Annotated in this window: 101 protein-coding genes, 1 tRNA gene and 4 pseudogenes (1 of these 106 only partly in view); 46 read left to right on the forward strand and 60 right to left on the reverse strand. The window is 74.1% G+C overall.

Annotated elements, in window-relative coordinates; all coding sequences use genetic code 11:
* Positions 1-122, forward strand: a pseudogene (locus ABZ858_RS05635) (IS30 family transposase); the annotation flags it as partial.
* 62 nt (positions 123-184) lie between these two features.
* Here the strand turns inward: ABZ858_RS05635 and ABZ858_RS05640 are convergent.
* Both ABZ858_RS05640 and ABZ858_RS05645 read right to left on the reverse strand, forming a co-directional pair.
* Positions 185-988 carry a VOC family protein gene (locus ABZ858_RS05640; protein WP_361373000.1) on the reverse strand — a complete coding sequence of 268 codons (804 nt, stop codon included), beginning with the start codon at positions 986-988 and terminating at the stop codon, positions 185-187.
* Between the two features lie 127 nt (positions 989-1,115).
* Complete coding sequence (locus ABZ858_RS05645) at positions 1,116-1,907, reverse strand: RNA polymerase sigma factor SigF (RefSeq protein ID WP_361373002.1); 792 nt, start codon at positions 1,905-1,907, stop codon at positions 1,116-1,118.
* A gap of 389 nt (positions 1,908-2,296) precedes the next feature.
* Here ABZ858_RS05645 and ABZ858_RS05650 point away from each other — a divergent pair, with 389 nt between their 5' ends.
* From ABZ858_RS05650 to ABZ858_RS05665, 4 genes are all read left to right on the forward strand, one after another.
* Positions 2,297-2,752 carry a MarR family transcriptional regulator gene (locus ABZ858_RS05650; protein ID WP_361373004.1) on the forward strand — a complete coding sequence of 152 codons (456 nt, stop codon included), beginning with the start codon at positions 2,297-2,299 and terminating at the stop codon, positions 2,750-2,752.
* A complete protein-coding gene (locus ABZ858_RS05655) occupies positions 2,749-3,609 on the forward strand; it encodes an ATP-binding cassette domain-containing protein (RefSeq protein WP_361373006.1) in 861 nt (286 codons plus the stop codon). Before ABZ858_RS05650 ends, ABZ858_RS05655 begins: the two co-directional genes overlap by 4 nt.
* Entirely contained in the window at positions 3,569-4,429 is an 861-nt protein-coding gene (locus ABZ858_RS05660; RefSeq protein ID WP_361373008.1) for an ABC transporter permease, read from the forward strand. Before ABZ858_RS05655 ends, ABZ858_RS05660 begins: the two co-directional genes overlap by 41 nt.
* Positions 4,430-4,633: 204 nt before the next feature.
* Entirely contained in the window at positions 4,634-5,164 is a 531-nt protein-coding gene (locus tag ABZ858_RS05665; protein ID WP_361373717.1) for a hypothetical protein, read from the forward strand.
* Between the two features lie 68 nt (positions 5,165-5,232).
* Here ABZ858_RS05665 and hemC read toward each other — a convergent pair whose 3' ends face one another.
* Both hemC and ABZ858_RS05675 read right to left on the reverse strand, forming a co-directional pair.
* Entirely contained in the window at positions 5,233-6,168 is a 936-nt protein-coding gene (gene hemC / locus ABZ858_RS05670; protein ID WP_361373010.1) for a hydroxymethylbilane synthase, read from the reverse strand.
* Between the two features lie 81 nt (positions 6,169-6,249).
* The gene (locus ABZ858_RS05675; protein ID WP_361373012.1) at positions 6,250-7,233 is read right to left on the reverse strand and encodes an ATP-dependent DNA ligase; all 984 of its coding nucleotides are present in this window, start codon (positions 7,231-7,233) and stop codon (positions 6,250-6,252) included.
* A 186-nt stretch (positions 7,234-7,419) separates the two neighbouring features.
* On the opposite strand from ABZ858_RS05675, the gene ABZ858_RS05680 reads away from it, so the two are divergent.
* On the forward strand, positions 7,420-7,800 hold the full coding sequence (locus ABZ858_RS05680) for a MauE/DoxX family redox-associated membrane protein (protein WP_361373014.1): 381 nt from the start codon (positions 7,420-7,422) through the stop codon (positions 7,798-7,800).
* Positions 7,797-8,270 carry a peroxiredoxin gene (locus ABZ858_RS05685; protein ID WP_361373016.1) on the forward strand — a complete coding sequence of 158 codons (474 nt, stop codon included), beginning with the start codon at positions 7,797-7,799 and terminating at the stop codon, positions 8,268-8,270. The genes ABZ858_RS05680 and ABZ858_RS05685 overlap by 4 nt, the downstream gene beginning before the upstream one ends.
* Positions 8,271-8,302: 32 nt before the next feature.
* On the opposite strand, the gene ABZ858_RS05690 is transcribed toward ABZ858_RS05685, so the two are convergent.
* Positions 8,303-8,917: a DNA polymerase ligase N-terminal domain-containing protein gene (locus ABZ858_RS05690; protein ID WP_361373018.1), complete on the reverse strand. Its 615-nt coding sequence runs from the start codon at positions 8,915-8,917 to the stop codon at positions 8,303-8,305.
* 283 nt (positions 8,918-9,200) lie between these two features.
* On the opposite strand from ABZ858_RS05690, the gene ABZ858_RS05695 reads away from it, so the two are divergent.
* Complete coding sequence (locus tag ABZ858_RS05695) at positions 9,201-10,172, forward strand: TauD/TfdA family dioxygenase (protein ID WP_361373020.1); 972 nt, start codon at positions 9,201-9,203, stop codon at positions 10,170-10,172.
* 7 nt (positions 10,173-10,179) lie between these two features.
* Here ABZ858_RS05695 and ABZ858_RS05700 read toward each other — a convergent pair whose 3' ends face one another.
* The 3 genes from ABZ858_RS05700 to ABZ858_RS05710 all read right to left on the reverse strand — a co-directional run bounded on the left by ABZ858_RS05700 (position 10,180) and on the right by ABZ858_RS05710 (position 13,315).
* Positions 10,180-11,691, reverse strand: coding sequence for a metallophosphoesterase (locus tag ABZ858_RS05700; protein ID WP_361373022.1), 1,512 nt, complete (start codon positions 11,689-11,691; stop codon positions 10,180-10,182).
* 113 nt (positions 11,692-11,804) lie between these two features.
* Positions 11,805-12,560 (reverse strand): dienelactone hydrolase family protein, encoded by a 756-nt coding sequence (locus tag ABZ858_RS05705; RefSeq protein ID WP_361373024.1) that lies wholly within the window; start codon positions 12,558-12,560, stop codon positions 11,805-11,807.
* Between the two features lie 134 nt (positions 12,561-12,694).
* On the reverse strand, positions 12,695-13,315 hold the full coding sequence (locus ABZ858_RS05710) for an L-threonylcarbamoyladenylate synthase (RefSeq protein ID WP_361373026.1): 621 nt from the start codon (positions 13,313-13,315) through the stop codon (positions 12,695-12,697).
* 329 nt (positions 13,316-13,644) lie between these two features.
* Between ABZ858_RS05710 and ABZ858_RS05715 the strand changes: the two genes are divergently transcribed.
* Both ABZ858_RS05715 and ABZ858_RS05720 read left to right on the forward strand, forming a co-directional pair.
* Positions 13,645-15,135: a helix-turn-helix domain-containing protein gene (locus tag ABZ858_RS05715; RefSeq protein WP_361373028.1), complete on the forward strand. Its 1,491-nt coding sequence runs from the start codon at positions 13,645-13,647 to the stop codon at positions 15,133-15,135.
* 552 nt (positions 15,136-15,687) lie between these two features.
* Positions 15,688-17,178 carry an MFS transporter gene (locus ABZ858_RS05720; protein WP_361373718.1) on the forward strand — a complete coding sequence of 497 codons (1,491 nt, stop codon included), beginning with the start codon at positions 15,688-15,690 and terminating at the stop codon, positions 17,176-17,178.
* Positions 17,179-17,200: 22 nt separating this feature from the next.
* On the opposite strand, the gene ABZ858_RS05725 is transcribed toward ABZ858_RS05720, so the two are convergent.
* The 3 genes from ABZ858_RS05725 to ABZ858_RS05735 form a co-directional block, all read right to left on the reverse strand.
* Positions 17,201-18,313: a PP2C family protein-serine/threonine phosphatase gene (locus ABZ858_RS05725; RefSeq protein WP_361373030.1), complete on the reverse strand. Its 1,113-nt coding sequence runs from the start codon at positions 18,311-18,313 to the stop codon at positions 17,201-17,203.
* A gap of 85 nt (positions 18,314-18,398) precedes the next feature.
* The gene (locus ABZ858_RS05730) at positions 18,399-19,298 is read right to left on the reverse strand and encodes a Gfo/Idh/MocA family oxidoreductase (RefSeq protein WP_361373032.1); all 900 of its coding nucleotides are present in this window, start codon (positions 19,296-19,298) and stop codon (positions 18,399-18,401) included.
* Between the two features lie 150 nt (positions 19,299-19,448).
* Positions 19,449-19,724, reverse strand: coding sequence for a hypothetical protein (locus ABZ858_RS05735; RefSeq protein WP_361373034.1), 276 nt, complete (start codon positions 19,722-19,724; stop codon positions 19,449-19,451).
* A gap of 227 nt (positions 19,725-19,951) precedes the next feature.
* On the opposite strand from ABZ858_RS05735, the gene ABZ858_RS05740 reads away from it, so the two are divergent.
* A complete protein-coding gene (locus ABZ858_RS05740; RefSeq protein WP_361373036.1) occupies positions 19,952-20,770 on the forward strand; it encodes an SAM-dependent methyltransferase in 819 nt (272 codons plus the stop codon).
* A 110-nt stretch (positions 20,771-20,880) separates the two neighbouring features.
* Here the strand turns inward: ABZ858_RS05740 and ABZ858_RS05745 are convergent, their stop codons facing one another.
* Positions 20,881-21,801 carry a helix-turn-helix transcriptional regulator gene (locus ABZ858_RS05745; RefSeq protein WP_361373038.1) on the reverse strand — a complete coding sequence of 307 codons (921 nt, stop codon included), beginning with the start codon at positions 21,799-21,801 and terminating at the stop codon, positions 20,881-20,883.
* 148 nt (positions 21,802-21,949) lie between these two features.
* Positions 21,950-22,180, reverse strand: coding sequence for a DUF397 domain-containing protein (locus ABZ858_RS05750; protein WP_361373040.1), 231 nt, complete (start codon positions 22,178-22,180; stop codon positions 21,950-21,952).
* Positions 22,181-22,514: 334 nt separating this feature from the next.
* Here ABZ858_RS05750 and ABZ858_RS05755 point away from each other — a divergent pair, with 334 nt between their 5' ends.
* On the forward strand, positions 22,515-23,063 hold the full coding sequence (locus ABZ858_RS05755; protein ID WP_361373042.1) for a hypothetical protein: 549 nt from the start codon (positions 22,515-22,517) through the stop codon (positions 23,061-23,063).
* A 506-nt stretch (positions 23,064-23,569) separates the two neighbouring features.
* Positions 23,570-23,827: a DUF5133 domain-containing protein gene (locus ABZ858_RS05760; RefSeq protein ID WP_361373044.1), complete on the forward strand. Its 258-nt coding sequence runs from the start codon at positions 23,570-23,572 to the stop codon at positions 23,825-23,827.
* An 84-nt stretch (positions 23,828-23,911) separates the two neighbouring features.
* Here the strand turns inward: ABZ858_RS05760 and tgmB are convergent, their stop codons facing one another.
* The 3 genes from tgmB to ABZ858_RS05775 all read right to left on the reverse strand — a co-directional run bounded on the left by tgmB (position 23,912) and on the right by ABZ858_RS05775 (position 25,528).
* A complete protein-coding gene (gene tgmB / locus ABZ858_RS05765; RefSeq protein ID WP_361373046.1) occupies positions 23,912-24,865 on the reverse strand; it encodes an ATP-grasp ribosomal peptide maturase in 954 nt (317 codons plus the stop codon).
* A 14-nt stretch (positions 24,866-24,879) separates the two neighbouring features.
* Positions 24,880-25,071 (reverse strand): putative ATP-grasp-modified RiPP, encoded by a 192-nt coding sequence (gene tgmA / locus ABZ858_RS05770; RefSeq protein ID WP_361373048.1) that lies wholly within the window; start codon positions 25,069-25,071, stop codon positions 24,880-24,882.
* Positions 25,072-25,192: 121 nt separating this feature from the next.
* Positions 25,193-25,528: a YkvA family protein gene (locus tag ABZ858_RS05775; protein ID WP_361373050.1), complete on the reverse strand. Its 336-nt coding sequence runs from the start codon at positions 25,526-25,528 to the stop codon at positions 25,193-25,195.
* Between the two features lie 221 nt (positions 25,529-25,749).
* Here ABZ858_RS05775 and ABZ858_RS05780 point away from each other — a divergent pair, with 221 nt between their 5' ends.
* On the forward strand, positions 25,750-26,727 hold the full coding sequence (locus tag ABZ858_RS05780; protein WP_361373052.1) for a hypothetical protein: 978 nt from the start codon (positions 25,750-25,752) through the stop codon (positions 26,725-26,727).
* 63 nt (positions 26,728-26,790) lie between these two features.
* Here the strand turns inward: ABZ858_RS05780 and ABZ858_RS05785 are convergent, their stop codons facing one another.
* The 4 genes from ABZ858_RS05785 to ABZ858_RS05800 all read right to left on the reverse strand — a co-directional run bounded on the left by ABZ858_RS05785 (position 26,791) and on the right by ABZ858_RS05800 (position 31,962).
* Positions 26,791-28,893, reverse strand: coding sequence for a xanthine dehydrogenase family protein molybdopterin-binding subunit (locus ABZ858_RS05785; protein ID WP_361373054.1), 2,103 nt, complete (start codon positions 28,891-28,893; stop codon positions 26,791-26,793).
* Positions 28,894-29,047: 154 nt separating this feature from the next.
* Positions 29,048-30,040 carry a xanthine dehydrogenase family protein subunit M gene (locus ABZ858_RS05790; protein ID WP_361373056.1) on the reverse strand — a complete coding sequence of 331 codons (993 nt, stop codon included), beginning with the start codon at positions 30,038-30,040 and terminating at the stop codon, positions 29,048-29,050.
* Entirely contained in the window at positions 30,037-30,612 is a 576-nt protein-coding gene (locus tag ABZ858_RS05795; protein ID WP_361373058.1) for a 2Fe-2S iron-sulfur cluster-binding protein, read from the reverse strand. The genes ABZ858_RS05790 and ABZ858_RS05795 overlap by 4 nt, the downstream gene beginning before the upstream one ends.
* A 132-nt stretch (positions 30,613-30,744) precedes the next feature.
* The gene (locus ABZ858_RS05800; RefSeq protein ID WP_361373060.1) at positions 30,745-31,962 is read right to left on the reverse strand and encodes a hypothetical protein; all 1,218 of its coding nucleotides are present in this window, start codon (positions 31,960-31,962) and stop codon (positions 30,745-30,747) included.
* Between the two features lie 444 nt (positions 31,963-32,406).
* On the opposite strand from ABZ858_RS05800, the gene ABZ858_RS05805 reads away from it, so the two are divergent.
* Positions 32,407-32,640: a chaplin gene (locus ABZ858_RS05805; RefSeq protein WP_361373062.1), complete on the forward strand. Its 234-nt coding sequence runs from the start codon at positions 32,407-32,409 to the stop codon at positions 32,638-32,640.
* A 97-nt stretch (positions 32,641-32,737) separates the two neighbouring features.
* Here ABZ858_RS05805 and ABZ858_RS05810 read toward each other — a convergent pair whose 3' ends face one another.
* Complete coding sequence (locus tag ABZ858_RS05810; RefSeq protein WP_361373064.1) at positions 32,738-33,760, reverse strand: YihY/virulence factor BrkB family protein; 1,023 nt, start codon at positions 33,758-33,760, stop codon at positions 32,738-32,740.
* Positions 33,761-33,832: 72 nt separating this feature from the next.
* The gene (locus tag ABZ858_RS05815) at positions 33,833-35,197 is read right to left on the reverse strand and encodes an FAD-dependent oxidoreductase (protein ID WP_361373066.1); all 1,365 of its coding nucleotides are present in this window, start codon (positions 35,195-35,197) and stop codon (positions 33,833-33,835) included.
* A 202-nt stretch (positions 35,198-35,399) separates the two neighbouring features.
* Here ABZ858_RS05815 and ABZ858_RS05820 point away from each other — a divergent pair, with 202 nt between their 5' ends.
* Positions 35,400-36,371, forward strand: coding sequence for a DMT family transporter (locus tag ABZ858_RS05820; RefSeq protein WP_361373068.1), 972 nt, complete (start codon positions 35,400-35,402; stop codon positions 36,369-36,371).
* Positions 36,372-36,596: 225 nt separating this feature from the next.
* Entirely contained in the window at positions 36,597-38,255 is a 1,659-nt protein-coding gene (locus ABZ858_RS05825) for a catalase (RefSeq protein WP_361373070.1), read from the forward strand.
* A gap of 99 nt (positions 38,256-38,354) precedes the next feature.
* Here the strand turns inward: ABZ858_RS05825 and ABZ858_RS05830 are convergent, their stop codons facing one another.
* From ABZ858_RS05830 to ABZ858_RS05845, 4 genes are all read right to left on the reverse strand, one after another.
* On the reverse strand, positions 38,355-39,200 hold the full coding sequence (locus ABZ858_RS05830; RefSeq protein WP_361373072.1) for an RNA polymerase sigma factor SigF: 846 nt from the start codon (positions 39,198-39,200) through the stop codon (positions 38,355-38,357).
* A gap of 110 nt (positions 39,201-39,310) precedes the next feature.
* Positions 39,311-40,786 (reverse strand): FAD-dependent oxidoreductase, encoded by a 1,476-nt coding sequence (locus ABZ858_RS05835; RefSeq protein WP_361373074.1) that lies wholly within the window; start codon positions 40,784-40,786, stop codon positions 39,311-39,313.
* Positions 40,786-42,120 carry a polysaccharide pyruvyl transferase family protein gene (locus tag ABZ858_RS05840; RefSeq protein ID WP_361373076.1) on the reverse strand — a complete coding sequence of 445 codons (1,335 nt, stop codon included), beginning with the start codon at positions 42,118-42,120 and terminating at the stop codon, positions 40,786-40,788. The genes ABZ858_RS05835 and ABZ858_RS05840 overlap by 1 nt, the downstream gene beginning before the upstream one ends.
* A 147-nt stretch (positions 42,121-42,267) precedes the next feature.
* On the reverse strand, positions 42,268-42,756 hold the full coding sequence (locus ABZ858_RS05845; RefSeq protein WP_361373078.1) for an ATP-binding protein: 489 nt from the start codon (positions 42,754-42,756) through the stop codon (positions 42,268-42,270).
* A 293-nt stretch (positions 42,757-43,049) separates the two neighbouring features.
* On the opposite strand from ABZ858_RS05845, the gene ABZ858_RS05850 reads away from it, so the two are divergent.
* Positions 43,050-44,582 (forward strand): MFS transporter, encoded by a 1,533-nt coding sequence (locus ABZ858_RS05850; protein ID WP_361373080.1) that lies wholly within the window; start codon positions 43,050-43,052, stop codon positions 44,580-44,582.
* Between the two features lie 64 nt (positions 44,583-44,646).
* Here the strand turns inward: ABZ858_RS05850 and ABZ858_RS05855 are convergent, their stop codons facing one another.
* Positions 44,647-46,278: a right-handed parallel beta-helix repeat-containing protein gene (locus ABZ858_RS05855; protein ID WP_361373082.1), complete on the reverse strand. Its 1,632-nt coding sequence runs from the start codon at positions 46,276-46,278 to the stop codon at positions 44,647-44,649.
* Between the two features lie 173 nt (positions 46,279-46,451).
* On the opposite strand from ABZ858_RS05855, the gene ABZ858_RS05860 reads away from it, so the two are divergent.
* The gene (locus ABZ858_RS05860; RefSeq protein ID WP_361373084.1) at positions 46,452-46,625 is read left to right on the forward strand and encodes a CsbD family protein; all 174 of its coding nucleotides are present in this window, start codon (positions 46,452-46,454) and stop codon (positions 46,623-46,625) included.
* Positions 46,626-46,660: 35 nt separating this feature from the next.
* Here ABZ858_RS05860 and ABZ858_RS05865 read toward each other — a convergent pair whose 3' ends face one another.
* On the reverse strand, positions 46,661-48,472 hold the full coding sequence (locus ABZ858_RS05865) for an MFS transporter (RefSeq protein WP_361373086.1): 1,812 nt from the start codon (positions 48,470-48,472) through the stop codon (positions 46,661-46,663).
* A 77-nt stretch (positions 48,473-48,549) separates the two neighbouring features.
* On the reverse strand, positions 48,550-49,083 hold the full coding sequence (locus ABZ858_RS05870) for a DoxX family membrane protein (RefSeq protein ID WP_361373088.1): 534 nt from the start codon (positions 49,081-49,083) through the stop codon (positions 48,550-48,552).
* A gap of 151 nt (positions 49,084-49,234) precedes the next feature.
* Between ABZ858_RS05870 and ABZ858_RS05875 the strand changes: the two genes are divergently transcribed.
* The 3 genes from ABZ858_RS05875 (at position 49,235) to ABZ858_RS05885 (ending at position 51,964) form a co-directional block, all read left to right on the forward strand.
* Positions 49,235-49,849, forward strand: coding sequence for a hypothetical protein (locus ABZ858_RS05875; RefSeq protein ID WP_361373091.1), 615 nt, complete (start codon positions 49,235-49,237; stop codon positions 49,847-49,849).
* A 208-nt stretch (positions 49,850-50,057) separates the two neighbouring features.
* Positions 50,058-50,621: a hemerythrin domain-containing protein gene (locus tag ABZ858_RS05880; protein ID WP_361373093.1), complete on the forward strand. Its 564-nt coding sequence runs from the start codon at positions 50,058-50,060 to the stop codon at positions 50,619-50,621.
* Positions 50,622-50,968: 347 nt separating this feature from the next.
* Positions 50,969-51,964, forward strand: coding sequence for a hypothetical protein (locus ABZ858_RS05885; RefSeq protein ID WP_361373095.1), 996 nt, complete (start codon positions 50,969-50,971; stop codon positions 51,962-51,964).
* Between the two features lie 89 nt (positions 51,965-52,053).
* On the opposite strand, the gene ABZ858_RS05890 is transcribed toward ABZ858_RS05885, so the two are convergent.
* Positions 52,054-52,266 (reverse strand): hypothetical protein, encoded by a 213-nt coding sequence (locus ABZ858_RS05890; protein ID WP_361373097.1) that lies wholly within the window; start codon positions 52,264-52,266, stop codon positions 52,054-52,056.
* 320 nt (positions 52,267-52,586) lie between these two features.
* Positions 52,587-53,924 (reverse strand): SpoIIE family protein phosphatase, encoded by a 1,338-nt coding sequence (locus ABZ858_RS05895; protein ID WP_361373719.1) that lies wholly within the window; start codon positions 53,922-53,924, stop codon positions 52,587-52,589.
* 220 nt (positions 53,925-54,144) lie between these two features.
* On the opposite strand from ABZ858_RS05895, the gene ABZ858_RS05900 reads away from it, so the two are divergent.
* From ABZ858_RS05900 to ABZ858_RS05915, 4 genes are all read left to right on the forward strand, one after another.
* Positions 54,145-54,957 (forward strand): SAM-dependent methyltransferase, encoded by an 813-nt coding sequence (locus ABZ858_RS05900; protein ID WP_361373099.1) that lies wholly within the window; start codon positions 54,145-54,147, stop codon positions 54,955-54,957.
* Positions 54,958-55,039: 82 nt separating this feature from the next.
* The gene (locus tag ABZ858_RS05905; protein WP_361373101.1) at positions 55,040-55,783 is read left to right on the forward strand and encodes an SOS response-associated peptidase; all 744 of its coding nucleotides are present in this window, start codon (positions 55,040-55,042) and stop codon (positions 55,781-55,783) included.
* A gap of 244 nt (positions 55,784-56,027) precedes the next feature.
* Positions 56,028-57,212 carry an AI-2E family transporter gene (locus tag ABZ858_RS05910; protein WP_361373103.1) on the forward strand — a complete coding sequence of 395 codons (1,185 nt, stop codon included), beginning with the start codon at positions 56,028-56,030 and terminating at the stop codon, positions 57,210-57,212.
* An 88-nt stretch (positions 57,213-57,300) separates the two neighbouring features.
* On the forward strand, positions 57,301-57,714 hold the full coding sequence (locus ABZ858_RS05915; protein ID WP_361373105.1) for an SRPBCC family protein: 414 nt from the start codon (positions 57,301-57,303) through the stop codon (positions 57,712-57,714).
* Positions 57,715-57,841: 127 nt separating this feature from the next.
* On the opposite strand, the gene ABZ858_RS05920 is transcribed toward ABZ858_RS05915, so the two are convergent.
* A complete protein-coding gene (locus ABZ858_RS05920) occupies positions 57,842-58,243 on the reverse strand; it encodes a hypothetical protein (RefSeq protein ID WP_361373107.1) in 402 nt (133 codons plus the stop codon).
* Between the two features lie 457 nt (positions 58,244-58,700).
* Here ABZ858_RS05920 and ABZ858_RS05925 point away from each other — a divergent pair, with 457 nt between their 5' ends.
* The 4 genes and pseudogenes from ABZ858_RS05925 to ABZ858_RS05940 form a co-directional block, all read left to right on the forward strand.
* On the forward strand, positions 58,701-59,258 hold the full coding sequence (locus ABZ858_RS05925; RefSeq protein WP_361373109.1) for a hypothetical protein: 558 nt from the start codon (positions 58,701-58,703) through the stop codon (positions 59,256-59,258).
* Between the two features lie 34 nt (positions 59,259-59,292).
* A complete protein-coding gene (locus tag ABZ858_RS05930; protein WP_361373111.1) occupies positions 59,293-59,988 on the forward strand; it encodes a hypothetical protein in 696 nt (231 codons plus the stop codon).
* Between the two features lie 193 nt (positions 59,989-60,181).
* The gene (gene selA / locus ABZ858_RS05935) at positions 60,182-61,729 is read left to right on the forward strand and encodes an L-seryl-tRNA(Sec) selenium transferase (protein ID WP_361373113.1); all 1,548 of its coding nucleotides are present in this window, start codon (positions 60,182-60,184) and stop codon (positions 61,727-61,729) included.
* Positions 61,730-61,737: 8 nt separating this feature from the next.
* A pseudogene (locus ABZ858_RS05940) lies at positions 61,738-63,486 on the forward strand (SelB C-terminal domain-containing protein); the annotation flags it as partial.
* A 35-nt stretch (positions 63,487-63,521) separates the two neighbouring features.
* Here the strand turns inward: ABZ858_RS05940 and ABZ858_RS05945 are convergent.
* Positions 63,522-63,614, reverse strand: a tRNA-Sec gene (locus tag ABZ858_RS05945).
* Positions 63,615-63,645: 31 nt separating this feature from the next.
* On the opposite strand from ABZ858_RS05945, the gene selD reads away from it, so the two are divergent.
* The gene (selD, locus tag ABZ858_RS05950; protein WP_361373115.1) at positions 63,646-64,674 is read left to right on the forward strand and encodes a selenide, water dikinase SelD; all 1,029 of its coding nucleotides are present in this window, start codon (positions 63,646-63,648) and stop codon (positions 64,672-64,674) included.
* Between the two features lie 11 nt (positions 64,675-64,685).
* Here the strand turns inward: selD and fdh are convergent, their stop codons facing one another.
* The 3 genes from fdh to ABZ858_RS05965 form a co-directional block, all read right to left on the reverse strand.
* The gene (fdh, locus tag ABZ858_RS05955; protein ID WP_361373117.1) at positions 64,686-67,949 is read right to left on the reverse strand and encodes a formate dehydrogenase; all 3,264 of its coding nucleotides are present in this window, start codon (positions 67,947-67,949) and stop codon (positions 64,686-64,688) included.
* Between the two features lie 147 nt (positions 67,950-68,096).
* A complete protein-coding gene (nrfD, locus tag ABZ858_RS05960) occupies positions 68,097-69,164 on the reverse strand; it encodes an NrfD/PsrC family molybdoenzyme membrane anchor subunit (RefSeq protein WP_361373119.1) in 1,068 nt (355 codons plus the stop codon).
* Positions 69,161-70,099 carry a 4Fe-4S dicluster domain-containing protein gene (locus tag ABZ858_RS05965; protein ID WP_361373720.1) on the reverse strand — a complete coding sequence of 313 codons (939 nt, stop codon included), beginning with the start codon at positions 70,097-70,099 and terminating at the stop codon, positions 69,161-69,163. The genes nrfD and ABZ858_RS05965 overlap by 4 nt, the downstream gene beginning before the upstream one ends.
* Positions 70,100-70,485: 386 nt before the next feature.
* On the opposite strand from ABZ858_RS05965, the gene ABZ858_RS05970 reads away from it, so the two are divergent.
* Complete coding sequence (locus ABZ858_RS05970) at positions 70,486-70,893, forward strand: four-helix bundle copper-binding protein (protein ID WP_361373121.1); 408 nt, start codon at positions 70,486-70,488, stop codon at positions 70,891-70,893.
* 64 nt (positions 70,894-70,957) lie between these two features.
* Here ABZ858_RS05970 and ABZ858_RS05975 read toward each other — a convergent pair whose 3' ends face one another.
* Entirely contained in the window at positions 70,958-71,347 is a 390-nt protein-coding gene (locus ABZ858_RS05975; RefSeq protein WP_361373123.1) for a hypothetical protein, read from the reverse strand.
* A gap of 88 nt (positions 71,348-71,435) precedes the next feature.
* Here ABZ858_RS05975 and ABZ858_RS05980 point away from each other — a divergent pair.
* Positions 71,436-71,678, forward strand: a pseudogene (locus ABZ858_RS05980) (aminoglycoside phosphotransferase family protein); the annotation flags it as partial.
* A 79-nt stretch (positions 71,679-71,757) separates the two neighbouring features.
* Here the strand turns inward: ABZ858_RS05980 and ABZ858_RS05985 are convergent.
* The 9 genes from ABZ858_RS05985 to ABZ858_RS06025 form a co-directional block, all read right to left on the reverse strand.
* The gene (locus ABZ858_RS05985; protein ID WP_361373125.1) at positions 71,758-72,087 is read right to left on the reverse strand and encodes a hypothetical protein; all 330 of its coding nucleotides are present in this window, start codon (positions 72,085-72,087) and stop codon (positions 71,758-71,760) included.
* Between the two features lie 252 nt (positions 72,088-72,339).
* Positions 72,340-72,537 carry a hypothetical protein gene (locus tag ABZ858_RS05990; RefSeq protein ID WP_361373127.1) on the reverse strand — a complete coding sequence of 66 codons (198 nt, stop codon included), beginning with the start codon at positions 72,535-72,537 and terminating at the stop codon, positions 72,340-72,342.
* Between the two features lie 194 nt (positions 72,538-72,731).
* Complete coding sequence (locus ABZ858_RS05995) at positions 72,732-73,967, reverse strand: cytochrome P450 (RefSeq protein ID WP_361373129.1); 1,236 nt, start codon at positions 73,965-73,967, stop codon at positions 72,732-72,734.
* A gap of 73 nt (positions 73,968-74,040) precedes the next feature.
* On the reverse strand, positions 74,041-75,435 hold the full coding sequence (locus ABZ858_RS06000) for an FAD-dependent oxidoreductase (RefSeq protein WP_361373131.1): 1,395 nt from the start codon (positions 75,433-75,435) through the stop codon (positions 74,041-74,043).
* A complete protein-coding gene (locus ABZ858_RS06005) occupies positions 75,425-75,670 on the reverse strand; it encodes a ferredoxin (RefSeq protein WP_361373133.1) in 246 nt (81 codons plus the stop codon). The genes ABZ858_RS06000 and ABZ858_RS06005 overlap by 11 nt, the downstream gene beginning before the upstream one ends.
* Positions 75,671-75,833: 163 nt before the next feature.
* A complete protein-coding gene (locus ABZ858_RS06010) occupies positions 75,834-76,550 on the reverse strand; it encodes a hypothetical protein (RefSeq protein WP_361373135.1) in 717 nt (238 codons plus the stop codon).
* Positions 76,547-78,232, reverse strand: a complete 1,686-nt coding sequence (locus ABZ858_RS06015; RefSeq protein ID WP_361373137.1) for a multicopper oxidase family protein — start codon at positions 78,230-78,232, stop codon at positions 76,547-76,549. Before ABZ858_RS06015 ends, ABZ858_RS06010 begins: the two co-directional genes overlap by 4 nt.
* 532 nt (positions 78,233-78,764) lie before the next feature.
* Positions 78,765-79,598 carry an ATP-binding cassette domain-containing protein gene (locus tag ABZ858_RS06020; protein WP_361373139.1) on the reverse strand — a complete coding sequence of 278 codons (834 nt, stop codon included), beginning with the start codon at positions 79,596-79,598 and terminating at the stop codon, positions 78,765-78,767.
* A 105-nt stretch (positions 79,599-79,703) separates the two neighbouring features.
* Positions 79,704-80,108: an ATP-binding protein gene (locus ABZ858_RS06025; protein ID WP_361373141.1), complete on the reverse strand. Its 405-nt coding sequence runs from the start codon at positions 80,106-80,108 to the stop codon at positions 79,704-79,706.
* Between the two features lie 184 nt (positions 80,109-80,292).
* Here ABZ858_RS06025 and ABZ858_RS06030 point away from each other — a divergent pair, with 184 nt between their 5' ends.
* The gene (locus ABZ858_RS06030; RefSeq protein WP_361373143.1) at positions 80,293-80,772 is read left to right on the forward strand and encodes an ATP-binding protein; all 480 of its coding nucleotides are present in this window, start codon (positions 80,293-80,295) and stop codon (positions 80,770-80,772) included.
* Between the two features lie 42 nt (positions 80,773-80,814).
* Here ABZ858_RS06030 and ABZ858_RS06035 read toward each other — a convergent pair whose 3' ends face one another.
* Positions 80,815-81,549 (reverse strand): L,D-transpeptidase family protein, encoded by a 735-nt coding sequence (locus tag ABZ858_RS06035; RefSeq protein WP_361373145.1) that lies wholly within the window; start codon positions 81,547-81,549, stop codon positions 80,815-80,817.
* A gap of 143 nt (positions 81,550-81,692) precedes the next feature.
* Between ABZ858_RS06035 and ABZ858_RS06040 the strand changes: the two genes are divergently transcribed.
* From ABZ858_RS06040 to ABZ858_RS06055, 4 genes are all read left to right on the forward strand, one after another.
* Positions 81,693-81,914: a hypothetical protein gene (locus ABZ858_RS06040; protein ID WP_361373147.1), complete on the forward strand. Its 222-nt coding sequence runs from the start codon at positions 81,693-81,695 to the stop codon at positions 81,912-81,914.
* 264 nt (positions 81,915-82,178) lie between these two features.
* Positions 82,179-83,474, forward strand: coding sequence for an FAD-dependent oxidoreductase (locus ABZ858_RS06045; RefSeq protein WP_361373149.1), 1,296 nt, complete (start codon positions 82,179-82,181; stop codon positions 83,472-83,474).
* A 48-nt stretch (positions 83,475-83,522) separates the two neighbouring features.
* Entirely contained in the window at positions 83,523-84,092 is a 570-nt protein-coding gene (locus ABZ858_RS06050; protein WP_361373151.1) for a TetR/AcrR family transcriptional regulator, read from the forward strand.
* Positions 84,093-84,197: 105 nt separating this feature from the next.
* Entirely contained in the window at positions 84,198-86,888 is a 2,691-nt protein-coding gene (locus ABZ858_RS06055; RefSeq protein ID WP_361373153.1) for a SpoIIE family protein phosphatase, read from the forward strand.
* Here ABZ858_RS06055 and ABZ858_RS06060 read toward each other — a convergent pair.
* From ABZ858_RS06060 to mdlC, 5 genes are all read right to left on the reverse strand, one after another.
* Positions 86,876-88,270 carry a condensation domain-containing protein gene (locus tag ABZ858_RS06060; RefSeq protein ID WP_361373155.1) on the reverse strand — a complete coding sequence of 465 codons (1,395 nt, stop codon included), beginning with the start codon at positions 88,268-88,270 and terminating at the stop codon, positions 86,876-86,878. The two genes, ABZ858_RS06055 and ABZ858_RS06060, sit on opposite strands and share 13 nt — an antisense overlap.
* A gap of 92 nt (positions 88,271-88,362) precedes the next feature.
* The gene (locus ABZ858_RS06065) at positions 88,363-89,187 is read right to left on the reverse strand and encodes a hypothetical protein (protein WP_361373157.1); all 825 of its coding nucleotides are present in this window, start codon (positions 89,185-89,187) and stop codon (positions 88,363-88,365) included.
* 82 nt (positions 89,188-89,269) lie between these two features.
* Positions 89,270-90,517, reverse strand: coding sequence for an aromatic acid/H+ symport family MFS transporter (locus ABZ858_RS06070; protein WP_361373159.1), 1,248 nt, complete (start codon positions 90,515-90,517; stop codon positions 89,270-89,272).
* 183 nt (positions 90,518-90,700) lie between these two features.
* Complete coding sequence (locus ABZ858_RS06075; protein ID WP_361373161.1) at positions 90,701-92,155, reverse strand: benzaldehyde dehydrogenase; 1,455 nt, start codon at positions 92,153-92,155, stop codon at positions 90,701-90,703.
* 63 nt (positions 92,156-92,218) lie between these two features.
* On the reverse strand, positions 92,219-93,799 hold the full coding sequence (gene mdlC, locus ABZ858_RS06080; RefSeq protein ID WP_361373163.1) for a benzoylformate decarboxylase: 1,581 nt from the start codon (positions 93,797-93,799) through the stop codon (positions 92,219-92,221).
* A 77-nt stretch (positions 93,800-93,876) separates the two neighbouring features.
* On the opposite strand from mdlC, the pseudogene ABZ858_RS06085 reads away from it, so the two are divergent.
* The 3 genes and pseudogenes from ABZ858_RS06085 to ABZ858_RS06095 form a co-directional block, all read left to right on the forward strand.
* A pseudogene (locus ABZ858_RS06085) lies at positions 93,877-94,354 on the forward strand (LysR family transcriptional regulator); the annotation flags it as partial.
* A 276-nt stretch (positions 94,355-94,630) separates the two neighbouring features.
* Positions 94,631-96,310: a cytochrome c oxidase subunit I gene (gene ctaD / locus ABZ858_RS06090; protein ID WP_361373721.1), complete on the forward strand. Its 1,680-nt coding sequence runs from the start codon at positions 94,631-94,633 to the stop codon at positions 96,308-96,310.
* Entirely contained in the window at positions 96,307-96,678 is a 372-nt protein-coding gene (locus tag ABZ858_RS06095; protein ID WP_361373165.1) for a cytochrome C oxidase subunit I, read from the forward strand. Before ctaD ends, ABZ858_RS06095 begins: the two co-directional genes overlap by 4 nt.
* A gap of 53 nt (positions 96,679-96,731) precedes the next feature.
* Here ABZ858_RS06095 and ABZ858_RS06100 read toward each other — a convergent pair whose 3' ends face one another.
* On the reverse strand, positions 96,732-97,421 hold the full coding sequence (locus ABZ858_RS06100) for a GPR1/FUN34/YaaH family transporter (protein WP_361373167.1): 690 nt from the start codon (positions 97,419-97,421) through the stop codon (positions 96,732-96,734).
* Between the two features lie 84 nt (positions 97,422-97,505).
* Between ABZ858_RS06100 and ABZ858_RS06105 the strand changes: the two genes are divergently transcribed.
* The 5 genes from ABZ858_RS06105 (at position 97,506) to ABZ858_RS06125 (ending at position 103,510) form a co-directional block, all read left to right on the forward strand.
* Positions 97,506-98,594, forward strand: a complete 1,089-nt coding sequence (locus ABZ858_RS06105; protein ID WP_361373169.1) for a sulfite oxidase — start codon at positions 97,506-97,508, stop codon at positions 98,592-98,594.
* A 342-nt stretch (positions 98,595-98,936) separates the two neighbouring features.
* Positions 98,937-99,026 (forward strand): K(+)-transporting ATPase subunit F, encoded by a 90-nt coding sequence (gene kdpF / locus ABZ858_RS06110; RefSeq protein WP_018566520.1) that lies wholly within the window; start codon positions 98,937-98,939, stop codon positions 99,024-99,026.
* A 7-nt stretch (positions 99,027-99,033) separates the two neighbouring features.
* A complete protein-coding gene (kdpA, locus tag ABZ858_RS06115) occupies positions 99,034-100,695 on the forward strand; it encodes a potassium-transporting ATPase subunit KdpA (protein ID WP_361373171.1) in 1,662 nt (553 codons plus the stop codon).
* Positions 100,696-100,736: 41 nt separating this feature from the next.
* Positions 100,737-102,836 carry a potassium-transporting ATPase subunit KdpB gene (gene kdpB / locus ABZ858_RS06120; protein ID WP_361373173.1) on the forward strand — a complete coding sequence of 700 codons (2,100 nt, stop codon included), beginning with the start codon at positions 100,737-100,739 and terminating at the stop codon, positions 102,834-102,836.
* A gap of 5 nt (positions 102,837-102,841) precedes the next feature.
* The gene (locus tag ABZ858_RS06125; RefSeq protein WP_361373175.1) at positions 102,842-103,510 is read left to right on the forward strand and encodes a potassium-transporting ATPase subunit C; all 669 of its coding nucleotides are present in this window, start codon (positions 102,842-102,844) and stop codon (positions 103,508-103,510) included.
* 43 nt (positions 103,511-103,553) lie between these two features.
* On the opposite strand, the gene ABZ858_RS06130 is transcribed toward ABZ858_RS06125, so the two are convergent.
* The 7 genes from ABZ858_RS06130 to ABZ858_RS06160 all read right to left on the reverse strand — a co-directional run.
* On the reverse strand, positions 103,554-104,162 hold the full coding sequence (locus ABZ858_RS06130) for an ATP/GTP-binding protein (RefSeq protein ID WP_361373177.1): 609 nt from the start codon (positions 104,160-104,162) through the stop codon (positions 103,554-103,556).
* Positions 104,143-104,517 (reverse strand): DUF742 domain-containing protein, encoded by a 375-nt coding sequence (locus ABZ858_RS06135; RefSeq protein WP_361373179.1) that lies wholly within the window; start codon positions 104,515-104,517, stop codon positions 104,143-104,145. Before ABZ858_RS06135 ends, ABZ858_RS06130 begins: the two co-directional genes overlap by 20 nt.
* Complete coding sequence (locus tag ABZ858_RS06140) at positions 104,510-104,941, reverse strand: roadblock/LC7 domain-containing protein (protein WP_361373181.1); 432 nt, start codon at positions 104,939-104,941, stop codon at positions 104,510-104,512. The genes ABZ858_RS06135 and ABZ858_RS06140 overlap by 8 nt, the downstream gene beginning before the upstream one ends.
* 12 nt (positions 104,942-104,953) lie before the next feature.
* Complete coding sequence (locus ABZ858_RS06145) at positions 104,954-107,683, reverse strand: nitrate- and nitrite sensing domain-containing protein (RefSeq protein ID WP_361373183.1); 2,730 nt, start codon at positions 107,681-107,683, stop codon at positions 104,954-104,956.
* A gap of 320 nt (positions 107,684-108,003) precedes the next feature.
* Positions 108,004-109,209 (reverse strand): NAD(P)/FAD-dependent oxidoreductase, encoded by a 1,206-nt coding sequence (locus tag ABZ858_RS06150; protein ID WP_361373185.1) that lies wholly within the window; start codon positions 109,207-109,209, stop codon positions 108,004-108,006.
* A gap of 135 nt (positions 109,210-109,344) precedes the next feature.
* Positions 109,345-110,871 carry an amino acid adenylation domain-containing protein gene (locus ABZ858_RS06155; RefSeq protein WP_361373187.1) on the reverse strand — a complete coding sequence of 509 codons (1,527 nt, stop codon included), beginning with the start codon at positions 110,869-110,871 and terminating at the stop codon, positions 109,345-109,347.
* Positions 110,868-112,833, reverse strand: the 3' portion of a protein-coding gene (locus tag ABZ858_RS06160) for a beta-ketoacyl synthase N-terminal-like domain-containing protein (RefSeq protein ID WP_361373189.1). The gene runs 2 nt beyond the window's last position; 1,966 of the gene's 1,968 nt are visible here — the last part of the coding sequence; only part of the start codon is in view: it crosses the right edge, with 1 base visible at position 112,833; the stop codon is at positions 110,868-110,870. The genes ABZ858_RS06155 and ABZ858_RS06160 overlap by 4 nt, the downstream gene beginning before the upstream one ends.

Below are 112,833 nucleotides of genomic sequence, written 5' to 3' on the forward strand. Positions count from 1 at the left end.
CCCGCTACACCCGCGCAGAGCTCGACGCCGTCGCGGCCGAGCTGAACAGCCGACCACGCAAAACGCTCGGCTGGGAAACCCCAGCCGAGCGTCTCGCTAAGCTCCTGGCAACAGCCAGTTGATCAACTTGTGTTGCAACGACCTCTGGAATTCGCCTGACGGGGGTGGGGCCGCAGCCGTACGCTCAGGCCTCCCTGCGGGACGTCACCGTGAACTGGGCGCCGTCGAGGTCGCGCAGCACGGCCTCCTCCTCGCTCTCGCGCAGCACGCTGCCGCCGTGGCACTCCGCGGCGCGCGCGCAGGCGGCGACGTCGGCCACCCGGAAGTGGATCTGCCAGTGCGGCCGGATGGTGGGGTCGGGCGCCGCCCCCAGGGCCCCCGACTCGATACGGGCGACGACCTCGCCGTAGCTGCGCAGCACGACCTCGTCGCCCTCGTAGCGGACCTCGCAGCAGCCCGGCCGCTCGGAGGCCCAGTCCAGGACCTCGCCGTAGAAGATCGCGGCGTCGAAGGCGTCGCGCGTGTGCAGCCGGATGAAGGCGGGCGCCGCCTTGCGCCACGTCTCCCAGTCGGTGAACAGCTCGCCCTCCCAGATCCCGAAGGTCGCGCCGTCCCGGTCGGCCAGCAGGGCCGCCCGCCCCGGCGGCAGCGAGATCGGGCCGACCGCCGAGGTGCCGCCGCGCTCCTGCACCCGGGAGACCGCCCGGTCGGCGCTGGGCACGGCGAAGTACGGGGTCCAGGCCACCGCCATCTGCCACATGGAGGCCACCGCCGCGATCCCCGCGACCGGCGCGCCGTCGGCCAGCGCGATCCGGAAACGGTCGCCGAGCCGGGCCGTGCGCCACTCCCAGCCGAGCAGGGCCTGGTAGAAGGACTCGGTGGCCTCCAGGTCGCGGCTGGTCAGACTGACCCAGCAGGGCGCTCCGCACACCGAGTGCGTGGAGACGACGCCGGTCGTAGGGGTGGAGGGTGTCGTGTCGTGGTCCATGGCACGTCCTGGTCTCGTCCGCCGGTGGCAACCGGTCTCACACCAGTGTCCGACCGGAACCCGCGAGGGCGCCTGCCGAGTACCCGCCGCATGCCGCCGAAACGGCACCCGGCCCCCACCGACGGCCCTACCCGGTCTCGGCGAGCAGTTCCTCACGCAACTGGGCGAAACACCCGCTGAGCAGCCGCGACACATGCATCTGCGAGATGCCGAGCTGCTGGGCTATCCGGCTCTGCGTCATCCCCCGGAAGAAGCGCAGGTACAGGATCATGCGCTCCCGCTCGGGCAGCGCCTCCAGGCAGGGCCGCACGGCCACCCGGTCCACCACGAGGTCGTAGCGCGGATCGGCCTCGCCGAGACCGTCACCGAGCGCGTACCCGTCGGTGCCCGGCACCTCCGCCTCCAGGGACAGCGCGGCGAAGCAGTCCAGGGCCTCCATCCCGGTGCGCACATCGCTCTCGCTCAGCTGCGTGTACGTGGCGATCTCGGCGACGGTCGGGGCCCGGCCCGGCGTGGTCTGCGCCAGCTCCTTGGCCGCGCGCCGCACCCGGTTGCGCAGGTCCTGGACCCGGCGCGGCACGTGCAGCGTCCACATGTGGTCGCGGAAGTGCCGCTTGATCTCGCCGGTGACGGTGGGCACCGCGTACGCCTCGAAGGCGTAGCCGCGCCCCGGATCGTAGTGGTCGACGGCCTTGACCAGGCCGAGGGCCGCCACCTGGTACAGATCCTCCAGGGCTTCGCCGCGCCCCCGGAAGCGGACCGCGATCCGCTCGGCCATGGGCAGCCACACCTGGACCAGCTCGTCCCTGAGCGCCTTGCGCTCGGGTCCGTCGCTCAGTCCCGCGAGCCGCTCGAAGGCCGCCGCGGTGTCCGGGGCGTCGTCGTGCGGGTGGCTCTTCGTTCTGCCGGTGGTACGCATACGCTGCGCCTCCCTCAGCAGGTGCTGGATGGACGGGCACCACGGGAGGCGCGGGGCACGGTCCTTGAGGAACAACCATCGGGGCCCGGCGCGCCGGCTCCCACGGACGTGCCTCCGGTCCGAAGCACTGGAATGCGGATTCCCGGGGCGGCCGTTTCCAAAACAATTATGGGAATGCGGTGACGGTATGCGACCGCATGAATCTCAATTGTCGACCGGTCGCCGGAAAAATGCCACCGCAGTAAATGCTGCGCATTTCAATGAACGTGGAAAGGAGGTGAGCGGCGTGGTGGGCGGCGACGGCCGGCGCGGGTCTGCCGCAGCCCGCGCCGCCGGTCTTGACCCGCCCTTGGGTCCATTACCTCTGCTACAGAGGTAACGTCGGTGACGTGGAACCCGAGCCCCCCGCCGAAGAGCTGGCCGACGCGCTCGTCGGCGTCCAGCGGCTGATCCGGCGCCGACTGCGCGCCGGGACCACCGCGACGCGCCTGCGCGGCGCCGAGGTCGAGCTGCTGCGCCTGGTCGAGGCCCGCCCCGGCGTCGGCGTCACCGAGGCCGCCAAGGAACTGCACCTGGCCGGCAACTCCGTCTCCACCCTGGTCAACCAGCTCGTCCGGGGCGGCCACCTGATCCGGGAGACCGACCCCGCCGACCGCCGGGCCGCCCGCCTGCTGCTCACCGAGGCGGCCGGGGCGCGGCTGCGGGACTGGCGCGAACGCCGCGCCGCCCTCGTCCACGACCAGCTGGACCGGCTCGACGAGGCCGACCGGGACGCCCTGCGCGCCGCGATCCCCGCGCTGCGCAGGCTGGCCGAGAACCTGCACGAGGAGGCCGACCGACCATGACCAGCGACGCTGCCGCCGAGCCCGCCGACGCCGTCACCCTCACCCGACTGGCCTACGCCTTCGGCGGCACGACCGCCGTCGACGGCCTCGACCTGGCCGTCCGGCCGGGCGAGGTGTTCGGGCTGCTCGGCCCCAACGGCGCCGGGAAGACCACCGCGATCCGCTGCATCACCACCTTGCTGCCGGTCCCCGCGGGCATGGTCCGCGTCTTCGGCCACGACCCGGCCGGCGAACGCATGGCGGTCCGCCGCCTGCTGGGCTACGTCCCCCAGCAGCTGTCCGCCGACGCCTCCCTCACCGGCCGCGAGAACGTCACCCTCTTCGCCCGCGTCTTCGACGTACCGCGCCGCGAACGCGCCGCCCGGGTCGCCCAGGCCCTGTCCGCCGTCGACCTCACGGAGTCCGCGGACCGGCTGGCGAAGACCTACTCCGGCGGCATGGTCCGCCGCCTCGAACTGGCCCAGGCCCTGGTCAGCGCACCCCGCCTGCTGATCCTCGACGAGCCGACGATCGGCCTGGACCCCATCGCCCGCACCGGAGTATGGGAGCACATCAACGCCGTACGCGCCGCCACCGGCATGACGGTCCTGGTCACCACCCACTACATGGACGAGGCCGACCAGTACTGCGACCGGGTCGCGCTGATGCACCGCGGCCAGATCCGCGCCCTCGGCACCCCCACCGAGCTGCGCCGGGGCCTCGGCGAACGGCGCCGCGCCCAGGGCGGCCCGGCCGCGGACACGCCGCCCACGCTGGAGGACGTCTTCCGCGACGTGGCCGGCAGCGGCCTCGACGACAGTTCAGGAGATTTCCGCGATGTCCGAAGCACCCGCCGCACCGCCCACCGCGTCGGCTGACGCCGCCCGCGCGGACGGCATCGGCCTGCTGGTGCAGGCCCCCAGTCCCCGCGCGGGCTGGCGGCTGCTGCCCGCCCGGGTCGCCGCCATGTGCGCGGTGGAACTGCAGAAGCTGCGCCACGACCGCACCGAGCTGTACACCCGCGCGGTACAGCCCGCGCTCTGGCTGCTGATCTTCGGTCAGACCTTCACCCGCATCCGGGCGATCCCCACCGGCGGCATCCCGTACATCGACTTCATGGCCCCCGGCATCATCGCCCAGTCCGCCATGTTCATCGCCATCTTCTACGGCATCCAGATCATCTGGGAACGCGACGCCGGCGTCCTCAACAAGCTGCTGGTGACCCCGACTCCGCGCTCCGCCCTGGTCACCGGGAAGGCGTTCGCGGCCGGTGTGAAGTCGCTGATCCAGGCGATCGTCGTCATCGTCATCGCCGCCCTGCTCGGGGTGGCGCTCACCTGGAACCCGCTGCGGCTGCTCGGCGTCGCCGCGGCCGTGGTCCTCGGCTCGGCGTTCTTCTCCTGCCTGTCGATGACCATCGCCGGGATCGTGCTCAGCCGCGACCGCCTGATGGGCATCGGACAGGCCATCACCATGCCGCTGTTCTTCGGCTCCAACGCCCTGTACCCGGTGGCCGTCATGCCCGGCTGGCTCCAGGCCGTCAGCAAGGCCAACCCGCTCAGCTATCAGGTCGACGCCCTGCGCGGACTGCTGCTCGGCACCTCCGCACACCTCACGCTCGACTTCGCCGTCCTCGTGGTGGCCGCCGCGGCCGGCATCACCGCGGCCTCCGCGCTGCTCGGCCGGCTGGCCCGCTGACCCGGCGCCGGCCGAGCCGCCGCCGAAGTGATGTGCGGCACGCCGCCGGCGGGCGCCGGACGGACCGGAACCGGGATCGTTCCAGCGCACGGCTTGATCACCGATCAATGCCGGTGAATTCCCTGACCACGGCCCATTCCACTCATTTGACAGTGCACTCGGCCCACAGATAGGAAGCAGCTCTTGGAAGTCGAGAGGTGGATCGTGTACGAGCCGAACGTGGTCGGGGACTGGCAGGAGTACGACGAGCATGCCGGCCTGCGCGTCCGCGTCCACCGACTGGAGCAGGCCGAGCCGCCGCGCGGTCGCGACGACGCCGCCGAGGGCCTGACGTACTTCCGGGTCCGGGTCACCGTCGAGAACCGCGGCAGCCGGCACTTCGGCATCCATCTGGAGGACGGCCAGCTCGACGTGCGGCTCGGCCCGGACGGCGAGGGCGCCTTCGTCGACTGGCGCAACTCCCAGTTCATCGAGGGCTACGACGTCCACCCGCTGCGCCGCGCCACCGCCCTGCTGTACGCGGCGGGGCCGGAGGCGGACCTGTCCCAGGTCGACATCCAGGTCCAGTTGCGCGTGGACGACGAGTGGACCGAGCGCCGGCTGTGGAGCGGCGGCATCGGCGTGCACGAGGGCGGCGCCGGCACCGGGGCGCCCTGCCCCGGCGGCCAGGGCGGCCTCGCCCACCAGATCAGCACCTTCCTGCGCGACCAGGCCGGACCGGGCACCACGGCCTGACCCCGGCCCGCCCCGCCCGCACGAGGTCCCGGACACCCCCGTACACCGGCGTACGGGGGTGTTCCGCGTCAGTGCGCGATGCCGTCGATGAGGTCGCGGGCACCCTGCCGCAGCAGGGCCACCGCGACCGAGGTGCCGAGCGTGGCGGCGTCCAGCCGGCCCGCCCACTCGTGCGCGTTCAGCCGGGTCTTGCCGTCCGGGGTGAACACGCACGCCCGCAGGGACAGCTCCCCGGCGCGGTCGACCCGCGCGTACCCGGCGATCGGGCTGTTGCAGTGCCCCTGGAGCACGTGCAGGAACATGCGCTCCGCGCTCGCCGCGCGGTAGGTGTCGTTGTCCCCGAGACCGCTGACGGCCTCGATCAGCTCGTCGTCGCCCTCGCGGCATTGCAGGGCGAGGATGCCCGCGCCGATCGGCGGCATCATCGCCTCCACGGACAGCACCTCGCTGATCACGTCCTGCCGTCCGATGCGCTCCAGGCCGGAGGCGGCCAGCAGCAGCGCGTCCGCCTCCCCGGCCGCCAGCTTCTCCAGCCGCCGGTTGGCGTTGCCGCGGAACGGCACGCACGTCAGCCACGGGTGGGAGGCGGCCAGCTGGGCGATCCGGCGCACCGCCGACGTACCGATCCTGGTGCCGGCCGGAAGCTCGTCGAGGGTGAGGCCGTCCGGGTGCACGAGGGCGTCCCGCACGTCGTCCCGCTTCAGGAACGCGGCGAACGTGGTCCCGGCGGGCAGCGGCCGGTCCGCGGGCACGTCCTTGAGGCAGTGCACCGCGAGGTCCGCCGCACCGGCCAGCAGCGCGGCGTCCACCTCCTTGGTGAACGCCCCCTTGCCCTCGACCTGCGCCAGATCGCCCAGCCACTTGTCCCCGGTGGTCTTCACCGGCACGACCTCGGTGCGCACCCCGGGGTGCAGGACGGCCAACTCGGCGCGGACACGCTCCACCTGAGCGAGCGCCATGGGCGAGTCGCGGGAGACGATACGGATCAGCTCGGGCACGGACATGCGGGACACGATAGACCTTCGGCACCCGCTGCCACGCCGAGGGCCCACCGCGCCGACCGTGGCTTCACCGCGCAACGGCCCCTAGAGCTGCGGCTCCTCCGGCAGGTCCGCCGCCGCGTCCTGCGGGGCGAGGTCGGGGCGCAGCCGCAGCCAGGACGGCTGGCGCAGCAGCCCCGCCCGGGTCCGCACGCTGTAGCGGACCTCGCCGACCAGCCGGGGCAGCACCCAGTGCGCCCCGCGCACCGCCGGTACGGGGTCGAACGGGCAGACGTCGGTGGCCAGCGCCGCGAGCCGCGCGGCCAGCTCGGTGCGCTCGGCCGCGCTCCAGCCGGTGCCCACGCCGCCCACGTACCGCAGCCGGCCGCCGCCGCGCTGCCCCACCAGCACGGCGCCCGGCAGGCCGGCCAGCCGCCCCTTGCCGGGCGACCAGCCGCCCACCAGGACGTCCTCGCTGCGCATGTTGCGGATCTTGATCCAGGACCGGGAGCGCACCCCCGGCTCGTACACCGAGTCCAGCCGCTTGCAGATCAGCCCCTCCAGGCCGTGCTCGCGGGTCGAGGCCAGTGCCCGGGCGCCCTGGCCGACCACGGCGCCGGGCGTCGACCAGTACGGCCCGGCCAGGCCGAGCGCGGCCAGCCGCTTGCGGCGGCGGACGTAGGGGAGCGCGAGCAGCGGGTCGGTGCCCAGGCGCAGCAGGTCGAACAGCACCAGATGGACGGGGACGCGGGCCGCCCGGCGGGCCGCGAGGGCGGGCGTGTGGGCCAGGCCCATCCGGTTCTGCAGCAGCTGGAAGCTGGCCCGGCCCTCCTCGTCCAGCGCCAGCACCTCGCCGTCCAGCACCGCTGGCGTGGCACCCAGCACCCGGCCGAGCGGACGCAGCTCCGGATAGGCGGCCGTGATGTCCTCGCCCGAGCGCGCCCGCAGCAGCACCGTGCCGTCGCCGGGCAGGTAGACCACCGCGCGCTGGCCGTCCTGCTTCGTCTCGTACGCCCAGTGCGCGTCCTGCGCGGGCGGCGGCAGCGTGCCCGGCGTGGCGAGCATGGGCGGGATCAGCGGCAGGGTCACGGCTGAGGTCTCGACGGACCGCCGCGGCCCCACGCGCCTCCCGGGTCACTTTCCCCCGAACGGGCGCGCGGGACGGCGGGGACCCGATCGGGCGGCGAGGCCGGAACATGGCCCTCCCCTGAACTTACTGTCAAGTAAGCTCGCGCCCGCGGATCTCCAGCGGAGGAGGTCCCCCAAGGAGGAACCGTGCCCCGTTCCGATCGCTCACCCCTGCTGCTCGCCGGCCTGCTGGCCACCGCGGGGGCCGCCCACTTCGCCTCGCCCCGGCAGTTCGACGCGACCGTGCCGGGCGCCCTGCCCGGCACCGCCCGCGCCTGGACCTACGGCAGCGGCGTCGTCGAGTTCGCGCTGGCCGCCGGCCTCGCGCTGCCGCGTACCCGCAGGGCCGCCGCGCTGGCGACCGCCGCGTTCTTCGTCGGTGTCTTCCCGGCCAACGTCAAGATGGCGGTGGACTGGCGCGACCGGCCCACTCCGCAGAAGACGGCGGCCTTCGCCCGGCTGCCCGTGCAGGTGCCCCTCGTGCTGTGGGCCCGCGGTGTCGCCAAGGGCGCGCGGGGTGCCGCGTGAGCGGCGGCCAGGTCAAGCCCGGCGACACCGTCGAGGACTTCGCCCTGCCCGACGAGACGGGGACCGTGCGGCGGTTGTCCGGGCTGCTCGCCGACGGCCCGGTGGTGCTCTTCTTCTACCCGGCCGCCCTCACCCCCGGCTGCACCGCCGAGGCCTGCCACTTCCGTGACCTGGCCGCCGAGTTCGCCGCCCTCGGCGCGCGGCCCGTCGGGATCAGCGGCGACTCCGTGGACCGCCAGCGGGAGTTCACCGGACGGCACGGACTCGGCATGCCCCTGCTGTCCGACACCGACGGCACCGTACGCGAGCGGTTCGGGGTGCGGCGCGGGCTCCTGAAGTTCGCCCCGACCAGGCGGGCCACCTTCGTCGTCGCCCGGGACCGCACGGTCCTGGAGGTCGTCCGCAGCGAGTTCCGCATGGACGCGCACGCCGACCGGGCCCTGGCCGCCCTGCGCGCCCACCGGGTCTGACGGGTCTGACGGGGCGCCGCGACCGGCAGGACTCACCGTCCGTCGTCCGCGGCGACCTGCGCCAGGGTCCGGCCGGTGGTCACCGAGCGGGCCCGGCGCGGGTCGGGGGTGCCGTGGGCGGCGGCGTGCCCCTCGGCCTTCTTCACCAGGAGCCAGGCGTTCTCCTCGCCCCGCTCGCCGTCGCCGCGGAAGCGGGTGAGGGCGTACTCGCCGCGCAGCTTCGACCCGTGCAGCCGGAACGTGGCGTGCCCGCGCTCCAGGGACTCGGCGAAGTCGACGGGCCGCCCCCTGCGGTCGTGGCTCAGCGGCTCGTAGGTGCCCCGGTCCCAGACGATCACCGTGCCGCCGCCGTACTCGCCCCGGGGGATCACGCCCTCGAAGTCCTCGTACTCCAGCGGATGGTCCTCGGTCGGCACCGCGAGCCGCTTGTCGTGCGGGTCGTCGGAGGGGCCCTTCGGCACCGACCAGGACCTGAGCACGTCCCCGACCTGCAACCGGAAGTCGAAGTGCATCCGGCGCGCGTCGTGGATCTGCACCACGAACCGCGGCCCGGCCACGGCACCGGCCTCCCGCCCCGAGGGCTCCCGGGTCCGCCCGAAGTCGCGTTTGCCGCGGTACTCCCGCAGCCGGTCGTCGTCGGTCGCCACCTGGACCTCCTCGCTCCCACCGCCCGGACACCTGGGACACGCCCGCGCGGACACCCGCGATACGTCCGCCCGGACACCACCGGCCGTCCGGGTACCCCGGGGGCGTGGGCCGATGCGGCGGCGGCCGGCGGCCACGGACCCGCCGGGTGCCCGCGCGCCCCGCGCCGGGCAGTGGGCCGGGCCGGGCACTGTCGCCACCGGCCAGAAAGCCTGGCACGATCTTCCTGGCTCACCTTCCCGGAGCGTGACGGACGACGTACGACGGACGACCAGCGGAGCGCGGATGACGACGGACACGGGCACAGCGGGCGGCACGGAGACCGGCGGGATGGAGGTGAGGCCGGTCGCCGGGCACATCGGCGCGGAGATCACCGGCGTGGACCTGGCGGCGGACCTCGACGACGCGGTGGTCGCGGAGATCCGCGCGGCGGTGCTGCGCTGGAAGGTGGTGTTCTTCCGCGGCCAGCGCCTGGACCACGCCGGGCACGTCGCCTTCGCCCGCCGCTTCGGCGAACCGGTCCTCCTGCGGCGGCGGGGCGGCGCGTCACCGCCGGACGTCCCCGAGGTGGAGACCACGGCGGACCGGCTGGAACTGGGCGGGCGGTTCGGCATGGACCAGGAGGAGTGGCTGCGCCGCCGCCGGCACACACTGCTGCGCGGCTGGCACTGCGACCACGGCGCCCGCGTCGACCCGCCGGCCGCGACGATCCTGCGCGCCGAGAGCGTCCCGCCCTACGGCGGCGACACCACCTGGTCCAACCTGGCCGCCGCCTACGCCGGCCTGTCGGCGCCGGTGCGGGCCTTCGCCGACGGGCTGCGCGCCGAGCACCGCCTCGGCGTCGGCTACCAGCCCCGCCCCGGCGACGACGCCTACGTCCGCCACCTGATGGAGCACCAGACGGCGACGGTGCACCCGCTGGTCCGCGTCCACCCCGAGACGGGGGAGCGGGTGCTGTTCGTCAACGGCTACTACGTCGAGCAGATCGAGGGCGTGTCCCGCGCGGAGAGCGCGGCGCTCCTGGAGATGCTCCTGGAGCAGGCGGTACGGCCCGAGTACACCGTCCGCTTCCGCTGGGAGCCGGGCAGCGTGGCCTTCTGGGACAACCGGGCCACCATCCACCTGGCCCCGAGCGACAACGCCCACCTCGGCTTCCCGCGCGTCATGCACCGGGTGATGCTGGCCGGTGACGTGCCGGCCGGGGTGGACGGCCGCCCGTCCGAGCCGGTCACGGGGAGCGCGCCGGGCCGCTGGTGACGGCCGTTCAGGCGCTCGGCCGCAGTGGGATGACCACCTCGTCCTCGACCGGCGGATCGATCTCCTGGGCGCGGTTCCCGGTCGCCGCGAAGCAGCGCAGCCGGACCGTCTCCGGGGTGACGTCCAGGCGCAGGAACGACTTGAAGAACGGCGGGCTGTAGGTGGCCGAACCGGGCGAGAACAACTGGGTGTAGATCTTGCGCACCGGAAGGCGGAAGCGGGCCCGGCTCTCCGGGCGGCGGCCGGCGCCCAGCAGGGTGGCGACCAGGCGGACCCGCCGGGTGATCCGCACCGGCCCGCCCGGCGCGCGGACCGGCGGCATGCCGAGCCGCTCGGCGACCACGGCCATCGCCTCCGCCTCGGTCAGCGTGAAGAAGCGGCGCAGCCGCAGCCGGCGGCCGTACAGGGCGCTGTAGAAGGCCAGCGAGTCGCCGCGCAGCGGATAGCAGCGGAAGTCGGCCTCGGTCACGTTCGCCACCGACACCCGGGGAACGGTGTGGGTGGCGTGCATGAACGCGCCACCGCCCCCGGAGACCACGTACTGGACGGTGCGGCCGTCCACGTCCACCGGATAGCGCTGGTAGTTGTGGATGTCCCCGCCGATCGCGGCCACATAGTGGTGCGCCGGGTCGCGGACGACGTCGTCGACGGTGCCGCCCCCGTCGATGGCGCAGGGGTGGTGCTCGCCGTCCACGTACAGCGGGGAACCGGTGACGAGGATCTTCGGGCGGGGGCCCTTGGACACCTCCCGCAGCCAGGCGCCCTGTTCGGCGTCGAGCGTGCCGAGCAGCCCCGTGTCGATGCCGACGATCCGCACCGGCCCGGCGTCGATCGCCCAGTACGGGCCCGGCTGCACCGCCCGCTGCCCGGGCGCCGAGCGCAACGTCCGCGCCTCGGCGAGCCGTTGCTCGTCGGCCGGCCGCGGCCGGTGCCACAGCAGCGCGCGCCACCAGGCACGGCTCAGCGGCCGCGGCCGGGGCCCGGGCGGCAGCGGCGGGGCGTCGTCGCAGAAGACGCGCATGAAACCGCCGAGGTCCTCGTACCAGTCGTGGTTGCCCGGTATCGCGTAGATCGGCGCCGGATAGTCGCGGTACGGCCGGAAGAACTTCGTGCCGTAGTCGTCCGTGCTGCCCACCGGATAGATCACGTCACTGGTGATCACCGCGAACGACGTGCCCTCGCTGACCTCCAGGAAGCCGGGCACCACCGCGTACTGCGAGGCGTCGCCCTCCCCGGTGTCCCCGATGACCATGAACGAGAAACGGTCCGCCTCCGTCCGCCGGATCACCTTGTCCGCCGGTGCGCCCGCCGCCTCCCGCTGGGCCACCCACCGGCCGCGGGTGGCGCCGGTGGGATCGCCGAACCAGGACGCGGCCACGCCGTTGCGCGCGGCCCACAGCGTCCGGGGATCGAGCCACGAGAGCTTCTTGACCCGTTCGGGCATGAGCCGGCGGTAGCTGCCGCGCTCGCCGGCGTTCCAGCCGGCGCCTTCGACGGTATCGCGTGAGGAGTCAGACACGCGGTGCACCGTAACAACGCGTGGGACACGGACCGTTGGCGGGGTCGGCACGGCACCGCGCCCCGGCGGCACGGCCGCTGGGCGCGGTGCGTGTCAGGAGATGCGCCGCAGTGTCAGAAGGTGCGTCGCAGCAGGTCCAGCAGCGCCGCCCAGTGCCGTTCGTCCGCCTGCGGGTCGTACGCGTCGGTGTCGGCCTGGGTGAAACCGTGCCCCGCGCCCGGGTAGACCTCGCAGCGGTGGCGGACGCCCGCCGCGGTGAGCGCCTCCTCCAGGCGTTCGATCTGCTCCGGCGGCAGCGAGGGGTCCTCGTCCGCGTGCCCGAAGTAGAGTTCCGCGGTCACCGCGCCGGCGACCAGATGCGGACTGTCGGGCGCGTCGGTGGCCAGCCCGCCGCCGTGGAACCCGGCCGCGGCCGCGACCCGGTCGGGCCGGACGCCCGCGGTCAGCAGGGCCAGCCGGGCGCCCATGCAGTAGCCGGTGACGGCCACCGGACCGTCGGTGGCCAGCGGGCAGGCGGCCAGCCAGTCCAGGTACACGCTCGCGTCGCGCCGCGCCAGCTCCGGCGTCAGCGACTTCAGCAGCGGCATCAGCTGCCCGAAGATCTCCGGGCGTTCGCTCACGTCGATGAACTCCGGCAGCTCCACCAGGGGAGCCCGCCCGTGCCGGTAGAACACATTGGGCACCAGCACGGTGTGGCCCGCCGCCGCGATCCGGTCGGCCATCGCCCGCAGCTGGGGCCGCAGCCCGAACGCGTCCTGGTAGAGCAGGACGGCCGGGTGGGGGCTGCCGTCCCCGGGGTGGGCCAGATAGGCGTCCGCGGTGCCGTCCTCGGTCGGGATGTCGACGGACTGTCCCTGTACGTCGGTCATGGTCGCTGCCTCTCTGCGCGGTCACCGGCGAGCACCTCACCGGCCGTGGGGGGATCCGGTCGGAGTGCGGATCACGGCCATGGTGGCACGCGCCGCCCCCGGCCGGGCGGCGGCCCTGCCGCGCCCCCGCCGCCTCACTCGAAGCGCGAGGTGTCGCCCGCCCCCCGCCGTACGATCTCGGCCTCGCCGCCGGAGAAGTCGACGACCGTGGTCGGCTCGGTGCCGCAGTCGCCCGAGTCCACGACCGCGTCCAGCACATGGTCGAGCCGGTCCTTGATCTCCCAGCCCTGCGTCAGCGGCTCCTCCTCGTCGGGCAGCAGCAGCGTGCTCGACAGCAGCGGCTCGCCCAGCTCCTCCACCAGCGCCCGCGCGACGGCGTGGTCCGGGATGCGCACCCCGACCGTCTTCTTCTTCGGGTGCTGGAGCACGCGCGGCACCTCGCGGGTCGCCGGGAGGATGAAGGTGTAACTGCCGGGCGTGGACGCCTTGATGGCCCGGAACACGTCGTTGTCGATCCGTACGAACTGGCCGAGCTGCGCGAAGTCCTGGCACACCAGCGTGAAGTGGTGGCGGTCGTCCAGCCGGCGGATGGCCCGGATCCGGTCGATCCCGTCCCGGCTGCCGAGCCGGCAGCCGAGGGCGTAGCAGGAGTCGGTGGGGTACGCGATCAGCGCGTCCTCGCGCAGGCCGTCGGCGACCTGGCGGAGGGCCCGCGGCTGGGGGTTGTCCGGGTGCACGTCGAAGTACTTCGCCATCCGCCGAGCTTATGCCGTCCGCCGGGCGGCCGCCGCACGACCCGGCCCCGCCCGGGAGGGAGGGGGCCGGACGAGCCGAAATTCGCGGGCGTATTCGGCGCGACCCGGGGAACCAGAGGGATGTACCGCTCGGGAGCCATCCCCCCGGCCTCGGGCGCCGTGGCTTCGCCGGCCGTTCTTCTCCCCCCTTGAGCCGCCGGCGAAGCCGCCCCCCTCCCCGCTCACGCGCGCCGCCCGCAACCGGACGGCGCAGGCTGCCGCTGGTAACGTCCCTGACCGAGAACACCGAGGTCAACGCGGTGTACGGGGACAGGGAGGAGAGCGCCGACATGGCCGGCCGACAGGACGGGGCCGTCCCGGCACACGGGCGGGGAAGCGGGCAGGCGACCTGGGCCGAGGAACTCCTCGACCATCTGCGGCCCGCCGGGCGTGACGTGGGCAAGGTCGTGACCTGGCTCGCCGACGCCCTGGACGGCACTGTCTGCCTCCTGGACGGCGCAGGCACCGTCCGCGCCGGAGCGCCGGTGCCCGCCGCCGACGACCTGATCACCGATGTCGCCGCCGGACGGTTCGCCTCGGCCGCGCTCCAGGACGGCGACCACCACGTCCGCGTGGTGCGCGTGGGCCGCCCGCACGCACCCCCCGCCGGAGTGCTCGCCGTCACCCGCGCCGCCCCTTTCGACCGGCGCACCGCCGAGATGCTCACCCGCACCGCCGGAGTGGTCGAGCTGCTGCTGCGGGCCCAGGAGACCGGCGAGGCCGGACGCCGGCTCGCCCGGGCCACCTCCGCCCTGCGGCTGGCGATCCTGCAACTGCTGATGGTGGAGGACACCGTCTCGGCCCGCCGGGTCGCCGCCGGCCTGTGGCCCGGCCTGCTCGACACGGACACCGCGCACGTCTACGTCCTCGAAGCCCACCGCGACGAACGCGAGCGGCTGACCGCCGAGTGCCTGGAGGCCACCGCCGGACAGGCCCTGGTCGTGCGCTGCCCGGCGGTGGACGGCCATGTGATCGTCATCGCCCCCGCCGAGGCCACCGGAAGCGCGCTGCGCTCACTGGTCGGCGGCCGCCCGCGCACCTTCCTCGGCGGCAGCACCCGGCACAGCCTCGCCCGCACCGCCACGGCCTACGGGCAGGCCGTGAGCGCGCTCGCCCTCGCCCGGTTCCGCCCGGACGGCACAGCCGTGTACGCCGAGCGCACCCACCCCGAGCGGCTGATGGACCCCGAGGCGCTGCGCGCCTGGTCGGGCCTGCTGCTGCGGCCGCTGGACACGCTGCCCCACCACACCCGCGCCGAACTGGTCGCCACCGCGCGCCTCGGGCTGGAGTTCACCGCGGTCAGCGCCGCGCGGATCCTCGGAGTGAGCCGCAACACCGTGCGGGCCCGCATGGAACGGCTGGAGGGACTGCTGTGCGCCGACTTCTCCCAGCTGACCGTCCGCGCCGCCGTCCACCTCGCCCTGAACAACCAGGCCGGACTCGGCCACGAACCCGCCGGCGGCCCGGCGCCGCGCAGCCGTGACGCACACCTCGGCGACCTGCTGACCGGGCCGGCGCTGTGCACCTGGGGACACGCGCTCCTCGGCCGCCTGGCGGCGGACACCCGCGACCTGCGCGGCACGCTGCGCGCCTGGACCGCCGCGGGCGGCAACGCCGAGCGCGCCGCCCAGCTGCTCGGCGTCCACGCGCAGACCGTGCGCGAACACGTACGCAGCGTGGAACCCGTCCTGGAACGCCAGCTCCTCGCCGTCGGCAGCGACCTCTACGAAGTCGTCCTCGCCCAGCTGGCGGCCGGCGACCTCGAACCGCCCGCCCTCTGACCCCTGCTCCAGCACCGGAACCGGCCGCCCCGACCACCCCGGAGAGCGGCTCGGACGGCCCGAAGGAAAGCGGCTCGGGCGGCCTGAACGCGGGCAATACGGACTCACCTGTGCACGGGTGAGTCCTCCTGCTGCCCGAAAGGGCACCGGCGCGGTTTTGGCACCTGCCGGTGACACGTAAGTTCGACGCGCCGCGGGGGTCTCCGCGGGCCGCGTGCGCGGGCGGGACCAGAACGGGGGACCGGTCCGGCCGCCACGCGGCGCGGAGGCCCCCGCGGCCCCTGTGAGGAACACCACCGCACCGCCGATTCCCGTGCCCCGCGCCCCCGTTGGGGTCCAAAAGGACACCCGGGGCCCGCGATCGGCGACCACTGTGGCACCCCGTCTGTGAGGATGGACAGCCGCTGTGCCCGACCACGTCTCACCGTCGAGCCGCCCCCGGCGGCACAGCACGGCAAGTCGTTCCGGTCTCTCACGCAAAGCGTTCTCACCGTGGCCTCACCCACCTCTGCTTCCCCCGCCCTGCCCGGCTCCGCCCCGCGCCGCGCGGTGCTGCCCCCGCCCCGGCGCCCCCGGCGCCGTACCGGCGAGCCCCCCGCGACCGAGCGGAACCGCACACCGTGGCGGGCGCTGCGCCACCCCGGCATGCGCTGGTGGTCGGCGGCCAACCTGGTGTCCAACACGGGCACCTGGATGCAGCTGACCGCCCAGAACCTGCTGGTGCTCCACCTCACCGGGTCCGCCGCCGCGACCGGCCTGTCGCTGTCCGCGCAGGCCGCGCCCGGCCTCCTGCTCGGGCTCCTCGGCGGCGCCGCCGTCGACGCCTGGCCGCGCCGGCTCACCGCCTCGGCCGCCCAGGCCCTGCTCGCCCTGGTCGGCTTCCTGACCGCCGCGCTCGTGCTCACCGGCCACCTCACGGTGCCCGTCCTCATGGTGCTCGCCGCCGTCACCGGCCTGATCGCCACCGTCGACGCGCCCGCCTGCGCCCTGCTCGGCAACGACCTCGTACCCGTACGGGACGTGCCGTCGTCGATCGCGCTGGGCTCGGTGGTCAGCGGCGCCGGCCGGGTGGGCGGAACCGCCCTGGCCGCAGTGGTGGTCAGCTGGTGGGGGCCCGGCGCGGCGTACATCGCCAACGGCGTCTCCTTCCTGGCCGTCGCCGCGGTGATCCCCTTCCTGCGCCCGCACCCCGAGGCCGGCCAGGAACGGCCCGCACCGGCCGCCCGGCCCCGCGCCGACGCCGCGCCCTCCCGGCGCGGCACCGGAACCCGCGACGGCCTCCGCTTCTTCCTGGGCCGCCCCCGGCTGGTCGCCCTGGCCGCGATCACCGCGCTCAGCAGCGTCTTCGGCCGGAACTACGGCCTGACCCTCGCCGTCCTGGTCACCGGGCCGCTCGGCGGCGCGGCCGGCGCCTTCGGCACGGTCTCCACCGTGCTGGCCGTGGGCGGCGTGGCCGGCGCGGTGCTGGCCGGCCGGCTGCGCAGCCCCTCGGTCCGCCTGGTCGGCGCCCTCGCCGCGGCCGGCGCCGTGCTCCAGATCGCCGCCGGCCTCTCCCCGCAGCTGTGGGTCCTGCTGCTGCTCGTCGCCCCGATGGCCGTGGTGGAGTCGGTCTCCGACACCGCGGGCACGACGGTCCTGCAGACCGACCCGCCGCCGCACCTGCGCGGCCGGGTCCTGGGCGTGTGGCGCACCGCCGGCACCGGCTGGGGCCTGGTCGGCCCGCCGCTCCTCGGCCTGCTGATGCAGGTCGCGGGAGCCAGGGGCGCCCTGGTGACCGGCGGCGTCCTCATCGCCGGCGCCGTCGCCGCCGGGACCGTCCTGCACGACGGCCGCGCCCGCCGCGCCCGCCGCGCCCGCCGCGCCCGCCGCGCCCGCCGCGCGCGCCGCGCGCCCGTGCGGACCACGCCGGTCTTCACGGAGCTGCCGTACGCCGTACGGCCCGCCGCTGCGAGCCCGGCGCCCGTGCGACCGGCCACCACCGCCTGCACGGCCCCCGGGCACACCGAACTGTGCGCGGCGGGCTGCGCCCCGGCGATGCCCTGAGCACACGCCCCCGGGGGTGTGCTCAGCCCTCCTCCACCACCCGCGGCGTGAGCACCAGCATCGTCACGTCGTCGCGGACCGTGCCGCAGTGGGCGAGGAGGTCGGCCATGACCTCCTCGGCGAGGACGGCCGGGTCGTGGTCGGCGAGGCGGGGGAGCCGGTCCAGCAGGGGATAGAACGCCCCCTCGGCGTCGCGCGCCTCGGTGACACCGTCGGAGGCCAGGAACAGCAGGTCACCGGGGCACAGCGGCTCGACGTGCCCCGGCTGGAGCGGGACGCCGTCGGCCAGGCCCAGCCCCAGCGGCGTCCACGGCGCGACATCGATCTCCGTGGCCTTCCCGTCGCGCAGCAGGATCGGCGGCGGATGCCCGCAGGTGACCACCCGCACCGACCGCGCGTCACCGGAGAACTCCAGCAGCACGGCCGTCGCGAACAGCTCCGCGTGCCGCACCTCCGCCGAGTCCACCACCAGCCGGCGGTCCAGGGCGGCCACCACCGACGTCAGGTCCGGCCGGTCCAGCACCGCCTCGCGGAAGCTGCCCAGCAGCGCGGCCACCGTGGACACCGCCGCCAGCCCGTGCCCCTGCACATCGCCCACCACCGCCCGTACGCCCCGCGGGCCCCGGCGTACGTCGAAGAAGTCCCCGCCCACCAGCGTCCCGCGCTGCGCGGCCCGGTACAGCCCCGCGCAGCGCACCGGACCGACCCGTTCCGGCAGCGGCGGGAGCACGGCCTGCTGCGCGGCCTCGGCGACCGTGCGTTCCAGGTCCAGCTGCGCGTCGCGGCGACTGCGCACGAACGACAGGAACACGCTGAGCACGGCGACGAAGCAGACCGTCTCCAGGTCGGTGTTGCCCGGGTGACCCAGCCGGAAGGCCGACACGGTGAGCAGGGCCACCACCACGCCGCCCAGGAGCGCGGTCGACAGCGGCCCGTACGACAGCACGGCCAGCGGCGGAATGGCGCCGAGCAGGAAGCCGATGTCGAGCCTGGTCGGGCTCACCAGCGTGACCACGCCCACTGCGGCCGCCAGTGTGACCGGCAGCAACCGCACCCACAGCGGCGGCGGGGCACCCCGCAGCCACCCTCGCTCTTGCGGATCCCGGTGCCACGCCGGTACAGGCAGCTTCACCACACCCCCACGCTGCTACGCCGCACCCCGTACCGCACGCCGGGACCGCCCCGGCCCGTACCGGAGGCATTCCCCGGGGGCCGGGGGCCTAGGTGAGGGCCAGGCCGGTGTCGCGGGACAGCAGCGTCCCGGCCGCCGCGAGGATCTCCGTGACGCGCAGCCCGAACGCGGCGTCGCACGGATGCGGGCGCCCGGTGCGCGCCGCCGCGTCCAGCGCGTCCACCGCCCGGGACAGCGCCTCGACCGCCCCCTGCTCGCTCTCCGGCAGGACGGCCGTCCCCGCCGCGCCCCGCAGCTCCACGGCCGCCCCGGCCGCCGCCTGCGGCGCGGTGAGGCTCAGGGTCAGGGTGCTGGAGGCGCCGCCGGCGTGGTCGAGGACGACATGCACGGTGTCCCCGGGGCCGTGCGCCGCGGCCGTCACCCGCCGTACGTCGCCCAGGACGGGCAGCAGCACCGACAGCGCGTGCGGGCCCACGTCCCACAGGGCGCCCTTCTCCCGACGCCACGGAGAGGCCGCGAACGGGCTGTCCCCGGTGAACACCGCGCCCAGCCACTGCGCCCGCGCCGTGAACCAGCCGCCGCGGGCGGCCTGCTCGGTGATCCACGCCTGCGGAGCGGTCTGGAACCGGGTGGTGAGGAAGACCACCGAGGCCACCTCGGCCCGCCGGGCGGCCTCGACCACGGCACGGCCCTCGTCCACCGTCGTGGCCAGCGGCTTGTCGAGCAGCAGCTGGCAGCCGGCACGCGCGGCACGGACCGCCAGCGCGGCCTGCACGTCCGGTGGCAGGGCGACGGCGACCGCGTCCACGTCGGCCAGCAGCGCGTCGACGTCGTCGTAGGCGCGGGTGCCGTGCTGTGCGGCCAGTTCCCCGGCCGCGGCCGGGCGGCGCCCCCACACTCCGGCGAAATCCACCGCGCCGTGCCCGCTCAGGGCGGGTGCGTGGACCGCGCGGGCCCAGGGTCCGGTGCCGAGCAGTCCGATGCGCATGCCGCCGCCTCTTCGCCGTGCCGTACAGGATGCCGTACAGATGAGGACCGGCGGCCGTGCCGGACCGGTCCCGGTGGCCGAGGGTGCCACAGTGCCCCGGCGGCCGGGCGGCCGGGCGTGGCGGGTCGGGGCGGAGGAGGAGGCGGGGGCTCAGGCGGCCCGCCGCCGCTCCTCCGCCGGACCCCGCTCCCGGGACGGGCCCCCGGCCGCGACCGGGGCCGGACGGATGCCGGCCGCCGCCCCGCCGTGCGCGTCCGGATCCGCCCCGTCGCCGCGCCGGCCGCCCGGGACCAGCCGCAGGTGCCTGCGGTGCCCGGCGTGCCGGCCGCGCGCCGGATCGGTGCCCAGCACCCGGTCCTCGATCCGGTCCATCACCAGAAGGAGCACACCCACGAGCGGTAGCAGCAGAACAGCGACGAAGACCACGACGCCCCCTTGTCCGAGACAGGGAGCGGGTGCTCCGAAACCGGGCCGGCGATGGCTGCCGCGAGGTGAAGAGTTCGTGACGATCGGACCCATCGGGACGATCGGAGAGGGGATCGGGGTGGCCGTCCGGCCGTGGGACTGGTCCGGACTTACGGGGCCTCCCTAGGATGTACTCTCAGTCGAACCGGCCCAGTTGGCGCGGTGGAGTCGGCGAATCTGGGGGAACGATGCCTGCGGAGAACCAGCTGTCCACGAAGATCGACGAGGGCGTGCCGACCGCCGCGCGGATGTACGACCACTATCTGGGCGGCAAGGACAACTACGCGGCGGACCGCGCGGCATGCGAGGAACTCGACAAGGTCGTTCCCAGCACCCGCCGGCTCGCCCTGAACAACCGCCGCTTCCTGCAACGCGCCGTCCGGACCCTCACCGAGGAGTACGGCATACACCAGTACCTCGACCACGGCTCCGGCCTGCCCACCCAGGACAACGTCCACCAGGTCGCCCAGCGCATCGCGCCCGACACCCGCGTGGTCTACGTGGACAACGACCCCATGGTGCTGGTGCACGGCCGGGCCCTGCTGCAGCAGGACGAGCGCACCGCCGTCATCCACGCCGACATGCGCCGCACCGAGGAGATCCTCGGGCACGCGGACACCCGGCGGCTGATCGACTTCTCCCAGCCGGTGGCCGTGCTGTTCAACTCGGTGTTCCACTGCATCCCGGACAGCGAGAGCGACGGCCCGCTCGCCGTGGTCGAGCGGGTCCGGGAACGGCTCGTGCCCGGCAGCATCATGCTCATGTGCCAACTGGTCAGCGAGGACGCCGAGGTGCGGGACTTCGTCACCGGCTTCATGGACCAGGCCACGCAGGGCCACTGGGGCCGGGTGCGCGAGCAGAAGGACGTCGCCGAGTGGTTCGAGGGGCTGGAGATCCTCGAACCGGGCCTGGTGGAGGTCTCCACCTGGCGGCCCGACACCGAGGTGGCGCCCCGCCAGCTCACCCACGAGTGGGTGGAGTTCGGCGGCATAGGCGTGGTCCGCTGAGGGACCGGCCCCGCTGACGACGACGCCCCCGCGGATCACCGGAGTGGTCCCGTCGGGGGCGTTCCGCATCTGCGCGGGCGCGCGTTCGCACGGCTCGGATCGGGCGCGGCTCAGGAGTCCGCGTAGCGCTCCCGTATGGTCCGGCGCAGCAGGTCCAGGGACTCCGGCGGCGTCAGCGCCTCGTCGGCCAGCCGGTCCAGGGCGATCCGGTACTCCTCCGTCTCGTCCCGGTCCTCCAGGAAGTTGGCGCTCCTGATGTGCTCCAGGTAGACGACATCCGGCAGATCGAGTCCGCCGAAGCGCAGATACGTGATCGGTATGGCGGGCGCGGAGGCGTTCGTCGCGTCCAGCGGCACCACCTGGAGGGTCACGTTGGAGCGCTGGGCCATGTCCACCAGGCGGGTGAGCTGGTCCCGCATGATCTCGCGGCTGCCCAGCATCCGCAGCAGCACCGACTCGTCCATGACCGCCCACAGCTGCGGGGCGTCCTGGCGGCCCAGCAACTCCGTGCGGCGGATGCGCAGTTCCACCCGCCGCTGCACCTCGACCGAGGAGGCGGTGGGCAGGCCGCGCTCCACCACCGCCCGGGCGTAGGCGGGGGTCTGCAGCAGGCCGGGCACGTACTGGATCTCGAAGGTACGGATCGCGGCGGCGGCCTCCTGCAGCCCGACCAGCCGGTCGAACCACTCCGGCATCAGCCGCTTGTCGTAGCGCTGCCACCAGCCGGGCTCGCCCGCGCGCTGGAGGAGCTTGAGCAGCACCGAGGACTCGTAGTCGTCGGTCCCGTACAGCCGCAGCAGCGCGCGGACGTCGCTCTCCACCGGAGGACGGCGGCCCTTGCCCGACTCGATGCGCGAGAGCTTGGCGGGGCTGAAGCCGAGGCCGCGCGCCGCCTGGTCCTGGGACATCCCGGCGTCCTCGCGGAAGCCCGCGAGCTGGACACCGACCAGGAGTTTCAGCAAGGTCGGCGCGGGCTCGGAGCGGTCCAGGTAGGGTTCGAGGCGGGAGAGGCGATGCGACTCGGCGGACATCCTGACTCCCCAGTGGACCGGCAGACGTGAAGTCCACACTATCGCACCGGCCCACCGTGGAGTACATGCGCGGGGACGAGCCGGGAAGCCGGCAAGTCCCTTCCGGTCCACCGCAGATGGGCGGAACCGTCACCTCATCAGGTGTCCCTCACACCAGGTGATCGAACTCGCCGTCCTTGGCGCCCGCGAGGAACGCGGCGATCTCCGCCGGGGTGTAGACCAGCGCGGGTCCGTCGGGATCGCGGGAGTTGCGCACCGCGACACCGCCGCCGGTGAGGGCGGCGACCTCCACGCAGTTGCCCTCGGCATTGCTGTGCCGGCTCTTCATCCAGCGGGCGTCCAACGAACTGGCCCGCACTCCGTTCCGCACTGATGGCACCGCAGTCTCCTTGTTGTCCACGTTCCGTCGCGAGGTGTCCGGGATCGCTGTCGGGGTCCGGCCGCGTCCCACCGGAGCCTTCCCGTCCCGCGCATTTTCATGAGAAATTTCGCGTGCAATTGCACGCGGACGCTCTCAGCGTGGATAATAGCCAGGGCGTCAACCCCCGGGCTAGCGCCTGCTTGTGACGTCACGTCAGGGAGAATCTGTGCTCTCACCTGCGAGCCCCACGCTCGGAACACCGGACGCGACCACCGCTGTCGCCCCTGCGACGCCCGCACCGCCCCGCTGAGTCACCTCCCCCCATACGACCGCCGCGGAAAGGTCCGACGCCATGCGCACCGCACCGACGGAGCAGCAGCCGAGCACACAGCGCGGCGACCGCGCGACGCCCGCGGCCGGCGGGGCCGCCGCCACGGCCCTGTCGGCGCTGGAGGAGGTCCCCTGGGGCGACATCCAGGACTCCAGCGGCTGCGCGGCCGGCATCCCCCGGCTGCTGCGCGGCATGGCCCAGGACGACGCCGAGACCGCCCGGGCGGCCCTGGACGAGCTGCGCACGCGCGTGTGCCAGTACGGGTTCGTGGTGGAGCAGGCGACCGCCGCCACCGTGCCGTTCCTGTGGGAGCTGGCCCAGTTGCCGCAGGTGACGTGCCGGCCGCAGATCATCCAGCTGCTCAAGAACATCGCCGACGCCCGCCAGTGGGAGAGCGTCGCCGCCGTCTACCCCAAGCTCCTCAACCACCGGGAGAACCCGGCGGAGTGGGAGCGGCGGGCCCGCCAGGCCGTCCGGTCCCGTCCGGGCGCCCTGCGGACCCTGCTGGCGGAACAGGACGGGGAGATCGCCCGCGCCACCTCGGAGCTGGCCGACGCGCTCGCGCAGTGACCCTGCCCGCCCCCGCCGCCCCGACCTGTCCTCATCGGCCTGCCCGGCCCGTCCCGGTGGCGCGCGCCGACGGCGATTCCGCCGTGGATCTCCGTCCGCGACCGGAAGCCCTCCTCTCGAAGCGGTGCCTGGCGCCGAGTTTTCCGCCTGCGCGGTGCGCGCGCCGCTCGCCCAGTAGTGGCCGAAGATCCCGAAAGCACCTATATTGCGGATACCTCCGCCGGGTCGTGCGGCGCCCAGTCGCCGCGAACGCGGGCTGCCCGTGGAGGAGCGGCCCAGTGGTGCGGCGGAGGCCCCGGTGAGCGTCACCCGAGGAAGCGAGCGCGGCGCGCGGCTGCCCCGCGCGGGAGCGCGACCGGTGCCGGCCGGCGGACCCTGCTGCCGCTCCCTGATACTCCCACCGGAAGCCGACTGAATCCGGACAATCATCTGCCGTGAGGCGCTCTGCGCGCATGGCACGGCGTGCCTGGGGCATACGCAGAAAAAATTCGAGAGAGGGGCGCTCCGTGCTGGTTCCGGATCCGAAGGTCGTCAGGACGTTGCTGACCCGGTACGCATCGCTGAAGATCGCTCAGGCGGAGAGGGAACGGGCCGAAGCGGCCCAGGAGCTGGAGGACGTCAGTTACACCCTGTGCGTGATGATGGGCACCACCAGCGTCCACGACGCGATCGCCCGGGCGGACGCGCTGCTGCTCGCCACCGCCCGGCCGGCCGCCGTCCCCACGGACCCCGACGCGGACAGCGGCCTGTCGCTGGCCGTCTGACCGCCCCGCGCAGCGGGCCGGGGCGCCCGTGACGGTCCTTGGCACCGCGTGCCGGAACCCGTCGCGGCCCGGCCCTGGCCCCGGTCACGATCCGGCGGCGGACGTCTCCAGTGCCAGCCACTCGGCGATGGCGCGGGCGATGGGCTGGCCCGTCTCCACCTCGATGAAGCCGAACTGCCCCGACTGGTTGCACTCCAGGAACCACCAGGTGCCGTCGGCGTCCTCCGCGAAGTCGAAGGCGCCGTAGGCCAGTTCCGCCTCGCGCAGATAGCCGCGCACGGCCGCGGCCACCCGGGGCGGGACCTCGGCCGGCCGCCAGGGGGTGATGGACCGGGCGAAGCGGACGTCCACCTCGTCGGGGTCCGCGTCCGCCGGTGTCGTCTTGCGGGCGGCCAGCAGGACATCGCCCACGGCGGTGAGCCGGATGTCGGCCCGCTTGGCGATACGCCGTTGCAGCAGCGTGGGGCCGTAGGCGACGGCCGCGAAGTCCGTGTCCGGCGCGACCCGGCTGGTCGGCACCGCCCGCGGCGGCTCCTGCGGGTGCGCCCCGGAGACCGGCTTGACCACCAGGTCAGGGAAGCGCGCGGCGAACTCCCGGGCGGCCTGCGGGAAGGTCGTGATGAGGGTGGCCGGCACCGGGAGGCCGCAGTGCTGGGCGAGCCGCAGCTGCCAGGGCTTGTGCCGGGCCCGGTGCGCGGCGTCGGGATGGTTCATCCAGCGCGCCCCGCAGCCGCGCAGCATGCCGTACAGGGCCTGCGCCGTCTCCTCGGTGAGCCAGGCCGAGGGCTGGGCCGCGCGGGACGCGGGCGTGCCGGGCCTGCGCACCCAGACCGAGCGCAGCCCGTCGAGGCCCACCAGCCGCCCCCCGCAGGACAGATGGCCGCGGAAGGAACCGTGCGCGAACTCGCCCGAGAGCGCGGCGCCCGCGGTCAGGTCGGCCGGGTCCAGCCGGACCACCGGGACCTGGGCGGCGTTCAGGTGCACCACCACCATGTCCGCGGTCACGTCCTCCTCGCCGGTGAGGATGAGTACGGTCATCGTCGTCGGCGTGGTCAGTCGTCGAAGTGTGTCTTGGAGCCCGCCGTGGAGGTGGTGGTGCCCAGTTCCCTGAGCAGCCCGTGGTCACTGGCGGCGATCCGGCCGTCGAGGAGCACGTTCAGTTGCAGTCCGGAGTCGTAGACGTACGGCGTGGTGGCTTCCCACTCCACGGCCGGACGTGCGTAGTTGAGCGCGAACGGTTGCATCGTCTCTCCCCTGTCGGTGCAGCCGCGATCAAGCGGTGGTGGTCCTTGCGGTCTCGCTTGGCCCGCTGACTTTGTTTCGGGTTCCGGAGACTTATACGAGCCGAACGGGTGAATGGTTTCCTTACGGAGCGTAATCACCGGCGCGCGGCAGCCTCCGGGGCTCGGAACACCCCGCCCGCCGCGCGGTCAGCGGCGTGTCCGCGGCGCTCTGCAGGGTGCGCAGCGCGAGCAGCAGGACGCCGATGTCGTCGAGGTACACCGGGTCGGGCAGCAGGTCCACCGGCAGGACGAAGTAGAGGACGGCACCCCAGAAGACCCAGCGCGGCCCGGTCGGCAGCCCGGCGCGGCGCAGGTCCCGCCGGGCCCGCACCAGCCGCACGAACACGGTGATCGCCAGGGCGAGCACGACGGCGGCCAGGACCGCGGCGACCAGGAGCACCTTCGTGGTGGAATCCACGGTTCCGTCCTCTCCTCCCGGCTCTGGCAGGCGCTGTCGGCTCTGTCAGGGCCTCTCCGGTCCGGTGTCCTACCCGGTGCTTCTGTCCGCCCCGCGCGCCCTCACTCCCGCGCCGCACCCGGCTGGCGGCCCGGCGGGGCCGGTTCTAGTAATGGTCAGGGTAAGTCGCGTGTCGCACGTCGGGGGCACCGGAGCGGCCGCACCCCTGCCAGGGAGCCCAGATGACCACCCGCTCTTCACCACCCCAGCCGCACCGGTCCGCCGTCGCCGTCCCCGAGGAGGCCCACCGGGCCGGCCCGGGGGAGTGCCCCGTGGCGGACGTGGTCCGGCTCGTCACCCTCCTGCCGGTGGAGGACGTGGCCCGGCTGGTCGCCGAGCTGACCCGGCCACCGCGCCCGGCCGACGGCGCCGACGCCGCGATCCGCGCCGCGGTCGAGCACCGCGGCGTCGAGGACGTCACCCGCCTGCTGGCGCTGCTGCACCGGGCGCCCCAGCGGCCGCACTGCGGCCGGGAGGCGGTCCGCGCGGCGGTCGGCGCCCGGACCGCCGACGAACTCGTGGACGTCGTGGGCGGCCTGGCCCGCGCGGGCGGACGGTCGTACGACGCCGGGAACGAACCGGCCGCACCGCGGGAGGAGTCACCGCTCGGCGCGACGGCCGCTGACGACTCCTCCGCACTCACCGGCGCCCCGGACGGGCAGAACGTGTATGACGGGCAGGATGTACATGACGGGCAGGACGGCGAGGACACGGCGCCGGACGCCGAGGGCCGCGGCATGCGCGGCGCCCGCGCCGGACGCCCGGTGTTCTGGCCCGGCTGGGTCGCCGCCGCCGCGCTCGTGGTGTGCGGCGTGGCCCACTTCCCGCTGCGGCGGGAGGGCGCGCCCTTCCTCGTCTACGGGGTCGCCCTCGCCGTGTCGGCCCTGTGCGGCGCGCTGGCCGTCACCCTGGCCGTGCGGGCCGGAGTGGCGGTCCTGGTGGCGGGCTCGGTGGTGCCGGCGGTGCTGGCGGCGCTCGGCTATCTGGAGGGCCGGTTCGCCCCGGCGGAGCTGACCCGCGTCCTCGCGATCACCGTGGCACCGCCCTCCAGTGCCGGGCTCACCGCGGTGTGCGCCGCGCTCGCCTCGCTGGCCGCGCTCTCCCTGCTCCTGATGGTGCACGTGGCGGAACGGCACCCGGCACCACTGCCCACCGACTGACCGCGGGCCCCGGACGGGACACGCGGCGCGCATCCCGTCCAGGCCTGTCGGCCGGCGTACCGGTCAGCCGGCCAGCGCGCCGAGCACCTTGTCCGGTGTCAGCGGCAGCTCCCGGAAGCGGACCCCGGTGGCGTGGTGGACCGCGTTGCCGACGGCCGCCGCGCTGCCCACGATGCCGATCTCCCCGATCCCCTTGCTCCCCATCGGGTTGAGATGGGCGTCGGTCTCCTCGATCCAGTGCGCCTCGATCCGCGGCACGTCGGCGTGCGCGGGCACGTGGTAGGACGCCAGGTCCGACTCCACGAAGTCACCGAACACCGGGTCCATGGTGCTGCCCTCGGTCAGCGCCATGCCCAGCCCCATGGTCATGCCGCCGATGAACTGGGAGCGCGCGGTGCGGGAGTTCAGGATCCGTCCCGCCGCGAACACCCCGAGCATCCGGCGGACCCGGACCTCGCCGGTCACCGTGTCCACGGTGACCTCGGCGAAGTGCGCCCCGAAGGCGTGGCGCGCGTAGGAACTCTCCGCGTCGGCCTGGCCCGCGGTGTCCGCGCGGGCGCTCAGCCCCGCCCCGGGCGGCGGGCCGGCGTGCTCGGCGAGCCGGGCGGCCAGCCGGACACAGGCCTCGTGCACCGGCCAGCCCCAGGACGCGGTCCCGGACGAGCCGCCCGCCAGCGACGCCGCCGGCAGATCGCTGTTGCCCACCTCGGTGTGCACCCGCTCCAGCGGGACCCCGAGCGCGTCCGCCGCGACCTGGGCCAGCACCGTACGGGCCCCGGTGCCGATGTCGGTGGCGTTCACCTCGACCACGAACGTGCCGTCGGGCAGCGCCCGCGCCCGGGCGGTGGACGGCTGGACGTACGCCGGGTAGGTGGCCGAGGCCACGCCCGTACCGACCAGCAGGGGGCCCTCCGCGCGGGACCGGGGCCGGGGATCGCGGCCCTCCCAGCCGAACCGCCGCGCGCCCTCGCGCAGGCAGTCCACGAGGTGCCTGCTGCTGAACGGCTTGCCGCTGTCCGGTTCGCGCTCCGGCTCGTTGCGCACCCGCAGCTCCACCGGGTCCATGCCCAGTTCGGCGGCCAGCTCGTCCAGGGCGGACTCCAGGGCGTACATGCCGGGCGCCTCGCCGGGGGCCCGCATCCAGGAGGGGCTGGGCACGTCGAGGCGTACCACCCGGTGGGTGGTGAGGCTGTTCGGCGCGGCGTACATGACGCGGGCGGGCACGGCCGCCTGCTCCACGAACTCCTTGATCCGCGAGGTGCACGTGGTCACCACATGGGTGAGGGAGGTCAGCCGGCCGTCGGCCCCGGCGCCCAGCCGGACCCGGTGCAGCGTGGGTGCCCGGTGGCCGACGACGGCGGGCAGGCAGCGGCGGGGGAGGGCCACGGTGACGGGCCGCCCGGTCGCCCGTGCCGCCATCACCGCGAGCACCACGTCCGGACGCGCGGTGCCCTTGGAGCCGAAGCCGCCGCCGACGTGCTCGGTGACGACCGTGATCCGCCCCTCGTCCATCCCGAACAGCGCGGCCAGCGCGGAACGTACGTCGGTGCCGCCCTGGCTGGAGGTGTACACGGTCAGCCGGCCGCCCTCCCAGTGCGCCGTGCTGGCGTGCGGTTCCATGGGGTGGTTGTGCAGCGGCGGCACCCGGTAGGAGACGTCGACACGGACGGGCGCCGAGGCGAAGGCGCTCTCGGGGTGGCCGTGCTCGCGGCGGCCGGGGAAGCCGCCGTTGGCGGTGTCCGGCTCGTAGGCGCCGGGGTGGTCGGCGGTCAGGGTGACGTCGTGGCTCTCGGTGGCGTACTCGACCTCGACCGCCGCGGCGGCCGCGCGGGCCGCCTCCAGCGACTCGGCCACGGCCAGGGCGACGAACCAGCCCCGGTGCGGCACCTCGGGGCTTTGCAGGACGCCGAGGATCGGGTCGTCCGGCTCGGCGATCCGGGGGGCGTTCTCATGGGTGAGCACCGCCAGCGCGCCCGGCACCTTCAGCGCGGCCGAGGTGTCGACGGCCCGCACCCGGCCGCGGGCGACCGAGGCGGGCACGGGCCAGGCGTGCACGCGGCCCGGCAGCGGGTGCTCGGCGGCGTACCGGGCGCCGCCGGTGACCTTCAGGCGCCCTTCGCGGCGCTCGGCGGGAGCGCCCAGCGCGGTACCGATGCCGGCAGCCATGGAGTCCTCCTGTGACGAGACGGGCCGTGCCGTGACGGCCGGGACATGACGGGCCGCGCGGGACGGCGGTGGCACGACGGGCCGCGCGGGACGGCCGGGGCACTACGGGCCGCGAGGTGACGGCGCGGCCGGGCGGGTGGGCCGGCCGCCGGGTTCAGGGGCCGGCGGCGTCCGCGAGCCGGGTCAGCACGTCCACGGCGAGGCCGCGGGCCAGGGGCACCTTGTAGGCGTTGTCCCGCAGCGGCCGGGCCGCGGCGAGTTCCGCGTCCACGGCCCGCCCGAACGCCTCCGGGGTGGCCGGGCCGCCCAGCAGCTCCTGTTCGGCGCGGGCCGCCCGCCAGGGCCGGTGCGCCAGCGCCCCGAAGGCGATCCCGGCCCGCGCGACCGCGCCGTCCGCGACCCGCAGCACCACCGCGACCGACGCCAGGGCGAACGCGTACGAGGCCCGGTCGCGGGCCTTGCGGTAGGCGGAGGGCAGCCCCGCCGTGGACGCGGGGAGCAGCACGGACGTGATCAGCTCGCCCGGGCGGATCACGGTGTCCTGCTCCGGGTGGTCGCCGGGCAGCCGGTGGAACTCGGCCGCCGGGACGCTCCGGGCGCCCTGCTCCCCGTACAGCTCCACCCGCGCGTCCAGGGCGGCCAGTGCCACCGCCATGTCGGAGGGGTGGGTGGCGACGCACCGGTCGGACCAGCCCAGCACCGCGTGGTCGCGGTGCACGCTCTGCCGGGCGCCGCAGCCGCTGCCCGGCTCCCGCTTGTTGCACGGCTTGGACAGGTCCTGGAAGTAGGGGCAGCGGGTGCGCTGGAGCAGGTTGCCGCCGGTGGTGGCCGCGTTGCGCAGCTGCCCGGAGGCACCGGCGAGCAGGGCCTGGGACAGCGCCGGATACCGGTCGCGGACCAGCGGATGCGCCGCCAGGTCGCTGTTGCGGACGGTGGCGCCCACGCGCAGCGAGCCGTCGGGCAGCTCCCGGACCGTGTCCAGCGGCAGCCGGGTGACGTCGACGAGGAGGGCGGGCCGCTCCACGCCCAGCTTCATCAGGTCGACGAGGTTGGTGCCGCCGCCGAGATAGCGGGCGCCGGGATGCGCGGCGAAGGCGTCCGCCGCCTCCTCGACGCTGCCCGCCCGCACATAACCGAAGGGCTTCACGGGGCGACGTCCTGCACGGCCTCGACGATGTGCGGATAGGCGCCGCAGCGGCACAGGTTGCCGCTGAGGCGTTCGCGGATCTCGTCCGCGTCCAGCGGCACCGGACGGCCGGAGGGGGCAGCGGGGCCGGTGACGTGGGAGGGGTGGCCGGCCGCGGCCTCGGCCAGCACGCCGACCGCCGAGCAGAGCTGCCCCGGCGTGCAGTACCCGCACTGGAAGGCGTCCCGGTCCAGGAACGCCTGCTGCAGCGGGTGCAGCTCCTCGCCGTCGCCCGCCAGCCCCTCGACGGTCGTCACCTCGCAGCCGTCGGCGGCCACGGCGAGCAGCAGGCAGCTGTTGGTGCGGCGCCCGTCGACCAGGACCGTGCAGGCTCCGCACTGACCGTGGTCGCAGCCCTTCTTCGACCCCGTGAGGTCCAGGTCCTCCCGCAGCACGTCCAGCAGGACGCGCCGGTGGTCCAGGACGAGAGTGTGCGGCTTGCCGTTGACCCGGAGCGTCGTTGCGGACCGGTACGCGGCCGGGGGCGCCGTGCGCGTGCCGCCGGCCGTGCCGTCGTGAGTGTCGCTGCCCATGGCGTGGATGACCTCCCGGACGGGCGAGATGCTGTGCGGACCGCGTATCCAGCCTGCGGCACCTGACACGTCCCGGCACGCCGGGACCGCGCCGCGCCCCCGCCTCCCGGCCGCTCCGGCGCCGGGCCGGGGTCAGTCCCCGGCCGGGGGAGTGGCGTCACGGGGAGTGGGGTCCGTGGCGGGGCCGCCGTCCGGTGCAGGCAGCGCGGGCGGTTCCGGCGGTGCGGGCGGCACCGGGTCCGTCGCCGCGCCCGGGCGCAGCGACAGGCCCTTCAGGCGTCCGAGGCCGCGCGCCAGGCTCTGGAAGGGCGAGCCCGCGGCCGGCCGGGCGGCCCTCCCGTCCGCCGGGACGGCCGGGTCCCCGGCGGCCTCCCGGTAGACGGTCAGGGCCTCGTTGGCCCGTTCGGCCGCCTCGCGGTACAGGTCCCGGGACTTCGTCATCGCGTCCAGGGCCTCGGCGTACATGGTCACCAGTTCGCGCGCCCGGACGAGTTCCTCCTCGACGGTCCGCAGGTGCCACTGCTCGCGCAGCGCCGTGAGGGCCTGCTCGCCGCCCTCCGGCAGCGGCCTGGGCAGCGCGTCGAACCGGGCCACGGCGGCCAGGACCTCGGCCGGTTCGTTGCCGTCCAGGAAGACGCTGCGCACGGAGAACTCCTGCGCGTCGTACCCGGGCGCCGCCGGGCTGCCGGGCAGGACGACGGCGCCGCCGCGGGGCACCCGGGCCCCGAAGTCGTCCAGCACCCAGTTGACGGCCCGCAGGCGGTGCGGTGCGGCGCGGTGCTCCACGACCCGGTGCCGCAGACCCTCGGGGAGCAGCCGCACCAGCGCCCGGCGCCCGTGCTCGTCGGGGGTCATGGCCTCGTGCACGACGACATGGACGCACCAGGTGTCCCGCACCGCGTGCCGCAGCACCCGCCGCAGCTCCTTGTCGTCCTCCGGCAGGTCGCCGGCGTCGCCCAGCCGCACCCCGGTGACGGCCTCGTGGTCCCAGCCGGCGTCGGGCTCCGGCGGCCAGAACATGGTCGCCGGGGACGGCCAGCGCGGGTCCCAGGGCTGTTCCGCCTCCGCCACCAGCACCCACTCCTGCTCCTGGGCGGAGCCGCGGGGCGGCGACAGGGCGAGCCGGGCGCGGACGGTGACCTCGCCCGGCACCAGCCAGCGGGCCTCGAAGACGTGCTCGCGGGAGCGGTCGACGTCGTCCGGTTCGGCATGGCTGTGCAGGACGTCGTCGGCCTTGAGCCGCTCCAGGCGGCGTCGTACGGCACCGGCCGCGGCGGGACCGGTGTGGCGGCCGCGGGCCGCCCACACCGTGGGTGGGGCCGCGGGACGGGAGGCGAGAGAGTTCGACATGGGCCAAATCTGCGGGCGGGGACGGCGTGCGCCTCCCAGTATCGCCACAGCGGATCATGATCGGTGCGGCGGGTCCCGTCCCGGTCGTGTCCCGGCCCCGTCCCGGCCCCGTCCCCGGGCCGGCCCCCGGGCGCCGCCGAGACCCAGGACCGCCCGCCTCCTGCCGGGACGGGCGTCCTGTCGGCGCCGGCCGCGCACGGTCGCGGCCGGCCCGTCCGGCCCGGAGGAGCCGCCCGTGGCGGGCGGTGGCGCGAGGTTGACGAGGGACGCTCACCGGGAGCCCCGCGCCGTCCCCCGTTCGGGGAGGCTCCCGCTTCCCCGTTCGGACCAACTCACCCCCGCGAAGACTGACATGGCTACGCCGTTCGGCCGCTGAACCGTGTCCGGCGGGGTGCCGCGAGGTCACTGTGGAGGCACGTGCCACTTCGAACGACAGGAGTTCTCATGAGGATCCGAATGACGGCCGCCGCGGTCCTGGCCGGCGCGGCTCTGCTGACGTGCGCGGGCACCGCCGCCGCCGACGCCGGCGCCGAGGGCGTCGCCGCCAACAGCCCCGGGGTCCTGTCCGGCAACGTCATCCAGGTCCCCGTCGACCTCAACCTGAACCTGTGCGGCAACTCGATCGACGTGATCGGCCTGCTCAACCCGGCCTTCGGGAACACCTGCTCCAACAAGTAAGGTCCCCGGACGCGGACCGGTGCGCTCCGGCGCTCCCGGGCCCGCGTGAAGGCGACGAGCCGTGCCCCCTTCCCCAGGGGGCACGGCTCGCCCCGTGTCAGCGGTCCTCGCCCATGCGCCGCTGGTCCTGTTCGTCCCAGGCGCGGGTGTCCCGGGGCTCGACGTACGGCTCCTCGTCCGCCGGATGACCGCCGTCGATCACCCGCTGCCGGGCCAGCTCCGCATCGAACTCCAGCCCGAGCAGAATGGCCAGATTGGTCACCCACAGCCACACCAGGAAGACGATGACACCGGCCAGCGTGCCGTACGTCTTGTTGTACGAGCCGAAGTTCGCCACGTAGAAGGCGAACCCCGCCGACGCGGCGATCCAGATGACCAGGGCGACCAGGCTGCCCGGGGTGACCCACTTGAGGCCGTGGACGCGGGCGTTCGGGGTGGTCCGGTACAGCAGGGCGATCATGAGGACGACCAGCACGACCAGCACGGGCCACTTCGCGATGGACCACGCGGTCACGCCCGCGTCCCCGAGCCCGAGCGCGCTGCCCGCCTTGCGGGCCAGCCCGCCGGTGAACACCACGATCAGGGCCCCGGCCAGGGCGAGCACCATCAGCGTGACGGTCAGCGCCACGCGCAGCGGCAGCACCTTCCACACCGGGCGTCCCTCGGGGACGTCGTAGACGGCGTTGGCGGCGCGGATGAACGCGGCGACGTACCCGGACGCCGACCAGATCGCGCCGAGCAGGCCCACCACCGCCAGCACGGAGCCGAGGCCGGCGCTGCCCTGGAGCTGGTGCACGGTGTCGACGAGGACGTCCCGGGCCGGACCCGGCGCCAGTTTCTGCAGGTTGTCCAGGACCCGCTGGGTGGTGGACTTGCCCGCGATGCCGAGCAGGGAGACCAGGACGAGCAGTGCGGGGAACAGCGCCAGCACACCGTAGTAGGTCAGGGCGGCGGCGCGGTCGGTCAGCTCGTCGTCCTGGAACTCCCGCACGACCCGGCGCAGCACCGCGACCCAGGACCGGCCGGGCAGATCGGTGGGCGAGTCGGGGGCGTCCCGCTCGGCCGCGTCGTCCGGTCCGACGTCGTCGGGCTGCCTGTTCTCCTCACGAGGGCTACTCATGGAGTCCGGGTTTCCGCACCGGGCGCGGACACGCCTGCCGGTACGGAAACCCGGGCCCAAGGCGCGCCGCTCCTAAGCGCCGCTCGCCTTCAGCATGTCCTCGCGCTCGACGATCTTCACGCGCTCCCGGCCCTGCGGCTCGCCCAGCGCCTTCTCGGCGGCGTCCAGCCGGTACCAGCCCTCCCAGGTGGTGAACCGGACGCCCCGCTCGGCGAGGAAGGCGTCGACGGACTCCGGGGCGGGCGAGGCGGGCGTGTGCAGCCGGCCGGCCGCGTAGTCGTCCAGCAGGTTGGCGACCGTCTCGTTGGCGTCGCCCTTGGTGTGGCCGATCAGACCGACCGGGCCGCGCCGGATCCAGCCGGTGACGTACGCCGACCGCACGGGCTCGCCGGTCTCCCCGACGACCCGGCCGCCCGCGTCCGGGACCGTGCCCGAGTCATCGTCCCACGGCAGCTTCGGCAGCCGGTCGGACAGGTAGCCCACGGCGCGGTAGACGGCCGTGACGTCCCAGTCCTTGAAGGTGCCGGTGCCCTTGACGTTGCCGGTGCCGTCCAGTTCGGTGCGCTCGGTGCGCAGGCCGGCCACCCGGCCGTCCTCGCCGAGGATCTCGGCCGGCGACTCGAAGAAGTGCAGGAACAGCTTGTGCGGCCGGTCGCCGACGTCGCGGATGGCCCAGTTCTCCAGCGTCTTGGCGACCATGTCGGCCTGCTTGTTGCCGCGCCGGGTGGCGATGGAGCCCTCGTCGTAGTCGATGTCCTCGGGGTCGACGATGACCTCGATGGTGGGGGAGTGGTCCAGCTCCCGCAGCTCCATCGGGCTGAACTTCGCCTGCGCCGGGCCGCGCCGGCCGAAGACGTGGATCTCCAGCGCCTTGTTGGCCTTCAGGCCCTCGTACACGTTCGCCGGGATCTCGGTCGGCAGCAGCTCGTCGGCCGTCTTGGCCAGGATCCGCGCCACGTCGAGGGCGACGTTGCCGACACCGAGGACGGCGACCTTCTCGGCCTCCAGCGGCCAGGTGCGCGGCACGTCCGGGTGCCCGTCGTACCAGGAGACGAAGTCGGCGGCGCCGTAGGAGCCCTCCAACTCGACGCCGGGCACGCGCAGCGCCCGGTCCGCCGTGGCGCCGGTGGAGAAGATCACGGCGTCGTAGAAGGCGCGCAGGTCGTCCAGGCTGATGTCGCCCGGGTAGTCGACGTTGCCGAACAGCCGGATCTGCGGCTTGTCGAGCACCTGGTGCAGCGCGGTGACGATGCCCTTGATCCGGGGGTGGTCGGGCGCGACACCGTAGCGGATCAGGCCGAACGGCGCGGGCATCCGCTCGAAGAGGTCGATGGACACGCCCGGCTCGGCGGCCACGCCGGACTTGAGCAGGGCGTCGGCGGCGTAGATGCCGGCGGGACCGGCTCCGACGATGGCTACCCGCAGAGGGCGCGGCATGATCAGTTTCCCTTCGAGCGGTGAAACGACGACTCGACCGCAACCCTAAGCTAAGGCATGCCTAAGTCAGTACGCGGGTCCGGTCTATGAGGTCATAAGGTAGCGTTATGGCTTGCCAAAGGCCGCGTGATGGAGTGGGGCGGCGTGACCGGGTGCGGCGCCAGCGCAGGACGGGAGGCGCCGCGTCGGGCATGGTGGGACTGTGATCGGGTTGGCCGTGCTCTTCGCCGTCCTGGGGGCCGCGAGCAACGCCGTGGGGACGGCCTTCCAGCGGAAGGCCGCGTCCGCCGTGCCGTCCGGCGGCGGCCTGCGGCTGCTGCTCGCCCTGGCCCGGCACCCGGTCTGGCTGGCGGGTATCTGCGGCGTGGTCGCCTCCGCCATGTTCCAGGCGCTCGCGCTGGTCAACGGGCCGATGGCGCTGGTGCAGCCGCTGTTCATCATGGAGCTGCCGTTCGCCCTGCTCATCGCCGGTGTCCTCATGCGCCGCGGGCTGCCGGGGCCGGGCTGGTGGGCCGTCGCGGGCGTGGTCGCGGGACTGGTGCTGGTGCTGGTATCGGCCGCGCCCTCCGGATCGCACGACCAGGCACCCATGGTCCGCTGGGTCCCGGCGCTCTTCCTCGGCCTGGGGCTGATGGGCGCGGCGGTGGTGCTGGCCCGTCCCGGCCGGCCCCCGCTGTTCCGGGCCGCCGTACTGGCCGGGGCGGCGGCCATCGGCAACGCCCTGACCGCCGCCATGCTGAAGTCGGCCAGCGGGATCCTGGACGCCGACGGCTTCCCGGCCTTCCTCGCCACCTGGCAGACCTACGGCTTCGCGGTCCTCGGGATCAGCTCGCTGCTGCTCCTGGAGAACGCCCTGCAGGCCGGCTCGCTGGCCGCCTCCCAGCCGGCGCTCACCATCGGGGACGCGACGGTGAGCCTGGTGCTGGGCGTGATGCTGTTCGGCGAGCACGTCCGCCTCGGGGTGTGGCTGCTGCCGGAGCTGGCCGGGGCCGGCCTCATCGTCTGGGGCGTCCTGCGGCTGATCCGCGTCGTCCCGCACGCCCAGGAGACCCTGGTCGGTGACGGCGGTCCCGACGAGGACGGAGCCGGTGGGAGCGGGACCGGCGGCGAGGGCGACACCGCGGGCAGCCGGGCCGGCGGCGGTGCGCGGGGACGCCCGCCGCGGATGCGCTGACCGCCCGGCCCGCCGCGACGCCGGGCCGTTCGGCCTAACTCCGGCCGTGGCAGGGGCGTAACGGTGCGAAGGTGACCGTATCCGCACCGGCAGGGGCGATCCAGGCAGCCGTGGCGCATGCCCCGCATCCGCCCGTCCGCCGCCCCGTGCCGGGCGGCCACCGCCGCACAGCCGCCCCCTCCCCGCAACCACAGGGACGAGTCGAGGTCGAAGGAGTCCACGGGCATGACGGACGTATCCAGCACGGGCCCCGCCCCCGGCGACGACCGCAAGGTCCTCACCAACCGGCAGGGCCATCCCGTCTACGACAACCAGAACCAGCGGACCGTCGGCGCCCGTGGCCCGGCGACACTGGAGAACTACCAGTTCCTGGAGAAGATCAGCCACTTCGACCGGGAGCGTATCCCGGAGCGGGTCGTGCACGCCCGGGGCGTGACGGCGTACGGCTTCTTCGAGGCGTACGGCGCCTGGGGCGACGAGCCGATCGGCCGCCACACCCGGGCCCGGCTGTTCCAGGAGCGCGGCAGGCGCACGGAGGTGGCCGTGCGGTTCTCCACGGTGATCGGCGGCCGGGACTCCTCCGAGGCCGCCCGCGACCCGCGCGGCTTCGCGGTGAAGTTCTACACCGAGGACGGCAACTGGGACCTCGTCGGCAACAACCTCGGCGTCTTCTTCATCCGGGACGCCATCAAGTTCCCCGACGTCATCCACTCCCTCAAACCCGACCCGGTGACCTTCGAGCAGCAGCCCCGGCGGATCTTCGACTTCATGTCGCAGACCCCGGAGTCGATGCACATGCTGGTCAACCTGTTCAGCCCGCGCGGCATCCCCGCCGACTACCGGCACATGCAGGGCTTCGGCGTGAACACCTACAAATGGGTGAACGACGAGGGCCGCACCGTCCTGGTGAAATACCACTGGATGCCCAGGCAGGGCGTGCGCAGCATGACCGAGGAGGACGCGGCCAACGTCCAGGCGGACTCGCTCGGCCACGCCACCAAGGACCTCTACGAGGCGATCGCGCGCGGCGAGCACCCCGAGTGGGAACTGCTCGTGCAGCTGATGGACGACAACGACCACCCGGAGCTGGACTTCGACCCGCTGGACGACACGAAGACCTGGCCCGAGCAGGACTTCCCGCCCCGCCCGGTGGGCCGCATGGTGCTCGACCGGATGCCGGAGAACTACTTCGCGGCGAACGAGCAGATCTCCTTCGGCACCGGTGTCCTCGTGGACGGGCTCGACTTCTCCGACGACAAGATGCTGGTCGGCCGCACGTTCTCGTACAGCGACACCCAGCGCCACCGGGTCGGCCCCAACTACCTCCAGCTGCCGGTCAACCAGCCCAAGAGCGCGCACGTGCACACCAACCAGCGCGACGGCCAGATGACCTACCACATCGACGGCGGCGGAGCGAACCCGATCGTCAACTACGAACCGTCGATCACGGGCGGCCTCCAGGAGGCGGTGTACCCGGCGCACGAGGAACAGGGCCCCGAGATCCGCGGCCGGCTCACCCGGGCCCGCATCCCCCGCGCCAACGACTACCTCCAGGCCGGCCAGCGCTATCTGCTGATGGAGCAGTGGGAGCGGGACGACCTGGTGAAGAACCTCGTCGGGCAGCTCTCGCGGTGCGACCGCCCGGTGCGGGAGCGCATGGTGTGGCACTTCCTGCTCGTGGAGAACGACCTGGGCACCCGGGTCGGCGAGGGGCTCGGCATCTCGGCCGGTGACGTGCGGCACCTGGAGCCGCTGGCCGGCCAGGACCTCACCGACGAGGACCGCAAGCGCCTGTCGCACCTGGGCGAGAACCCGCCGCGCGACGTCGAGGGCCTGACCATGACGCACTGCGTGCCCGACGAGCGGCACACCGTGACGCGCTGACACCCCCGCGACGCACGCACGGGGCCGGACACCGCCCACCTCCCCAGGACGGCGGCGTCCGGCCCCGTGCGCCTACGCGCACCCGCTCGGGCGGGTCGCTCAGCGGGTGGTCAGCAGGCCCTGCCGCAGCCGGGCCAGCAGACGGTTCAGCAGGCGGGAGACGTGCATCTGGGAGATGCCGAGGCGCTCGCCGATCTGCGCCTGCGTGAGCTCCTCCACGAAGCGCATGTGGATGATCTGCCGGTCGCGCTCGTCCAGCTCCGCCACCAGCGGGGCCAGGCTGTGCAGGTCCTCCACCAGCTCCATGGACATGTCCTCGGCGCCGATGAAGTCGGCCAGGACGCTCTCGCCGTCCTCGCTGCCGCCGACCGCGGCGTCCAGGGACGCGGAGGTGTAGCCGTTGGAGGCCACCATCGCGTCGACGACCTCCGCCTCGGGCAGGTTCATCAGCTCCGCCAGCTCCTGCGTGGTGGGCTTGCGCCCCAGCCGGCTGCTCAGCTCCTCGGTGGCCTTGGCCAGCTCGACCCGGGCCTCCTGGAGCCGGCGCGGCACGTGCACCGCCCACGAGGTGTCGCGGAAGAAACGCTTGATCTCACCGACGATGTACGGCACGGCGAACGAGGTGAACTCCACCTCGCGGGCCAGCTCGAACCGGTCGATCGCCTTGATCAGCCCGATCATGCCGACCTGGACGATGTCCTCCATCTCCTGCGGGCCCCGGCTGCGGAACCGGCCGGCCGCGTAGCGGACCAGAGACATGTTCATCTCGATCAGCGTGTTGCGGGCGTACTGGAACTCGTGCGTGCCCTCTTCCAGCTTGGTCAGCCGGTCGAAGAAGATCCGGGACAGCGCCCGTGCGTCGGTCGGTGCGACCTGCGAGGGGTCGGCCACCTCCGGCAGCCCCGTGCGCGCCCGAGTCGCCTTCGCCTCTGTCGTCACCGCCATCGTGCGGCCCTCCCTGTCAGCCGGTGTTGCTTCCTTGCCGCGCCCACCCGTGATCACGGGTGGACCTGGCAGCGTCTACCCCGCTCCTTGCGCGTCACACACATTATTTCTCAGAATTTCCCGGACGGCCTCATCCCTTCCGCGACGGCCCCCTCGCCGCCGGGCATCCGCAGGCGGGCGCCCTGCCGGCCCAGCTCCTGCTGCACCAGGGCGTACGGCACCTGCCGCGGGGTGCGCCCGAGCCGCCCGGCCAGCGCGGCGCACACCCCGGCGGCCTGCCCGGTGGCCATCGCGATCGGCATCACCCGGTACGAGGAGTGCGCCACGTGGGAACCGGAGATGCAGCGCCCGGCGACCAGCAGCCGCTCGGTGCCGGCCGGCAGCAGGCAGCGCAGCGGGATGTCGTAGAAGCGGCCCCGCGGGACGCGCCGGATGACGGTGCCGCTGCCCTCCGGGTTGTGGATGTCGATGGGGTAGGCGCCGTGCGCGACGACGTCCGGGAAGGGCCGGGCCTCCAGGATGTCGTGACCGGACAGCCGGTAGTCGCCCATGACCCGCCGCGTCTCCCGCACCCCGATCTGGGTGCCGCTCTGCACCGCGTACGCCTCCTCGAAGCCCGGCACCCGCGTACGCAGGAACCGGTCGATCTCGGCGAGCTGGCGGCGCGCCGTCCACTCGGCGCGGCTCAGGTCCCACACGTCGATGCCGAGCGCGCCGGTCACCCGGGTGCTGTTCACGGACAGCTCGCCCGGGTGCGGGGTGCCGAAGAACAGCATGTCCTCGCGCGGCAGCCGCAGCTCGCCCGCCTCGGTGGCCTCCCGCACGAGGTCCCACAGTCCGTGCACACCGCGCCACTGGTCGGGGTGGGCGCGCACGTACTCGGCGAAGCGCGGCCCGGCGAAGTCGGCCATCCGGAACATCAGCGTCATCGGCTGCACCCGCCCGTCCTCCGGGCGGCCCACCTCGAACGGGGCCCCGCAGGAGGCGGCGACGTCACCGTCGCCGGTGCCGTCCACGACCACGCCCGCGTCGATCACCACCGGGCCCGACTTGGTCTCGAACACCACCCGCCAGCCGTCCTCCAGGGGCAGCGCGGCCGACGCGAAGGAGTGGAACAGCATCCGCACCCCGGCCTCGTCCAGCAGGTCCAGCAGGACCAGCTTGAACAGCTCCGGGTCGAAGGGCACCGTGTAACCGGTCGCCAGGGACGGCGGCACACAGCCGCCGCACGCGGCGAGCCGGTCCAGGAGCCGCCACAGGAAACCGGCGACCACCGGCTCGCCCTCGCCGTGGTCGGTGGGCAGCAGCCGGTCGCCGGCGGCGCCGTCCGGGCCGAACACGGCCTGCTTGTGCTCGTTGTGGAACGACATCAGCGGCATCACCAGCGCCACCGTCGCGTTCCCGCCGAGGAAGGCGTACCGCTCCACCAGCACCACGTCGGCGCCCGCCTCGGCCGCCGCGTGCGCGGCCGCGGTGCCCGCCGGGCCGCCGCCCACCACGAGGACGTCCGCGCGCCCCGCGTGCTGGGCCGCGCGCGGCGGCAGGGTGACGGTCCGCGGCCGGTCGGGGCGGCGCAGTACCGGCATCACGCCTCCTGACCGGCGCCGCGACCGCGCACCACGCCGTCGTCCCCGGCCCCGCCGTCGTCCCCGGCCCCGCCCTCGTCCCCGGCCCCGCAGTCGTCCCCGGCGCCGAGCAGGCGCAGCTCCTGCGGCGTGGCCGGCGGCGCGTCACCCGCCGGCTCGGAACCCGCTGCCCCGGAACCCTCCGCCGCGCGGTCCATGGCGTCCAGCAGCGCCCCGCACCGCGCGCAGGTCTCCCCGGCGAGTTCCCGCAGCTCCCGCACGCGGGCGGTGAGGTCCACCCGGCGCTGCGGGAACTCGTCCCACAGCCGGTCCACCTCCGCCAGCAGCAGCCCCACCTGCTCGCGGGCCACGCCGACCAGCGCCGGGGCGCCCAGCCGGCGCGCGAAGTCGAAGACCTTCCCGGCGTACGGCAGCGGCAGCACGGGCAGCCCGGACAGGGCCGCGAAGATCAGGAAGTGCAGCCGCATGCCGACCACCAGGTCCAGGTGGCTCATCAGCCCGAGGACCTGCCCGGGCGTGTAGGCGCTGTGCAGGATGCGGCCCCGGTCCGGGGCGCTCATCCGGGACAGCACGGCGTGCGCGTGGCGGACGTCGTGGCGTTCCATCGGCATGAAGACCACATGGGCGTCCAGGCGGCGCACCAGGAAGTCGGCGACATCGGCGAGCAGCGCGTGGTAGTCGCCCTCGTCCAGTTTCTCCGCCGCCCGGCCCGGCTCCCGCACCGACATCCCCACCAGCCGGGCGTCCGCCGGTACGCCCTCCTGCCGCATCATCTCGGCGGTGAACGGCTCCGGCGGCAGCAGCAGCGCCGGATCGGCGGTGACGACCAGATCCCGTTCGACCCCGACCTCCTCCAGCACCAGCCGCGACTCCTGGTCGCGCACCACCACCTCGTCCATGTCGGCCAGCACGGTCCGTACGGCCTCCCGGTCGTCGCTCTCGCGCAGCGGGCCCGCGCCGACCGCGTAGGCGAAGGTGCGCACCCCGCGGGCCTGTGCGGCCCGGACCAGCTTCAGGTAGCGGCGCGCCTCGCCGTCGTAGAGGATGCCGCCGCCGCCGAGCACCAGCAGGTCGAGGCCGGACAGCACGTCGGTGACCTGCTTCTGCGGCACGCCCTCCCAGTCCACCACCTCGTCGGCGGCCGGCTGGTGGGCGCGGGTGTGCGCGGCGTCGCGGCTGAAGACCACCAGCCGGGCCTGGGGCCGGTGCGCGCGCAGGCAGCCGAGGACGCACTGGAGGATGGCCTCGTCGCCGATGTTGTAGCCGCCGTAGGAGCCCAGCAGGCCGATGCGCGGGACCCGTGCGCCGGGCGGCCGGTGCTGTGAGGTGGTCATCCGGAACTCCCGTTCGGTGGGGCGGCGGGTGGCTGCGGGGGCGGCCGCCGGGAGACGCGCGGGCCGAGTTGCCTCCACCTGACGAGGAAAACACCTCCACCGCCGTCCGGCAGCCGCTGCCCGGCCCGGGCCGCCCTGCCGGGAGGTCTACAGGGTGACCTCCGCGGTGACCTGCTTGCCGCCGGGCCGCGCGGCGGCCGTCAGCGCCCGGCTGCACGCCCGCACCAGATACAGGCCGTGGCCGCCGACCCGGGCCCCGTCGCGCCCGTGGACCAGCGGCAGGGCGGGCGAGGTGTCCCAGACGGTGATGCCCAGGCGCGTGTGGTCCGCGGACAGTTCGAGGAGCAGCCCGCACGGGCCCGGCGCGTGCCGCACCGCGTTGGTCACGAGTTCGCTCACCACCAGCCCGGCGTCCTGTTCGGCGCGCGCGGTGACCCGCAGCCGGGCACTGCGGGCCGCCCGGGTGAGGAAGGCCTGGACGGCACGCCGCGCGTCCACGCCGCGGGCGGCGCCGGTGACCCAGGCCGAGCCGTAGCGCAGCGCGGCCGGGCGTCCGTCCGGGGGCCGCTCGTCCGGTGCGCGCACGCTCGGCGTGGTGGTCGTCCGGGTGCTACGGGCGTTCGGAAAGAGAGTCATGGGGGTCATGGGGATACCGTTTTGCTGCGGTCGGACATGATCGGTGCCTCCTGTCGGCTACGGCTACCCGGCGCGCCCGATCCGAAGCCCGCATCGCCCGGACGGGCGAGCCGCGGCCCCCGCCGGACCCCCTGAAGTGGCCCCGGGCGCGGTGAGCGGCGATCGTGGTCGGTGAAGGTGCCGATGACGGTGCCGAGGAGGATGTTCCGCTCCCGGCCACGGGGGAACGTACCCAGGGCGCGCGATGTGCCGACGGGCCGTGCGTGTTCGGGCCGCAACCGGGAGGAGCGTTCGTGGAGAGGCAAGCGCGGTCGGGCGCGCCCCCGGGCGAACCGGGGTTCACCCCCGACCCCCGGCGCTGGAAGGCCCTGTGGGTCACCCTGGCGACCGGGTTCATGAGCCTGCTCGACGTCACGATCGTGTCCGTGGCCCTGCCGTCCATGCAGCGCGACCTGGGTGCCTCGGCGTCCTCGGTGCAGTGGGTGGTGTCCGGGTACGCCCTGGCGTTCGCCCTCGTCCTGGTGCCGGCGGGCCGGCTGGGCGACGCGCTGGGCAGGCGCCGGATCTTCCTGGGCGCCCTGGCCGGCTTCGTGGTGTGCAGCGCCGGAGCGGGCGCCGCGCCCACCATCGCCTGGCTCGTCGTGGCCCGCCTCGCGCAGGGCGCCTGCGCGGGCTGCCTGGCCCCGCAGAACTCCGCGCTGATCCAGCAGATGTTCCGCGGCGCCGAACGCGGCCGGGCCTTCGGCCTGTTCGGTGCCATCGTCGGCGTCTCCAGCGCGGTGGGCCCGATCACCGGCGGCCTGATCCTGGCACTGGCGCAGGGCAACCAGGGCTGGCGCTGGATCTTCTACGTCAACGTCCCCGTCGGCGCGCTCGCGTTCCTGCTCGGCCTGCGGCTGCTGCCGCGGGTCGCGCCCGGCCGCCGCGAACGGCTCGACCTGCCCGGCACCGGCCTGCTCGGCACCGGGGTGCTGGCGCTGATGCTGCCCCTGGTGTTCGCCGAGAGCGGCGGACTGCACACGCTGTGGTGGCTGTTCCCGGTGGGCGCGGCGCTGCTGGCCTGCTTCATCTGGTGGGAGGGCCGGGTGGCCGGGCGCGACGGACAGCCGCTGCTGGACCCGCGCCTGCTCACCGGCACCCGCGGCTACGCGCTGGGCACCACCCTGGGCGCGCTGTACTTCGTCGGGTTCAGCGGGGTGTGGCTGGTGTTCGCGCTGTTCTTCCAGAACGGCCTCGGCTACGAGCCGCTGCGCTCCGGTCTCGCGGTGACCCCGTTCGCGATCGGCTCGGCCGTCGCCGCGGTGGTCTCCGGGCGGCTGGTGGAGCGCTGGGAGCGGCTGCTGACCGTGTGCGGGCTGGCGGCGGTGGTGACGGGCCTGGGCGCGACGGCCCTGATCCTGCGCTTCGCCCCGGTGGGCGCCGTGGCCTGGCTCGCCGCGCCCGCCCTGCTCCTGGGCGGCCTGGGCAGCGGCTGTGTGATCTCCCCGAACGTCACGATGACGCTGCGCGACGTACCGGTGCGGATGGCGGGGGCGGCGGGCGGCGCCCTGCAGACCGGCCAGCGGCTCGGCGGCGCGGTGGGCACGGCGGCCCTGCCGGGCCTTTTCTACGCCGTGCTCGGCGCGACCGGCAAGGACTACCGCGCCGCGGTGTCGCTCGCGGTGGGCTCGGCCCTGGTGGCCATACTGGCGGCGCTGACCGTGGCGGTCGTCGACTGGCGCCGCGACCACCACGGCCCGGCGGCCCGGCAGCCGCGTACGGCTCCCGGCGAGGACGCCCCGGCGCCGGCGGGCCGCTGCACCGGGCCGGACGCGGGCCGGGGCTGACCCGGACGCCGGACGTCGGCCGCGCGTACGACCCCTCGATGACCCTCAATGGGGTCATCAGGCGTCAGGTGTCGTTGTCGTGCCACCGGCCCCCGGCGGGCTCGGTGTCGAAGCGGGTGGCCGCCGAGGCGTTGCGGCCCAGGTCGTTGCCGACGGCCCGGCCGTCCGTCCACCTGCCGTCGCGGGTGACGCACAGGCCGTGGGTCTGGGTCCTGGCCGGCTGGTCGTCGCCGATCACATTGCCGCGCAGCTGCGGCCGGGTCACCGCGGCGTCCACGGTCAGGCCGGCCCGTACGGCGGGCGCCGCGGGCAGCCGGTAGCCGCGGCCCGGCTCGGGCACGCCGTCCGGCCAGGCGGAGTCCGCGCCGGGGCGCAGGGGGGCGAGGGACAGCCTGGTCCGTGTGTTGCCGGTGACCAGGGCGGCTAGTGAACCCACCGTCACCTCCTTGCCGAGGTGCCCGTCCACCGGCCAGTCGGCCCGCTCGTCGGTCAGGGACAGCGCGGTGCAGCGCACCCCCGCGCCCCCGCCCGCCGCGGCCCCGGCGTGGCGCCGGCCGTTGGCGCGGACGCGGTTGTCCACGATCGCCGTGTCCCGCATGGCCGCGTCGACGCGCACCCCGTCCAGGGCGTTGCCGCGGATGTCGTTGGCCTCCAGCACGATGTCCGCGGTGGGTTCCTCGTCCCCGCCGGCCAGGTTGTGCTCCCAGTAGCCGTACCGGCCGTTGCCGCTGACCCGGTTCCCGCGGAAGGCGTACGGGCCCGGGGTGTTGCCCAGCCCGATGCCGTCGCGGACGTTGCCGTCGATCACGCAGCCCGTGACGATGCCGCCCCGGCCGCCGACGCCGGTGGTGCCCTGCGAGGACACGTCGAACCCGGCCTCGTGGTTGCCGAGCATCGTCGAGGAGGTGACCAGCAGGCCGTCCGCGCCCCAGTCGGAGATGCCGAAGCGGTTGCCCTCGGCGTGGCAGGCGGTGATGCGGATACCGCGCGGCGGCGTCCACTGCTCCTTCTGCAGTTCGAGGAAGATCCCGTTGGTGCCGTTGCCGGTCGCGGTGCAGGCGGTGACGGTGAGCCGTTCGACCGGGCCCCAGCCGCCGATGCCGATCCCGAGGCCCGCGCCGCCCATCTGCTCGCCGCTGTCCTGCCGGCCGCACCGCTCGGCCAGCACGCCCTCGACCACCGTGTCCTGGAGGAAGTCGCAGCCGAAGCCGGTGGCCGCGGTGTCGTGGATGTACAGGTCGCTGAACCGGCCGCGCAGCACGTACTGGAGCCCCAGCCCCTTGGCCAGCACCTCGTAGTGCGGTGTCCGCACCCCGGAACCGTCGATCTCGAAGTGGGCGAAGGTCAGGTCCGCCAGGTGGTTGCCGGGGCCGGCCCCGTGCTGGAGGGCGGTGAACCAGGCCAGCGGCACCGGCCTGGACCGGGCGCCGGCATTGTCCAGCACGAAGCAGGTGGCGCCGCGGCCCGCGCCGACGAGGGAGACGCCGCTGCGCCAGACGGTGGGCTCGTCCCGCATCAGGTACCGCCCGGCGGGCGCGTACAGGACACGCGGGCGCCCGTCGGCGGCGCAGGCCGCGCCCAGCGCGTCCACCAGCCGCTGGAACGCCGGCTGGTCGTTGGTGACCCCGTCACCGGCCAGGCCGTGTTCCCGGGCGTCCGCGGTGAGGGGCTCGGCCCCGGTGGCGGTCTCGGACATGGCGGCACCCCTTTCCGGCTGTCCGGCGCCGGGTACCCACGGGCGTCCCGGCGGCAACGGCGACGGGGGAGCGGGGTTCGCCGGTCACCCCATCGGACGAGGTTTGCCGGTCACCGCACCGGACACCCGACGTCTTGACCACCGAAACCGAGAGCGGCTGGGAGTGAGCGACAGTGGCTGGTGACGAGAAGGCCAAGGCCAAGAAGGAACAGATGAAGGGCAAGGCCAAGGAGACGGTCGGCCGCGCGGTGGGCAACGAGCGCATGACGGCCGAGGGCCAGGCCGAGAAGTCGAAGGGCAACGCCCGGCAGGCCAAGGAGAAGGGCAAGGACACCCTCAAGCCCTGACGCCCGGACGCCTCGGCGCCCCGGGACACGGCACCTCAGCGGGATCCCCGTTCGTCGGACGGGGAGCCCGCTGACGTCTGCGGTGCCCCGGGTGCCGCGGGCGGCCGCGGTGCCGGTGCCGGTGTCGTCCCGGGCAGCGGCGCCGGGCGCCGGGCGGGCTCGTCCGGCAGGCGGTGGCGGCCGCGCAGCGCCGAGGCGGCCGCCGCGACCAGCGCCATCGCGGTGGCGACACCGAACACGATGGTCAGCCCGTGGTGGAAGGGCCCGGACACCAGCCGCGGGAAGAAGGTGTGACCGGTCAGGGCCTGCCGCTGCGCTGCCGACAGCCGCGCGAGCGTCCCGCCCGGACCGAGCAGGTGCCGCACCGGGTTGTCGCCGAGGAAGGTGGCGAACAGCGTGCTCACCGGCGGCAGCGAGGCCACGTGCCGGGCCGTGCCGGCCGGTACGCCGTGCGCCCGCAGACCGTCGCTCAGCGCCGACGGCAGGGACGCGGCCAGCCCGGAGATCATCAGGGAGAAGAACACCCCGATGGACAGGGCGGTGCCCGAGTTCTGGAAGGTGGAGCGCATGCCCGAGGCCACGCCCCGGTACTCGGCCGGCACGCTCCCCATGATCGAGGACGTGTTCGGCGCGGAGAACATGCCCTGCCCGAACCCGCTCAGGAACAGCAGCGCGGCGAACGGGCCGTAGGCGAAGTCCACGGGCAGCGCGAGCAGCCCGACGAAGGACGCCGCGACCAGCAGCAGCCCGGTGGTGGAGAACAGCCGGGCGCCGAACCGGTCCGAGAGCAGCCCGGAGAGCGGGCCGGCCACCAGGAACCCCACGGTCAGCGGGAGCATGAAGATGCCCGCCCACAGGGGAGTGTCCTCGAAGTCGTAGCCGTGCAGCGGCAGCCAGATCCCCTGCAGCCAGATGATCAGCATGAACTGCAGTCCGCCGCGCGCGATCGCGGTCAGCAGGGCGGCCAGGTTGCCCGCGGCGAACGCCCGCACCCGGAACAGCCCGAGCCGGAACATCGGCTCGGCCACCCGGCTCTCCACGAAGCAGAACAGGAGCAGCAGGGCCGCGCCGCCGAAGAGCCCGGCGAGCACCCACGGACCGCCCCACCCGGTGGCGCTGCCGCCGTAGGGCTGGATGCCGTACGTGATCGCCGCCAGCAGGATCCCGGCGCCGCTCGCGAAGGTGATGTTGCCCAGCCAGTCGATCCGGCCGCGCCGCCCCGACGCCGTCTCCCGCAGGCTCAGGTACGACCAGACGGTGCCGGTCACACTGACCGGGACGCTCAGCCAGAACACGGCACGCCAGTCGACGGCCGCGAGCAGCCCGCCGGCGAGCAGCCCGAGGAACTGCCCGGCGAGCGCGGTGATCTGGTTGACGCCGAGCGCCATGCCGCGCTGCCGGGCCGGGAAGGCGTCGGTGAGGATGGCGGCCGAGTTCGCGGTGAGCATCGAGCCGCCGAACGCCTGCACCATCCGCCACAGGATCAGCCACAGCGCGCCCGCCCCGGCCCGGAACGGGTCCAGTGACAGGGCGACGGACGCGCAGGCGAAGACCAGGAACCCCAGGTTGTAGATCCGTACGCGGCCGAACATGTCGCCCAGCCGGCCCAGCACCACCACGAGCACGGCGGACACCAGCAGATAGCCCAGGATCATCCACAGCAGATAGCCGATGTTGCCGGGCGCCAGCGGGTCCAGGCCGATGCCGCGGAAGATCGCGGGCAGCGAGATGATCACGATGGAGGCGTCCATCGTCGCGATGAGCACGCCCAGGGTGGTGTTCGACAGGGCGATCCACTTGTACCCGGGACCCGGTGCGGCGGACGCGCGCGCCCTCATGGCCAACATGTACTAAGAGTAGGTTTATCAGTCTGGCCTGTTGAACCAAGAGGCGGTAATTCAGGGCCGCCGCGGGCGGGCCGCGCTCAGCAGGGCAGCTTGGCCCGGAGGCCGCCGACCGCCGCCGCCGGGCCCGCCGTGGCACGCACCGAGCGGCGCACCAGACCGGCCTCGCGCTGGAGTTCCCGTGCCGTGTGACGGCCGCGCCACAGCCAGGACGGCGCGCCGCCGGTGTCGTCGGCCGCGATCAGCAGACCGCCCAGCATGGACACGTTCTTCAGGAAGTGGATGCGCTGCTGCGCGCGCTCGCCGGCGTCCTCGGCCTCCCAGAAGCGGTGCCCGGCGAGCGTGGTGGGCACCAGGGTGGCCGCCAGGGCCAGGGCGGAGAGCCGGGGCAGCCGGCCCAGCCCGAGCAGCGTCCCGGCGACGACCTGGACGCCGCCGCTCAGCCGGACGACCTGCTCGGTGCGGTCCGGCAGCAGGGGCACGCGTGCGGTGAGGGGCCGTACGACCGGCTCGGCCAGCGGGGCCACGGCCTGCGGATTGCGGACGGAGTTCATGCCTCCGACGACGAACATCGAGGCGAGCAGGGGGCGACCGGCCAGACGCAGCAGACTCATGGCCCTCTCCAAGGGGTACGGGGGTGAGGTCCTCGCTGGGTTCCCGGACCGGCGCGATGCATGCGAACGGGGCCGGCCGGCGGAGCGCGAGGGCAACCTTTCACCCGTTACGGGACAGTGGTGATTTTCCGGTACATCACGGAACCAGAGCGTGGCACAGATCGGTCTGAGCCGCCGACCGAGCGCCGGGCACCACCCGGCCGTCCCGCACTGGGGAGTCACCCACATGCCCGAGCGCGTACGTGACCACCGCATCCTGATCGCCGCCACCGCCCTCACGGCGGCCCTCTGCACGGCCGCCGTGACACCCGCACTGGCCGGGAACGCCCCGGCCCGCGCGGCACACCCGGCCCCCACGGCCCGGGACACCGCCCGCACCACGGCCGCGCCCCCGGTGGTCCAGGGCGACCCGCGCGGCGTCACCCAGCGGGTCGCCGACTTCTACGGCGCCTACATCGACACCCTCTGGGACGGCTCCGACCCGGCCTCGGCCGCCGACGCCCGGGCGCTCAAGTCCTTCTACCTGACCGCCGACGCCCGCCGGAAGGTGGCCGCGTACGAGGCTAGGGCACACGCGGACGGCATCCTCTTCGCCCGGCACGTGCCGGTGAGATGGAAGGTCGCCTACACCGGTTCGGGCGCCGGCCACGCCACCAACAGGGTGACGCTCACCTGGGGCGACGACAGGAACGCCCGGGTGACGAAGATCGACGTACGGTCCGACCTACGGACACGCAAGATCAGCGACCTGAAGCCGGCCGGCTGACCCGCCTCCCGGGCGTCGACCGGTCCGACGTCCGGCCGGAGACGGGCGCCGCCGCCGATTCCCGCACCGGCCCGCGGCCCGCGGTGCCCGGCGGTGTGGCCCGGCCCGCCACGGGAACCCGGCGGCCGGTCCACCGGTGACACACACCTTCTGGCAACAGGCGGCGGACAGCTTGACCACAGGCAGCAAGCGGCAAGGAGCCCCTGGCATGGGACACGGCGGAGACGTCATCCACGAACTCACCACCGACCACCGCGAGGTGGAGGAGATCTTCGCGCAGATCGAGGCCCTTCCGGCGGGGGACAAGCGACGCAAGCACCTGGCGGACCAGGCCACCATCGAACTGGTACGGCACTCCGTGGCCGAGGAGATGCACCTGTACCCGGCGGTGCGCAGGTACCTGCCGGACGGCGACGAGATCGCCGACCGGGAGATCCAGGACCACGCGGAGGCCGAGCGGACGATGAAGGAACTGGAGGGCTGCCAGGCCGACGACCCGCGGTTCGACCAGTTCATGAGCCGTCTGATGCGGGAGATCCGCGAACACCTGACGGACGAGGAGCAGAACCTGTTCCCCCGGCTGCGCGCGGCGGCGAGCCCGGAGGACCTGGAAGGGCTCGGCGAGAAGGTGCGCGGCGCGAAGCGGACGGCCCCGACCCGGCCGCACCCCTCCGCCCCGGACACCCCGCCCGCGAACAAGCTCCTCGCTCCCGGCGCCGGCCTGGTCGACCGGATCAGGGACGCGCTGTCCGGGCGCGGCAAGACCGGCTGACGTTCCCGGTCACGTCCGCTGAGGCCCATCGGGTTGCCGGCCGGGATCAGGCCGGCGTACAGCACCGTCCTGGCCCGACAGGGCCCAGCGGAGCGGCGCGCAGCGCGAAGTACACGAGGCCGTGGATCGGTTCGTAGCGCTCCCACCAGGGTCCGCGCCAGGACGTCGGACGTCGGTCATGCCGGTTGCTCCCCGCTCTCACCGGCCCCCGGCCAGTACGTACGGACAGGGTTATGACGGCTGTCATGACAACCCCTCCCGCCGGGCGGCGCGAGGGTTATGACGGCTGTCATGACAATCCCTCCCGCCGGGCGGCGCGGGACGTGTGGACGGCGGACACTGGGCGCATGACCCGTAGGCCCGAGCCGGTGATCTGCCCGGTCGCCCGCCGCGCTGTCCTGCTCGGTGCGGCGGCCACCCTGCTGGGCGCGGCGGCCGGCTGCACCTCGGACACCAGCCCCGCTCCGGGACGGACGGGAACCACCTCCACCACCCCCGGCGCCCACCCGCCGCTGCCCCGCACCACCCCGTGGCGCCCCACGTCCGCCGAGATCGAACCGGCGGCCAAGCTGCGGGCCGTCGAACTGGTCGAGGCGCTCGGCGCCTGGCCCGACGGCAGGGGCGGCCCCGACGCGGCACAGGCCGTGCTGGCCGCCGAGCACCTGCCCGCCGCTCTCGCCCCCCAGGCGGGACCCCTGCGGCCCTCGGCCGACGAGGCGGCGCTACAGGTGGTGGACGCCCAGTACGGCGGCATCCTCACCGACTCGGCGAGCGTGCTGGTGGTGTGCCGGCAGTGGTTCCGGCGCGGCGGCACGGTCCGCGCGGGCGGCACGACGGTCGACGTACGGCTCGACCGGCCGGCGGGCACCTGGACGGTCACCGCCCTGCACCCCGCCCGGCCCGGCCCGCCGGCGGCCACGCACCCGGCCGCGGTGCGCGAGGCGCTGACCGACTCCCGGATCGTGCTGCCGCCCGCGGCCGCGGACGACCTGCGCAGCGGCCAGGTGCACGACAGCGTGATCACGGCGATGCGGCGGCTGGCCGGCACGTACCGGATGGAGGTGAGCGTGGTCCGCTCCGGGCACCCTCTGGACGTCTTCGGCACCAGCCGCCCCAGCGACCACCCGCGCGGGCGGGCCTTCGACGTCTGGCGGGTCGACGGCCACGCGGTCGTCGACCCGCGCACCCCGCGCTCTCTCGTCGAACGCTTCATGCGCGACGCGGCCGCCGCCGGCTCCTACAACGTCGGCGGCCCGCTGCGGCCGGCCGGCGGCGTGCGGCCGAACCAGTTCTTCAGCGACGCCACGCACCACGACCACGTGCACCTCGGCTTCCGCGACTGAGGAACGGCCCCCGGCTGGCCTCCCGACCTCGCGATCTCCCGTACGCCGCCCGCCCGCCCGCGCGCCCCGGGCCTGGGCGGTACGCGGGCTCAGGCCAGCACGGCCAGGAGCGCGGCCACCATGGCCAGCGCCGCCATGGGCACGATCAGCAGGCGCGCGCACTCCGCCCGAACCGGCGTCAGTAATCCGTCCCAGGCCCGGAACCAGCCGGCCGGACACCCGGTGTCCGCCTCGGCGAGCACCGGACCGGAGCCGAGCAGCGAGTGGCACCAGGGGCAGTCGCCGTCCTCCCACGCTTCCATGCCGCGCTCAACGAGGAGCTGTGGCGCGGGCAACGCCCCCGCTCCCCATCGTGATCCCGCCGTCACCGGCTCGTGAGCAAGCGGTGCCCAGGCCGCAGGCCCGGCGGAGGGCGTCACAGGACCGGGAGGCCGCGCGGCACCGGGTACCACCGGCGCCGCACCCCGCGCGGGCCGAGATCCGGACCCGGCAGCGGCCGCTCCCGGCGACCCCCCTCACCGCATCAGGTGAGGACACTCCCCGAACGGACGCCTCCCCGTGCGACGAACAGCCCGGCGGCGCGGCGCTCTCCCACCGGCGGGACCCCGGTTCTTGCCGGGCCTCAGTTCTTGCCGGGCGTCAGTTCGGCCAGCAGCAGCGTCCGGTCGTCGGTGACGTCGTCCGCCGCGGAGTGCCTGAGCAGCCGTCGGCACAGCGACGGCAGGGCGTCCGGGTGCCCGGGGTCCGGCAGCTCGCCGGCGCCGGTGTCCAGGGCCCGGGCGAGCCGGGTGATGCCCTGGTCGATGTCATGGGCGCGGGACTCGACCAGCCCGTCGCTGTACAGCAGCAGGAAGGCAGGCTCGGACAGGTGCAGCACGGTGGGCTCCCAGCGGCTGGTGCCCAGCCCGAGCGGGAGTCCGGCGGTGGCGAGGGCGACCGGCGCCGCCGGGCCGCCCGGACCGCGCACCAGCGGCGGCGGGTGCCCGGCCCCGACGAAGGTGCAGGTGTGCAGCTCCGCGTCCCACTCCGCGTACATGCAGGTGGCGAAGGAGGCGCCGGGGGTGTCCGCGGCGACCGCGTCCAGCCGGTGCATCAGCTCGCTCGGTGCGATGTCGAGCGCCGCCAGGGTCCGTACGGCGGTACGCAGCTGGATCATGGCGACGGCGGACTCCGGTCCGTGCCCCATCGCGTCCCCGACGATCATCCCGAGGCGCCGTCCGGTCCGGGGCAGCACGTCGTACCAGTCCCCGCCGATCACGTCGTCCTGACCGGCGGGCCGGCAGCCGTGCGCGACCCGGCAGCCCTCGAACGTCTGCCCGGTCTCCGGGAGCAGGCTGCGGCGGATGGCCAGCGCGGTGCGGCGTTCGCGTTCGTAGCGGCGGGCGTTGTCCAGCGCGACGCAGGCCCGGGAGGCGAGCGACTCCACGGCCACCGCCTCGCCGCGGGTGAAGGGGTCCCGGTGCGGGCCGCGCGTGCAGGCGACGAAGCCGATCGCCGTGCCGCGCAGCCGCAGCGGGACGATGAGGAAGGAGGCGGTGCGCAGCAGCGCCGCCACATCCGCGTCGCCCGGACCGGTCCTGCTCAGCCGTTCGACGGTGTGCCCGTCCACACCGTCCAGCAACTGCGTCTGCCCGGTCGCTATGGCACGCGCGTACGGCGTCTCGCGCGGGAAGACCAGCACCTCGCCGACCGGCAGCAGGTGCTCCCACTCCTCGGTCGCCTGCGCCCCTATGCGCAGGGCCAGCCTGCGCGCCTCGATCTGCGGCGGGTCGGCCGCCGTGCGGGCCTGTTCCTCCAGGAGCCAGCGCTGCAGCAGGTAGACGGAGGCCGCGTCGCAGAAGCCCGGTGCCAGGGCGTGGACGACATGACGGCCCGTCACCTGGAGGTCCAGTTCGGACCCCAGGGCGTCGGCCGCCGGGGAGAAGTACCCGCGGCGGCGCAGCGGCGGCGCGGGAGCAATGCCGTCGCGCTCACCGGGGTCGTCGCGGGTCGCACTGCGCTCTGTGTTCCGCAGGGTCGTTGCCTTCCGGGTGGGGCCGGTAGCGGCGTAGGCGCCGGGAGATGGTCGGGGGCGGTCGGTTCGTGCGGGCCGGGGACGGCTGTGGGGGAGGAGCGGTGAGTATGCCGTGGGCAACTATATGATGCCCAGTCAAGGTCACCGGAGCGCAGGGGAGTTGGTCATGCCGAACGGAGACGGTCTGCCGCGGGGCGTGGACCCGGGCAAGGCCAGTGTGGCCCGGATGTACGACGCGATGCTGGGCGGGGAGCACAACTTCGCCATAGACCGGGAAGCGGTGGCCGCCTTCACCGCGATAGACCCCCAGGTCCGCACCCTGGCCCGCGCCAACCGGGCCTTCCTCGGCCGCGCGGTGCGCTTCCTGGCCGACGCGGGCATACGCCAGTTCGTCGACCTCGGCTCCGGCATCCCCACCCAGGGCAACGTCCACGAGGTCGCCCAGGCGGCCGGCCCCGGCGCCCGGGTCGTGTACGTGGACAACGACCCGGTGGCCGTGGCGCACAGCGAGGCGCTGCTCGCCGACAACCCGGACGCGACGATCGTGGCGGGCGACATCCGCGACCCCGCCGGCATACTCGCCGCACCGCGACTGCGCCGGCTCATCGACTTCGGGCAGCCGGTCGCCGTGCTGATGATCACGATCCTGCACTTCGTCACCGAGCGGGAGGACCCGGCCGGCATCGTGGCCGCCTTCCGGGACGCGCTGCCCGCGGACAGCTGGCTGGCCCTGACCCACGCCACCGACGAACACCGCCCGGACACGGCCGCCGCCGTCGGGCAGTTGTACCGCGACCGCGCCACCTCACCGGTCACCGCCCGCTCCCACGACGAGATCCACTCCCTCTTCGCCGGTTTCGACCTGGTGGAACCCGGCTTGGTGCACGTCCCGCTGTGGCGGCCCGACCGGCCCGAAGAGGTCCCGCGGGACCCCTCGCGGTACTGGGTGTACGCGGGCGTGGGCCGCAAGAGCGCGTAGCGGCCCGAGGGCCTCCGGCCGCCCACCGAAGCGCTTCCGGCTCGCCGCGCCGGGCCGCGGCGGCCCGTGGCACCCTGGCCCCATGTGCGGCCGTTATGTCTCCACCCGCAGCCCGCAGGAACTCGTCCGGCACTTCGGGGTCGCCGCGTGGCGCCCGGACGAGACGCTGGAGCCGAGCTGGAACGTCGCCCCGACCGACCCGGTGTGGGCCGTCCTGGAACGCGCCCCGAGGCAGGCCCCCGAGGCCGCCCCGGCACGCCGGGAACTGCGGGTGCTGCGCTGGGGACTGGTGCCGTCCTGGGCGAAGGACACCAAGGTCGGCGCCCGGATGATCAACGCACGGGTGGAGACCGTGCACGACAAGCCCGCCTTCCGCCGCGCCTTCGCACGCCACCGCTGCCTGCTGCCCGCCGACGGCTTCTACGAGTGGCGGTCCGCCCCCGCGGAGGGCACCGGCCGGACCCGCAAGCAGCCCTGCTTCATCCACCCGGCGGACGGCGGTGTGCTGGCCCTGGCCGGCCTGTACGCGTACTGGCGCGACCCGGCGGTGCCGCACGACGACGACCTGGCCGCCTGGCTGACGACCTGCACCGTCATCACCACCGACGCCACCGACGCGGCCGGCCGCGTCCACCCCCGCATGCCGCTGGCCCTCGGCCCGGACCACTACGACGCCTGGCTCGACCCCGGCCACCAGGACCCCGGCGCCCTGCGCGCGCTGCTGAGCCCGCCGGCCGCCGGCCGACTGGACGTCCGTCCCGTCTCCCCTGCGGTCAACGACGTCCACAACAACGGCCCCCGGCTGCTGGAGGAGACGGCACCCTGACGGCCCACAGGCGGCGAGCACCGCACCTCGCCCCCGGCCCGCGGGCGCACGCCTGAATCCCTCCTTGATCGCCAGCGCGCAGGCGACCTCGCCCCCGGCCCGCGGGCGCACGCCCCGGCCACACCGCCGGACGGGCAAGCCTGCCCCCCGATGGCCCCCGTCATGGCGCGTTGCGGCCCGGACCGCGCCCGGCCGCCCCGTACCGTGCTGGGGACGTGACCGGCGGTCGGCAACGGGAGGCGCGGTGGCGGAGGCGGACGGTCCGGCGGCCGGGCGGGGCCGCGGACGCCGGGCGCGCGGTGTGGTGCTGGGCAGCAGGCCGGCGCGGTCGTCCTGGCTGTCGCCGCGCTTCCGCGCCGACCCGGCGGCCGAGCACCTGCGGGCCGAGCGCACGGTGCCGTGGCTGCGCGTCGCCGCCTCCTACGCCTGGCGGCTCATCCTCGTCGGGCTCGCCGTCTACGGCGTCTTCACCGTCCTGGGCCGCTTCCAGCTCATCGCGGTGGCCCTGTTCGTCGCACTGGTCGTCACCTCGGTGCTGCGCCCGTTCGCCGATCTGCTGAACCGGGTCCTGCCCCGGCCGCTGTGCGTCGCCGTCGTCCTGGTGGGCAGCCTGCTCGTCCTTCTCGGCCTGCTCGCCTTCGTGGGCAACGCGGTGGCCGGGGAGTCGGGGCAACTGGCCGACGAGCTGAGCGGCGGCATCCACCGGATCGAACAGTGGCTCCAGCGGCCCCCCTTCCGGATCAGCCCCGGCAAGCTCTCCGCCCTGCAGAACCAGCTCCTGTCCTATCTGGCGGCACACCGGGCGGGCCTGCTCAACAGCGCCCTCAGCGGCCTCGGGCGGATCGTCGAACTGGTCACCGCGGCCGCGCTCGCCCTGTTCACGTCCGTCTTCTTCATCCACTCCGGCGACCGCCTGTGGCGCTGGGCACGCGACCAGCTGCCCGGCGGCGCCCGGCCGGTGTGGGACCGGGCGGGGCACGCCGCCTGGCAGGCGTTCGCCGGGTACACGCGCGGCATCATCATCGTGGCCGCCACCAACGCCGTACTCGTCGGCGTCGCCCTGGTCCTGCTGCGGGTGCCGCTCGCCCTGCCGCTGGCGCTGCTGGAGTTCTTCGCCGCCTTCGTGCCGCTGGTGGGGTCGCCGGTCGCGCTCGCGGTGGCCACGGTGGTCGCCCTCGCCGGACGCGGGCCGCTCACGGCGCTCGCCGTGATCGTGCTGATCGTCGTCATCGGGCAGCTCGAAGGGCACGTACTGCACCCGCTGGTGATGAGCTGGGCGGTGCGGCTCCACCCGCTGGTCGTCGCCCTGTCCGTCATCGCCGGCAGCATCGTCGCCGGGGTGATCGGCGCGATCGTCGCCGTCCCGTTCGTCTCGGTGCTCTGGGCGGTGCTGAGCGCCCTGCGGCGCCCCGCGGCAGGGTCCCGGTAGGGCCGCGCCCGCGGTGGGCGGGCTTTTCGGCCGCGGGGAAAGGGGCACGCGTTCCTGGTACGACCCCGAGCGGAGGGACGGTCCCGCGATGTCCGAGTACGAACGCTCACGCACGATGCCCGCCCAGCCCGAGCAGGTCTTCGAACAGGCCGCCGACGTCGGCCGGCTGGACGCCTGGCTGCCCGGCGCCCTGCACGTGCACGCCGAGGAGCCGCCCGCCGTCACCGTGCACGAGGACCGCACCGACCAGGACACGCCGGCCCTGCTGCGCGCCGAGCGCGACCAGATGCGGATCGAGTGGGGCACCCGTGAGCAGGGCGACTACGCCGGCTGGCTCCAGGTCGCCGGTATCGGCAGCGGCGCCAGCGAGGTGACCGTGCACCTGTCGTTCTTCGACGACAGCCACGACCCGGGCGAGCGGGCGGCCCGCGACGCCCTCGACAGCAGCCTGCGGAGGCTGGAGGAGCAGGTAAGGACCCGGACCGACGGCACGGCCGGATGAACCGCCCGGACGCCCCGGTGCACCGTCGGTCGCGCGGGGACGGCGCGCAACCGGAACGGGGCGGACATGCCACGGTGTGCGGACCGCACACCGGACCGCACACCGTGGCTCGAATGGATGTGATCAGTCAGCGTCCGCCACCGCCGTGGCCTCCGCCACCGCCGTGACCGCCACCGCCGTGGCCCCCGCCACCGTGACCGCCACCGCCGTGGCCGCCGAAGCCGCCACCATGGCCGCCGAAGCCGCCACCGTGACCGCCGTAACCGCCACCGTGGTCGCCGAAGCCGCCACGCCCGTGGTCGCCGTAGCCACCGTAGCCGTAGTCGCCGCGGCCGTGATCGCCGTTGTAGCCGCAGTCGTCCCACCAGCCGCGGTCCGAGCAGCCTCGGCTGTATCCGGAGTGGTGGTGGGAGTCGTAGCTCTGGTCATGGGCCGAAGCGGTCCCCGCCGCGCCGATCGCTGCGCCGCCGGCCATCACGATGCCGGCCGCGGACACGGCGAAGAGGCGCTTAACGCGCTGTGCTCGCATGGGAATACCTTTCTTTCCATCGTCTCGCGCAAAGGAGCCGCGCGAGGATGATGGCCGCGCCCGCCTGATGAGAACGTGTGGCGCGGTCGTAGGCGTCGCCGCTGGATGTGAGGAGCACATCTCGCTCTCCGGCGCCGCCATGGCCCCCGTGTGGTGTCCCACGGGCGGCGTTGCGGCACAGGGCCCCGGTACGAGACCCCACCGGACGGGGCGTGCCCCCGGTTGCGGCTCTCACTGGTAGACGCTAGTCGCCCGTTCGGCGGGGTGCATCTTGAGCGGGCCGGCCCGACGAAATCGCTGGTGGGAGCGGGAATCACGGCCGTGCGACAGGGCTCCCGAGAGCGGGTACGGAAGCAGCGGAGGGACCAGGAACGGCACAGAAAGGAGAAAGTGGCACAGACACGCATAACACGGGCGGCGAGGGGCACGCGGAGCAGTGCCCAAGGGGGTGTGTCACATGTCCACGGGAACACTTCTCGCGATCATCATCCCAATCGTCGTCGTGCTCGCCCTGATCGCCGTGGCGGCTTCCCTGCTGTCCCGGCGGCGCCATCTGCGCGAGCGCTTCGGCCCCGAGTACGAACGGACGGTCGAGGGCGCCCAGAGCCGCCAGGCCGGCGAGCGTGAGCTGAGGGAGCGGGAGAAGCGGCACGACTCGCTGGAGATCAAGCCGCTGCCCGCCGGAGCACGGGACCGCTACACACGTGAGTGGAGCAGCGTCCAGGAAGAGTTCGTGGACCGGCCCCAGGACGCGGTGCACGACGCGGACCGGCTGGTGACCTCGCTGATGCACGAGCGGGGCTACCCGACGGAAGGGTTCGAGCAGCAGGCCGCCGACCTCTCGGTGGAACACGGCCGCACACTCGACCACTACCGCGCGGCCCACGAGGTCGAATCGCTCAGCACCAGCAGCAAGGCCACCACCGAGCAGCTCAGGGGCGCCATGGTCCACTACCGCGCGCTCTTCGACGAACTGCTCTCCGACGGGGGCCGGGCCCAGCCCGCCTCCCACTGAGAACCGGCCTGCCGTCCCGGCAGTGAGGAACACCATGCACAGCGACAAGGATCGACCCAGCCGCTTCGGCGGCGGCCTGTCCACCGAGGATCTGGCACAGCAGTCCTCCGGTGGCCCGGCCCACACCACAGGCCGGCCGGACGCGGCCCCGTCCCGGGCCCCCGTCTTCCCCGGCGAGAGCACGGGCGAGCCGGCCAAGGACCGGCCCCGCGAAGAGCAGCCGCGCGGGGAACAGCCCGGCGCGGACCGCCCGGCCACGGACGAACGGCCCACGGCCGCCGGTACGCCGGCCACCGCTTCCCCGGCCACCGGGCCGGGCGACACGGCCATGCCGGCCGGCGCGACGGAGGCCGAAGGCGCCGGCAGGAAACAGGACATGGCGGACGACACCGCGCGGACCGGTCCGGCAGGCGAGGGCACCGCCGGTGCGGGCGCTGCCGACGGTGCCGCCGGCGAGGACGTACCGCGCCTGCTCACCGCGACGGACGAACAGGGCTTCCGTGACCGCTGGCGGGAGATCCAGAGCAAGTTCGTGGACGACCCCCGCGAAGCCGTGCACACGGCCGACACCCTGGTCGCCGACGTCATGCAGACCCTGGCCGCCACCTTCGCCCACCACAAGCAGGACCTGGAAGGCCAGTGGAGCCAGGGCGAGCGGGTGGACACGGAGGACCTGCGCAAGGCGCTGCGCCGCTACCGCTCCTTCTTCAACCGCCTGCTCGAGAACTGACCCGGCACGACACACCGACACACCGGCGCACCGGTGCACCGACACCGCGAGCCGGTCCACGGCCCCGGCGGGTACGGGCGCATCCCCCGTCCCGGCCGGGGTACCGGCGTGTCGTGCCCAGGGGCGCGGCCGCCGGGAGACCATGGAGCGCACCGGCCGACCAGGACAGCCAGGACGGTCAGAACCGCCCAGGATGGCCAGAATCGGTCAGGGCGACGGCGGGCTCGGAACGGAGGGCTGCGTGGACCAGCGGGCCACGGGGCGACGCACCCACGGACAACCCGGCACGGCCGCCGCGACCGGTGACCACGACCCCGGCTCCGCCCCGGCCGCGGACTCCGGCTCCGGCCACGGACGGCCCGCGAACGCGAACCCAGACCCAGGCCCCGGTCATCGTCCCGGCCCGCCGGCGCACCCGCTCCCCACCCCCGAATCCCCTCCCACCTCCGCCGACACGCGCCGGCGCGTCCCCCGCACCGACACCGTCCTGCGCGATCCCCGGCTGGCGCAGGCACGGGAGCGGCTCGGGCCGGGGCCGGTGAAGGACGCCGTCCGGCAGGCCCAGGAGCAGGCCCGGCAGGGCGCCCTTGCCCCCGAGGACGTGGCGGACACGGCGGTCGCGCTGCTGCCGCCCACGGCCGGCGGGCTGCGCCCGGTGATCAACGCCACCGGAGTGCTGCTGCACACCAACCTCGGCCGGGCGCCGCTCTCGGCGGCGGCCCGGCAGGCGGTAGAGGACGCCGCCGGGCCGACGGACGTGGAACTGGACCTGACGACCGGCGTCCGGGCCCGCCGCGGACGCACCGTCCTGGACGCGCTGTGCGCCCGGGTGCGGACCGCCGCCGCGGCGCACGTCGTCAACAACGGCGCCGCCGCCCTCGTCCTCGCCGCCACCGCGCTCGCCGCGGGCCGGGAGATCGTCATCAGCCGCGGCGAGATGGTGGAGATCGGTGACGGCTTCCGGCTGCCGGACCTGCTCGTCTCCACCGGGGCGCGGCTGCGCGAGGTCGGCACCACGAACCGTACGAGCGCCGCCGACTACGCCGCGGCGCTCGGACCGGACACCGCCTTCGTGCTGAAGGTCCATCCGTCCAACTTCCGCATCACGGGCTTCACCCGCGCCGCCGGGACCGCCGAACTGGCGGCGCTGGGCGTCCCGGTCGTCGTCGACATCGGCTCCGGACTGCTGGCCCCGCACCCGCTGCTGCCCGACGAACCCGACGCCGAGACACAGCTGCGGGCCGGCGCGGCCCTGGTGACCGCGAGCGGCGACAAGCTGCTCGGCGGCCCGCAGTGCGGACTCCTGCTCGGCGAGGCGGAACTCGTCCGCCGGCTGGCCAGGCACCCGCTCGCCCGCGCCCTGCGGGTCGGCAAGCTCACCCTGGCCGCGCTGGAGGCCACCCTCACGGGCCCCGCGACCCCGACCGCCCGGGCGCTGACCGCCGACCCGGACGGACTGCTGCGCCGCGCCGAACGGCTCGCCGCAGGGCTGGTCGATGCCGGAGTCGGCGTACGGGCCGTGACGTGCACCGCCGCGGTCGGCGGGGGCGGCGCGCCCGGCGTGGCCCTGCCCAGCGCGGCGCTGTCCCTGCCCGAGCGGTACGCCGCCGCGCTGCGCACCGGTCCGGTCCCCGTGCTGGGCCGCCTGGAGGCCGGGCGATGCCTGCTGGACCTGCGGGCGGTGCCCGCCGAGGACGACGACCGGCTGGCCGGGGCCGTCCGCGCGGCCGCGGAAAGGTAGGCGGCGCCATGCGGGTCCTGGCCACCGCCGGACACGTCGACCACGGCAAGTCCGCCCTGGTGCGGGCGCTGACGGGCATGGAACCCGACCGCTACGAGGAGGAACGCCGCCGCGGCCTCACCCTCGACCTCGGCTTCGTATGGACCCCGCCCGGCGCCGACGGCGAGCACCTGGCCTTCGTGGACGTCCCCGGGCACGAGCGGTTCGTGGCCACCATGCTCGCCGGGACCGGACCCGTGCCCGCCGTGCTGTTCGTGGTCGCCGCCGACCAGGGCTGGCAGGCGCAGTCGCAGGAACACCTGGCGATCCTCGACGCGCTCGGCGTACGGCACGCCGTGCTCGCCGTGACCCGCAGCGACCTGGCCGACCCCGGGCCGGTGCGCGCCGAGGCCCGGCAGCGGCTGGCCGGTACGGCGCTGGAGGGCGCGCCGGCCGTCGCGGTGAGCGCGGTGACCGGCGCCGGGCTGGACGACCTGCGCACCGCGCTGGAGCGTCTCGCCCACGCGCTGCCGGTGCCGGCCGCCGACGCCGACGTACGGCTGTGGCTGGACCGCGCGTTCACCGTGCGCGGGCACGGCACCGTCGTGACGGGCACCCTCGGCGCGGGCACCCTGCGCGTCGGCGACCGGCTGGTGACCGGGGACGGCTCGACCGTGCTCCGGGTGCGCGCCCTGCAGTGCCTGCGCGAGCCGCGCACGGAGGTCGGCGCGGTGGCGCGGGTGGCCGTCAACGTGCACGGCGCCCCGGACGGCGCACTGCGCCGCGGCGAGGTGCTGCTCACCCCGGACCGCTGGCTGCTCACCGACGTGGCCGACGTCCGGGTCACCGGCGAGCCGGCCGGGGACCTGCCCCGTACCGTGACCCTGCACCTCGGCACGGCCGCCGTGCCGGTGACCGTCCGCCCCCTGGGCGAGGACACCGCCAGGCTCACCCTGAGCCGCCCGCTGCCGCTGCGCGTCGGGGACCGGGCCGTGCTGCGCGAACCGGGCGGCGGCCGCCCGCCGTGCGCGACGACCGTCCTCGACGTGCGCCCGCCGCGCCTGGCCCGGCGCGGCGCGGGCCGGGCGCGCGCGGCGGAACTCGCCACGATGACGGGGGAGCCCGACGGCGCCGCCGAGCTGCGCCGCCGCGGCCTCGTCCGCCGTACGGACCTGCTGGCGATGGGCGTGCCCGCGCCCGGCGCGCCCGTCACCGGCGACTGGCTGGCCGACGCGGCGCACTGGGCACGGCTGCGCGAGCGGCTGTCCGCCGAGATCGGCCGGCACGCGCGGCGCAACCCCATGGAACCGGGCCTGCCCACGGAGGCGGCCCGGCGGCTGCTGGAGCTGCCCGACCGCGCCCTGGCCGACGCCCTCGCCCGCACCCCGGGCCCGGCCGAAGTCCGGTGCCATGAGGGCCGGTTGTACGGCACCGACCGCACCGCGCCCGTGCTGCCGCCGGCCCTGGCCGCCGCCGTCGCCGCCGTACGCCGCGACCTGGCCGAGGCACCCTTCCGGGCCCCCGAGGCCGACCGCCTCGCCGCCCTCGGGCTGCGCCGCAGGGAACTGGCCGCCGCTGTCCGGGTGGGCGCGCTGCTGAAGATCGCTGACACCGTGGTGCTGCTGCCGGGGGCGGATGCCCGTGCGGCGGCCGTACTGCGCGGCCTGCCGCAGCCGTTCACCCTGAGCGAGGCCCGCAAGGCACTCGGCACCACCCGCCGGGTCGCCGTGCCACTACTGGAGTTCCTCGACACCCGCGGCCTCACCGAACGCGTCGACGACCGGCACAGACGCTGCCGGGAGGGGGAGACGAACGGAGGCGGACGGGAATCGAACCCGCCTGCCCGAGATCCTCGGACACCTCGGTTTTGAAGACCGGGAGGGCCACCAGGCACCCACACGCCTCCACCGCCCGCCAGGCTACCGGAAGGACCCCGCATGACCGCCACCGACGAGACGCCCGTACGGCTCACGCAGTTCGCCCGAGGCGGCGGCTGCGCGTGCAAGATCCCGCCAGGTGAACTGGAGGACGTGCTCGGCCCGCTGACCTCGGCCGCCCCCGTGCCCAGCCGGGCCCCGCTGCTGGTCGGCGTGGCCACCGGCGACGACGCGGCGGTCGTACGGCTGCCCGCGGTCGAGGGCGGCACGCAGACCATGGCCCTGGTGGGCACGGCCGACTTCTTCAGCCCGGTCGTCGACGACCCCTACGACTGGGGACGCATCGCCGCGGCCAACGCCCTCTCCGACGTGTACGCGATGGGCGGGCAGCCGGTCCTCGCCGTGAACCTGCTGGCCTGGCCGCGGGACGTGCTCCCCTTCGACCTGGCCCGCGAGGTGCTGCGCGGCGGCCTCGACATCGCCGGCGAGGCCGGCTGCCATGTCGGCGGCGGGCACAGCGTGGACGACCCCGAGCCCAAGTACGGCATGGCCGTCACCGGACTCGCCGACCCGGCCCGGCTGCTGCGCAACGACACCGGCCGCCCCGGACTGCCGCTGTCGCTGACCAAGCCCCTCGGCCTGGGCGTGCTGAACAACCGGCACAAGGCCACCGGCGAGTGGTTCGAGCAGGCGGTGGCCACCATGGTCGCGCTCAACCGGGAGGCGTCCGAGGCGGCCCTGGCCGCCGGTGCCACCTGCGCGACCGACGTGACCGGCTTCGGCCTCCTCGGCCATCTGTACAAACTGGCCCGCGCCTCGGACGTGACCGCCGTCCTCGACACCGCCGCCGTGCCCTGCCTGGACGGCGCCCGGGAAGCCGTACGGGACGGTTACGTCAGCGGCGGCACCCGGCGCAACCTGGAGTGGGTGACCCCGTTCACCGACTTCGGCGGCGCGGACGAGGACACCCGGCTGCTGCTGGCCGACGCCCAGACCTCCGGCGGCCTGCTGGTGGCCGGCGAGATCCCCGGCGCTCCGGTGATCGGCGAACTGCGCCCGCGCGGGACGCACTCCGTCGTCCTCGCCTAGCACCTCTCCCGTCAGGGATCGGTTCCGGTACGGGCGTCGATGCCCGCCCGCGCCCGGTAGGCACGTACCAGGGCGGGCGCCGCCGGGCCGCGGGGGCGGCGGCCGGGCCGGATGTCCACGGCGAACGCCTTGGTCTCCTGGATGTGGGTGTTCGGGTCCAGCGACAGATGCACCAGCTCGTTGGCCGCGTCGCCGGTGCTGTACCCGTTGGGGCCCCAGTGGTAGGGCAGCCCCACCTGGTGCAGGACGCGGCCGTGCACGGTCAGCGGGGTCATCCGGTCGGTGACCAGCACCCGTGCCTCGATGACACCACGGGCGCTGACGATCGTCGCCCAGCCGGTGTGCTCCAGGCCGCGTTCGGCGGCCAGCTCCGGCGACACCTCGCAGAAGAACTCCGGCTGCAACTCCGCGAGGTAGGGCTGCCAGCGGGACATGCCGCCCGCCGTGTGGTGCTCGGTGAGCCGGTAGGTGGTGGCCACGTACGGGAAGACCTCCGTGCCCGGTTCGAGGCCGCTGGGCTGGTAGCGGTTGTCCGGGACCGGCGGCATCAACTGCCGTACCGGATTGCGCTGCTGCCCGTACAGCAGGTTCGGGAAGGGCGAGTCCTGCGGCTCGTAGTGGGTGGGGAGCGGGCCGTCGGTGAGCCCGGAGGGCGCGTACAGCCAGGCCTTGCCGTCGGCCTGCATGATGAACGCGTCGGTGCCCGACAGCGCCTCGGCACCGGTGGCGTCCGGCGGCGGCCGGTGGTCGGGGGCCTTGTCCTTCGTGAAGTCGGCGACGTCGTGGCCGGTCCACTCCCGCCGCTCGGCGTCCCACCACACCAGCGCCTTGCGCTCGCTCCACGGCCGCCCGGCCGGGTCCGCGGAGGCCCGGTTGTAGAGGATCCGCCGGTTGGCGGGCCAGGCCCAGCCCCACTTTGCGGCCACCCAGTCCTGCTCCCGGCCCGGTGTACGGCGGGCGGCCTGGTTGACGCCGTCGGCCTGGACACCGCAGTAGATCCAGCAGCCGCAGGTGGTCGACCCGTCCCCGCGCAACTGCTCGTAGGAGGACAGCGGCCGGCCCTCGGCGTCCCGGCCGTTGATCTCGGCCAGCACCGCCTCCGCGTCCGGCTCCGCCCGCGGATCGCCCTCGGGCGCGTAGTCCCACGTCAGGTCCAGTACCGGCCGGTCCATGGGGTCGGCCGACCCGGCCAGCTTGTCCCGGACGATCCGCCCGAGGTGATAGGTGAACCACAGGTCGCTGCGGGCCTCGCCGGGCGGGTCGACGGCCTTGTGGTGCCATTGCAGCAGCCGCTGGGTGTTGGTGAAGCTGCCGTCCTTCTCGGTGTGCGCGGCGGCCGGCAGGAAGAACACCTCGGTGCCGATGTCCTCGGTGCGCAGCTCCCCGGACTCGATCTCCGGGCCGTCCTTCCACCAGGTGGCCGACTCGATCAGCGAGAAGTCGCGGACGACCAGCCAGTCCAGGTTCGCCATGCCCAGCCGCTGCAGCTTGGCGTTGGCGGAGCCGACCGCCGGGTTCTCGCCCATCAGGAAGTAGCCCTTGCAGACCCCTTCCAGCTGCGCCATCACCGTCTCGTAGGTGGAGTGCGAGCCGGTCAGCCGCGGCAGGTGGTCGAAGCAGAAGTCGTTGTCCGCCGTGGCCGCCTCACCCCAGTACGCCTTGAGCAGGCTGACCAGATACGCGCGCATGTTGCCCCAGTAGCCCTTGCGGGCCGACTCCTCGCGCACGAAGGCGTCCAGGCCGTCCTGCCGGTGGGCGTGCGGCATCGGGATGTACCCGGGCAGCAGGTTGAACAGGGTGGGGATGTCCGTGGACCCCTGGATGGAGGCGTGCCCGCGCAGCGCCAGGATGCCGCCGCCGGGCCGCCCGATGTTCCCGAGCAGGCTCTGCAGCACGGAGGCGGCACGGATGTACTGCACGCCCACGGTGTGCTGGGTCCAGCCGACCGCGTAGGCGAACGCGGTGGTCCGCTCGCGCCCGGAGTTCTCCGTGACCAGCTCGCACACCCGCCGGAACAGGTCCTGCGGCACCCCGCAGACCTGTTCGACCAGCTCCGGCGTGTAGCGGGCGTAGTGCCGCCTGAGCAGCTGGAGCACGCACCGCGGATGCGTCATGCTCTCGTCGCGCTCGGGCTCCCCCTCGCCGATGTCCGCGCCGCCCGACCCGTGGGCCTCGCCGCGCGCCGCCTCGCTCACCGAGGTACCGCCGCCGGTGCCCTCGTCGTACTCCAGGTCGCGCTCGCCGGCCACCGCCTGCATCCCGGTGCCCTCGTACTGCCAGCTGCTGTTGTCGTAGCCGCGGCCGTCCGCGTCCAGCCCGGAGAACACGCCGTCCAGGTCCTCGGTGTCCCGGAAGTCCTCGCGCAGCACCACCGGGCCGTTGGTGTAGGCCACGACGTAGTCACGGAAGTACGCCTCGGTGCTCAGGACGTGGTTGATGATGCCGCCGAGGAAGGCGATGTCCGAGCCCGCCCGCAACGGCACGTGCACGTCCGCCAGCGCGCTGGTGCGGGTGAACCGCGGATCGACGTGGATCACCTTCGCGCCCCGGGCCTTGGCCTCCATCACCCACTGGAACCCGACCGGATGGCACTCGGCCATGTTCGAGCCCTGGATGACGACGCAGTCCGAGTTCTGCAGGTCCTGCTGGAAGGTGGTCGCGCCGCCGCGGCCGAACGAGGTTCCCAGACCGGGAACGGTGGAGGAGTGTCAAACACGCGCCTGGTTCTCGATCTGGATCGCGCCCAGAGCGGTGAACAGCTTCTTGATGAGGTAGTTCTCCTCGTTGTCCAGCGTCGCGCCGCCCAGGCTCGCCAGCCCGAGGGTGCGCCGGGTCCGGACCCCGTCGGCCTCCCACTGCCAGCCCTCCCGGCGGGCCGCGATCACCCGGTCGGCGATCATGTCCATCGCCGTGTCCAGGCCGAGCCGCTCCCACTCGGTGGCGTGCGGACGCCGGTACAGGACGTGGTGCTCCCGGGCGCTCCCGGTGGTCAGCTGGAGGCTGGCCGAGCCCTTGGGGCACAGCCGGCCGCGTGAGATCGGCGAGTCCGGGTCGCCCTCGATCTGGGTGACCCGGCCGTCCTCGACGTAGACGTTCTGGCCGCAGCCCACGGCGCAGTACGGGCAGACCGACTTGACGACCCGGTCCGAGGTGGCGACCCGGGGCGTGAGCCGCGTGCTCGGCCCGCTCTTGGCGGCGGCCCCGCGGCCCAGCGGGTCGGTGCCCGTGAGCTGGCGGTACACCGGCCAGGAGTCGATCCAGGTGCGTACGCCCATGGGATCAGCCCTCTCGGTGCCGGGATCAGCCCTCGCGGTACTGCTCGGGTCCTGCTGCCGTGCCCCGCAGCCGGGTCGGCCGTCGCGGAGTACCCGCGGCGGACCGGACGAAACCCGGTCCCCCGGGCGCCGGAGTCCGCGCTCCGGTCAGCCGTCCAGCCGACCGGAGCGCTCCCGCAACCGCTCCCGCTGCGGTACGACCGTGTATCTGGGGTCCTCGGCCGAGGCCACCCCGGCGTGGAACACCGCGAACCGCAGTGCCGCCGAACCGGCCAGCAGCGTCGCCCCGGCCACCAGTGCCGCACCCCGGCCGCACCGCCGGTCGGCACCCCGGCCGCACCGGCGGTCCGCACCCGCGTACGCCGCCAGCCCGGCGCCGCCCGCCGTCAGCACCTCGGCGGCCCGCAGCAGCCGGTGCGCCCGTCCCCGCGCGAACGGCTCGGCCGCCAGCCCCATCCGCCGTTCCATCACCCGGAAGGCGCCCAGCTCCAGCGCGGCGCCGAGCACCGCCAGCCGGCGGGCCGGGCCCGTCTGCCCGGGCGGCGCGCCCAGCAGCGCGAGACCGGCCGCCGCGCAGGCGGCGGAGCCCGCGAAGACGAACGGCAGCTCGCGGTAGCCCTCGTGCCAGGACGGCACCGCCGTGTCGGAGAGCAGCACGGCGGTGTAGGTGGCGACCGCCGGGCCGAGCAGGGCCGCGCCCGCAGTGGCGGCCGCCCCGACGAGGCGGTGGCGGCCCGCGACATCGGTGGCGGCGGCGGCCATCGTCAGCGGCGCGTACCCGGCCAGCAGCCACGACCCCATGTTCATCGGCGAGGTCGGCTTGAACACGCGCAGCATGTTGACGAAGCGGGCGGGCCGGCCCAGGTCGTGCACGAGTGCGCCCAGCGACACGGTGATGGCGCCCGCCGCGCCCAACTTCGCCACCCGGGCCAGCCCGGGCCGCCCAAAGGCGTGCCCGCCGGCCGCCAGCAGCGACGACCCGCCCGCCAGGCCGCCGAGATACAGGTAGCCAGCGATGTCCAGCGCCGCCCACGGGGGCTTGTTCAGGACGGGCTTGCCGTAGTACGACGAGAACTCGGCCTCGGGCACCACCGGCTGCTCGCCGCGTGAGCGCCGCCCGCGCCGGCGGCGTCCACCATGGCCACCGGTCGGCGCGTCCCGCCCGGGGCGCGCTCCCTCGACTCCGCCCCGGGTGACGTCCGATCCGCCGCTCATCGTGGCCTCCTGGCGAAGGCGGCGGCGCCCAGCGCGGCGAGCGAGGCGGCGGCCAGCGCCGCGTGCTTCCACATCGCGGGCAGGTCGCGGGTGGTGACCACCGGGTCCGGCGGCAGGCCGTAGACCTCGGGGTCGTCGAGCAGCAGGAAGAACGCGCCGTCGCCGCCGACCCCGTCGTCCGGGCTCTCGCCGTACAGCCGGGCGTCGGTGACCCCGGCGGCGTGCAGCCGCGCCACCCGGGCACCGGCCCGCTCGCGCAGCTCGTCGAGCGGGCCGAACTGGATGGAGTCGGTGGGGCACGCCTTGGCGCAGGCCGGTTCCATGCCCACGCCGAGCCGGTCGTAGCACAGGGTGCACTTCCAGACCCGTCCGTCGCCCTCACGCTGGTCGATGACCCCGTACGGGCAGGCCGGCACGCAGTATCCGCAGCCGTTGCACACGTCCTCCTGGACCACGACCGTGCCGAACTCGGTGCGGAACAGCGCCCCGGTGGGGCACACGTCCAGGCAGGCCGCGTGCGTGCAGTGCTTGCACACGTCGGAGGACATCAGCCAGCGCAGTTCGGTGCGGCCGTCGGGGGAGAGGGGCGCGATCCGCCCGGGGCCGTCCGGGCCGTCCGGGCCGTCCGGGCCATCCGGGTCGTCCGGGACCGCAGGGGTGGGGGAGCCGGACAGCCGGCGGGCGGCCTCGAAGACGTCGACATCCTCGTGACCGGCGTTCTCGTGGGCGACGCCGCTCTCCTGCCCGCCGCCCGACGGCTTGCGCTGCTCGATGAAGGCCACGTGCCGCCAGGTGTCGGCGCTCAGTCCCTGCGTGTTGTCGTAGGACATGCCGGTCAGCTCCAGGCCGTCCTCCGGCACCGCGTTCCACTCCTTGCAGGCCACCTCGCACGCCTTGCAGCCGATGCACACCGAGGTGTCGGTGAAGAAGCCCATGCGCGGCGGGGCGTCGGGGTAGCCGGCCGCCCGCGCCACGTCCGGCTGCGGTCCGTACCACTGGTTCCCGGACGGGGGCTTACCGGACTGGGCCTTCCCGGACTGGGCCTTCCCGGACAAGGCCGGGAAGGCGCCGTCCGCCGGCACCGCGTCGCCCTCGGTCATGGTCCGGCCTCCTCGCTCGGCTCCCGCCGCACGGCACGTCCGGCGCCCTCGACGAGCCTGGCACGGGTGCCCGGCGGCCGCGCGGCCGAAACCGTCCGCACCACGGCCCCCATACGGGTGGGAGAGCGGGCGGCGCGGTTTCGGCGCCACCGGCGGGGAAACCCCGACGCGCACCGCGAACACGGCCGTGACCTGCGGCCCCACTCACCGAGGAGTAGCCGATGACCGTGACCTCAGACATGCTCCAGGTGTGCCCGGCCGGTCCGGGCGCGGCCGACACCGAGACCCTGGCCGACTGCATCGACCGGTGCCTGGACTGCGTCCAGACGTGCACGGCCTGCGCCGACGCCTGCCTGGCCGAGGACACGGTCACCGAACTGCGCGCCTGCATCCGCACCGGGCTGGACTGCGCGGACATCTGCGACGCCACCGCACGCGTCCTGTCCCGCCACACGGGCTACGGCGAGGACGTCACCCGCGACGTCCTCGCCGCCTGCGCGGCCGCCTGTGAGGCGTGCGCCGCCGAGTGCGCCGGGCACGCGCCGGCGCACGCCCATTGCGGGGTGTGCGCCGAGGCCTGCCGCCGCTGCGCGCGCGCCTGCCGGACGCTGCTGGAGGCGCTGCGCTGAGCGCCGGCCCGAGCGGCTGGTCCAGACAGCTGGTCCAGACAGCCGGTCCGAACGGCCGGTCCGCTCAGGGCTCCAGGTCCGGCGGCAGATGGTCGTTGTGCCACGCGATGGCGCGCCGGATCTCCGGTTCGTGCAGTCCGGTGCGGCAGCCGAGCTGCACCATGGTGAGCACGTGCGTGCCGGTGGCCAGGGCGCGGTCGATCTTCGCGGCCCAGAGTTCCTCCTGCACGAAGGGCCGCAGCCGGTAGCGGTCGCGGACCGCGGCCAGATGCGCCTCGCAGCACGCGGTGACGGGACGCAGCCCGTCGAACCAGTCACGGGTGGGATGCACCGCCGAGGAATCGGGCACGTACTCGCGCACCGCCTCGTCCGCCGGGAAGGTGCGGGCACACAGGTCGCACAGCTCCAGCGGCAGCGGCTCGGCCGACCGTGCGCGCTTCTTGCGCTTCCACATCGCGACTCCCGTGGGCAGGATGTGCTCCGCACCTAGGGGTTGCCCGGCCCGCCGGCGCCGAAACGCCACCCGGCAGGGCCCCGGCCAGGCCGCCGCGGACCGGTTCGGCCCGCAGGTGCTGCCCCGGCTGCGGGACGCGTACCTGGAGCCCTGGACCGGACCCGGGCGCACGGCGGCGGAGCTGCGGCGCGCGGTGCGCCCGGCCTGGCGGCTGGGCGCGCTGGGCCGGGCCGGCGCCTGGCTGCGCGTCTTCGCCCGCGCGGCCGACCCGGCGGCGGGCGCGAAAGCGGCCCGGCACCTGCTGGAGCAGGTCGCCGAGCCGCCCGTCTGACTCTGTCTCTGTCCGGTCCAGCTATGTCCAGCTATGTCCAGCTGCGTCCGGCTGTTTTCGGCTATGTCCGGCGGACGCGTCAGTTCCACAAGGGGTACGTCACCATGCGCCCGTACCCGTCCGGCCGCGCGCCGGGGAAGACGAGGCTGAGCCGGGTGAAGTGCTCGACGCGCGGATTCTTCTTCCACGGCTCCGGGTGGTCGAACCGCACGAGGACCCGGTACGAGTGGAACTTCCCGGCCGCGCAGTACGGCTTGCAGTCGTTGACGTAGTTGACGCCCTCGGCCACCGCCGAGCGGCTGTTCCACTTCGCCCAGTGCAGCGAGGACAGCCGGCTGTTGCCGTCGCCGCAGGCGAGGATGAACGCCTCGGGACGGGACTGCGGCTTCCACAGGCAGTCGACGAACACGGGCTGTCCGTGTCCGGTGCGCGCGGCCGCAGGCTGCGCCGATGGCGCGGCGGAGGCCGTTCCCAGACCCGCGCTGAGCAATACGGCGGCCCCCAGGGTCACCGCTGTCCTCACTGTGTGTCCGCCCATGTGTCCGCCCATGTTCGCTCCCGGCCGACGACGTCAGAACTCCTCCATGACGCTACGACTCCACCGCCGGATGCACCACTCGGACGGAGCAGCGGCGTCCCTCGGACGGAGCAGTGCCCTCGCTCAGTCGGGGGAGTGCCGGCGCGGGGGCACGCCGGGCAGCGGGTCGCCGTCCGGGGCCTGCTGGCAGGTGTCGCACAGTTCGTGGTGGCCGTCAGGGGTGATGACGGTCCCCCAGCCCAGGCACTGCTCGCAGTCGCGGGCCCGGTGCACATCGGGGTGGGGAGGCGGGGTCGGGCTGTGGTGGGCTCCGTACGCCATACGGGAGCGGCTCCTCGAACTCGCGGTGGGGATGCGCACCATTTTGTCTGATTTTTCGGAGTTGTCCAGAAGCTCGCTCTCCGCGCCCGCACCCGCACGGACCGCGACCGCCCCGGCGGGCGCGGCCGGGGCGGCCTGAAGCGCCGGGACGACGGGGTATCGCCGGGGCGGCCTGAAGCGCCGGGACGGCCCGCCTAGGGGCGTACGCCGTCGATCGCGATGTCCAGGTGGCGCGGTCCGCGCAGCACCGCGTTCTCCCGGTACGGCGGCGGGTCCTCGACCAGCCGCGGGTTGTCCAGCCGGCGGGCCAGCTCGACGAGCGCGATCTGCGTCTCCAGCCGGGCCAGCGGCGCGCCGAAGCAGACGTGGATGCCGCTGCCGAACCCGAGGTGCTGGATGTCCCCGCGGTCCGGGTCGAAGCGGTCGGGGTCCTCGAAGCGCTCCGGGTCCCGGTTGCCCGCGGCCAGCGCGAGCCAGATCCGCGAGCCCTTGGGGATGGTCACCCCGCGCAGCTCGATGTCCGCGACACAGGTGCGCGAGGGCACCAGCTGCACCGGCGGTTCGTAGCGCAGGAGTTCCTCCACGATGTCGACGGCGAGGCCGGGTTCCTCGCGCAGCCGCTCCAGGTACTGCGGGTGCCGCAGCAGCGTGAGCATGCCGTTGGTGATGAGGTTGACGGTGGTCTCGTGCCCCGCGATCAGCAGCAGTACCGCCGTGCTGAGCACCTCCATCACCGACATGGCGCCGCCCGGGCCGTGACCGGTCGTCAGGTCGGACAGCATGTCGTCACGGGGCTCCTTCTTGCGCTGCTCGACCAGCCCGGCCAGATACATGCCCAGCTGCATCCGTGCCTCCTGCGCGGCGCGCTGCACCGGGGCCTCCGGGTCGTTGCGCGAGTCCGGGTCCAGGCCGGTGACGATCGGGTCCACCCAGGCGCGGAAGCGCGGCTCGTCCTCGCGCGGCACCCCGAGCAGCCGGCAGATCACGGTCACCGGGAAGGGGTACGCGAACTGGTCGACGAGGTCGATCTGCCGGGCGTCGGTGAGACCGTCCAGCAACTCGCCGACGATCCGGCCGAGTTCGCCGCGCATGGAGTCGATCCGGTGCGGCCGGTGCGGCGGCCCGAAGGAGCCGTTGGCGATCTTCCGCAGCCGGTCGTGCTCGGGCGGGTCGAGCCGGATGAAGCTCGGCGGCAGGCCCGTGCCCTCCGAGTCCGGCAGCTCGTCCTCGTCGGGGGCCGTGAGGTTGGTGGCGTCGGAGCTGATCCGCGGGTCGTGCAGCAGCCCGAGGATGTCGTAGTACGAGCTGATGACGTACGGGCCGCCCTCCTCGTGCAGCACCGGTGTCCTGCGGAGTTCCTCGTACAGCGGGTAGGGGTCGGCGCGGTGGGAGAAGTCGGTGATCCGGCGCAGGAGGGAGGGGTGCGACATGGGGGTCCTCGGGGCGTGAAGGGGGCGCGGGGCCGGCGGGGCGGCGGGACGGTGGTGGCGGGGGCGGCGGCGGTCAGTGGCGGGCCGGGGTGAAGACCATCCGCCGGTCGGTGGGGGAGTAGCCGCTGAGCGTCACGGTCGGGCCGTGCGTCGGCAGCGACGGGTCGGGGAAGTCGGCCGGGACCGGCTTGCGTCCCTCGGGCCGGCGGTCCACGGTCGGGTACTCCACCGGGAACGGCGCGCCCGTCTCGATCTGCCGCTCGTAGAACTCCAGCCACCGCGTGTCGTCGAAGCTCACCGCCGCGATCACCCGGCCCTGGTAGCCGTACACCCCGACGAACCGGCGCTCGGCGAGCGAACCCTGGGTGATCATGATCTCGTCGCCCATCGACGGCACACCGACCGACTTGATGTTCACACCGAACTGCGAGGACCAGAAGGCGGGCACCCACATGTGCGGGCGCCGGTCGGAACTGGCGCTGATCATGTTGTGCGCGGCCACCTCGGCCTGCGCGACGGCGTTGCCCCAGTGCTCCAGGGACAGGAACTGGTAGCCGAACAGCGGATGCGGGGAACGGGCCACGTCACCGGCGACGAACACGTCGTCGGTGACGATGCCCCGGAAGTCGAAGGCCCGGCAGCCCGCGTCGCAGGCGATGCCGCGCGGCCCGGCGCCCAGCCCGGAGCCGGTCAGCCAGTCGGTGTTGCGGCTCGCGCCCAGGCACACCACCACCACGTCCGTCTCGACGACACTGCCGTCGGACAGATGGGCGGCGCGCACCCGGCCGACCGAATCGCCCTCCAGGCCGGTGACCATGACACCCGTGCGCAGGTCCACCCCGTTGTCGTGGTGCATCTCCGCGGCCACCGCGCCGACCACCCCGCCCAGGGCGCCCACCAGCGGGGCGCCCGCGCGCTCGGCCACCGTGACCGCGATGGACTGGGCCCGGCAGGCCGAGGCGATCTCCGACCCGGTGAACCCGGCGCCGATCACGAACACCCGGCGCGGCCCGGCCTTCATCCGGCGCTCCAGCCGCACGGCGTCGTCCCGGGTGCGCAGCACGAAGACCCCGTCGAGCTGGGCCTCCTCCTCCTTCGGCCAGGGCCGGGCCCGCACTCCGGTCGCGATCAGCAGCCGGTCGTAGGGGACCTCGTCGCCGTCCGCGAGCCGTACCCGCTTGTCGGCCAGGTTCAGTCCCGAGGCCGCCACGCCCAGCCGCCAGGTGGCGTCGGTCTCGCGGCGCCGGGGCAGGTCCGTACGCTCCGGCGAGGCCTTGCCGAGCAGCACCGCCTTGGACAGCGGCGGACGGTCGTACGGCGGATGCGGCTCGTCGCCGATCATGGTCAGCGAACCGGTGAAACCCTCGGCGCGCAGTGTCTCCGCGGCCCGCAGTCCGGCCAGCGAGGCCCCCACGACGACGATGCGGCCCTCGCGCCGGAGCCACTCGTGGAACTGCTCAGCGGGCATCGGACGCCTCCTGACCGGCCCCGGCGGACGGCTCGTCCCCCGGGTGCAGGCCGTCCGCGGTGATCGCCTGCACCGGACAGGCGGCGACGGCGCGTGCCACCTGCTCGTGCTGCTCGCCGTCGGGCCCGGGGTTGTAGACGAGCGCCTCCTCGCCGTGCATCGTGAACACGTCCGGGGCGAGGAACGCGCACTGCGCGTAGCCCTGGCACCTGTTGAGATCGACGACAAGCCTCATTGGCGACCCGCCCTTCCGGCGGCCAGGTCCGCGGGGCCCGCCCGCTCGGCGGGCACCCTCGGACGGCGGTCATCTCCCCCACGCCAGGATCGGAGGCGGGGCGGGCCGCCCGCGCGGCGGAGCCCGCCGAAGGAGTGACGCCCGCCGCCCGCCCGCCGGCCGCTCAGGCCACCGCCGTGCCCTGCCGGGCGCGACGGCCGCCCACCACCAGGATGTGCGCGCTGACGACCAGGGCCCAGGCCGGGAAGACCAGCTCCGCCCAGGGCACGTTGGAGGAGGCGAACAGCAGCGTCAGCGCCGCCAGCACGCCCAGCACGGTCAGCCACCGCGGCAGGACGCCGAACCGGTGCCCCATCACCGATAGCGAGCAGGTGAAGACCGCCGCCATGCGCATCGCGTACCCGGTCATCAGCGTGTACGCGAAGCGGCGGCCGAAGTCCCACGCGGCCGGGTCCGGCGGGGCCGCGCCCGGCGGGTGCGCGGTCGCGAGGACGGCGTCGGCCGCCGCGGCCGCACCGAACATCGTGGCGACGAAGACCAGCCCGCTGCCCAGGAAGACGGTCGCCAGGAACTTGTCCTCGGCCGCCCCCACATGGGCGCGCACCACTCCGACGAACCACAGGAAGCAGATCCCGGCCAGCGGCACCAGGCCGAGCGCCGCCCGGACCGCGTCCCGCCGCGCGGGGTCGGTGAACCCCGCCGGGGTGGCGGCGCCGGCGCCCTGCGGGAGTCCCAGCCGCATCAGGACGACGGCCGCCGCGAGCAGCAGCGCGAACAGGACGCCCGCGAGACCGGCCGCCCGCGGGGCCCGCAGCGCCCGCCGCGCCGGCCCGTCCACCGGCTCGTCCACGGGTCCGTCCACCGGTCCGGTGTCGGTCACCTGCGGTAGCCGAGGACGGTCATCATGCCGGACTCGGAGTGGTACTGGTTGTGGCAGTGCAGCATCCACAGGCCCGGGTTGTCGGCGTAGAAGTCGACCACCAGCTTGCGGTGCGGCAGCACGATCGCGGTGTCCTTGCGCGTGCCCACGTCGTCGAGGCCGGTCAGCGCGAACGTGTGGCCGTGCAGGTGCAGCGGGTGCCACATGTCGGTGGAGTTGATGAGGGTGAGCCGGACCCGTTCGTCCTGGTGGACCGCGTGGCGCTGCGCGACGGAGTAGGGCTTGTGGTCGAACATCCAGTTGTACTGCTTCATGTTGCCGGTGGCCCGGATGCGGATCTCCCGGTCGGGCTTGCGGTCGTCGCGCAGCGCCACCGACTCGTGGGGCACCATCCGCCGCGCCGGGACCAGCCGCCCGTCCAGTTCGCCGGGGCGCACCGAGGGCGCGGGCACGCCCTTGGCGCTGTCGGTGCGCAGCACGGCCAGCGCGTTCGCCTTCTTCCCCTTGCCCTCGGCGAGCGCCACCAGAGGGAACGTTCCGTCCTTGGCCGTGACGACCACGTCGTAGCGTTCGGCCATACCGATGAGCAGGGCGTCCGTCGTGCAGTGCTCGACCGGGTAGCCGTCGGTGTGCGTCACCGTCATGGTGTGGCCGCCCAGGGCCACCCGGAACGCGGTGTCGCCGCCGGCGTTGATGAACCGCAGCCGGATCCGGTCGCCGGGCCGGGCCCGGAACACCGAAGGCGCGGTCGGGACGCGGCCGTTGATGAGGTAGTAGGGGTAGTCGACATTGCCGCCCATGCCGTCCAGGAGCCGGCTGTGGGAGTCCCGCAGGACCCGGGAGGGGCCGCCGCCCTTGGCCGCGCCCGGCGCGGGGGAGTGGGCCGCGCCGGAGTGCCGGCCGGTGGGGGCGTGGTGCCCGGCGGAACCACCGTGGGCGCCGCCGCCCATGTCCATGCCCATCGGCGCCTTGCCCCCGTGCAACTGGCTCAGCACCCCGTCCGGGGTGGAGCCGTCCACGCCGTCCACCCAGTCGTCCAGCACGACGACCCACTCCTTGTCGTACGACAGGGGCTCCTTGGGGTCGTCCACGACCAGCGGCGCGTACAGGCCCCGGTCGAGCTGCATGCCCTGGTGGGAGTGGAGCAGGTACGTGCCCGGGTAGGCCACGGCGAACCGGTAGCCGAAATCCGTGCCCGGCTCGATGGCCTCCTGGGTGAGGTCCGGCACGCCGTCCATGTCGCAGCGCAGGCGCACACCGTGCGAGTGCAGGGTCGTCGACACGGGCAGGCGGTTGGCGAGCGTGAGGTCGAGGATGTCGCCCGCGGTCACCCGGACCTCCCGGCCCGGCGCCCCGTCCCCGTACGCCCAGGTGCGCACCGTGTGCCCGCCCAGGTCGATCGAGGTCTCCTGGGCGGTGAAGCGGAACTTGCGCACCGGCCCGGTCCCGCGCTTCTTCTCCGCGGCCAGGACCTCGGGGTCGGACGGGTTCACATAGCCCTTGGGCCCCTTGGGGACGAAGCGGCGTGGCCCGTCGGCCGAGCCGGGCGTCGCCCCCTCGCCCGGACCTCGCGAGGACCCCGGGCCGGAGGGCGAGTCGGCCCCGGAACAGGCACCCAGGAGACCCGAACCGGCAGCCATGATCGAGGCACTGAGCACGGTGCGCCGCGTATGTGTGTGCATGAATGAATAACACACGTTTTGGGGCGATATGTGGGAGAACTAGGACGGCGCGTCCGCCGATGCGGGCAACCAATGTGCGGGCCGTGACGCTCCGCTGCCGGGGTGTGATCACCCGGGTGGCCGAAACCAATCGCCCGGCACGGGGAACGAGCGCGGTCGAGGACTCCCGATGCCGGGGAACGCCGACGGCGGCGGCACCGGCCCGGCCGGTCCCGCCGCCGCTGACGCCGGATCAGCTGGTGCGCGCGCCGCTTCTTCGGGCGTTGTTGTACAGGCGCAGCAGATGTTTGGCCACGGCGCACGGTGTGGCGTCGGCATGGCACTGGCGGCAGGTCTGCAGGTGGTGCTGGTAGTCAGAATGCGCTTGCTGCAGAGCAGCGCCCTGGGACGGCATGAGGATCCTCGCACGGGGGGTGTGGACGGCAGAAGGCGCTCAACTTGAATGTAGGGAGCACCCGAAACCGCAGTTGATCACAGTTACTCCCGGTAGAGGAAAGCGGCTTCCGGCCACGCTGCGCCACCGTCCTGGGGGTCACGCACCCGGTCGCGCGGAGTACGCCCACCAGCGGCCCTCATGCCGGTTCACCGCGATCGGCCGGCCGAAGCAGGCCGTCAGCCACGGGCCGGTCAGCACCTCCCGCACCGCCCCGCCGGCCAGGACCCGCCCCTCGCGCAGCAGCAGGGCGTGACTGACGGCGGGGGACAGCTCCTCCAGGTGATGGGTGACCGTCACCGTGGACAGCCGCGGCCGGCCCTGGGCCAGCCGGTGCATCGCCTCGACGAGATCCTCGCGCGAGGGCAGGTCCAGCGCGTTGAACGGTTCGTCGAGCAGCAGCAGCGCCGGATCGGCCATCAGCGCCCGGGCGATGAGGACCCGCGCCCGCTGCCCGCCCGAGCACACCCCGTACGGCCGCTCGGCCAGCTCCTTGATGTCCAGCTCCGCGAGGAGTTCGTCCGCACGCCGGCGCACCCGCTCGTCGTACATCCGCCACAACGGCTGCACGGTGCCGGTGTGCCCGGTCAGCACCACGGCGCGCGCGTCCAGGTCCTGCGGCACCCGCTGGGCGGAGGTGACATGCCCGATCCGGGCCCGCAGCTCCCGTACGTCGACCCGGCCGAGCCGGGCGCCCAGCACCTCCACGGTGCCGGTCGTGGGGTGCATCAGGGCGCCGAGCAGCCGCAGCAGTGTCGTCTTGCCGGCCCCGTTGGCACCGAGCAGCGCCCAGTGCTCGCCGGGCCGGACGGTCCAGTCGACGCCGTCGAGGATCACCTGGTCGGTGGTGAACCGGCGCACGCTCACCCCGCTCAGCGCCACCACGGCCGCCGGGCCCGCCGGTTCCCGCTCCGTCGTCGTCTCCTCGGCCATCCCAGGGCTCCCCTCGACGCGTTCGTCCCTCGCCGCAACGGCACCCCTGACGTTAGATGCATCCGGCAGCTGTCCGCCGGTGCGTCCGGTGCGTGGACGGCCGGGTCAGATGCCGGGGCGGAAACAGGCGATGACGGTCTTGCCGTGCGGGCAGGGGCGCGTCTCCCAGTCGTCGGCCAGGGCGTCGACGAGGAGCATGCCCCGCCCGCCCAGCCGCTCGGCGCTCGGCTCGCGCGGCGCCGGCACCTGGCTGGAGGAGTCGTGGACGGCGATGTGCAGACAGCGTTTGTCCCAGGTCAGCACCAGCTGGGCGGAGCTGTGGGCGTGCACGTGAGCGTTGGTGACCAGCTCGGAGACGGTCAGCAGGACGGCGTCCACCGTCTCCGGGGCCTCCTTCGTCCAGCCCAGCCGTTCCAGATGCGCGCGGGCCCAGTCCCGGGCCGCCTTCACCTCGCTGTCCAACGGCAGCGAGCGTGCCCAGCCCACCGCCCGAAGCGATGTCTCGTCCACTGTGTGCCCCTCCCGGTCCGGTCCGACGGGAGGCGTGTACCCCGGGGACCGCGCGCGACGCAGCCCGTCCCTCGTTCGGGGCACCGGGTGCGGATGTGACGCGGATGACAGCAAAGAAGGAGGCGTGGCCGACTGGAAGGGGGGTAGGCGCAGCCCCGTGAACAGGGTGGTGAAGGCGGTGGACATGGATTCCGTCCTCCTCGGAGGTGAGCGAAGGGCCTCGGATGCCGACGTGATACGTACGGAAGCGGCCCTCGACGGGGACGGCACGTGCATCGCCGAAGCCCGTCGTCTCGCGGCCGGTTTTCTGACCCGGGTGCGCGCCGAGTACGGGCTGCCGGTCTCCGACCGGGCCATGGACCTGACCCAGCTGGTGGTCAGCGAACTGGTCACCAACGCCCGCAAGTACGCCTCCGGGCCCATCCTGATGGACCTGTGCGTCGTCGGTGAGGCGGTGGAGGTCGCGATCTGGGACAGCGAACCGGTGCTGCCGGTGGCCCGGGCCGCCGATCCGGGCCGGGTGGGCCAGCACGGCCTGGAGATCGTGATGGCCGTGGTGCAGGCATTCGAGGTGCGGCGCGAACCGGTGGGCAAGCGCGTCATCGCCCGCGTCGCCCTGCGCGACATCCCCGACGAGGGCACCCGGCGGCGGCGCACCGGCTGACCGCGGGCGGCCCGGCGCGCACCCGGGCCACCCCGCGCGGCATCAGCCGGCCGCGAGGTCCCGGCTGTCGCCCATCACCACGACCGGGTGCTGCCGCGGGTCCAGCGTGCGCAGCAGGAAGCGCATCGCCGCCTCGGACACGGACACGCACGCCGAGGTGCCGCTGCCGTGGTCCATGTGCAGCCAGATGCCGCCGCCCTTGCGCTGCCCCTGCGGCCGGGTGGGGTCATCGGGCGGGGTGCCCCGCACCCGGTTGTAGTCGATCGCGATCACGTAGTCGAAGTCGTGCCAGGCGTTCTTGCCCCAGGTGTGCGGGGCCTGGAAGGACGCCGACCGGGTGTACGGCAGCTTGGCCCCCGGGTCGGGCAGCACCCCGCCCGCGTCGCTCAGCGTGAACACGCCCACCGGGCTGCGCAGATCGTCCTCGTGGTGGTCGGTCGTCCAGCCCTTCCTGCCGTTGTGCGCCGCCCAGGAGCCGGCCTGCCGCCAGGTCGAGCCGTCCTTGTCGAAGAGCCGCACCGTGGAGTACGGCGAGTCGGGACCGGCGCCGTAGACGGCGACGACCTGACCGGTATCGGCCGGGACACGCCGCCACAGCCGGTCGCCGACGCCCGGCACACGGCGCGCGGCGGTGGCGGGAGACGCCGCGCCCTTCCCCTTCTGGTCGCCGCCGCCCGTGCCCTGAGTGCCTGAACCGCCGCAGCCGCTCAGGCACATGGCCAACGCTCCACCGGCCGTCACCGCGGCCGCCGTCCGTATCGCACCGCTTTTCCGCATGCGGGCATGATTCCATCGCGTTCCTGGCGTTGTGCGCCCACCCCCCGGCGCGGCGTGTCACCCGAACGGCCGCCCGTGGCACGTGGCCCGGTCCGACCCGGTGTCTCCTGGAGTGAGAGAGGCGTCCATCAAGGGAGCCGATCATGTATGAAATGTGTGCAGGAGTCGAGAAACCGGGCGACGCACTGGTGTGGCATGTCATGGCCAAGAGCGCGGCGACCACGCTGTGCGGCCAGCGGCTCGGCCGGCAAGTCGACGAGGCGAGCGCACAGCGGGCCGGTCACTGTTCCACGTGCATGGCCTTGTTCGGGAAGCTGATGACGGCACCGCCGGCCGTCAGCTCTCCGGCCGGCACGGACCGCTGAGGCGGCCCGTGCGCGAAGGGTCTGCCCGCCGGGGAGAAATCCCCGGCGGGCAGACCTGTTTCCGGCCCCGCGGGAGGCGCGGCGGTCAGCACTTTGACCATCTTTTGGCAACGTGGCCCCGTTTCGCATCCTTTCGGGGGCCGATGGGTAACACTGAGCGGCGGAGGGGGGAGGCGTGCGGCGGCGCTGTTCCGTCGTGCCCGTCCCGCAGGAAGGGTCACGCCGGCCTTGGGGAAGGCGGCGCGGGGACAGCCGGGGGGATGCATGACGCGATCGGTTCCGGGGCAGCGCCCTGTCCGTGACGAGGAGTTCACCGGGCGCCCGGAGCTTCCGGTCGTCGTGGTCGGCGCCGGCCCCTACGGGCTGTCCGTCGCCGCGCACCTGCGGGCCGCGGGACTCGCGGTACGCGTCTTCGGTGAGGTCATGGGCAGTTGGCGGCACGCCATGGCGACCGGCATGTTCCTGAAGTCGACGCCCGACGCGGTGGACCTGTCCGTACCGGAGCCCGGCGGGCGGCTCGCGGACTTCCTGCGGGCGCACGGCGAGCCGGAGTTGACCGAGCGGACACCGATCCCGTGCGACATGTTCGTCCGCTACGGCCAGTGGTTCCAGAAGCGGTACGTCGGCGAGGTGGAGCCGGCCCGGGTGGCGGCCGTCGACCGGGCGGCCACCGGACCCGGGTTCACCGTGCGGCTGGACGACGGGCAGCACTTGGCGGCCCGGTCCGTCGTCGTGGCCACCGGCCTCGGCGGCCTCGCCCACATCCCGGGGGTGCTGCGGGCGCTGGCACCCGGCGGGCCGGGCGTGCACGCCCCGGTCTCGCACACCAGCCACCACACCGACCTGTCCCGGTACGCGGGCAGGCGCGTCGCCGTCGTCGGCGGCGGCCAGTCGGCGCTGGAGAGCGCGGCCCTGCTCCACGAGGCGGGCGCCGAGACCCACGTACTCGTACGGGAACGGGACCTGCTGTGGGGCAGCGTCCCGGACCCGGTCCGGCCGTGGCCGCTGCGCGTCCTGCGGCCGTACTCGCCGCTGGGCACCGGCTGGGTCCTGGCCGCCGTCTGCCGGGCGCCGGGCGCCATCCGGCGGCTGCCCCCCACCGCCCGGCTGCTGCTGTTCCGGCGCGCGCTGCGGCCCTCGGGCGGCTGGTGGCTGCGGGACCGGGTCGAGGGCGTCGTACCGGTGCGCACCGCGCGGCGGGTCACCGGGGCCGAGACGGCGGGCGCCGCCGTGCGGCTGGAGATCAGCGGACCGGGCGGCACGCCGGAGAACCTCACCGTCGACCATGTGCTGGCCGCCACCGGCTACCGCCTCGACCTCGACTCCGTCCCGTTCCTGACCCCGGCGGTGCGCGGTGCGCTGCGGCTCGTCCCCGGCTCGAAGGCGCCCCACCTGAGCGCGGCGTTCGAGTCGTCCGTGCCCGGCCTGTACTTCACCGGGTCGCTCGCCGCCCCGATGCTGGGCCCGATGATGCGCTTCGTGGCCGGCACGCAGTACGCCGCCACCCGCGTCGCCCGCGACCTCACCCGCCGCGCGGCCGCCCCCGGGACGTTTGCCTAGCCTCTTTAGGCACCGGCATAATCCCTTCAGGCAAAGGAAGGGGCGGCTGTGCCACGCGCTGGACTCACCACCGAACGCCTGGTCCGGGCCGGTGCGGAACTCGCCGACGAGGTCGGCTTCGACCAGGTGACCGTCTCCGCGCTCGCCAGGCGGTTCGACGTCAAGGTCGCGAGCCTGTACTCGCACCTGAAGAACTCGCAGGACCTGAAGACCAGGATCGCCCTGCTCGCCCTGGAGGAGCTGGCCGACCGGGCCGCCGACGCCCTCGCCGGGCGGGCCGGCCGGGAGGCGCTGGCCGCCTACGCCGACGTCTACCGCGACTACGCCCGCGAGCACCCGGGCCGCTACGCCGCCGCCCGGCTCCGCCTGGACCCCGAGACGGCGGCCGCGAGCGCCGGCGTACGGCACGCGCAGATGACCCGGGCGATCCTGCGCGGCTACGACCTCCCGGAACCCGACCAGACGCACGCCGTCCGCCTGCTGGGCAGCGTCTTCCACGGCTACGTCAGCCTGGAGCTGGCCGGCGGCTTCAGCCACAGCGCCCCCGACTCGCAGGACACCTGGGCCTGGGTCCTGGACCGCCTGGACGCCCTGCTGCGCACGCCCTCGGGGTCCTGAACACCCCTGAACGATCTTGGCAGGGCCGGAAATGACCACCGTCCCCGCCAAGGAACATCCGGCCAAGCCGTGACGACTCGGGCATAGCGATGCTACAAAGGCCGAATGGAAGACCGTTTTGCCCGTCTTCGACGCATACCCGGACGGTCGCTGGTGGGAAAGAGCCCACGAAGCGTCGCCGGACAGGTCTTCATCCTGCAGGTGGCCCTCGTGGTACTGCTGGTGGCCTGCGCCGTCCTCGCCCTCGTCCTGCAGTCGCAGCGCGACACCGGCGCCGAGGCCCGACGCCGCTCCATCGCCGTCGCCGAGACCTTCGCGCACTCCCCGGGTGTCCTGGCCGCCCTGCGCGCCCCCTCCCCGACGGCCGTGCTCCAGCCGATGACCGAGGCCGGGCGCAAGGCGGCGGGCGTGGACTTCATCGTCGTCATGGACACCCACGGCATCCGCTACACCCACCCGATGCCCGACCGCATCGGAAAACGCTTCGTGGGCACCATCGCACCGTCCCTGGCCGGAAAGGTCCACACCGAGAGCGTGAACGGGCCGCTCGGCCACGAGGAGCAGGCGACCGTCCCCGTCGAGAACGACGCCGGCCATGTGGTCGGTCTCGTCTCCGCCGGGCTGAAGGTCAAGAACATCACCAGCCGGGTGGACCGGCAGATCCCCATCATCCTGACCGCCGGAGCGGCCGCCCTCGGCCTGGCCACCGCCGGGACGGCCCTGGTCGGCAGGCGCCTGCGCCGCCAGACCCACAGCCTCGCCCCGGACGAGATGACCCGCATGTACGAGCACCACGACGCGGTGCTGCACTCCGTGCGCGAGGGAGTGCTCATCGTCGGCGGCGACGGCCGGCTGGTGCTGGCGAACGACGAGGCCCGACGCCTCCTGGACCTGCCCCCGGACGCCGAGGGACGGCCCGTCGACGGCCTGCCCGCCCTGGAACCGGAGACGGTCGAACTGCTCACCTCCGGCCGTGAGGCCACCGACGAGGTCCACCTGGCCGGAGCCCGGCTGCTCGCCGTTAACCAGCGGCCCACCGACCGCGACGGCGGCCCCGAGGGCACGGTCGTCACCCTGCGCGACTCCACCGAACTCCAGGCCCTGTCCGGCAGGGCCGAGACCGCCCGGGAACGGCTCAAGCTCCTCTACGACGCCGGACTGGGCATCGGCACCACCCTGGACATGGTCCGCACCGCAGAGGAACTCGCCGAGGTCACCGTCCCCCGCTTCGCCGACTTCGTCACCGTGGACCTCGCCGACGACGTCCTGCACGGCGCCGACCCGGCCGCCACGGCCACCCACATGCGCCGCGTCGCCGTCCGCGGGGTGCGCGACGACCACCCGCTCTACGAGAAGGGCCGGCTGATCGACTTCCTGCCCTCCACACCGCAGGCCCGCGGCTACGGCAGCGGCTGCCTGGAACTGGTGCCCGACCTGCCGTCGGCGGCCGGCTGGCGGGCCCAGGACCCGGAACGCGCCGGGAAGATCATCGACTACGGCCTCCACTCGCTCGTCTCGGCCCCGGTCCGGGCCCGCGGCGCCGTCCTCGGCGTGGCGAACTTCTGGCGCGCCAAGGAACGCGGCCCCTTCGACGAGGAGGAACTCTCCCTGGCCGAGGAACTGGTGGCCCGCGCCGCGGTCAGCATCGACAACGCCCGCCACTACACCCGCGAACACGCCCTCGCCGTCACCCTCCAGCGCAGCCTGCTGCCCCGGGCCCTGCCCGAACAGAGCGCCATCGAGGCCGGCTACCGCTACCTGCCCGCCCAGTCCGGGGTGAGCGGAGACTGGTTCGACGTGATCCCGCTGCCCGGCGGCCGGGTGGCCCTGGTCGTCGGGGACGTGGTCGGCCACGGCCTGCACGCCGCCGCCACCATGGGCCGGCTGCGCACCGCGGTGCACAACTTCTCCACCCTCGACCTGCCCCCCGACGAACTCCTCAGCCACCTGGACGACCTCGTCGGCCGCATCGACCAGGACGAGACCTGCCCGGAGACCGACGCGAACGTCGTCGGCGCCACCTGCCTGTACGCCGTCTACGACCCGGTCACCCGCCGCTGCGCCATGGCCCGCGCCGGACACCTCGCCCCCGCCCTGGTCCGTCCGGACGGCGGCGTCACCTTCCCCGACCTGCCCTTCGGCCCCCCGCTCGGACTGGGCGGCCTGCCCTTCCGCACGGCCGAGACGGTCCTTGAGGAAGGCACCCAGATCGTGCTGTACACCGATGGCCTCATCGAGGACCGCCACCGCGACCTGGACGAGGGCATGGAACTGCTGCGCGAGGCGCTGGCAGACCACCCCGACCGGTCGCCGGAGGACAGCTGCCAGGCGGCGCTGGACGCGCTGCTGCCCCCGCGCCCCAAGGACGACGTCGCCCTGCTCATCGCCCGCACCCGCGCCCTGCCGCCCGACCGGATCGCCGGCTGGGACGTGCCGCCCGACCCGGCCGCCGTCGCCACGACCCGCGCCGCGGCCTGCGCCCAGCTCGACCGGTGGGGACTTTCCGACCTCTCCTTCCAGATGGAACTCGTCCTGAGCGAGCTGGTCACCAACGCCATCCGCTACGGCTCCCAGCCCGTCCACGTACGGCTGATCCTGGACCGCGCGCTCATCTGCGAGGTCTCCGACGGCACCAGCGCCTCCCCGCACCTGCGCTACGCCGCGACCACCGAGGAGGGCGGCCGGGGCCTGTTCCTGGTGGCGCAGACCACCGACCGCTGGGGCACCCGGTACACCCCCGAGGGCAAGGTCATCTGGGCCGAACTGGCCCTGCCGGGGCAGTCTCAGACGCGGTGAGACCGGGCCACCGAGACGATCACCTCCCGCAGCTGCTCCACGTACAGCCGCATGTTCTTGCAGGCGATCTCGGTGTCCGGGATGCGGCTCGCGAACTGCAGTCCCTCGTGCAGCCGGTTGATCCACGCGCACACCTGATCGCCGTAGGACACCCGGATCAGGCCGTAGGCCCGCAGCTCGGACCAGCGCTCGGAGCCCGGGATGCCGCGGGCGTCGACGAAGGAGACGATCGAGTACAGGTCGGGCGAGGTGGGGCGGAAGTCCGCGCCGAGCAGGCGCAGCACCCGGGCGAGCGGCATCCGGGCCAGCGGCCGGTTGGCGCGCAGCTGCGCGTTCACCATGCGCAGCAGGGCCGGGAAGTCGGGCGCCTCGGCGGTGCGGACCTCGATGGGCGCCCCGCCGACGTACCAGCCCACGGAGTCCATCCACTGCGACTTCCTCCTGGTGTGGAAGGGGACGACGGTGCGGTAGACCGGGTGGCCGCCGATCTCGTGGACGATGCGGCTGGTGGCCGCGAGGATGCCGACCAGGCTGCCGCCGTAGGGGCGGCAGTACGCCTCGAACCCGGCCGCGTCCTCGGCGTCCACCAGCATCTCCTGCAGAAACCTCTGCCGGGGCAGCTCACCCGCCGGGTCCAGGCCGAGGTCGAGCGGGAAGTTGGGCAGCCGGCCGTCGCACCGGCCGATGAACTCCCGCCAGCGCCCGACGATCGCGTCCGTGCCGTCGATCCCGTCCGCGACGGCCCGCTCGGTCCGGCAGAAGTCGACATAGCTGCTGACCGGTCCGCGCTGCGGCGGGATGCCCGACAGGGCCGCCGTGTACAGCTCGTGGATCTCGGCCGGGATGCGCTGCACCGAGTACGAGTCGACATTGCTGTGGTCGAACGCCATGTACACGCTGGTCCCGTCGTCCCGGACGACCGCCGAGAAGAGGAAGTTCGGCCAGCGCAGGGCGTCCGCCGTCACGTCGAACCGGTTCTGGAGGTATCGCGTCAGGCTGTCCGCGTCGCGGAAGTCGCCGACGGTCTCGCGCCGCAGCGACACGTCCTCGGCGCCGAGCGTGAACCGGCGCATGTCGTCGCCGGTCCACCGGAAGCCGCTGCGCAGCGTCTCGTGCCGCAGCATCCAGCCGCGCAGGGCCTCGCCGAGCACGTCCAGATCGACTCTGCCCGGGATGTCGAACGCCGTGCCCAGCCAGGTCGGCACGAACAGGCCGCTCTCCCGTACGGTCCGGGCCGTCCTGATGTGCGACTCCTGGATGTAGGCGGGCGGCCGGGAGTCGTCGGGCAGGCCGGTCGCGGTCTCGACGGACGCCGGGGCGAGCGTCCACTCGACGAGTCGTCCGGGCCGGACCTCGCAGCGCTGGATGTCGGTCAATCGCAAGAGAAGCCTCCGTCGCAGAGGGGGTACAGGGAAGCAACTGCGTACGGGCACGGGTGGTTGCGGGTGGCCGGCCTCCGGTCCGGGGCGCTCCCTCAGCGGGTGGGCAACTCGTCGTAGGTGCGGAAGGTGTAGGCCGCGTCGTAGGACATCAGGTTGCCGCTCGCGGCCGGCAGGCCCAGCCGCCGGTTCAGGGCTCCCGTCAGCGGGCCGCAGCCCTTGGCGGCCGGGGCCGTGAAAGTGTCGTCGTAGGCGGAGAATTCGATGAGGGGCGGCTGCGTGGACACCCACACGGAGGGGCCGGACCGCTTCAGCGCGAAGTCGACCGGTGCGTCGGTCCCGATGAGGCAGCCGTGCGGCAACAGGGGGCCGACCAGCCGGAAGCGCAGGCTGAGGCGGCCGGTGTAGAAGTCGGAACGGCCGCCGTACTCGGGCCGTATCGCCAGGCGGAGCAGGCCCGCGTCCCCTGCCTGCGGGATGCCGGTGAGTCCGCCGGGCACGGGGGTCGCGGCGCTGTGCATCGCGCCCCACACCTGCCCCGGCGAACCGTCGGGCAGCGGCCCCTCCGCGTGGGTCATCGTGATCGGCGCGAGCGTCACCGTGACACCGCCCATCGTCAACCGCGGGGCGGCGCTGTGCACTTCGCAACTCCAGCGGGCCGGGTCGGCACCCGCGGGCAGGGATGGGCAGTCGCTGAAGTCGGCCGGTGGGCGGGGAGCGGCGGTCGGGCCGGGAGCAGTCCGGCCGACGGCCGGTACGGTCTGCGTGGTCTGCGTGGTCTGCGTGGTCTGCGCGGCGTCGGCCGGGAGGGCGCCCGCGAGCCCCACGAGGGCGGCGGTGCCCGCCAGGACGGCTGCGGCACGGCGGGCGAGCCAGGGGCGGGGGCGGGGGCGAACATGAGGTGCGGTCGTCTTCTGCATGATCCACAGCCTGCCGGAGCATCCCGGGTCGTCACTATCCGTGATGACCCCGGTCCTACCCTGAGTCGCCCCTGATACCCCGTCAGGGTTCGACCCCGACCGCGGTCCTCCCTTCCACCCGCGGCAGCACGAGCACCGCGGCGAAGCCGAACACCGCGACCGCGGCGAAGAAGTAGAAGCCCCAGGGGTGGCCGATACCGGCTGTGACCAGGGCGCCGGCCACCGAGGGCCCGACGATCGAACCGAGCCGGCCGATGCCGGAGGCCGAACCGAGGGCGGTGCCGCGGATGTCGGCCGGGTAGAAGCCGGTCACGTAGGCGTAGACGAGTACCTGGGCGGAGAAGACGAACACGCCCGTGAGGAAGACGGCCACGTCCAGCACCAGGTCACTGTGCATCCGGACGCTCAGACAGGCCAGCATCAGCACCGAGAGCGCGAACCAGACGAGCGTGGTGCCCTTGATGCCCCGCCGGTCGGCGACGAAGCCGCCGACGGCCAGTCCGGCGACCCCGCCGGCGTTGAGCACCAGCAACTGGGTGACGGCCGTGGGGACGGGGTAGCCGGCCTCGTTCATCAGCTTGGGCAGCCAGGTGTTGAGGCCGTAGACCAGCAGCAGCCCCATGAAGGAGGCCACCCACACCCCGATGCCCGCGCGCAGGTACGCCGGCCTCAGCAGCTCGGTGAACGGCACCCGCCGCGAGGCCGCCGTCTCCTCGGTGCGGACGAACGCCGCCGACTCCGGCAGTCGCAACCACTGCACGACGACGGTGACCAGGCCCGCGGCGCCGAGGACGTAGAAGAGGATCTGCCAGTCGTCGGTGACCTGGAGGGCCAGCAGCGAGGTGATCACGGCCCCGGTGTGGTAGCCGGTCATGGTCAGCGTGCTGGCCCGGGCCCGCCGCGTCGCCGGCATGCGCTCGGCCGTCATCGTCAGCGACACCGGCATGCAGGCGCCCAGGCCCAGCCCGGCGGCCAGGCGCAGCAGGGCGAACATCGTCACCGACCCGGCCAGCGGCACCAGCAGGGTGAAGACGGAGAACAGCAGCACCGAGCCGATGAGCAGCCGCCGCCGCCCCAGCCGGTCGGCCAGCGGGCCCACGCAGAGCGCGCCGATGGCCACCCCGACGAGCGAGAGCGTGGCGATCGTCGTCGCGTCGCCCGCGGTCATGCCGAGGTACCGGGTCCTGAGCAGGACCGGGATGATCGCGCCGAGGACGACGAGGTCGTAGCCCTCCAGCAGGACGGTGATCCAGCACAGGAGCACGGTCCAGGCACCGCGCCCGCGGCCGCCGGCCCGCGCCGGGGCGCGGGACGTGACGGCGGATGTCATCGGGACTACCCCCAGGGGACGGACGGGCCCGGGCGACGGGAACGGGCTGGACACGGGCAGGCCGGACATGAGCGGGCCGGAGCGTGAGCCGGCCGGACATGAGCGGGCCGGAGCGTGAGCCGGCTGGATGTGAGCGGGCCGGGCATGAACGGGCTGGATGTGAGCGGGCCGGGCGAGGGGGCGTCAGAACGGGTAGTCGGCGATGTCCGGGCGGACCGTGACCCACTGGGTCTCGGTGAAGGCGTCGATGTTCGCGGCCGGACCGCCGAACCGGGACCCGGTGCCGGACGCCTTGACCCCGCCGAAGGGGGCGTTGGGCTCGTCGCTGACGGTCTGCTCGTTGATGTGGACCTTGCCCGAGTCGATCCGGTCGGCGAGCCTCATCGCCGTACCGACGTCCCCGAGGATGCCGACCGACAGGCCGTACTCGCAGTCGTCGACGATCCGCGCGGCCTCCTCCAGGGTCGAGAAACCGATGACGGGAGCGACGGGGCCGAAGATCTCCTCGCGCCAGGCCGGCATGTCGGGCGTGAGGTCCGTCAGCACCGTCGCCCGGTAGCAGGCGCCGTCGATCTCCCCGCCCGCGGCGAGGGTCGCGCCCGCGGTGACGGACTCGGTGACGATGCCGTGCACCCGTTCGAGCTGGCGCCGGTCGATGATCGGGCCGAGCGCCACGTCCTCGCGCGCGGGGTCGCCGACCGGCAGCGCCGCGGCCTTCGCGGCGAGCGCGGCGGTGTACTCGGCGAGGAGCGACTCGTGCACGATGTGCCGGCCGGTCGTCATGCAGATCTGGCCCTGGTGCAGATACGAGCCGAACGCGCCGGCCGAGGCCGCCTTCGCCACGTCCGCGCCTGGCAGCACCACCAGGGCGTTGTTGCCGCCCAGTTCCAGATGGGCCCGCTTGAGCAGCCGCCCCGCCCGCTCGCCGATCGCCCGGCCGACCGGCGTGGACCCGGTGAAGGAGACCACCCGCACTTCCGGCGCCTCCACCACCGCCCGGCCGACCTCGCCGTCCCCCGGCAGCAGGTGCAGCAGTCCCTCCGGCAGCCCGGCCTCCTCGAAGATCCGTGCGATGACGACGCCCCCGCTCACCGCGGTGCGCGGGTCCGGCTTGAGCAGCACCGCGTTGCCCAGGGCGAGCGCGGGCGCCACCGAGCGCAGTGCCAGGATCAGCGGGAAGTTGAAGGGCGCGATCACACTCACCACGCCGGCCGGACGGCGCCGGGCCAGCGACCAGCGGGCCTCCTCGGAGGTGAGCACCTCGCCCTGCGGATGGGTGGGCAGGCCGGCGCACTCGAAGCACTCGCCCACGGCCAGGGCCACCTCCACCCCGGCCTTGGCGCGCACCGAACCGGCCTCCCGCACCAGCCAGTCCTCCACCTCGGCCGCGTACTCGGTGAACAGCTCGCCCGCCCGCCGCAGCACGGCCGCCCGCTCCTGCGGGGCCCGCGCCGCCCATCCGCGCTGCGCCTTCGCCGCCCGCGCGGCGGCCCGGCCCACGTCCTCGGCCGTGGCCACCCCCACGGTGCCGAGCTGGTCGCCGGTGGCCGGCTCGACCACCGGCCGGGCGTCGGCGGCGTCCGTCCAGTCGCCGCCGAAGAGCTTCTTGGCCCAGATACCGCTGTCCAGAAGTGCCATCGAAGGTCCTTTCATCGAGAAGGCCGGAAGGCCCGGTCCGGGGGTGATGCCCGCAAGGCCCGGTCAGGAGGGGGTGGTGAGCGCCGTGTCCACCTGGATCAGCCGCGGCCCGCCGGGGCGTTCGGCGAGGGCGGCCCGCAGTTCCGCGGCGCCGCCGACCTGCCGGGCGCACACCCCGTAGCCCTCCGCGATCCGGGTGAAGTCCAGGCCCGGGATGTCCAGGCCCGGGGCGTCCGGCACGCCGAGCAGGCCGCCGAACCAGCGCAGCGCGCCGTACGTCCCGTTGCGCAGCAGCACGATCGTCACCGGTACCCGGTGCTGGGCGGCCGTCCACAGGGCGGTGACGCCGTAGTTGGCCGAGCCGTCCCCGATCACGCCCACGACCGGCCGGTCCGGCTGCGCCAGGGCGACCCCGACCGCGGCGGGCAGGCCGAAACCGAGTCCGCCGGCGGCCGGGAAGTAGTACGAGCCGGGCCGCCGCAGGTCCATCTGGCGCCACCAGGCGGCGTTCGTCGAGGTCGACTCGACCACGTACGCCGTGTCGCCGGGCAGCTCGTCGCGCAGCGCCGCGAACACCTGCTCGGGGTGGAGCAGCGGGCCCTCGGCGCGGGCCGGCGCGGGGACGGGGCGGTAGGGGCCGGGCGGCGCGGCGGGGGAGCCGAGCCGGTCGGTCAGCAGGTCGATGACGGCTCCCGGGTCGGCGACCAGCGCCCCGCCCATCGGGGCCCGCGCCGCCGCCGAGGCGTCCTCGGTCACCTGGATCAGCCGGGTGCCCTCGGGCAGGTAACGGCCCGGCAGGTACTCGTGGTAGCGGAAGACCGGAGCGCCCAGCACCAGCACCAGGTCATGGCCCTCGAACGCCGCGCAGACGGGCGCGATCCCGGCGGGCAGCACCCCGCGGAACAGCGGATGCCGGTTCGGGAAGGGCAGCCGGAACGCGGACGGGGCCGCCCACACCGGGCCGCCCAGGCGCTCGGCCAGCCGCACCGCGTCCTCGAAACGCCCGGCCGAGTCGATGTCGCCGCCCAGCACCAGCGCGGGCCGCCGCGCCGCCGCGACCTCCTCGGCCAGCCGCCGGGCCTGCGCGGGACTCGGCGCGGCCGCCCGCTCCACCCGCCGGTCCAGGACCGCCGGGCTGTTCTCCCCGGCCTCGGCCGCCCAGTCGTCGTAGGGGACGGACAGGTACGCCGGCCGCCGCCGCAGCGTGGCCTCGAAGACGGCCTGCGCGAGCGCGCGCGGCACGTCCTCGGCGCAGGCCGGCTCCGCCGCCCAGCCGACCAGCGGCTTCATCAGGGTTGGGGCGTCCACGTTGGCCAGGTTGGCCTCCGGGCCGACGGCCGCCCGCACCTGCTGGCCCGCCACGATCACCAGCGGGGTGCGCGAGGACACCGCGTTCGTCAGCGCGCCCATCGCGTTCCCGGAGCCGGCGGCCGCGTGCAGGTTGACCAGCACGGGCCGCCCGGAGGCCTGCGCGTAGCCGTCGGCCATGCCGACGACGGCGCCCTCGTGCAGACCGAGCACATAGCGGAAACCGGCGGGCAGGCCGGCCAGGAACGGCAGCTCGTTGGAGCCGGGGTTGCCGAACACGGTGGTCAGTCCCTGGCGCTCCAGGAACGCGTGGGAGACATGGCGCACGGAGGGCACGGGCGGTCCTTTCCTGTGACGCGGCGCACACTGTGGTGCCTCGCACGCTAGGCACCACGCGACATGAGCGCCAATAAATGATGAGTGTGCGCGACATGGGCTGCCTCGATACGAGGACCTTCGGCCTCAATCCCGCCCGCGCCTTCGTACCGTGGTACGAGACCGGCAGCGTCACCGCCACCGCCGAGACGCTCCATGTCACCCAGCCGACCGTCAGCTACAGCCTCGGCAAGCTGCGCCGGCACTTCGACGACGCACTGTTCCGGCGCACCGGCCGCGGCCTGACGCCCACCGCGGGCGCCCGCCGGCTGTACGGGCCGCTGCGCCGCGCCCTCGCCGAGATCGACGGCGCTGTCCGCCAGGCCGACGCCTTCGACCCGCGACCATGCCGGGCCGCTTCACCGTCGCCCTGTCCGACCTCGGCGAGGCCACCCTGCTGCCCCGGCTGCCGGCGGCGGCGCGCGAGCGGGCGCCCCGGTGCTCACCTCGCACCGCACCGTGCGCATCCCGGTCTTCCACGAGCGCTACGTCGGTATGGTCGCCGCCGACCACCCGGGGCGACTCGGCCGAGGTGCTGGGGGAGTGGGTGAGCGCCGCCCAACTCCCGCCCTACGCCGTGACACCGGACCGGCCCCGCCCGTGCCGCACGGCCCACCCGGACCCGCGCGGAGTAGGCCGACCGGGTGCATTCTGCCCGGTGTTGGGCCATCCCGGCGACGGCTGAGGGGGCTTCACGCGCGCGAGACGCAAGGATGGGACGGAGCCCTGCGGGCAGCCCCGCGGAACTCACGCATCCATGTCTTGCTTGAGAGAAAGCGTGTTACGGGCCGCATGACAGACGTTCAGCACCGCACACCGGAAACCACCGGTCCCCGTCGTCGCCTGCGGCCCGGAGCCGTGGTGGTGAACTGGGTGACGACGACCGATCACAAGACGATCGGCTCCCTGTACCTGACCACCTCCTTCGCGTTCTTCCTGGTCGGCGGCGTCATGGCGCTCCTCATGCGCGCCGAACTGGCCCGCCCGGGCCTGCAGATCGTCTCCACCGAGCAGTTCAACCAGGCGTTCACGATGCACGGCACGGTCATGCTGCTGATGTTCGCGACGCCGCTGTTCGCCGGCTTCACGAACTGGATCATGCCGCTGCAGATCGGCGCCCCGGACGTGGCCTTCCCCCGGCTGAACATGCTGGCCTACTGGCTGTACCTGCTCGGCTCGCTGATCGCGGTGGGCGGCTTCCTCACCCCGGACGGCGCGGCCGACTTCGGCTGGTTCGCCTACTCGCCGCTGACCGACGCGGTGCACTCGCCCAACGTCGGCGGCGACATGTGGATCATGGGCCTGGCGCTGTCCGGGTTCGGCACCATCATGGGCTCGGTCAACTTCGTCACCACCATCATCTGCATGCGCGCGCCCGGCATGACCATGTTCCGCATGCCGATCTTCGTGTGGAACGTGCTGCTCACCAGTGTGCTGGTGCTGCTGGCCTTCCCCGTCCTGGCGGGCGCGCTGCTCGCCCTGGAGGTGGACCGCAAGTTCGGCGCCCATGTGTTCGACGCGGCCAACGGCGGACCCCTGCTGTGGCAGCACCTGTTCTGGTTCTTCGGCCATCCCGAGGTGTACATCATCGCGCTGCCGTTCTTCGGCATCGTCACGGAGATCATCCCGGTCTTCGCCCGCAAGCCGATCTTCGGCTACATGGGCCTGGTCGGCGCGACGATCTCGATCGCGGGCCTGTCCGCGACCGTGTGGGCGCACCACATGTACGTCACCGGCGGTGTGCTGCTGCCGTTCTTCTCCTTCATGACCTTCCTGATCGCGGTCCCGACCGGGGTGAAGTTCTTCAACTGGATCGGCACCATGTGGAAGGGCAGTCTCTCCTTCGAGACCCCCATGCTCTGGTCGGCGGGCTTCCTGGTCACCTTCCTCTTCGGCGGTCTGACCGGCGTCATCCTGGCCTCGCCGCCGCTGGACTTCCACGTCTCCGACAGCTACTTCGTGGTGGCCCACTTCCACTACGTCGTCTTCGGCACGGTCGTCTTCGCGATGTTCGCCGGCTTCCACTTCTGGTGGCCCAAGTGGACTGGCAAGATGCTCGACGAGCGGCTGGGCAAGATGACCTTCTGGATGCTGTTCATCGGCTTCCACACCACCTTCCTGGTGCAGCACTGGCTGGGCGCCGAGGGCATGCCGCGCCGCTACGCCGACTACCTGGCGGCCGACGGCTTCACCGCGCTGAACATGGTCTCCAGCATCGGTTCCTTCCTGCTGGGCCTGTCCATGCTGCCGTTCCTCTACAACGTGTGGAAGACGGCCAAGTACGGGCAGAAGGTCGGCGTCGACGACCCCTGGGGCTTCGGCCGTTCGCTGGAGTGGGCGACGTCCTGCCCGCCGCCCCGGCACAACTACGTCACCCTGCCGATGATCCGCAGCGAGTCCCCGGCGTTCGACCTGAACCACCCGGAGGTCTCGCTGGCGGACAAGCGGGAGAACCTGGGCCTGCCGACATGACGGACGCGGCAGCCGGGCGCACGGGCCGCGAACCGGTCCGGTCCGCCGAGGTGGTCAACCAGGTGGAGGGCTACCTGCTGTGGCAGGCCCGCGTCGCCGAGGCCGAGGAGCGGGCCCGGGCGTTCACCGCACCGCTGCACTGGCTGACCACCGCGCAGCGCGAGGAGATCGAGGAGCACTACGCCCGCGACTGCCTCGCCCGCGCCCGCGCCGACCTCCAGCGCGTCGCGGACCGCTGCCGGGCGCTGCGCGGCGAGTACGAGGCACGGTACCGGCGGCTGCGGGCCCGCTGTCTCGCCCTCGTGATCGCCGGCATCGCGGTGGCCGCCGCCGCGGCCCTGCTCGCCGCCACGATCACCCAGCCCTGACCCGCCCGGCCGGGGCTCTCCGCACGGGAGTCCCGCCCGGCCGTGTCGCGATGTCACAGCTGCTTGCGCACGCCGGGCTCCTGCGGCAGGCGGGAGTGCTGCCCGTCCAGATCCTCCTCCAGGGCGCGCCGGGCGTCGCCGCGCCGCCAGATCGGCAGCACCGTCCGCTGCCGCAGGTCCTCCAGGAGAAAGGCGGTCCCGGCGTACAGGGCGAGCACCACCAGCAGCAGCGCGGTGGCGCCATCGGCGCGTTCGACGGCGCGGGGCGCGCCGAGCTGGTACGCCGCCGCCAGCGCCGCGCGCACCACCGAGACGCTCAGGACGGCCCCGAGCAGCACCTTGCCGGAGAACGCGGTCACCGCCAGCGGCACGAGCATGAGGGCGAAGGCGCTCAGGTACATGCCGAGCGCGACGCTGGTCTGCTGGGCGGGCGCGACGATGTGCAGCGTCCCCAGCGCCGCCCAGGACGACGCGAACAGCCCGAGCGCCGTCGCCGCGCCGGTGTCCCGGGCCAGGAAGGCCATCACCGCGGCGAGGAACTGGAGCGGGAAGACGAACACCGCCAGCAGGACGCCCGCCGGCCGCACCTGATCTCCGGAGATCAGCCCGAGTCCGGTCCCGGCCAGCAGGGCCATGCCGATGCCGAAGCAGAAGAAGCCCAGGGGCAGCGGATTGCCGTACGGCCGGACGGTGACGGTGGCCGCCCGCCGGCCGTCGCCCGCGGGCCCGTCGGAGCGGATCATGCCTGCCGCGTACCCGTCAAAAAGGGCGGAAAACGCCCTCACCGGTCGGGTTCGGCGGACCCGGCCAGGGTTACCCGCCCCTTCGTGGGACCGTGGGGCAAGCGCAGCGACATGGTGGTGCACGAACGCGAGCCGTTCAACGCCGAGCCGCCCCGGGCCGCCCTGGCCGAGCAGCGCATCACCCCCGTCGACGCCTTCTACAGCCGCAATCACGGCCCCGTGCCGCGGATCGACCCGGCGCGATGGCGGCTGCGGGTGGACGGCCTGGTCGAACACCCGCTGGAACTGGGTCTGGGCGAGCTGCGGGACCGGTTCGAGGAGGTCGAGGCGGCGGCCACCTTGCAGTGCGCCGGGAACCGCCGGGCCGGACTGGCCGCGGTGCGCGCCATCCCCGGCGAGGACCCGTGGGGCCCCTGCGCCACCGGCACCGCCCGCTGGACCGGAGCCCGCCTGCGCGACGTGCTCGCCGCGGCCGGCCTGCGGCCCGGGGCCGCGCACATCGCCTTCAGCGCACCGGACGTCTCCGCGCTGGCCGAACCGCCCCAGCCGTACGGCGGCTCCGTCCCGGTCGGCAAGGCCCTGGGAGCCGAGGTGCTGCTGGCCTGGGCGATGGACGGGCAGCCGCTGCCCCGGGCGCACGGGGCCCCGCTGCGGGCGGTGGTGCCCGGCTGGATCGGCGCCCGCAGCGTCAAGTGGCTCACGGCTGTCACCGCCCTGAGCGAGCCCTCGGACAACTACTTCCAGGCCACCAGCTACCACCTGCTGCCCGCGGGGACCGATCCCGGCCGGGCCGCTCCCGGGTCCGGCATCCCTCTCGGGCCCATCGCCCTGAACTGCGACATCCTCCGCCCCGACGACGGTGCCCGGCTGCCCGCCGGGCCCGTCCGGATCACCGGTTACGCCTTCGCCGGCGAGGACCGTACGGTCGCCCGGGTCGACGTGTCCCTGGACCGGGGACGCTCCTGGTGCCAGGCCGCGCTGGACGAGGCGGAGAACCCCTGGGTGTGGCAGCACTGGCGGACCACCCTGGAGCTGCCGCCGGGCGAGACCGAGATCACCGCGCGGGCCTGGGACTCCACCGGCGCCCTCATGCCGGAGTCACCGGCCCAGCTGTGGAACCCCAAGGGGTACGCCAACAACGCCTGGGCCCGTATCCGCGTCACCGCCCGGTAGCTCGCCACCGTGGTGTGCGCCGGCGTCCGGCGGCACCGCCCGGCCCCGCACCGTCCACTCCGGCCACGTCCGGCCCCCAGTGTCTCTGCTGCGCACAGCCGCGGCGGGCCACGTGGACCTTTCCGGTGGCCGGGTCCGTCAGGGCTGCGTCAAGGCCCTGGCCGGCGCCGTAAGAGAGGCGTCAACGCAGGGCGCGACCGGGCCGGTGAGGGGATTTCCTCTACTCGTCCGACGCAATCGAACCTCACTCCAGGAGCCCACGATGGCCGATCTGGCCTTCGTCGTCACCACACTCGCGGTCTTCGCGCTGGTGGCCCTCGTCGCCAGGGGGGTGACGAAGCTGTGACCGCCGAGAACGTCGTCGGCCTGATCGTGGCCGTCGCCCTGCTGGGATACCTCGTCCTCGCCCTGATCTTCCCGGAGAGGTTCTGAGCCCGCCATGAGTCCCGTACTTGCCGGCGCGCTCCAGCTGCTCGCGCTGATGGCGGCGCTGGCGCTCGCCTACGTCCCGCTCGGCGGCTATCTGGCCCGGGTCTACTCCTCGGACAAGCACCTGCGGGTGGAGAAGTGGATCTACAAGGGCATCGGCGCCGACCCGGACACGCAGATGCGCTGGCCCGCCTACCTGCGCGGTGTCCTCGCCTTTTCCGTCGCCGGAGTCCTCTTCCTCTACCTGCTCCAGCGGCTCCAGGGCGTACTGCCCGGCTCACTGGGCTTCGCCTCGGTCGCTCCCGCGCAGGCGTTCAACACCGCCGCCTCGTTCGTGACCAACACCAACTGGCAGTCGTACGCCGGTGAGCAGACCATGGGGCACGTCGTGCAGACCGCCGGCCTGGCCGTGCAGAACTTCGTGTCGGCCGCGGTGGGCATCGCGGTGGCCGTCGCGCTGGTCCGCGGCTTCGCCCGCTCCCGCACCGGCGAACTGGGCAACTTCTGGGCGGATCTGGTGCGCGGCACGGTCCGGGTGCTGGTGCCGCTGGCGGCCGTCGCCGCCGTCGTCCTGGTCGCCTGCGGCGCGATCCAGAACTTCTCCGGCATCCACGAGGTCGGCCAGTTCATGGGCGGCTCGCAGCAGTGGAACGGCGGCGCGGTCGCCTCCCAGGAGGCCATCAAGGAGCTGGGCACCAACGGCGGCGGCTACTTCAACGCCAACAGCGCCCACCCCTTCGAGAACCCGACCCCGTTCACCAACCTGTTCGAGATCTTCCTGATCCTGGTCATCCCGCTCGCGCTGACCCGCACCTTCGGGCTGCTGGTCGGCTCGGTGCGCCAGGGCTACGCGATCCTGGCGACGATGGCCACGATCTGGGTGGGTTTCACCGCCCTGATGATGTGGGCCGAGTTCGCCCACCACGAGGGCGCGTTGCAGCTCGCGGGCGGGGCGATGGAGGGCAAGGAGACCCGCTTCGGCGTCGGCGCCTCCTCCGTCTTCGCGGTGGCGACCACGCTCACCTCGACCGGGGCGGTGGACTCCTTCCACTCCTCCTTCACCGGGCTGGGCGGCGGCATCACCATGCTCGGGATGATGCTGGGCGAGATCGCGCCCGGCGGCACCGGCTCCGGCCTCTACGGCATCCTGATCATGGCGGTGATCGCGGTGTTCATCGCCGGCCTGATGGTCGGCCGCACCCCCGAGTACCTGGGCAAGAAGATCGGCTCCCGCGAGATCAAGCTCGCCGCCTGCTACATCCTCATCACCCCGGCGCTGGTCCTCGTCCTCACCGCCCTCTCGGTGGCGCTGCCCACCCCGCCGCACTCCGCCCTCAACCCGGGCGCGCACGGCTTCTCCGAGATCCTGTACGCCTTCACGTCCGCCGCGAACAACAACGGCTCGGCCTTCGCCGGCCTGAACGCGAACACGGACTGGTTCAACACGACCACCGGGCTCGCCATGCTGCTCGGCCGCTTCCTGCCGATGGTGTTCGTCCTGGCGCTGGCCGGCTCGCTGGCCGGGCAGACGCCGGTGCCGCACACCGCCGGCACCCTGCGCACCGAGAAGCCCCTGTTCACCGGCCTGCTGGTGGGCGCGATCCTGATCGTCACCGGTCTCACCTACTTCCCGGCGCTGGCGCTGGGCCCGCTCGCCGAAGGGCTGGCGTGATGACGACCCGTACCGAAAGCCAAGAGGACCAAGAGGACTCCATGTCCGCACTCACTCCCACCCGGGCGCCGCACGGCGACGGCCCCGCAGGGCACCAGCCGGCCGAGAGCCGCGTCGGGGCCGGCCTGTTCGAGCCGGGGCAGCTGCTCAGGTCGCTGCCGGCCGCCGTCCGCAAACTCGATCCGCGGGTGATGGTCAAGTCGCCGGTGATGTTCGTGGTGTGGATCGGGTCGGTGCTGACCACCGTCTTCTCCTGCACCGACCCCGGCGACTGGTTCGGCTGGACGATCAGCGCCTGGCTGTGGCTGACCGTCGTCTTCGCCAACCTCGCCGAGGCCGTCGCCGAGGGCCGGGGCAAGGCCCAGGCCGACACCCTGCGCAAGGCCAAGACCGGCACCGTCGCCCGCCGGATCGGCGCGGCCGGCGAGGAGCACGTCCCCGGCACCGACCTGCGCATCGGTGACCTCGTCGTCTGTGAGGCCGGTGACGTCATCCCCGGCGACGGGGACGTCGTGGAGGGCGTGGCGAGTGTCGACGAGTCCGCCATCACCGGTGAATCGGCCCCCGTCATCCGGGAGTCCGGCGGCGACCGCAGCGCGGTGACCGGCGGGACCAAGGTGCTGTCCGACCGTATCGTCGTCAAGATCACCACCCGGCCCGGTGAGACCTTCATCGACCGGATGATCAGCCTGGTCGAGGGCGCCGCCCGGCAGAAGACGCCCAACGAGATCGCGCTGAACATCCTGCTGGCGTCGCTGACCATCGTGTTCCTGCTGGCCTGCGCCACCCTGCCGGCCTTCGCGCACCAGGCCGGCACCCGGCTGACGCTGGTGGTGCTGGTGGCCCTCCTCGTCTGCCTCATCCCGACGACGATCGGCGCGCTGCTGTCCGCGATCGGCATCGCCGGCATGGACCGGCTGGTGCAGCGCAACGTGCTGGCCATGTCCGGCCGGGCCGTCGAGGCCGCCGGTGACGTCTCCACGCTGCTGCTCGACAAGACCGGCACCATCACCCTGGGCAACCGGCAGGCGGCCGAGTTCGTGCCGGTCGCCGGCACCACCGAGGCCGAGGTCGCCGACGCCGCCCAGCTCTCCTCGCTGGCCGACGAGACACCCGAGGGCCGCTCGGTCGTGGTCCTGGCGAAGCAGGCGTACGGGCTGCGGGAACGGCACCGGGGCGAACTGGACGGCGCCGAGTGGATCGCGTTCACCGCGCAGACCCGGATGTCCGGCGTGGACGTCGACGGGCGCAGGATCCGCAAGGGCGCGGCCGGATCGGTGGCCGCCTGGGTCGAGGAGCGCGGCGGCACGGTCGCCGCGGACACGGACACGGTCGTGCGCCGGATCTCCGAGGCGGGCGGCACGCCCCTGCTGGTCGCCGTCGAGGACGGCCGCGGCGCCCGCGTCCTGGGCGTCGTCCACCTCAAGGACGTCGTCAAGGACGGCATGCGGGAACGATTCGCCGAGCTGCGCCGGATGGGCATCAGGACCGTCATGATCACCGGGGACAACCCGCTGACGGCGAAGGCGATCGCCGAGGAGGCGGGCGTGGACGACTTCCTCGCCGAGGCCACCCCCGAGGACAAGATGGCCCTCATCGAACGGGAGCAGGCCGGCGGCAAGCTGGTCGCGATGACCGGCGACGGCACCAACGACGCCCCGGCCCTGGCCCAGGCGGACGTCGGCGTGGCGATGAACACCGGCACGTCGGCCGCCAAGGAGGCCGGCAACATGGTCGACCTCGACTCCAACCCGACCAAGCTCATCGAGATCGTCGAGATCGGCAAGCAGCTCCTCATCACCCGGGGCGCGCTGACGACGTTCTCCATAGCCAACGACGTCGCCAAGTACTTCGCGATCATCCCGGCGCTCTTCGCGGCCGTCTATCCGGGCCTGGACAAGCTGAACATCATGCGCCTGTCCTCGCCCGACTCGGCGATCCTGTCCGCCGTCGTCTTCAACGCGCTGATCATCGTCGCGCTGGTGCCGCTCGCCCTCAAGGGCGTGCGCTACCGGCCGACCAGCGCCGACCGGATGCTCCGCCGCAACCTCGGGATCTACGGCATCGGCGGGCTGATCGCCCCCTTCGTCGGCATCAAGCTCATCGACATGCTCCTGTCCCTCATTCCCGGAATCGGCTGACCGCCATGAACAACTCCCTCGCCAACACCGCCCGGTTGCTCGGCGCGGGGCTGCGCGCCCTGCTCGTCCTGACCCTGGTGACCGGCGTCGTCTATCCCCTCGTCGTCACCGGCGTCGCCCAGGGGCTGTTCCCCTCGCGGGCCGACGGCTCACCGGTCCGGGAGGACGGCCGGGTCGTCGGCTCCTCGCTCATCGGACAGCGCTACGACCTGCCCCTGGCCAAGGGGCAGCAGACCCCGCGGGCCGATCTGAAGTGGTTCCAGGGCCGCCCCGCGAACGGGCTGGCCGCCAACAGCGTCAACACCCGCTACCACCTGCTCGTGTCCGGCGCCACCAACCTCGCCGCCGACAACAAGGTGCTCGTCGCCCAGGTACGGGCCGCGCGGGCCGCCGTCGTCAAGGACAACTCGGTGCCCGGCCACCCCGTCAGCCCCACCCAGGTCCCCGCCGACGCGGTCACCTCCTCCGGCTCCGGGCTGGACCCGGACATCTCCCCGCAGTACGCACGGCTCCAGGTCCGCCGGGTCGCCGAACGCAACGGCCTGCCCGTCGCCCGGGTGCGCAAGCTCGTCGAGGACCACACCGAGGGCCGCACCCTCGGCTTCATGGGCGAGCCCCGGGTCGACGTCCTCCGGTTGAACATCGCGCTCAGGGAACTCGTCGCCGGGCACTGACCCGGGGCCGGGAGGCGGCGCGCGGGCGGCCCGGGACCGGGGATCACACGGTCACGGGCCGCCCGGCGGCAGGCGCGAGGCGGGCCGCGGCGTGGTCGCGGGCCGCCTCCAGCACACCGAGGAGGACCTGCTTGCTGGAGGAGCGGTCCCGCACGTCGCACAGCACGACCGGCGTGGCCGGATCGAGGTCCAGCGCCGCCCGCACCTGATCGGCCGTGCAGTCGCGCTGCCCGTGGAAGCAGTTGACGCCCACGGCGAACGGGATGCCGCGCTCCTCGAAGAAGTCGATCGAGGCGAAGGACGCCTCCAGCCGGCGCGTGTCGGCGAGGACGACCGCGCCGAGCGCGCCCGTGGCCAGGTCGTCCCACATGAACCAGAACCGGTCCTGGCCCGGCGTACCGAACAGGTACAGCACCAGTTCACCGCTGATCGAGATACGGCCGAAGTCCATCGCCACCGTCGTCGAGGTCTTGCGTTCCACCCCGGACAGGTCGTCCACGCCGAGGCTCGCCTCGGTCATGCGTTCCTCGGTCTCCAGCGGGGGCACCTCGCTCACCGAGGCCACCATGGTGGTCTTGCCGACCCCGAAACCGCCCGCGATGAGGATCTTCAACGCGGTGGGCATGACCGGATCAGAGCTGACGGATACCATCCATCACCCTTTCGATGAGTTCCACGCTCGGCCGGCTCTCCCGCCCCGGCGGCGACTGCACCAGGATCAGCGAGGCGTCGAGCAGATCGCCGCACAGCACCTTCACCACGCTCACCGGCAGGTCCAGCAGGGCGGCGACCTCCGCGACCGCCAGCGCGCGGTCCCGGCAGAGTTCGAGGATGTGGGCCGCCTCCGGCTCCAGCCGGCCGGCGCCCGTCTCCCGCGCGGAGCGCGCCACGACCAGGGTGATCAGCGTGAACGCGTGCTGACTGTGCTGGGTGCGGCCACCCGTGATGGCGTACGGCCGTAAGTAGCGTCCGGCCTCCGGTTCGTCGTGCCGGCGCGGTTCAGCCATTCTGGGCGTGGCCGCCGGACGGGGACGGGAGGCGCGGCGGGGCCGTCAGGTACTGGCCCACCTGCTTGACGAGCGTGCCCATCTCGAACGCCATCATGCCGACGTCCACCTCCTCCGAGGCCAGCGCCGCCAGCCGCGCCCCCTTGCCCGCGGCGGTGACGAAGAGGAAAGCCTTGTCCATCTGGATGACCGTCTGCTGCACCTGCCCGCTGTGGAAGTGGCGCGCGGCGCCGCGGGCCAGGCTGTGCACGCCCGAGGCCACCGCGGACAGGTGCTCGGCGTCGTCGCGGAGCATGTCCTTGGACTTGCCGATCAGAAGGCCGTCCCCGGAGAGCACGATGGCGCAGCGGATCTCCGGGATCCGGTCCACCAGGCCGTCCAGGAGCCAGTCCAGCTGACGTCCGGTCTGTCCCTGCTCAGTCATTGCGTAACGTCCTCACAGTTCGTGGGCGGTGGGGCCTGCCGCATCGTTCGGCCGCCCGTGCGCATCGTGCGGAGTGTCGTCGTCCTCGGTGTCTTCGGCGTCCTCGGCCGTCCAGGCCCGCTTGAGCCCCTGGTGGATGGCGCTCATCGCGCGGGCCGACGCGTGCGGCGATATGACGTCGTGGTCGCTCCCGCCGGCGGGTTCGTCCTCGGCGTGCGCGGCCTCCCGGCGCAGCTGCTGCGCGAGGCTGGCCCCCCTGACGCGTTGTGGCAGGACCGAAGGTGTCGTGAGCGGAGGGGGAGCGTCCGGTGCGAAGGGAGCGGGGGCCGGGGGAGGGGCTTGGGCGGCTGTCGCGGGCATGGCGACTGGTGCGGCCGGTCCCGACGGCTCGCCGGGGATCACGGGAGGCCCGGGGTAGTCGCGGAGCCCTGGGTGCCCTGGATGCCCGTCCTGGAACGGCGGCTGCGGTCGTGGCCGCGGCTGCGGCTGTCCGAAGTCGGCCAGGGCGGATTCGGCGGCACCAGGGGCCGTCGGCGGCGCGGCGGGCGCGGCGGGTGGGGAGGGCGGGGCGAGATCCGGTGCCGTCGCGGCCGGTTCGGCGGCCGGGTGAGCGGGGTGGGGGGAGGCGGGGGGCAGCAGGCCGGCGCCTCCGTACTCGGGGAAGGCGTGCTGGTCCGGCAGCGCCGTGTGGACGATGGCCTCGTCGGCGGCCGCGGGGGCGCCCGCCCCGGCCAGGGCGTGCGGCCCGGGCACGGCCCGGTGCTGGCCGGTGCCCGTCAGCTCGGCCTCGGCCGGGTCGGCCGCGGCCCGCCCGGCGGCGACGGCCGCCGACTGGAGCTGGTCGACGACCGGCGAGGAGGCGTTCTCCAGGAGCTGGGCCGGCAGCATCACCAGGGCGAGGGTGCCGCCGTAGTCGGACTCGCGCAGCACCACCCGGATGCCGTGCCGTTCGGCGAGCCGCGCCACCACGAAGTGCCCCAGGCGCGGGTCCTCGCCGAACACGGTCATGTCGACCCGGGGCGGCTCGGCGAGCACCGCGTTGGCGCGGGCGAGGAGATCCGCCGGCATGCCGAGGCCCTGGTCCTCGACATGTACGGCCAGGCCCTTGGCGACCCGGGTCACGCCGACGGTCACCTGGGTGTCCGGCGGGGAGAAACTGGTGCCGTTCTCGATGAGTTCGGCCAGCAGATGCGTGACGTCGGCGACGGCGCGGCCGGCCAGGGCCACCCGCCGGTCCGCCGGAGTGTTCTTCACCCTGACCCGGGTGTACTGCTCGGTCTCCGCCACCGCGCCGCGCATCACGTCGGTGAGCGCGACCGGCCGGGCCATGCGGCGGCTCGGCGGAGCGCCGCTGAGGATCATCAGGTTCTCCGCGTGCCGCCGTACGCGGGTGGCCAGGTGGTCGACCCGGAAGATGTCCTTGAGCAGGTCCGAGTCCTCGTGCTTGCGCTCCAGGTCGTCCAGGAGCGCGATCAGCCGGTGGATCAGGACCTGGGCCCGCCGGATGAGCTGGCCGACGACCTTGTCGGAGCCGGCCCGGCCCTGGGACTGCCGCAGCGCGGAGTCCGCGGCGGTGCGGGCCAGCCGGTCGATGGCCGTGGCCAGTCTGCCGATCCCGTCGCCGGCCTTCGCGTGCCGCGGGGCGAGCCCGGCCGGGTCGGTCCGCTCGCCCTTCTCCATCCGGGCCAGGGTCTGCGGGAGCCGGAACGCCGCCAGTTGCTCGGTGTCCACGCACAGCCCGGTCAGGGCCTCGGACAGCCGGTCGAGTTCGGTGAGGCGGGCGAGCGCCGAGCGCCGGGTGCGCAGCGCCGGTACCGCGGCGGCGGCCAGCAGGGCGAGCGCGACGGCCGAGCCCAGCAGGGCGGCCAGCAGGAGGTGGCCGGCGCGGTCGTCGGCGTGGTCGGCCAGGGACGTGAGCGCGTCGTCGCCCTGCGTCTGGAAGCCGCCGACGATCCCGGTCGCGGCGGCCGGCCAGGACGCGACGCCGGAGGGCAGCGTGTCGCTCTGGTTCCCGGCGACCGACTGCTGCACCGCGTCCACCGTGGTCCACCGCGCCCCGGCCAGGGCCCTGGAGTACGCGGCGGCCCCGTTCCCGGGCAGGTCCTGGCCGGTCAGCCCGGCCCGGTCGGCCTGCTGCACGGCCAGGTACTGGCCGAACCGGGCGCGGTCGGCGGCCGGCATCCGGCGGCCGGGCAGCGCGGCGGAGAGCAGGGCGTCCTCGCGGGAGAGCATCTCGGTGATCCGCGCGAGAGTGGCCGTCGCGGAGCCGGCCCGCTGGGCTCCCGCGTCGTCGCCGCGCACCGCCGAGGCGAGCAGGGCCAGCTCCTGGTCGGTGGCGTCCGTGAAGTAGGTGAAGGCGGCGTCGGAGGACAGCTTCCGCGCGTCGATCGCGGTCCGGCGCTCGGCCAGCGGCGCCAGCGCGCCGTCGAGCGCCCCGGTCCGGCGCCGCAGCTCCGCCGTGCCCGGCCCGGCCGCCTGCCGCCGGTACGCGGCCAGGGCGTCGTCGGTCCTGGCGCGGGCCGAGTCGAGGTCGGCCCGGGCGGCGTCGGTGCGGCTCGCCTGCCACAGGGCGGTGAGCCGGCGCTCGTTCTGCAACCGCGTCAGCAGCTCCTGCGCGGGCCGGGCGAGATCCGTGACGTGGGCCGCGGCACTGTGCGACCGGATCTGGTCGTCCACGAGCCCCGCGGCCGTGTACCCCCACAGCCCGCAGACGCAGACCGCCGGGATGACGAAGGGGAGCACGAACGAGGATCGCGGTGATCTCGGTGATCTCGGGGAAGCGGCACGGTGACGTGTCCGCCGGTCGCGGGTGCCTGGCATCTGATTCCTCGTACAGCAGCGGTACAGCGGCGTGCGGGCAGGTGACGCGCGAGGTCCGACCATCCCCGCGCTCGGCTGGTGGCTCACCGTGATCGGAGTCGGCGCGAGCTGCACCGTATCAGGATCATGGCACAGCGTCATATGCAGTCCACAGCAACTGGCCTGTCCGTTCACCCGAGTTGACGAGGCGATCGAGGACCGGCCGAGGTCCGGTGCGGTCCGGGCCGCCGCGCGTGACCGGCTCACAGCAGCGCGAGCAGCCGCGGCGTGTACAGGGCGCTCGCCGGGACGATGCCGGCCACCACGTCCAGGTAGATGGCGGTGAGTTCGGGGTCCGACTGCACGGCCCGCAGCAGGGACAGCCGCTGCGCGTGCGGGTCGAGGCGGGCGGCGCCCAGCGTGGCCTCGTAGCCCGGCATCAGGCGCTCCACCCCCTCGTCCGCGAACCGGGCCAGCGCGGCGTCCAGCCGGTCCGGATCTCCGTCCAGGGGCCTGGCCACGGCGGCCACCAGCGCCTCCACCCGCTGGAAGGCGTCGCTGATGCCGCGTGCCGTGATGGAGTCCTTGTGGTGGGCGGCGTCCCCCAGGAGCACCCAGCCGGGTCCCGCCGCCCGCCGGAAGAAGTTCTGCTGGTCGCCGGTGCCGTGCAGCCGCTCGGCCGGCGTGCTCCCGGCCAGCCGCTCGTCGAGGGCCGGGGCGGTGGTACGTATCTGCTCCCGGTAGGCGCCGTACGCGTCGGCGCGGACCTCGGTGAAGCGGGACTGCGGGAAGTAGGCCAGCACCAGCGTCGCCGCGTCGTTGGTGGGCACCGTGGCCACCCAGCCGCCCGGCCGCTCGTACAGCTCCAGGTCGGCGGGCACGTCCCGCCAGTACGTGTAGTACGCGCAGGTGAGCCGCGGATCGCGGACGGTGTACGGGGCGTCCACCAGATGGGCGACGGACGAGCGCATGCCGTCGGCGCCGATCACCAGGCGCGCCCGTTCGGTGAACGCGCGGCCGTCCCCGGCGTCCTCGCCGCCGGTGACCTGGCCCTCGACGCCGACGACCCGCCCGGTGCCGTCCCGCAGCAGTCCCGTCACCCGGCAGTGGTCGCGGTACTCGGCGCCCGCCGCGACGGCCGCGTCCACCAGGACGGTGTCCAGGACGTGGCGGCGCGGCGCGAACCCCGCGCGCTGCCCTTCCACGCCCCGGGCGCAGCCCTCGATGTGGATGTCGGCGACCTCGTAGACCGCGTGCCCGATGGGCGGGCAGCCCGAGGCGCGGACCCGGTCCAGCAGGCCCCAGCGGGCGAGCGCGGCGACGCCGGGCTGGTGGATGAGGTGGGTGGAGAGGGTGTCGGTGCCGTACGCCGCCTTGTCGAGCAGGAGGACGCGGTACCCGGCGCGGGACAGCAGCAGGGCGGCGGGTGCGCCGGCGCAGCGCGCCCCCACCACGATGGCGTCGTACATGCGGAGCCTCACAACAAGGGTCGGGGTCGGTGGACGAGGGGGGTGGGGGGTGTCGGTGGACGGGTCGGTGTCGGGGGGGTGTGGGGAGGGGCCGGTGTCGGAGGATGAAGGGGGGTGGCGCCGGGGTGCGGGCGGTCAGTGGGGGTGCCCGAGTTCGGTCCGTACGGCCCGGCGGTCGATCTTGCCGTTGGGGTTGAGCGGCAGCCGGTCCAGGACCGTGATCCGGCTGGGCATCATGTACGGCGGCAGCCGTTCGACCAGCGCCGCGTACAGCCGGTCGGGGACGCAGCCCGGGCCGCTGATCGCGGCCCGCAGCTCCGGCTCGCCGTCCCCGGCGGGCACCGTGACCACGACCGCGTCCCGCACTCCGGGCTCGCCCCGCAACGCGGCCTCGATCTCGCCGAGTTCGATGCGGTGACCGCGGATCTTGACCTGATGGTCGGTCCGTCCCAGATGGACGAGCAGGCCCTCGCACAGGGTGACCCGGTCGCCGGTCCGGTACCAGTGGCCCGGACCGGGCGGTCCCCCGCGGGCCGGGCCGAAGGTGTCGGTGAGGAAGCGGCCCGTGTCGTGCGCCGGGTCCAGGTAGCCGTCGAAGCGCAGCGGGCCGCGCACGCACAGCTCCCCGGTGCCGGCCGCCCGGCCGTCCTCGTCGAGCAGCACCAGATCCAGGCCGGAATGGCCGGATCCGATCGGTGCGGTGCCGTTCGGGGTGTCCGGCCAGTGGGCCGGGTCGTCGGGGAACCGGTACCCGGTGCAGGAGATGGTCAGTTCGGTGGGGCCGTAGAGGACCTCCAGGCGGCTGCCGGGAGCGGCGGCGCGCCATTCGCGGGCGGCCTGGAGGGTGAGCGGCTCGCCGCCGAAGACGCTCCACCGCAGTGTCGGCATGCTGCCGGGGGCGAGCGTGCCGAGGCGGGAGGCGAAGGTGATCAGCGAGGGCACCGAGAACCAGTGCGTCAGGCGCAGGCTGTTGACCGTCCTCACCGGTGACATCAGCTGGGCGCGGGCCGGGACGACGAGTGTGCCGCCGCCCGCCCAGGCGACGAACAGGTCGTGCACGGAGCCGTCGAAGGTCAGCTCGAAGTTCTGCGAGAGGCGGCTGCCCGGCCCGATGCCGTAGCGGCCGGCGATCCGCTCCAGATAGGCGCAGATGTTGCGGTGCCGCACCGGCACGCCCTTGGGGGCGCCCGTCGAACCGGAGGTGAAGATGAGGTACGCGATGTCGTCGGGCTCCGCCTGCCGGAAGGAGCCCTGGGACGCGGGCGCGGACACGGTGTCGTCCGGGTCGGCGACGTGGACGGGTACCGGGAGGTCCGGGGCCGGGGAGCCGGGTTCGGCCAGGACCACGTCCAGGCCGGCCGCCGCGACGACTTCACGGGTCCGCGCGGCGGGGTGCTCGGGGTTGAGCGGCACCACGGCCGCGCCGGTGCGCAGCGCGGCGAGATAGCCGGCGTAGGCGGTGACCGAGCGGGCCGCCAGCAGCCCGACCCGGCGCGGCGGGGTGCCGCCGGCCGCCGTGACCAGCCGGGCGGCGAGCCGCTCGGCCTGCTGCCGCAGCTCGGCGTAGGTCAGGCGCTCCCCGGCGACCTCCAGGGCCGGGGCGCAGGGGTGCGCGGCGGCCGAGCGGGCGAACCAGCCGTACAGGGTGGACTCCGTGCTCACCGGGCCGCCGCCTCCAGCGCCCGGGTCCACTGCCGCAGCTCACCGACGGTGCGCAGCCGGCCGAACTCCTCGGGGTCGACCTCCCGCCGGCTCCGCCGGGCCAGTTCCACGACGATCCGCAGCCTGGCCAGGGAGTCGATGCCGATGTCGGTGAGGGCGGAGGCGTCGTCGAAGCGGGTGCGGGCGTGCTCGCGCAGCACCCAGGCCGCCAGGTCGTCCCCGTCGGGCCCGGCGCCCGCGCCGTGGTGCTCCTCGCCCTGCCGGTAGCGCCGGGTCTGCCAGGGGTAGCCGGGCAGCGGGACGTACCGGCCCGGCTCGGGGAAGGCCGCCGCCAGGTCCGGGTCGCCGCCCGCGGCATAGCGTTCGGCGAGGGCCCGCAGCGGGTGCCCGGCCGGTTCCGGGCCGCCGGTGAGCGCCGCCGCCAGTTCCTCGTGGGTACGGCCGACGACGGCGGCGCGGTGGGCGTGGTGGCGGCGCCGGGTGGCCGCGCTGTGGCAGATGTCGCGCAGCGCGTACGCGCCGCCCTCGCCGCCCGGGCGCAGGTAGCGGGCGTACGCCTCGGTCAGCGCCGTCAGGGCGGCGGGGCTGTGCGCGGAGATCGCCAGCAGGTGGACGGTGCCCTCCGGCTCGGGCCCGGACGGCGCGGCGGGCACGGCCCGTGGTGCGGCCTGGCGGAGCACCACGTGGGCGTTGAGCGCCGAGGAGCCCTGGCCGCCGACCCCGGCGACGGCGGGCCTGCCGAGGACGGGCAGGTCGTGCAGCTCGGCCGGAAGGACCAGCGGCAGCGCGGCCCAGTCGACGTCCGGGCGCGGGGTGCCCAGGTTCAGGCTGGCCGGTATCTGGCCGTGTTCCAGGCACAGCACGGTCTTGAGGAGGCCGGCCAGGCCGCCGGCGGCCTCCGCGTGGCCGATGTTGGTCTTGACGGAGCCGACCAGCAGCGGCCGGCCGGCGGGGCGGCCCGCGCCGAGCACCTCGCCCAGCGCGCGCAGTTCCAGCGGGTCCAGGGCCGGCGAGCCGGCGCCGTGCGCCTCGACGTAGTCGACGTCGGCCGGGTCCACGCCCGCGTCCTCGTACGCCCAGCGCAACACGTCCACCTGGCCCTGGAGGGACGGATGGAGCACCGTGTCGCTGGTGCGGCCGTCGTTGCCGACGGCGCTGCCCCGGATCACGGCGCGCACCCGGTCGCCGTCCGCGAGGGCGTCCGGCAGGCGCTTGAGCACGACGACCGCGACCGCGTCGCTCGGCGAGTAGCCGTCCGCGCCCGCGTCGCCGAACTTGCAGCGCCCGTCGCCCGCCATCGCGCCGGCGTGGGAGAGGACCAGGCCCTCGTCCGGCCGCAGGGCCAGGTTCACGCCCGCGGCCAGCGCCAGCGGGCTCTCCCCGGACCGCAGGCTCTGCACCGCCTGGTGCACGGCGACCAGTGAGGAGGAGCAGGCGGTGTCCACGACGACGCTGGGGCCGCGGAAGTCGAAGAAGTGCGACAGGCGGGCGGGCAGCAGCGAACGGAAGTTGTTCAGCTGGGCCGCCGTCACCGTCTCGGGGCCGCGCCGCAGGGAGAGTTCCAGGTGGTCGGCGCGGGTGTTGCCGACGAAGACGGCGGACCGGCCGCCGGCCAGTGCGTCGGGGCACTGCCCGGCGTCCTCCAGCGCCTCCCAGGCCGTCATCAGCAGCAGCCGTTGCTGCGGGTCGAGTTCGGCGGCCTCGGTCGCGGACATGGCGAAGAAGCCGGCGTCGAAGTCGTCGACCCCGGCGACATAGCCGCCGCGGCGGGCGGCTATGCGCCCCGGCCGGGGATCGGGGGAGTGGAGCGCGTCCACGTCGTACCGCTCCCGGGGCGTCTCACCGGTGGTGTCCTGGGCATCGCGCAGCACGGCCCACAGTTCGTCGGGCGTGCTCGCCCCGGGCAGGCGGCAGGCCATGCCGATCACCGCGACCGACCGGGAATCCACGTCGGACCTGTCC

Origin of the sequence: Streptomyces sp. NPDC047017 (assembly GCF_040644175.1) — a bacterium.
Taxonomy (GTDB): Bacteria; Actinomycetota; Actinomycetes; order Streptomycetales; family Streptomycetaceae; genus Streptomyces.

Bases quoted from the DNA above. Each gene is read 5' to 3' on its own strand.
- ABZ858_RS05640 (WP_361373000.1), bottom strand. From the start codon at position 988: ATGGACCACGACACGACACCCTCCACCCCTACGACCGGCGTCGTCTCC.
- ABZ858_RS05645 (WP_361373002.1), bottom strand. From the start codon at position 1,907: ATGCGTACCACCGGCAGAACGAAGAGCCACCCGCACGACGACGCCCCG.
- ABZ858_RS05655 (WP_361373006.1), top strand. From the start codon at position 2,749: ATGACCAGCGACGCTGCCGCCGAGCCCGCCGACGCCGTCACCCTCACC.
- ABZ858_RS05660 (WP_361373008.1), top strand. From the start codon at position 3,569: ATGTCCGAAGCACCCGCCGCACCGCCCACCGCGTCGGCTGACGCCGCC.
- hemC (WP_361373010.1), bottom strand. From the start codon at position 6,168: ATGTCCGTGCCCGAGCTGATCCGTATCGTCTCCCGCGACTCGCCCATG.
- ABZ858_RS05695 (WP_361373020.1), top strand. From the start codon at position 9,201: ATGACGACGGACACGGGCACAGCGGGCGGCACGGAGACCGGCGGGATG.
- ABZ858_RS05705 (WP_361373024.1), bottom strand. From the start codon at position 12,560: ATGACCGACGTACAGGGACAGTCCGTCGACATCCCGACCGAGGACGGC.
- ABZ858_RS05710 (WP_361373026.1), bottom strand. From the start codon at position 13,315: ATGGCGAAGTACTTCGACGTGCACCCGGACAACCCCCAGCCGCGGGCC.
- ABZ858_RS05715 (WP_361373028.1), top strand. From the start codon at position 13,645: ATGGCCGGCCGACAGGACGGGGCCGTCCCGGCACACGGGCGGGGAAGC.
- ABZ858_RS05730 (WP_361373032.1), bottom strand. From the start codon at position 19,298: ATGCGCATCGGACTGCTCGGCACCGGACCCTGGGCCCGCGCGGTCCAC.
- ABZ858_RS05740 (WP_361373036.1), top strand. From the start codon at position 19,952: ATGCCTGCGGAGAACCAGCTGTCCACGAAGATCGACGAGGGCGTGCCG.
- ABZ858_RS05745 (WP_361373038.1), bottom strand. From the start codon at position 21,801: ATGTCCGCCGAGTCGCATCGCCTCTCCCGCCTCGAACCCTACCTGGAC.
- ABZ858_RS05755 (WP_361373042.1), top strand. From the start codon at position 22,515: ATGCGCACCGCACCGACGGAGCAGCAGCCGAGCACACAGCGCGGCGAC.
- tgmB (WP_361373046.1), bottom strand. From the start codon at position 24,865: ATGACCGTACTCATCCTCACCGGCGAGGAGGACGTGACCGCGGACATG.
- tgmA (WP_361373048.1), bottom strand. From the start codon at position 25,071: ATGCAACCGTTCGCGCTCAACTACGCACGTCCGGCCGTGGAGTGGGAA.
- ABZ858_RS05780 (WP_361373052.1), top strand. From the start codon at position 25,750: ATGACCACCCGCTCTTCACCACCCCAGCCGCACCGGTCCGCCGTCGCC.
- ABZ858_RS05785 (WP_361373054.1), bottom strand. From the start codon at position 28,893: ATGGCTGCCGGCATCGGTACCGCGCTGGGCGCTCCCGCCGAGCGCCGC.
- ABZ858_RS05795 (WP_361373058.1), bottom strand. From the start codon at position 30,612: ATGGGCAGCGACACTCACGACGGCACGGCCGGCGGCACGCGCACGGCG.
- ABZ858_RS05800 (WP_361373060.1), bottom strand. From the start codon at position 31,962: ATGTCGAACTCTCTCGCCTCCCGTCCCGCGGCCCCACCCACGGTGTGG.
- ABZ858_RS05805 (WP_361373062.1), top strand. From the start codon at position 32,407: ATGAGGATCCGAATGACGGCCGCCGCGGTCCTGGCCGGCGCGGCTCTG.
- ABZ858_RS05810 (WP_361373064.1), bottom strand. From the start codon at position 33,760: ATGAGTAGCCCTCGTGAGGAGAACAGGCAGCCCGACGACGTCGGACCG.
- ABZ858_RS05815 (WP_361373066.1), bottom strand. From the start codon at position 35,197: ATGCCGCGCCCTCTGCGGGTAGCCATCGTCGGAGCCGGTCCCGCCGGC.
- ABZ858_RS05825 (WP_361373070.1), top strand. From the start codon at position 36,597: ATGACGGACGTATCCAGCACGGGCCCCGCCCCCGGCGACGACCGCAAG.
- ABZ858_RS05830 (WP_361373072.1), bottom strand. From the start codon at position 39,200: ATGGCGGTGACGACAGAGGCGAAGGCGACTCGGGCGCGCACGGGGCTG.
- ABZ858_RS05835 (WP_361373074.1), bottom strand. From the start codon at position 40,786: ATGCCGGTACTGCGCCGCCCCGACCGGCCGCGGACCGTCACCCTGCCG.
- ABZ858_RS05840 (WP_361373076.1), bottom strand. From the start codon at position 42,120: ATGACCACCTCACAGCACCGGCCGCCCGGCGCACGGGTCCCGCGCATC.
- ABZ858_RS05845 (WP_361373078.1), bottom strand. From the start codon at position 42,756: ATGACTCTCTTTCCGAACGCCCGTAGCACCCGGACGACCACCACGCCG.
- ABZ858_RS05855 (WP_361373082.1), bottom strand. From the start codon at position 46,278: ATGTCCGAGACCGCCACCGGGGCCGAGCCCCTCACCGCGGACGCCCGG.
- ABZ858_RS05865 (WP_361373086.1), bottom strand. From the start codon at position 48,472: ATGTTGGCCATGAGGGCGCGCGCGTCCGCCGCACCGGGTCCCGGGTAC.
- ABZ858_RS05870 (WP_361373088.1), bottom strand. From the start codon at position 49,083: ATGAGTCTGCTGCGTCTGGCCGGTCGCCCCCTGCTCGCCTCGATGTTC.
- ABZ858_RS05880 (WP_361373093.1), top strand. From the start codon at position 50,058: ATGGGACACGGCGGAGACGTCATCCACGAACTCACCACCGACCACCGC.
- ABZ858_RS05885 (WP_361373095.1), top strand. From the start codon at position 50,969: ATGACCCGTAGGCCCGAGCCGGTGATCTGCCCGGTCGCCCGCCGCGCT.
- ABZ858_RS05890 (WP_361373097.1), bottom strand. From the start codon at position 52,266: ATGGAAGCGTGGGAGGACGGCGACTGCCCCTGGTGCCACTCGCTGCTC.
- ABZ858_RS05900 (WP_361373099.1), top strand. From the start codon at position 54,145: ATGCCGAACGGAGACGGTCTGCCGCGGGGCGTGGACCCGGGCAAGGCC.
- ABZ858_RS05905 (WP_361373101.1), top strand. From the start codon at position 55,040: ATGTGCGGCCGTTATGTCTCCACCCGCAGCCCGCAGGAACTCGTCCGG.
- ABZ858_RS05915 (WP_361373105.1), top strand. From the start codon at position 57,301: ATGTCCGAGTACGAACGCTCACGCACGATGCCCGCCCAGCCCGAGCAG.
- ABZ858_RS05920 (WP_361373107.1), bottom strand. From the start codon at position 58,243: ATGCGAGCACAGCGCGTTAAGCGCCTCTTCGCCGTGTCCGCGGCCGGC.
- ABZ858_RS05925 (WP_361373109.1), top strand. From the start codon at position 58,701: ATGTCCACGGGAACACTTCTCGCGATCATCATCCCAATCGTCGTCGTG.
- ABZ858_RS05930 (WP_361373111.1), top strand. From the start codon at position 59,293: ATGCACAGCGACAAGGATCGACCCAGCCGCTTCGGCGGCGGCCTGTCC.
- selA (WP_361373113.1), top strand. From the start codon at position 60,182: ATGGCCAGAATCGGTCAGGGCGACGGCGGGCTCGGAACGGAGGGCTGC.
- selD (WP_361373115.1), top strand. From the start codon at position 63,646: ATGACCGCCACCGACGAGACGCCCGTACGGCTCACGCAGTTCGCCCGA.
- nrfD (WP_361373119.1), bottom strand. From the start codon at position 69,164: ATGAGCGGCGGATCGGACGTCACCCGGGGCGGAGTCGAGGGAGCGCGC.
- ABZ858_RS05965 (WP_361373720.1), bottom strand. From the start codon at position 70,099: ATGGGCTTCTTCACCGACACCTCGGTGTGCATCGGCTGCAAGGCGTGC.
- ABZ858_RS05970 (WP_361373121.1), top strand. From the start codon at position 70,486: ATGACCGTGACCTCAGACATGCTCCAGGTGTGCCCGGCCGGTCCGGGC.
- ABZ858_RS05975 (WP_361373123.1), bottom strand. From the start codon at position 71,347: ATGTGGAAGCGCAAGAAGCGCGCACGGTCGGCCGAGCCGCTGCCGCTG.
- ABZ858_RS05990 (WP_361373127.1), bottom strand. From the start codon at position 72,537: ATGGCGTACGGAGCCCACCACAGCCCGACCCCGCCTCCCCACCCCGAT.
- ABZ858_RS05995 (WP_361373129.1), bottom strand. From the start codon at position 73,967: ATGTCGCACCCCTCCCTCCTGCGCCGGATCACCGACTTCTCCCACCGC.
- ABZ858_RS06000 (WP_361373131.1), bottom strand. From the start codon at position 75,435: ATGCCCGCTGAGCAGTTCCACGAGTGGCTCCGGCGCGAGGGCCGCATC.
- ABZ858_RS06005 (WP_361373133.1), bottom strand. From the start codon at position 75,670: ATGAGGCTTGTCGTCGATCTCAACAGGTGCCAGGGCTACGCGCAGTGC.
- ABZ858_RS06015 (WP_361373137.1), bottom strand. From the start codon at position 78,232: ATGCACACACATACGCGGCGCACCGTGCTCAGTGCCTCGATCATGGCT.
- ABZ858_RS06020 (WP_361373139.1), bottom strand. From the start codon at position 79,598: ATGGCCGAGGAGACGACGACGGAGCGGGAACCGGCGGGCCCGGCGGCC.
- ABZ858_RS06030 (WP_361373143.1), top strand. From the start codon at position 80,293: ATGGATTCCGTCCTCCTCGGAGGTGAGCGAAGGGCCTCGGATGCCGAC.
- ABZ858_RS06035 (WP_361373145.1), bottom strand. From the start codon at position 81,549: ATGCGGAAAAGCGGTGCGATACGGACGGCGGCCGCGGTGACGGCCGGT.
- ABZ858_RS06040 (WP_361373147.1), top strand. From the start codon at position 81,693: ATGTATGAAATGTGTGCAGGAGTCGAGAAACCGGGCGACGCACTGGTG.
- ABZ858_RS06045 (WP_361373149.1), top strand. From the start codon at position 82,179: ATGACGCGATCGGTTCCGGGGCAGCGCCCTGTCCGTGACGAGGAGTTC.
- ABZ858_RS06055 (WP_361373153.1), top strand. From the start codon at position 84,198: ATGGAAGACCGTTTTGCCCGTCTTCGACGCATACCCGGACGGTCGCTG.
- ABZ858_RS06065 (WP_361373157.1), bottom strand. From the start codon at position 89,187: ATGCAGAAGACGACCGCACCTCATGTTCGCCCCCGCCCCCGCCCCTGG.
- ABZ858_RS06070 (WP_361373159.1), bottom strand. From the start codon at position 90,517: ATGACATCCGCCGTCACGTCCCGCGCCCCGGCGCGGGCCGGCGGCCGC.
- ABZ858_RS06075 (WP_361373161.1), bottom strand. From the start codon at position 92,155: ATGGCACTTCTGGACAGCGGTATCTGGGCCAAGAAGCTCTTCGGCGGC.
- ctaD (WP_361373721.1), top strand. From the start codon at position 94,631: ATGACAGACGTTCAGCACCGCACACCGGAAACCACCGGTCCCCGTCGT.
- ABZ858_RS06095 (WP_361373165.1), top strand. From the start codon at position 96,307: ATGACGGACGCGGCAGCCGGGCGCACGGGCCGCGAACCGGTCCGGTCC.
- ABZ858_RS06100 (WP_361373167.1), bottom strand. From the start codon at position 97,421: ATGATCCGCTCCGACGGGCCCGCGGGCGACGGCCGGCGGGCGGCCACC.
- kdpA (WP_361373171.1), top strand. From the start codon at position 99,034: ATGAGTCCCGTACTTGCCGGCGCGCTCCAGCTGCTCGCGCTGATGGCG.
- kdpB (WP_361373173.1), top strand. From the start codon at position 100,737: ATGTCCGCACTCACTCCCACCCGGGCGCCGCACGGCGACGGCCCCGCA.
- ABZ858_RS06125 (WP_361373175.1), top strand. From the start codon at position 102,842: ATGAACAACTCCCTCGCCAACACCGCCCGGTTGCTCGGCGCGGGGCTG.
- ABZ858_RS06130 (WP_361373177.1), bottom strand. From the start codon at position 104,162: ATGGTATCCGTCAGCTCTGATCCGGTCATGCCCACCGCGTTGAAGATC.
- ABZ858_RS06135 (WP_361373179.1), bottom strand. From the start codon at position 104,517: ATGGCTGAACCGCGCCGGCACGACGAACCGGAGGCCGGACGCTACTTA.
- ABZ858_RS06140 (WP_361373181.1), bottom strand. From the start codon at position 104,941: ATGACTGAGCAGGGACAGACCGGACGTCAGCTGGACTGGCTCCTGGAC.
- ABZ858_RS06150 (WP_361373185.1), bottom strand. From the start codon at position 109,209: ATGTACGACGCCATCGTGGTGGGGGCGCGCTGCGCCGGCGCACCCGCC.